Source organism: Vibrio coralliilyticus ATCC BAA-450 (assembly GCF_000176135.1).
In the GTDB taxonomy this organism is placed as follows: domain Bacteria; phylum Pseudomonadota; class Gammaproteobacteria; order Enterobacterales; family Vibrionaceae; genus Vibrio; species Vibrio coralliilyticus.
The window spans coordinates 288358-403700 of the sequence record NZ_ACZN01000013.1 but is presented as its reverse complement, the minus strand read 5'-3'; the positions used below and the strand labels follow the sequence as shown (position 1 = coordinate 403700).

Sequence of the window (115343 nt, the reverse complement as noted above, 5' to 3'; positions counted from 1 at the left end):
AGAAAAAGCGGAAACAAGAGCCAAGAAAGCGCTTGATGACAACAACCTGAAAGAAGCACTTGGCCATTATCAGGAAGCGCTTCGCTACGCGCCCAATAGCGTTAAGATTCGCCAGAAACTATCGGCGTTATATTACGGTAAAGGTGAAGCAAGAAAGGCGGTGGATATTCTGCGTAAAGGTATTCAACTCGACAAAGATAATACTGCGCTACGAATGTCTCTAGCGAAATTGCTGATGAAAGAAAAGCAAAATGAAGCGGCACTAACGGCTTTAGTTCATCTTCCACAGCAAGTACCAGTTGAGTATTTGTCGTTGAGAGCCGCGTTAGCACAGAAATCCAAGCAAGACGAAATTGCGCTCAGTAGTTACCAGAATTTAGTTTCGATGGAGCCAGACAGTGGCCGTTGGTGGCTTGGATTAGGTATCCAGCAAGAGCGTGCTTTAAATTTACCTGAAGCCGAAAAAGCCTATCAGCAGGCACTCACAAAATTGGGTTTATCCAGCCAATCGCAACAATTTATTCGCGATCGTCTATCGCTAATTAGTCGATTAGAGGAGCAACCAGATGCAAATTAAACTGAGAAAGCGTCTCGGTGACTTGCTCGTCGAAGAAGGCATTATTACCGACTCTCAGGTCGAAGAGGCACTAGCCGCGCAAAAAAGCACGGGTCGAAAACTGGGTGCAACTCTGATTGAGTTAGGTTTTTTAACCGAACACCAGATGCTGACCTTCCTATCTCAGCAGCTTGATGTTCCATTGATTGATCTTAGCCGAGCGAACGTTGACGTTGACGCTGTGCAGCTCTTGCCTGAAGTTCATGCTCGTCGTCTGAGAACCTTAGTGATCGGTCGTCAAGGTGACACATTGAGGGTGGCAATGAGCGACCCTGCAGACTTGTTTGCTCAGGAAGCACTGCTTGGACAATTGCCTCAATACGGTATTGAATTTGTCATTGCGCCTGAGAAACAGCTGGTTGATGGCTTTGATCGCTATTATCGACGTACCAAGGAAATCGCCTCATTTGCAGAGCAGTTGCAGGCAGAGCATCAGGTTACTGAAGCATTTGATTTTAATATTGAAGATGAAGACAGCGATGAAGTTACCGTTGTTAAGCTAATTAACTCATTGTTTGAAGATGCTATTCAAGTTGGTGCTTCAGATATCCATATTGAGCCTGATGCCAATGTATTGCGCTTACGTCAACGTATCGATGGTGTCCTGCATGAAACCCTATTAAATGAAGTCAATGTCGCTCCTGCCTTGGTGCTGCGCTTAAAGTTAATGGCGAATCTGGATATTTCGGAAAAACGTTTGCCACAGGACGGTCGTTTTAACATTCGCGCTAAGGGTCAATCAGTCGACATTCGTATGTCGACGATGCCAGTCCAGCATGGCGAATCCGTCGTTATGCGTCTATTGAATCAGTCAACGGGTGTACGAAAATTGGAACATTCCGGGATTCCTGAGCACCTATTGCTTCGCCTTAGGCGTCAACTTCGCCGCCCTCACGGCATGATACTAGTCACCGGTCCTACAGGTTCGGGGAAAACCACCACGCTTTATGGCGCATTGAGTGAACTTAATGAACCCGGTAAGAAAATCATCACTGCAGAAGATCCGGTGGAATACCGTTTACCCCGTGTTAACCAAGTCCAAGTGAATTCGAAAATTGACCTCGATTTCTCAACCATTCTCAGAACCTTTTTGCGTCAAGACCCAGATATTATTCTGGTTGGTGAGATGCGTGACCAAGAAACGGTAGAAATTGGTCTGCGTGCTGCACTCACGGGTCACTTAGTTTTGAGCACATTGCACACTAATGATGCGGTGGATAGCGCTCTGAGGATGATGGATATGGGCGCACCAGGTTACCTAGTGGCTAGTGCAGTACGAGCTGTTGTTGCTCAGCGTTTGGTACGTAAAGTATGTCCAGATTGTAAGACCAAAGATGAGGTGGACGATTCACGCAGGCAGTGGTTGGCTCAACGTTTTCCTAACCAGGGACAGGCGGATTTTGTCAAAGGTCGTGGATGTCAGAACTGCAACCTAACGGGATATCAAGGGCGGATAGGCGTGTTTGAAATGCTCGAATTGGAGCAGGACATGATGGATAAGCTGCGCGCCAACGATGCGGTAGGCTTTTCAATGGTCGCCCGTCAGTCTGAGAGCTATAAGCCTTTGCTTGCTTCTGCCATGGAATTGGCTTTACAAGGTGTGGTGAGTTTAGATGAAGTCATGAACCTTGGTGAAGGCGATGCGTCCGGCTCGGTTGAAGCCATCTACTTATAGGATGAATCATGCCAGTATTTAGTTATCAGGGACGAAATTTAGACGGTACTGCCGCTACTGGGCAGGTTGATGCGCCTAATGAAGAAGCTGCTGCTGAGTCTCTGATCAATAAAGGTATCATTCCTACCTCTATCAATTTAGGCGGTGGTGGGCGCGCCTTTGAGTTGGATATCAGATCATTGCTTACACCTTCAATTCCGCTGGAAGTGCTGGTGATCTTTTGTCGTCAGTTGTATAGCCTGACCAAAGCGGGTGTCCCTTTGCTTCGCTCCATGAAAGGGTTGACCCAAAACAGCGCCAACAAACAGCTGAAACAAGCCTTGGAAGAGGTCACCCAGGAATTGACTAACGGACGCAGTTTATCGGCGTCAATGCAGATGCATTCCAAGGTCTTTAGCCCGCTGTTTGTTTCAATGATCAATGTTGGGGAAAACACTGGTCGATTGGATCAGGCTCTGATGCAACTGGCCAATTATTATGAGCAGGAAGTGGAAACTCGCAAGCGTATCAAGACAGCAATGCGATACCCCACCTTTGTTATTAGTTTTATCGTTGTGGCTTTGTTTGTCCTGAACGTGAAAGTGATTCCGCAGTTTGCGAGTATGTTTGCTCGTTTTGGAGTCGATTTACCATTACCAACGCGCATTCTCATTACGACATCGGAGTTTTTTGTCAACTATTGGGCATTTATGTTGGCGTGTATCGTGGGCTTGATCTTTGCGTTCAAAGCTTGGGTGAGAACGGAAAAAGGCCAAGAAAAGTGGGATAAGTTTCGTTTACGCATGCCAATTATTGGTGATCTTGTTAATCGAGCGCAGCTTTCCCGTTTTTCTCGCACTTTTGCGCTAATGCTTAAGGCTGGTGTGCCTTTGAATCAGTCATTAGCTCTCTCTGCGGAAGCTCTAGAAAATAAGTACCTCGAGAATCGTTTGTTGGAAATGAAATCTTCAATTGAAGCAGGGGGAACCATTTCAACGACGGCGAGTAATAGCCAAGTGTTTACCCCCTTAGTGCTGCAAATGCTGTCCGTGGGTGAGGAAACCGGACGAATTGATGAGTTATTACTTGAAGCGGCTGATTTTTATGATCGTGAAGTTGATTACGATTTGAAGACGCTGACAGCACGAATAGAGCCTATATTATTAGTAGTGGTTGCAGGCATGGTATTAATACTGGCACTAGGTATTTTCCTACCAATGTGGGGTATGTTAGACGCTATTCAAGGTTAATATGGCGAACAATATAGAGCGTTCAAGATTGGTACTCTGGCTGTTGGCTATTATTATTTTGATGATGAGCTTTGTTTTGGTGCTGGAGAAATTAGAAAAGGATGTCGATGATGCGGCCTTTTTACTTGCCAGTAAGAGGATTATAGAAAGAGCAAGTTTTTATAAACAGCAGTGGATGCTTAAAGGCCAGCAAAAAATATTGACTATTGGAGAAGAAAACCTAACGTTTTCAAAGACTGGCTGGGTTTTACCAGAGAAATTAGGAAATAGTAATCAGTGTAAGTCATGGCTTTCGACATTATATCCAGAGCAGCGGATTATGGATTCAATTCCACTCAAGGTAGTTAATCGCTCTGAATTAAATAGTTATCGATGTGACTATATTTACAATCAGGAAAAATCGATTCATATACAACTAGTAGATAATAAATTTACAGTGAGTGTCGGTTTTTCGGCAAGGTGATTTTGTTGACATATTTGTGATGGCTATATCGTGGATATCTCGTATAATACGTTGTACTAAATAGCGAGTTTATAATTATGCATAATAAGCAATTCGGTTTTTCGTTAGTTGAGCTTGTTGTTGTCATTGTCGTCGTCGGTTTACTGGCCGTTGCGGCTTTGCCACGCTTTTTAGATGTGACTGACGAAGCGAAGAAAGCCAGCGTTGAAGGCGTGGCTGGTGGTTTCGCGACTGGAGTGCTATCAGCACGTGCTCAGTGGGAGGCTGAAGCTCGTCCTTCAGTGACCGTGAACGCAGAAACCTATAACACTGTTAATTATGATGGTGTTGATTTTTGGTTAACTCGCTCTAAAAACAGTAGTAATGCTGACACTGGTTTTAGAGATGGCTACCCGTTTGGGTTAAATACAGATAACACGAGTTTTCCGGCAAGTTTGACGGATCAGATTTGTATCGACTTGATGGGAAACCTATTACAAAACCCACCAAGTGTAGACACTGTATCGAATGCCAACGCCAACACAAATATAAAGTATTCAGCTCAGGCTGATGATTCTAATGACACTTGTACTTACATTCAGAAAGAAGGTGGTACGAATCATCAGTTTGTATATGAGATTAAAACCGGTCGCGTGACCGTGACATTGCAGTAGTACTGCGGATTAACATAGAGAGATAGAGACTATGAAAAAACAAGGCGGTTTCACCCTAATCGAATTAGTGGTGGTGATTGTTATTCTAGGTATTCTGGCAGTAACTGCAGCACCTCGTTTTCTTAACCTGCAAGGAGATGCGCGTGAAGCATCTCTACAAGGATTGAAAGGTGCTATTGATGGTGCTGCTGGTATCGTATATGGCAAAGCTGTTATTGATGGTCAAGAGACTGCTAGTGCAGCTGCTGGGACCTCAGTTGAGGGGGTTTTGACAAGATATGGTTACCCGCTTGCGACAACTGGCGGTATAGGGGCAGCAGTTGTTGGTCTAGATTCAGATTGGGATGTAATAGCAAGTGTGGCAAACACAAGTATTACATACAGCTTTAGTGGCTCTACTGATACAACGTGTGCTGTTACTTACACACAGGCTAGTGGGACTTCTACTGCGAGTGCAGCTTCTACAACTGTAGCTACAGGTGGCTGTAACTAATTATTAAAGAAAAGGCCAGCTTTGCTGGCCTTTTCTTTGTCATGCTCTCACACAGAACTAACCTCTTACTTCTTCTCAAAATCTACACAAATCACCTCACTGATAGCTTTTCTAATTTATAATCAAATTAGAAAAATTAGCTACTTAGGTATCTTATGAATGCTAAGCCTTGTCGAGGCTTTACGTTAATTGAACTTATTATGGTCATTGTGTTGCTTGCAGTGGTATCAGTCTATGCTGCTAGTCGCTACGTAGGTAAAAGCAGCTTTGATGCACAATTAATGGAAGAAGCTGTTTTATCGTCTTTGCGGTTAACTCAGCTTAGGGCAATGAATCGTAATGGTTTATGTAGTCGCTGGTTGGTCATTGATAATCAGGCTATTCACGTTTCGCCAGCCGTATCATCTGGCGGCTGTGCAATCGTATTCCCATCTGATACCAGCGACAGTAGCTACGTTGATGCTGCTGGAGACGACGTGTCATTAACGATCAGCACCAATGGTTCAGAAAATTATGTCGATTTTGACAGTCTAGGTCGTCCTTCGCAGTGTTCAACTACTGATTGTACTGTGACTATTCAGGGCCAATCTGGCACCAGCCGATTTATTTGTATCAATTCAGAAGGTGGTATTTTTGCGAACCCGACAAGTTGCTAAATATAACGGTTTTTCGTTATTGGAGATGGTGATTGTTATCGTGATCATTGGTATTGCTATCAGTGGTGTGTCGATTGCGCTATTTCCTAAAGGTAAACAAAGTGCCGATCAAGTATCGTCGGTTAAAGCGGCTGAGTTAGGTCGTGCGGTGTTGGACGAAGTGTTAGGTCGTAATTTTGATCAGAACTCGGGTCCGAATGGCGGTTTACCTGAATGTGTCATCGTTGCTGCCGTCGGCCGAGATTTATGTACAGATGCTACTGCCCTTGGCACAGATCCAGGAGAGACAAATAAAACGCTGTACAACGATGTCGATGACTTTGACGGACTGAATGGGGTGGTTCAAGACGTATTAGGTGAAGACCTTAGTGACGACCTTAGTGATGGCTACCAAGGATACAATGTATCTATAACGGTTTTCTATGAACAAGACGTCAGTGGAACCATGCAAGGCACGGAATCCTCCACCATAACAAACTATAAGCGAATTACCGTCACTATTACTGATCGTCAGGGGAACACTTACCCATTCGCGGCGACAAAAGGGAATTTTTGATGCGTGGCTTTACTCTGATTGAAATGGTTGTTTCCATTACTTTGTTAGGCATTGTTGGTCTGTTTGTCGGCGAAGTGGTGCGTCAATCATTGGTATTGTATTCAGATTCATCAAATCGTGAAGCATTAATTCAGCAAGGCCGCTTTGCCACTGAAAGGATGCGTAGAGAAATTCGCGAAGCGATTCCAAATAGTGTTGTGGTAGCGAATAACTGTATTGAAATTTTGCCAATTACAAATAGTGCCATATATATGGATCTTCCTATGGCTTTATCGGTCTCTTCGTCAATCAGAGTGCTCCCAGTGGTTAAAAGTATTGCCGCGGGCGAGCGTATTGTGGTGTATCCAACCGATAGTGCTGAACTGAGAGAAGATGTGGATGGTTCTGGCCAAACCGCTCAAGTCAGTACCACTGTCGATTTTGCTGCAAGTGGCGCGATGACGTCTATGGTGGATGTTGACCTGACAGTGAGCACCGGTTTTACGACATTGAGCCCAGCAGATCGCCTTTATTTCTATCGTGAACCAGTCGCATTTTGCCTAGTTGGCAATGAGCTACTGCGGTATTCCGGCTATGATCTAGATAGAGCGACTTTAACGCCTGCATTATTAGGTACTGGAGTTAGGGTTGCTGGAAATCTTAATCAGGTCAACTTTGTTGTTGCTGATCCCCAGTTGCAACGTAATGGCCTAGTTAAAATGGAGCTGACCTTCGTCGGTAATGGAGAGCAGGTTAGGTTTGATCATGATGCGCTTATCTACAACACGCCGTAGGCAGCAAGGGAGCGGCTTGCTGCTGGTTATTTTCATCATTGTCGTAGTGGTGGGTTTTATGGCGGCGATCGCAAATCGGAACCAAGAACGCAGTAGTGATCAACTGATTGCCTCAGTAATTGGTACGAGAGCGGAAATGGCAGCGCGTTCTGCAGCGCAGGTAGAAATAAGTCGCTTTTACCAAAATGGCAGCTGTCAGGTTGGTGTTCAACAAACGATTAACTTTAACGGAGTCGGTTTATCTCAATGTTCGGCGTCGGTTACCTGTACCTCTTTGGGTACATTGGATAACAATGTTGAGGTGTTTCAATTGGTTTCCACTGGAAGTTGCGTGGTTGGAGATTGGCAATTGCAAAGAGTGATAGAAGTTGGAGTACGCGATGATGCCTAGAATATTCTTAATTTTAGTCGCGTTATTGGCGACTCCTGTTTTGGCTCAGGAGTATGTGTTATCGCAAACGCCTTCTGAACGCAGCTTGCCACCATGTTCTTCGGGTAATTGGTCTTTATCTTTTGGTTCGGGAACGGATACTTACCGCTGTCAAAACGGTAAGGTAGAACTCTCTTCTAATGACACTATTCGCGCTACCGATAATTCGATATTAGATGCCGATGATGGTTTTAGCTTCGATGGTGGCAATACGGTCGGTAATGCCACTTATACCATTGATCTTGAAGCAAGCTATGGCTCATTCGATTGGTCAGAAAGTAACAATAAGCTATACGGGCGCTTTGATGCCAACAGCAGCTCGGTATCGCTAAAAGATGTTGAGATGACTGGTGGAATTATCACCGGTGGCGATGTAGTCCTTGAAGACAGCAACATCGGTGGTGCAGTTCGTTCTAATAACAACAAAGTTGAGCTGAAAGGGACGGAAGTTACGGGCAGTGTTTTTGCTAATGGTGACATCAATATCGAAGAGTCTTCTAAAGTCACAGGTAGCGTAACGACTCCAAATAATAAAGTGACAGTTAAGGATTCTGAAGTTACTGGTGATATTGATTCTAATGGCGATCTCACCATTGAAGATTCTAATATCATTGGTGATCTAACGTCTTCGAATAATAAAGTCATCGTTAAGGATTCAGATGTTTATGGTGATGTTAGCGCCAATGGTGAAATAACGATAGAAGACTCTGTGGTTATTGGTGACCTGACCAGTACCAACAACCACATTAAGCTTGAAGACGGCTCGGAAATTGTTGGTGATGTGACAGCTGGGCAACCCAACTGGGGAACTGTTTATGTTAACGACGGCAGCACTGTTGAAGGCACTTGTCTGTATCAGCAGTCGCCAGCGAATTCTTGTGGTGTTGATGCATTGCCAGATCCTGTAGCGCTGTATCATCTTGAAGAATCTACTTGGAATGGTACTGCTAATGAAGTCAAAGATGAGTCTGGTAACAATTTACACGGGCGCGCGATTAATGGTGCTTTAACTGCGACATCAACGCCAGCTCTACCTACTATTGATAGCCTAGGTACATGTGGCTATGGATACTTTGAGCACGACAATAATCAGTATGTTGAAGTAGCTGATAACAACAACTTGGATCTGAACAAAACGTTGACGGTTTCTGCGTGGATTTATCCAACTAGCTCGCCTAATTCGGGTGGTTTACACAGCATTTTCTCCAAAGATACCAACTTTGAAGTTCATATGGATTCCAATCGGAGGATATTTTGGTGGTGGCAAGAGAAGAATAGCTCCACCCGCAGCTTAACAAGCAGTTCATCGGTGCCTTTGAATGATTGGACATTCGTTACTATTCGATATGACTTCCAAAAGTCTAAAGCAAGCCTATTTATCAATGGTGTGTTAAGGGCTAGCAGGACGTCTAACCAAAATAAGCAGCTACAAACCAACAGCAATCCTTTTCAAATTGGCCAAGATCAGAACTTCTCTGGTCGAGCTTTCGATGGAGCTATTGATGAAGTCCAGATATTTGATAAAGATTTGACCGATCAACAGATACGCCAGCTCTATCGTCAGCGCCATACCTGTAGCAATACACCAACATTGCAGTGTTTCAGCGATGACTTTAGCTCAGGTTCCCTGTCTAACCTCTGGGTGACGTCGACCAGTAGCGGGTCTTTCCAGCCAGGCATTGTAAGTAGTCGCTTACGCTTTACCCAAGCGGTGCAAAATCAGGCGACTTCGTCAACTTATCAGCGTCTATTCCCCGCCAAAGACAACTTGGTTGAAATAGAGTTTGATCATTTTGCCTATAATGGTTCCGGCGCGGATGGTATTGGTGTCGTGCTTTCAGATGCTCTTGTTACTCCAAGAGCTGGCGCATTTGGTGGGCCTCTAGGTTATGGCTTTAAACCTAACGAGCCCGGATTTGCTGGTGGTTGGCTCGGCGTAGGTATTGATGAATATGGTAACTTTTCCAATGAAGGCGGGCAGGGTAGTGACCCAGGGCGGAGACGCCAGTCGGTAGCATTGCGTGGTTCCGGCGTTGATGAAACGGGTTATCGTTATCTAGCGGGCGCGTGTAACAATGGCCAAACTAACCAGAATGGTAACTGTTTGTCGCCAACAGTCGATAACAATAATTCTGGTGCGGTGCATCGTTATAAGATTGTGGTGGATTCTCGGATCACAAATGAATCGCAGGTGGAAATTTCACGTAAGATCGGTAACGGTAGCTGGCAGTCTATTGTCGGGCCAATCAATGTCTTAGATAGTCAATACAACCAAGCTGCGGTGCCAGATGACTTCTTGCTCTCAATTACGGGCTCTACCGGCAGTGTGACCAATATCCACGAGATTGATAACTTCCAGGTTTGTGCGCTGCAATCACGCCCTATAGAAGATCAAATCGATCATTTTCGAATCACCCACACAGGACAAGAACTCACTTGCAATGCAGAAGAAGTTACCGTTAGAGCCTGTAAGAATTCAAGTTGTAGCGAGCTATATACTGATTCAGTAACTGCAACTCTTTCTCCGGCGACAGTTGATGGGGGAGGAGGATGGATCGGTGGAAATGTGAAAACTTTTTCTGGCGGCTCAGGGACTTTCTCTATCAGAAAGAACCAACCGGGGACTTTAACCTTGGGTGTGACGGGCTCGACTCCTCCAGCTAGGCCTTTCTCGACCAATTTGTGTAATGACGGCAGTGGCTTGGGTGCAGATAATTGTGATGTGGTGTTTTCTGACAGTGGTTTTGTGATTGATGTAGAAGATAAAGTCTCAAATGAATCAGTTACTGCACAAATAAGGGCGGTAAAGAAAAGCGATAACTCTCAGCAATGTGTTCCAAGTTTTGGCAGTGTATCCAAGAACATCAATTTCTGGAGCTCGTATGTTGATCCTGTTAGTAGTGAAATTAAGGGTAGCCCTCAGGTATCGATTGATTCTAATGCTATTGGAACAACAGAGGGTGATGCGACTGCACTTAATCTATCGTTTAACAGTTCAGGCGAAGCCTCATTTACCCTTAACTACCCAGATGCTGGGGAGATTCAGCTAAATGCTAGCTATATTGGAACGGGTGATGAAGACGGTTTGGAAATGACAGGGAGTGAGAATTTTGTTAGATATCCAAAATATCTAGCTGTTGTAGCGGACTATTCAGGTAATGATGGTGAATGCATAGCCGCAGATACCTCATGCGACGTTTTTACAGCAGCAGGAGAAACATTCGACTTAAAGGTCACGGCTTATGGTGAAGATGATGTAGTGTTATATAACTACAAGCATAGTGATATTGAAATTACTCATGAACTTATTGCACCTGTTGGTAAAGAGTTAGGTACGCTAGGGGTACAGGAATATAATCATGTCCCACAAGATTCAGGAACTAACGTTATCGAACAGACGATTTCTGAAGTTGGAGTTTTTGATATAACCGTAACACCAACAACTACTTTTCATGGCTATACGATTTCACCCGTCTCTACAGGTAACTTAGGGCGCTTTATCCCTGCTTATTTCGCAGTCTCAATTCCACTTCCCCCCGTATTGGATGCGTTTTGTGGTGGGTTTAGCTATATTGGGCAATCTTTTAACTACTCAACAGAACCACAGCTCGATTTGTCTCCGCAATCAGCAAGTGGCTCAGACGTTAAAAATTATCTAGATGATGGGTGGTGGCGTTACAGCAATCAGTGGGGTTATCATACGTATAACGCCGCAAGCGGTAACCCTACAATTTCTATTGACACGTCATCAATACCTAGCCCAAGTGTTGAGAGAAATGCTACGAATGATAGTAAAGTAGTGCTCAAAAATGAGCATATTTTATACACCAAAGATACAACGCCAATAAATCCATTTACTGCTGACTTTCAACTCGAGTTAGATGAACGTGATCTTAAAGATTCCGATGGCGTATGCTTTAAATCAGCACATTCTGGGAGTAGTGATGATTGTCAAGGCATTACCTTTGATAATGTAGATGGCACTATGCAACTTCGTTGGGGAAGGCTGGTTATTAACGACACCTATGGCTCTGAGATTGCAACTGTAAGGCAGCGACTGGAATTGCAACACTATCAAAGCAATCGCTTTGAAACCAATACCGATGACTCATGCACCAGCTTTGGGGCTATTGGGAACTTTGTATTCACATCAGGGGAATATACGGTTGTAACTAACGGTAGCCCTACTCAGCCAGAGGTCAATGCGTCACTAGTTTCTTCTACAGCTAGCAGTGGAGAATCTTGGATAGAGTTTACTCCACCTGGATCTGGCATCACCGGAACGATCACAACTTCTCTTAATGTGAATTCATTGTTTCCATGGCTAATGGATGATGAAGATGGTGATGGTAATTTTGAAAATTCCACTTCAGGACTGACACAATTTGGTCTATACCGAGGGAGTGATCGAGTCATTTGGTGGAATGAACAGAATTAGAGACAACGAGATTTTTTCGACTTTCGTTAGGAATCTGTTAGAAATTGCGGGTTTCAGCCCATGTTTATAGTTCAATGCCTTGCTGATACGGCAAGGCATTGGTACATTTAGTGCAATTTTCTATCTTCTAATTCTTTCAGGACGAGCGAAGAATATGTTCAAAAAACTTCGTGGCATATTTTCTAATGATCTATCAATCGATTTAGGTACTGCCAACACTCTTATCTACGTCAAGGGACAGGGTATTGTCCTAGACGAGCCTTCAGTAGTCGCTATCCGTCAGGACCGTAACAGAGCAGGCAAAAGTGTCGCTGCTGTCGGCCATGCCGCAAAACAAATGCTGGGCCGTACTCCAGGTAACATCTCGGCAATTCGTCCTATGAAAGACGGTGTGATTGCAGACTTCTACGTTACCGAAAAAATGCTGCAACACTTTATTAAGCAAGTGCATGACAACAGTGTTCTTAAACCAAGCCCTCGTGTTTTGGTATGTGTACCTTGTGGCTCAACTCAGGTTGAGCGTCGTGCTATTCGTGAGTCTGCACTTGGTGCTGGCGCGCGTGAAGTTTATTTGATCGATGAGCCAATGGCGGCAGCAATCGGTGCTGGCCTACGTGTTTCTGAGCCTACGGGTTCTATGGTCGTTGATATCGGTGGTGGTACTACGGAAGTGGCGGTTATCTCGCTAAACGGTGTGGTTTACTCATCTTCAGTACGTATTGGTGGTGACCGTTTTGATGAAGCGATCATCAACTATGTTCGTCGTAACTACGGAAGCTTGATTGGTGAGGCAACCGCTGAAAAGATCAAACACGAGATTGGTTCTGCATACCCAGGTGATGAAGTTGAAGAAATTGAAGTACGTGGTCGTAACCTTGCTGAAGGTGTGCCGCGTAGCTTTAGCCTAAATTCAAATGAAATTCTTGAAGCGCTACAAGAGCCACTGACTGGTATCGTTTCCGCTGTAATGGTTGCGCTGGAACAATGTCCACCAGAACTTGCGTCTGATATTTCAGAAAATGGTATGGTTCTTACAGGTGGCGGCGCGCTATTGAAAGATCTTGATCGACTTCTAACGGAAGAAACTGGTATTCCAGTGGTTATCGCGGAAGATCCACTGACATGTGTAGCACGTGGTGGCGGTAAAGCTCTAGAAATGATCGACATGCACGGTGGCGATCTATTCAGCGAAGAATAATCGAATTGGCCTAGCAAACCACTAGGCTATTTCGAGCGATTAAGGAACTCATACTCAATGAAGCCGATTTTTGGCCGAGGACCTTCACTTCAATTACGCCTGTTTTTCGCAGTCATTATATCAGCCAGCCTTATGCTGGCTGATAGTCGTTTAGGCGCATTTGCTCAGGTACGTTATTTACTCAACAGCATGGTCGCCCCGATTCAGTATTTAGCTGATGTTCCTCGCACTATGTTTGATGGGGTCTATGAGCGTTTCAATATTCGCAAAGACTTTATGGAGAGTAACCATCAGCTTAAGCGTGAAATTCTGCGTCTTAAGAATGATATGTTGCTGCTGGATCAGTATCGTGAAGAAAACCAGCGCTTGCGTAAACTGCTGGGCTCCTCGTTTGTACGAGACGAGCGTAAAGTAGTCACTGAAGTGATGGCCGTGGATACATCACCATATCGTCAGCAAGTAGTTATTGATAAAGGCCAGATAGATGGCGTTTATGTCGGCCAGCCTGTGGCGAACGAAAAAGGGATTGTTGGTCAGGTAACCTTTGTTTCCGCCCATAACAGCCGCGTATTGTTACTTACAGATAGCCAGAGTGCTATTCCTGTCCAAGTGATTCGTAATGACATCCGTGTTATCGCGTCAGGCAACAGCAAGATAGACAGAATCAACTTAGATCATATTCCGATCAGCCTCGATATTCAGGAAGACGACTTACTGGTTACTTCCGGTTTGGGGGGAGTGTACCCAGAAGGATATCCAGTGGCGCACGTGGTGAATGTTGTCCGTGACACTGCGCGTGAATTCGCAGCGATAGAAGCTGAACCGGTTGTCGATTTTGAACGCCTACGTTATTTGCTTCTCATCTGGCCAAATGATTCTCGTCAGGACAAGATTCAACAGGCATTACCAAGTAATATGCAAGAGGTAAGCGGTAATGGCGAATAGTGTATTTAAAGGCAAAATGGTCATTGCCTTTTCGTTTTTAATAGCCTTAACCCTTCAGACTATTCCATGGCCTGGCGTATTGGATGTGTTAAGACCTTCTTGGCTGTTTCTTGTGGTTTGTTACTGGGTGTTGGCATTGCCACATCGAGTAAATGTCGGTACCGCTTTGATACTTGGCTTGCTGTGGGACTTATTGCTCGGTTCCACCTTGGGTATTCGCGGTATGATGATGTCGATCGTCGTTTATCTGGTGGCGCTTAATTTCTTGGTCTTGAGGAATATGGCCCTTTGGCAGCAAGCGATGCTAATTGGTCTGCTCTCTATTGTTTTGGATGTTCTGATTTTCTCAGGAGAATACCTGATACAGGACATTACATTTAATCTGCTGTCTCTGTGGAGTGGCTTGATAAACTGTATTCTGTGGCCGTGGTTATTCCTGTTGATGCGCAGAGTCAGACGACATTGGCATGTAAGGTAATTGATGATGAAAAAGTTGGTGTTGGCGTCAGGATCACCGAGACGCAAAGAACTGTTATCACAATTAGGTCATTCGTTTACTGTTATTCGAACCGATGTCGAAGAAAGTCAATCGTCAGATGAGAATCCAAAGCAGTACGTCGCACGCCTATCTAAAGATAAAGCGCTCGCGGGGTTAGCGCTCGCAAGTGAAGCTGTTGTCATTGGCTCAGATACCATCGTTGTTTGTGACAACACCGTTCTGGAAAAGCCCGATGATCTGGAACATGCTAAACAGATGCTGATGTCGCTGTCAGATCGTTGTCATCAGGTGATGACAGCAGTGACAGTGGCCAGTAAAGAACAACAAGAAACTGTAGTGGTGACTACAGACGTATGGTTTAAACCTATGTCAGAAAACGAGATAGAACAATATTGGCATACGGGTGAACCATGCGATAAAGCTGGTAGCTATGGAATCCAGGGTATCGGAGGCCGTTTCGTAACGCGTATTGAGGGTAGCTATCATGCTGTGGTAGGCCTCCCATTATTCGAAACGGACCAGCTCTTGCACAAATTCTTATAATTTAAAATTTTGAGGTGCGCCGATGAGTGCAGAGTTGCTAATCAACGTGACCCCGAGTGAAACTCGTGTGGCCATGATTGAAGGGGGAACCCTACAAGAGATCCATGTGGAACGTGAAGCAAAGCGCGGTATTGTCGGCAATATATACAAAGGCAAAGTCAGCCGAGTCCTGCCGGGGATGCAAGCGGCATTTGTTGATATTGGCTTAGACAAAGCGGCATTTCTTCATGCTTCGGACATTGTGCCTCACACTGAGTGTGTGGCAGAGAATGAGAAACAACAGTTTCAAGTCAGAGATATCTCTGAGCTGGTTCGCCAAGGACAAGACATTGTCGTCCAGGTGGTGAAAGACCCGCTTGGCACCAAAGGCGCACGCCTGACCACAGACATCACCTTACCTTCCCGCTACTTGGTCTTTATGCCAGGGGCGAGTCATGTCGGCGTCTCACAACGTATTGAGAGCGAAGAAGAACGCAACCGCCTGAAAAAAGTTGTTGGTCATTACTGTGATGAAGATGGCGGCTTTATTATCCGGACTGCAGCTGAAGGCGCGGATGATACCGAGCTATCTCAAGATGCCGCTTTTCTAAAACGACTCTGGTCAAAGGTCAATGAGCGCCGTTCTAAGTACAAAACACGCTCGACACTTTATGGTGAACTCGGGTTATCACAACGCATTCTACGTGATTTTGTCGGCACTGAACTGACCAAAATACTGGTTGATTCTCGCTTAGAATTTGAGAACCTCAAAGAATTCACCTCAGAATACGTACCAGAGCTGACGAGTAAACTGGAGTTATACGAAGGTGATAAGCCAATCTTCGATATGTACGACACAGAGAACGAAATTCAACGTTCTTTGGAACGTAAAGTGGAACTTAAGTCAGGTGGCTATTTGATCATTGATCAAACTGAAGCCATGACGACAGTCGACATAAATACGGGTGCATTCGTCGGTCGTCGAAATCTTGAAGAAACCATATTCAATACCAATGTTGAAGCAACTCAGGCTATCGCACGCCAACTGCGTCTGCGTAATCTGGGTGGCATCATCATTATTGACTTCATTGACATGCTTTCTGAAGAGCACCGTAAGCGTGTACTTACTTCATTAGAAGCGGCGCTCGACAAAGACAGAGTTAAGACCAATATTAACGGCTTCACCCAGCTGGGTTTGGTCGAAATGACACGTAAGCGAACACGTGAAAGTATTGAACATATCCTATGTTCTACTTGTCCAACTTGTGAGGGGCGTGGAAGTGTCAAAACCGTTGAATCTGTTTGTTATGAGATTCTTCGCGAAATCACCAGAGTTAACCGAGCGTATGAGGCGGATAAATTCGTGGTTTACGCTTCCCCTTCTGTCGCGGATGCCTTGCAAGGCGATGAATCGCACGCATTGGCAGAACTCGAGGTCTTTATTGGCAAGCAGGTCAAAGTTCAGGCAGAGCCTCTTTATATTCAAGAGCAATTTGACGTTGTCATGATGTAGGCTTTTTGTGAACACAACCGCTAGACGCTTAATTCAGGTATTACTGTGGCTATTGGTGACTCTGATGGTCGCCTTAGCTATTGCCATCACAACTCTGCGTATTACGCTGCCACAGCTCAATCGTTTCCAAGATGAAATCCAAACATGGGTAAACAAGGGTTCGACTCTGGATTTTGAAATCGATCAGATCAGTGGTTTTTGGCGTAATACTCACCCCTCCATCTCATTGCAAAATGTACGGGCAAACACCCCGGAAAGCAGTGGGATTCACTTTTCTGCTCAAACCGTTGAAGTTGAATTTGATCTGATTCAATCTGTGATTGATATGCGGCCCGTCATCGCCGACCTGAGTATTCATAACCTTAAGCTGGATATGAGTACTATAGAGTGGGTGCAGTCTGGTGAAAAAACGGCGATGCAACCGCAAGGTGATCAGAAAAGCGTGGTTCAGCAACTAGACCAGCTATTGCTGCGTCAGCTGGATAGTTTCTCACTAATTGGCTCTGAGATCATACTGCAAGGTATTGACGGTTCGATACGAGAGTTGGAAATAGCAAAGCTGTTTTGGCAAAACAAAGGTCAACGTCATATCGCCGATGGTGAAGTCAGCATTGCGCACAGTAATCTGAACTCGGCGCAAGTCAAAGCGAACTTTGTCGATCACGGCTCCTTAGCTGAGGTGAGTGGTGAGTTTTACTTAGCAGTGGATAACGTGCTGGTTACGCCTTGGTTGACTAAGTATCTAAAAACGGAAACCGGTATTGAAAAAGGCAAGGTTAGTTTAAACAGCTGGATCACGTTAGAGCACAGCAAACCAACCAATGCGTATGTTGAATTGGAGCCTTCTGAACTCACCTGGAAAGAAGGCAAAGAGCATGAGCTGCTGATTGAGTCAGGCATATTGCAATTGGAGCCTAAAGTGGAAGGCTGGCAAGTGAATGCTCACTCACTTGTGCTGCAAACGGATGGACAACTGTGGCCTGAGCTTGATATTGCTTTCAATTGGCAACCAGAGCACTGGCTGCTCAATGCCTCGCAGCTTGATTTGAAAGCCATTTCTCCATTGGTTAAGTTGGCGCCGGAATCGAAGCAAACTACTAAGCTGCTAGAAACGTTAGACCTTGGTGGTTTAGTGGAAGATATTCGAGTGTCGATGGAAAAAGATAACCTAGACTCTCTGAAATACTCAGCCCAGCTCAGCGATGGCTCTATGAAGCAATGGGAACTGCTGCCAGGTCTGCATCACCTCTCTGCAAAAGTGTCTGGTAACGCCCATCAAGCTAAGGCCAGCGTGGAGATCATTGATGACGTACTGCCTTACGGTGATGTTTTTCAGGCACCATTGAACATCAAGCAAGGTCAGGTAGACATCGTGTGGCAGAACAGCGCTGATGGTTGGAGTTTATGGGCAGATAAAGCCACAGCGGCAACGCCAGATCTTCAGGTGTTGGGCGCATTTCGCCTAGATTTCCCTAAAGATAAAAGCCCATTCTTATCATTTTACGCAGAAGCCGATTTATATAACGCAGGGGAAACCTGGCGTTATTTGCCCGCCTTGGCTCTTGGGCGAGATTTAACAGATTACCTTTCAACAGCGATTCAGGCGGGTAAGGTCAATACAGCCAAGCTACTCTGGTATGGTGAACTGGGCGACTTCCCATATCGCAAGAACAATGGCATGTTCCAAGCGTGGGTAGGGCTAAAGAAAGCGAAGTTCAGTTTTGATACGGCTTGGCCACCGATCACTGACTTGCAGCTGGATTTGTTGTTCCAGAATGACTCCATGTACCTTAACTCCCGTAGCGCCACTCTAATGGATGTCAAAGCGACGCGAATTAGTGGGGTCATTCCTGAGTTGGCTCCCGGTGGTCATATTGAAATTGAAGCTAGCGCTGTTGCTCAGGGTAATGCGGTGCGTGACTATATGACAGCATCGCCACTCGTCGATTCAGTTGGCGCGGCGTTAACCGCAGTCCAGGTTGACGGTAAAGTGACATCGAGCTTTCAACTTAATATTCCATTCAGTTCCGACGAAGAAGCCCGCGCTTGGGGCTACGCTGATCTAGATGAAAATCAGGTCACGATTGAAACGCCTCCCATGACGCTGGAAACGGTGTCAGGTCGTGTTGAGTTCGATAATGATGTTGTCAGCGCAGCTGGTTTGTCTGCGCATCTATTAAAACAGCCCGTGGCGATAGATTTTGCCGGCGAAAATGCAGGTCAGGGCTACGGTGTTAACATCGATGTGGTTGGCGATTGGGATCTGAAACCGCTGACTCCTTATGTTGGTGGGCAGTGGATGGGGCCTTTGGACGGTCATGCGCCGTGGCGTATGGGGGTCGACATTCAACTTAATGATGTTGGCTTCACCTATCAGCTTGATACCAGTGCCGACCTGAAGATGGTAAGTAGTCACTATCCTTATCCGTTGAATAAAGAACTATACCAATCGGGTAAGGCGAGCATGCAAGCTTCTGGTAATCAGGAAAGTATTACCGCTCGACTGCAACTGCCTGGTCTTAAGTATCAAACCGAAATTGATATTCGCCCGGAGACGCCGGTCTTGAAAGCAACCAATCTAATATTGGGTAAGGGTAGCTTCAAAATTAGCCCAGTAGCAGGACACCAGGCTCAGATACGTACAGATAAGTTTGATATCGACCAGTGGGCTGAGTTGTTATCTCGTTCTACCTCCAATACCAGTAAAGCGGTGCTTGCCGACATGAACACTCCACAAATTCCTACTCCTGATCGAGTTGAATTGGATGTTGGTGAGTTGACTCTCGCGGGTATTGAGTGGAATGACGTCGATTTCACGGCAAAGCGTAAGAACCTTGGCTGGCACATGAGTTTAGATAGTCAGGAGGCGGCTGGTGAAGCGAGCTATATTGAGCCATACGACCTTTCTGCCGCACTCGATAGGCTGCATGTTTATATCCCAGCGTTAGACACTGAATACAAAGACACGACCCTGTTTGAAGCAGGCAAAGATCAGAAAGAACTGATCAGTGATTTTGAACGTTCTTTCCATGAGCAAATTCCAAATATCACTCTCACTATCGATGACTTCTGGCTGCAAGGTTACAAAGTGGGTAAGACACACTTGGATCTGCAGCGTCAAGGGGAGCGTCTAGAGTGGAAGAAGTTGTCTTTCCAAAGCGGTGCTAACAAAGTTGATATGAATGGCTCTTGGCTTCTAACGAAAGACCAGAGTCATACTAAATTTAACATAGTGATGTCAGGTGAGAATAACAGTGACGTGATGGAACGATTTGGTATCACATCGGGTATTCAGAAGGCTCCGTTCGAAATTGATTCTAAAGTGGAGTGGGATGGTTCACCATGGTCGATGAAGGTGAATACTCTGCAAGGCCATGTCTCGACCAAGCTGGGTAAAGGCCAAATCTCAGATGTCAGTGGAGCGGCGCGCCTACTGGGCTTATTCAGTCTCGACTCTATTATTCGCAAAATGCAGCTCGATTTTAGCGATGTGTTTGATAACGGTATGGCCTTTGACTCTATCACCGGCAGTGGTGAGATCAAAAACGGAATCTTCCTGACCAATGACATCAAGATGGATGCCGTTGCAGGGGACATGTCGATCAAAGGTCTGGCAAACCTCAACTCACGCACAGTAGATGCAGAAGTAAATTTTGTTCCAGATATCACATCGGGTATTCCGGTTCTCACCGCCTTTGCCGTTACGCCGCAAACCGCGTTGTATGTTTTGGCTATTACCACGGTAATTTCACCTGTGGTTGAGGTCTTTACTCAGGTTAACTACGAAGTCAAAGGCCCGTTGGATGCGCCAGTGGTTAAAGAGCTGTCGCGAAGCAAAGGTGAGTTTAAACTGCCGGAAAATTTACGCGAATCGATTGAATAAGGAGAATCACTCATGGAGCGAGTGGGACTAATTCAGATGACATCAGGGCCAGATGCGCAAGAGAATCTGGCCTATATCCAGCAACAGGTAGTGACTCTCGCTGAGGCAGGCGCGAAGCTGGTAGTGACACCCGAAAACAGCTTAGTCTTTGGCAATCGAGCCGATTACCACACGCTGGCTGAGCCGCTTAATCAGGGGCCAATTCAAAGTCAGCTTTCACAGATAGCAAAAGATGCGAAGGTATTTCTTGTTGTGGGCAGTATGCCAATTCGCTGTGATGATGGTGTGACGACGACTTCTCTGGTCTTCGATCCGCATGGGGCGTTGATTGCTCACTATGACAAGCTACATATGTTTGATGTTGACGTCGCAGATGCGCACCAGCGCTATCGTGAGTCAGAAACCTTTCGCCCAGGCCAACAAATTGTGTCAGTCGATACGCCCGTCGCTCATTTGGGGCTGACAATCTGCTATGATGTCCGTTTTCCACAGCTATACAGTGAACTGGCGCAGAGAGGTGCTAACGTATTGCTGGTTCCCGCGGCATTTACTGCAGTTACGGGAGAGGCTCATTGGGAGCCTTTACTCAGGGCTCGCGCAATTGAAACTCAAAGCTGGGTTATCGCTGTGAACCAGACAGGCGTCCATCCATGTGGCCGAGAAACTTGGGGGCATTCTATGGTAGTGTCTCCATGGGGAGAGGTTTTGGCCAGCTTGAACAAACAACCTCAAAACCTGCTGGTCGATATTGACCTAGACAGAGTCAAGGAAATCCGCGCTGCGATGCCGACTCTCAACCACACCCGGTTCCAAAACCATTTACATGTTTAAGAGCGAAGTATGACAATAAACCAAGTAGAAGACGCATTGCTAAACTCGGCAGGTCTGACCGAGCAGGACATTGCAGAGACCTTATCGAGCATTGCTAGCCGTCAGATTGACTACGCAGATATCTATTTTCAGTCGAGCTGGCATGAATCTTTGGTTCTGGAAGACAGCATCATCAAAGATGGTTCGTTTAACATTGACCGAGGGGTTGGTGTTCGCGCAATTGCTGGCGAAAAAACAGGTTTCGCATACTCAGATCAAATCCAACTTGAAGGCCTGAAGCAGAGTGCAATCGCTGCGCGTGGTATTGCTCAACAAGGCCAGAATGCTCAGGTTCAAGCATTTAAACGTAGTGACAATCAGCAGGTTTACGCAGCAGTGAATCCGCTCGAAAGCTGGAAGAAAGAACAAAAGACTCAACTGCTTAAAGAGCTGGATGCTTATATTCGTACTAAAGAACCGCTGATCAAAGAAGTATCGGTAAGCCTAAGCGGTGTGCATGAGCAAATGCTTGTCGCGGCAACAGATGGTACTTATGCGGGTGATGTTCGCCCGTTGGTACGTTTGTCTATCAGTGTACTGGCTCAGCGTGGTGAACGTCGTGAGCGAGGTAGTGCTGGTGGTGGCGGCCGATTTGGTTATGACTTCTTTTGACGGAAGAGCAGGGTATCAAAGTAGCCTATCACTACGCTGATGAAGCGATTCGTATGGCGCTAGTTAACCTTGAAGCTGAAGCTGCACCAGCGGGTGCAATGCCGGTTGTATTAGGCTCAGGCTGGCCTGGTGTATTGCTTCATGAGGCCGTAGGCCACGGGCTGGAAGGGGACTTCAACCGTAAGGAATCTTCGGTATTTAGCGGTAAGGTTGGTGAGAAAGTCACCTCTGAGCTTTGTACTATTGTTGATGACGGCACTTTGAAAGACCTACGTGGCTCTCTTAACATCGATGACGAAGGGGTAGCCGGTCAATACAACATCTTGATTGAAAACGGTGTTCTTAAAGGTTACATGCAGGATAAGCACAATGCGCGCTTGATGGGTGTAGCACCGACAGGTAATGGCCGTCGTGAGTCTTATGCGCACCTTCCAATGCCGCGTATGACCAACACCTACATGCTCCCAGGTCAACATACACCGGAAGAGATCATCTCTACGGTGAAGAAGGGCCTTTATGCGCCAAACTTTGGTGGTGGCCAGGTGGATATCACTTCAGGTAAATTCGTGTTCTCTGCTTCAGAAGCGTATCTGATTGAAGATGGTAAGATTACTCGCCCTGTGAAAGGCGCGACTCTGATCGGTTCAGGCATTGAAGCGATGCAGCAAGTCTCTATGGTCGGTAATGACCTTAGCATTGACCGAGGTGTGGGTGTCTGCGGTAAAGCAGGTCAGAGCGTGCCTGTAGGCGTAGGACAACCGACATTGAAGCTGGATTCTCTAACCGTAGGTGGTACTGAGTAATAGCCTTAAGAAATATCACTATTTAGAAAGGGTTGGCGCCAACGTGCCAGCCCTTTTTTAGTATCGTAGTTCTTGTTCTTGGTTGGCGATTTTCAAGTGGGAAGAAAGGCGACATGCAGAGCTGAGACAAAACGAAACAACAGATACGAAAAAGCCTCATCGTGTGATGAGGCTTTCTCTAATATGGCTCCCCCTGCGGGACTCGAACCTGCGACATACGGATTAACAGTCCGCCGTTCTACCAACTGAACTAAGGGGGAATAATGGTGCCGACTACCGGAATCGAACTGGTGACCTACTGATTACAAGTCAGTTGCTCTACCTACTGAGCTAAGTCGGCGCCTTTTTTTAATCAACAAGTTTTCACTCATCGATTGAATATGGCTCCCCCTGCGGGACTCGAACCTGCGACATACGGATTAACAGTCCGCCGTTCTACCAACTGAACTAAGGGGGAATTATTCATTTAAATAAATGGTGCCGACTACCGGAATCGAACTGGTGACCTACTGATTACAAGTCAGTTGCTCTACCTACTGAGCTAAGTCGGCACACTTTATTCTTTAACTATTGTTCGTGCTAAGCACCAACAATTAATAAATTGTGGTGCCCGGAGGCGGAATCGAACCACCGACACGAGGATTTTCAATCCTCTGCTCTACCGACTGAGCTATCCGGGCGACGAGGTGTATTAAAAGGCTTTTCGCCTTGGAGGTCAACATTAAATTGCAAAAAAAATATCGTTTGTTGTTTTTCTATACTTAATGGGCTGTTTTTGCTCATTTCGGATAAGAAATGTATAGCCAGCAACAGAAGTTATACCCGAGAGAGTAGGGAATAATGGATTTAGATAGCAAAAAAACACCCCTTAAAGAGTGCTTTTCAGTTGTTTAAGCGTCGAATCAGTGCCTAATCCCAAACTGGTTCAGCCTGTTTTCCTCAACATTAGCAAATCGAGCTACGCTTTTTGCGCGTTTTTGACGGGTTACAGCTGCCTGAATAAATGCTGTATTTCTACATAAAGAATGAGATTACGGATTTATACTGTTTGCGGATCGATGAGATAAAAATCTAAGTGGGGTAGAAAGTCGATATCTGGATGAGAAAGAGGAAAACTGAGCTCTGTGAGTGATTAGATTACTTGAGAGTAGGATTCTTTGCGGAGGGGCGGCTCTGTGCTGAGACATTTCTTTGGAACAAAGCAGGAGCATTAAATACGAAAAATGCCTCACCGTGTGATGAGGCTTTTTCTAATTATGGCCTCTCTGTCGGGACTCAACGCAGGCGGCCAGCTCTGAGACATTTACTTGGAACAAGCAAGTCGCAGTTAAAAACGAAAAAAGCCAAGTCTTTCGACTTGGCTTCTTGAAAGTGGCTCCCCCTGCGGGACCCAACGCGGCCGGCTAGGTCTGAGACATTGCTTTGGAGCAAAGCAGGAGCATTAGATACGAAAAAGCCTCATCGTGTGATGAGGCTTTTTCTAATATGGCTCCCCCTGCGGGACTCGAACCTGCGACATACGGATTAACAGTCCGCCGTTCTACCAACTGAACTAAGGGGGAATTATTTGTGTCATCTTTTCAGATAAGCACCAAATAATGGTGCCTCGAGGCGGAATCGAACCACCGACACGAGGATTTTCAATCCTCTGCTCTACCGACTGAGCTATCGAGGCAAAAGAATGGTGCCGACTACCGGAATCGAACTGGTGACCTACTGATTACAAGTCAGTTGCTCTACCTACTGAGCTAAGTCGGCACACTTTATTCTTTTACTAACTGTTCGTGCTAAGCACCAACAATAAAGAAATTGTGGTGCCCGGAGGCGGAATCGAACCACCGACACGAGGATTTTCAATCCTCTGCTCTACCGACTGAGCTATCCGGGCAACGGAGCGCTATTAAACGGATTTTCCGTCTTGCCGTCAACTTGTTTTTAGAAAAAAATTCAAAAAAGTGGTTGAGTGCCGATAATTTAGGCGTTTTTAGCGCTTATGATTTACCAGCGTTAAAATCCTTTTTGAATTTTGTTACTTTTTCGAGATAACGGCGCGCTTCTGCGTTTGGATGTTTTTTCGTCAACGCCCAATAAACCTGATTTGGTTGCAGAGAGTTAAGGTCGCGCATTGCTCGTTTTCTGTCATTGCGATTGAAAGTATTGAGCACACCGCCTGTACCACCGTTGTAAGCAGAGATCATGCTGTATTCGAGAGAAGTCGGATGGCGAACATCTTTTAGATAACGATTTTTCAGAATGTAGAAATAAGCGGTACCAGTATCTATGTTGTTTTCTGGATTAAATAGATATTCAGGGGATGGCTGACCAGATTTCTTCTTCACCAACTTAAATACATCACGCCCTGCGGTTTTAGGTACAACCTGCATCAGCCCGTAGGCGTTGGCCCAGCTTACTGCATACGGGTTAAAGCTACTTTCTGTTTTGATAATCGCATAAATCAAGTCTTCGGGAATACCGTAACGACGTGAAGCTCGTTGGACGATATCAGCATACTTATAGCTGCGTATCTCAAATTGTTCCTCAACCATCGGAATTTCAACGTAATAGGCTTTTTTGAAGTCAACGTTTTTGACTTTGAGCTTATTGGCAATCAGGTAATCGGCAAATCGGTTTGCTCGCCACGACCACTGAATAGGCTTGTTATCTTGGTCGACGACCTGACGATAAAGAAACGGCTGGCCTTCAAGCTTGATGTCTTTGGAAGAGAATAAGTCGACGTTTGCTGGATCGTCGGGGGTTAGCAGTGTGGTTACAATCGCGTTTTTCAGATGCCCCTTTGGATCGGTTGGCGAAACGGTTTCGATAATAATGGTGCCTTTATCAAAATTGACTTCTGAACGACTGAGATAGTTGTCGATGTATTTGACGTAGTTGCTCTTGCCAGCGAACTTGATTTCCCCGCGTCCCCAACGCTTTTCGATGTTGCCTGAGAAGCTACTGATCAAGGCATCAAGTGCCGCCGTATCTTTCTGAAACTGGCCGGGTAGTCCGGCTAAGTTTTTGGCAAAGCGGTTGGTTGGCTCGTAGTTCACATCATAGATGTTCTCAATAAACTCACGACTACAACCCGTGAGTGCCATTGCCAGCAAAAAGTAAGCTAACTTCTTCATATCTATCCTAAAAAAATGACATCAAAGCAACGCAGTGATGTCATTCTCTCTATCCTTAACCTAAAGGGCAAATCTTATTCGCTTGGTGGCGTGTAGCCTTCGATATGGACGTCTTTGCCTTCAAACAGGAAGTTGACCATTTCAGTTTCGATCAATTTACGGTGCTCAGGATCCATCATGTTGAGCTTTTTCTCGTTGATCAGCATGGTTTGCTTGTGTTGCCACTCTGCCCAAGCTTGTTTAGAAATGTTGTCAAAAATACGCTTACCTAGTTCACCAGGGTACAGTTGAAAGTCCAGACCTTCTGCGTCTTTTTGTAGTCGAGCACAAAATACAGTGCGGCTCATAACGACTCCTTAGAGTTAATCAATATTGAAGCTCGAAAGGCAGGCTTTCCAGTAGTTGTTTTACTGGAGCGGCCAAACCTATCTCTTCAGGTTGCGATAAGTTATACCAAAGACCTTTGTTTGCTTCCATCACCACATCAGGTTGCTTTGATAGGTCTACCAAAATTGGTGTGATATCGAGGTGGTAATGACTAAAGGTGTGGCGGAAAGCAATCAACTGATCGCGACGTTGAATGTCCTTATCAAGGACACCACGCATTGTCAGTTGATGATCGAGTTGTGCTTCAGAGTGTTCTGGAAAGCAGAATAGTCCGCCCCAGATCCCCGATTGTGGGCGTTGTTCCAGCCATACATGCCCTTGGTGATGCAGCATAATGAACCAGGTCTCTTTGACTGGCTTTTCTTTTTTCGGCTTTTTGCCAGGGTAGTCTAGAGGGTTGCCTTGTTTGTACGCGGCGCAAAAAGAAGACACTGGGCACAGTGTACATTTTGGCTTGCTGCGAGTGCACACCATGGCACCCATATCCATCATTGCCTGATTGTACTTATCGACATCGGTGTCGGGAGTGTGTTCTTCAGCATGCTGCCAAAGCTGATTCTCGACTTTCTTTTGCCCCGGCCAGCCCTCAACAGCAAAGCTACGCGCCAGTGTACGCTTCACATTGCCGTCTAAAATGGCGTGTGGCTGTTTATAGACAGAAGACAATATAGCCGCTGCGGTAGAACGACCTATACCCGGTAGGGCGTTCATCTGCTCAATATTGAGAGGGAATTCGCCCTGATATTGCTCTGCCACAATCTTCGCAGCTTTATGTAAATTACGCGCTCGTGCATAATAGCCGAGCCCTGTCCATAGGTGAAGCACTTCATCTTGCTCTGCATTGGCAAGATCTACGACAGTCGGGAAGCGTTCGAGAAAGCGTTGGTAATAAGGTATCACGGTAGTGACCTGAGTCTGCTGAAGCATAATTTCAGACAGCCAGACACTATACGCAGTTTTATCTTGTTGCCACGGAAGGCTTTTTCTTCCGTAGTCTTCGTACCATTCTAGGATGGCGTTTGCAAAAGGAGTCACGACTTGCTCTGTAATTTTATATTTATTGAGTTAGCTAAAATTGCACCATAGAAACTGTCTAAAGTACAACCGATAAAGAGTAGGGGTTTATTCTGCGAGAAATGACCTAAAATACTTGCACCAGTGTCGATTCTTTGGATAATCACAATCCCTTTAAGTCGAGAGCAATTTTTAGACAGGCAGAATCATGAGTGAAGTGACCACTAACGAATACAATGAAGACGGTAAACTGATACGCAAAGTACGCAGCTTTGTGCGTCGTGAAGGCCGTTTGACCAAAGGTCAGGAAAGCGCAATGAATGAATGCTGGCCGACAATGGGTATTGATTACCAAGAAAAGCTTCTTGATTGGAAAGAAGTGTTTGGTAACGATAACCCTGTGGTACTGGAAATTGGCTTCGGTATGGGTGCATCTCTGGTTGAAATGGCGAAAAATGCGCCTGAGAAAAACTTCCTTGGTATTGAAGTTCACAGCCCAGGTGTGGGCGCGTGTCTTGCTGATGCACGTGAAGCTGGCCTGACCAACTTACGAGTGATGTGTCACGATGCTGTGGAAGTGTTTGCTAACATGATCCCAGACAGCAGCCTAGCAACACTGCAATTATTCTTCCCAGACCCATGGCACAAGAAGCGCCACCACAAGCGCCGTATCGTACAGCTAGATTTTGCTGAAATGGTGCGCCAAAAACTCTCAGTTGGTGAAGGCATCTTCCACATGGCGACAGACTGGGAAAATTACGCAGAACATATGATTGAGGTGATGAATCAAGCGCCTGGATATGAGAACATCGCCGAGGATGGTGACTTTGTTCCACGTCCGGAAGATCGTCCTCTGACCAAGTTTGAAGCACGTGGTCACCGTTTAGGTCACGGAGTGTGGGACATTAAGTTTAAGCGTGTTAGCTAAGTCACCCGCGAAATAAAAGCGAATGAGAAAGCCAACATTTTGATGTTGGCTTTTTTGACCCTACAAGAAAAATAATAAGCCTTTGAAATATAGGTAAGTAATGAAACCGACAAAAGAAATTTTAGCCGACATCCTGCAAGAGGTCAGGCCGCTTATCGGTCAGGGAAAAGTTGCCGATTATATTCCTGCGCTGGCAAAAGTTCCGGCTAACAAACTGGCAATTGCTGTCTTCACCAATAAGGGAGAAGTGATCAAAGCTGGTGACGCCGATGAACCTTTTTCTATTCAGTCCATTTCTAAAGCGTTAAGTTTAACGTTAGCAATGGGTTTATATACTCCTGATGAGATTTGGTCTCGGGTAGGCAAGGAGCCTTCTGGTCAGGCATTTAACTCTCTGATTCAGTTAGAAATGGAACAGGGAATTCCACGTAACCCGTTCATTAATGCCGGGGCAATAGTCGTTGCCGATTTGCTGCAAAGCCGCCTGTCTGCGCCGAGACAACGCTTGCTGGAATTTGTCCGTCAACTGTCGGGCGATACCCATATCTGTTACGACAAGATAGTTGCAGCATCAGAGATGATGCACAGTGATCGCAATGCGGCGATTGCTTATCTGATGCGCTCTTTTGGCAACTTTGACAATGATGTAATCCCTGTTCTGAATAACTACTTCCATGCGTGTGCTTTAAAGATGAGCTGTGTCGATTTAGCGAAAACATTCAGCTATCTGGCTAATAAAGGCACTTCAGTACAAACAGGCAAGCCTGTAGTGACGCCTACTCAAACTAAGCAGCTTAATGCTTTGCTGGCAACATGTGGCTTGTATGATGGCGCTGGGGAGTTCGCCTACCGAGTCGGTATGCCTGGTAAGTCTGGTGTTGGTGGCGGGATCATCGCTATCGTACCGGGGGAGATGACGATTGCGGTTTGGTCTCCAGAGCTGGACCCTTCAGGTAACTCCCTCGCGGGTACCAGAGCACTAGAGCTACTCGCTGAGCGAATTGGCCGCTCGATATTCTAAACTTCGCTCCGAGACCGCGGAGACAAGTTTTGAACGATGAAAACTAAAAGGGTTGACCATATCGTCAACCCTTTATGTTTATTCCAGCCTTTTATTCCTCTTCCGCCATAAACGCTTCGAGCAAGTCGTTAAGGAACAGCTTTCCTTTTTCTGTGATTTGCCAATGCGTATCAGACTCGCTGAGATATTGCATCTCTTTCGCCCAGTCGATGGTTTCCTGAATCGATTCAAAACTCAAGCCAGTTGTATCTAAGAAGTCTTGCTTAGGGCAGGCTTCCATCAGACGGAACCGGTTCATAAAGAATTCGAAAGGGCGATCTTCGCTAGCGACATCGGCTTCACTATCTAGGTAGGGTTTTACCATATTCTGATACGCTGCCAGATAGCCTCTCGGGTGCTTGACCTTAGTTGTGCGGATGATACGTCCATCAGCGAAACTGAGTTTGCCATGCGAGCCACAGCCAATACCGAGATAGTCGCCAAAACGCCAATAATTGAGGTTATGTTGGCATTGATACTCTGGCTTACTGTAGCCGGAAATTTCGTACTGAACATAACCCGCTTCAGCCAGCTTTTGGTGGCCGAGCTCAAAAATGTCCCACAAGTCATCATCGTCGGGTAGAACAGGCGGCTTGTAGTGGAACATGGTATTAGGTTCAATAGTGAGCTGATACCACGAAAGATGTGGCGGGTTAAGCTCAATCGCCTTCTCCAGATCCATTAGGGCTTGCTCTACGGTTTGGTCTGGCAGACCGTGCATTAAATCAAGATTAAAGCTATTTAAGCCAATCTTGTGTGCCAGTTTCGCGGCATTGACGGCTTCATCCTGACCATGGATGCGCCCAAGACGTTCGAGCTTCTGCTGTTCGAAGCTCTGCACACCAATCGAAATTCTCGTCACTCCAGCTTTGCGATACCCCGCGAAGCGCTCCGCTTCAATTGTGCCCGGGTTGGCTTCCATGGTGATTTCAATCTCGTCTTTAAACGCGATTCTTTTTTCTATGCCAGCAAGTAGATCAGAGATTCCTTGCGCTGAGATGAGACTTGGTGTCCCTCCACCGATAAATATGGAGTGGAGTGCCCGTGGGTTGGCTTTAAGCTGATAACGCTCGATATCAGTATCAAGGTCCTCCAGCAGAGCAGCTATGTACTCTTGCTCTGGGATGTCGGCTTTTAACGCGTGCGAGTTAAAATCGCAATAAGGGCATTTTTGTACACACCAAGGGATGTGGACATAAAGACTCAGCGCTGGTGGAATCAATTGGCTCATTATTGCTGCTCAGAAAGTGTCGCAAACAACTGCTTAAGCGCTTTACCACGGTGAGAAAGTTGCTTTTTACGTGTTGGTTCAAGCTCTGCTGAAGCACAGTTATCTTCTGGAACGAAGAAAACCGGATCGTAACCAAAACCATTGTCGCCCTGAGCTTCAGTCAGAATACGGCCTTCCCACTTACCGTGGCAGACGATCGGCGTTGGATCTAATTCGTGACGCATTAGTACTAATACACAATGGAAACGTGCGGTACGTTGCTCCTGCGGAACGCCCTGCATTGCATCAAGCAGCTTCTCTAGATTTTGCTGGTCACTCGCGCCTTCTCCGGCATAACGTGCAGAGTAGATGCCCGGCGCTCCTTTTAGGAAATCGACTTCAAGGCCTGAATCGTCGGCAATGGCCGCCAATCCAGTTTCTTTCGCTGCATGACGCGCCTTGATGATGGCGTTTTCAATAAATGTTGTGCCAGTTTCAGCAACTTCTGAGACATTAAATTCGCTTTGTGCAACGACATCGAAACCGAAATCTGCCAGCAGATCGGCCATCTCACGAACCTTGCCCTGATTACCTGTCGCTAGGACAATTTTTTGTGCATTCATAATCTTGTTTGTGCCTATATTGGGAAGGGCGTTTAGCCGTTACTCTTCCACATAAAATTTCTGGGTGAACTTTAATCTGCCAGTGCCTTTATTACCAGCATTAACATCGATATTGAATGTTAGGTTTTCCTCGTCCGAAATAGGGAATTCAGCGAGGTAATAAATCGCAGAGCCTTCTTTTATTTCGCGGAACTCAAGTGTCTTAGTTTGGCCGATTAAGTTCTTAGCGCTGCCACTAACTTTCGCGGTTATAGGCGGTTTACCAGCCTGGTAGTTGTCTAACACACTGATATTAATGATTGCTGAGTAGCCGTTTCGTTTCAGCTCATAGCTGCGTGCGACTTGCGGAGTTAGGAATGTGGAGTTAAATGCGGAGTAGTGAACTTCGACATCTTTGATCGTTTTAAACTGACCCGCCCATACGGGTAGGGATAAAAGACTGGCCAGCGCTAACGTGATCCATTTTTTCATGATGCTTCCTTAATGGCTTACTACAGAGGAAAAGAGCAGCGTAAATGATACGACTACATGCTTATAATTTTTACGCCTGATCATACGTTTGGATCCTCACTCTGTGAAGGTTTTTAGATTACCAAGGGCGAATTATGCTGTGCTTTTTATGTGAAATATTGAGAGTGCGCCTTTTGTGATTCGAATTAAAAAAGGCCATCACAAGATGGCCTTTATTGTTTCGGGGATATGAGCTGGGGACTGGATTCTGACTTGTTTATGTCGCCCGAGTTCCCCTTTCTCTATGGTGATTAGCCCTTTTGCTACTTTGAACTGTTTGGACAGGTATTTACTTAAGTGAGCGTTGGCTTTTCCGTCCACAGGCGGGGCGGTAATTGCGATTTTGATTTCATCACCATGCAGACCAATCAGCTTATCTCTGCTTGCCTTGGGCTGAATGTAGAGCCTGAGTAGAACGTCATCACCTTCTAACCAAGCAGCTTTTGCCATTATAACTGGAACCAGACAGGGCCAATCATGTCGCCCATCAGGAAGTTTGCAAACTGAAGGGCAATAAACAGGACCAGTACGCTAAGATCGAACCCGCCCATTGCCGGAATCACGCGGCGGATAGGCGCCAACATAGGCTCGGTAAGCTGATGGAAGACATATTCAATCGGGCTACGTCCTTGGCTGACCCAGCTCAGAATGGCGCGGATAAGCAGGACCCAGAACAGTAAGCCACCAGCTGCTTTAATCAGTGATAGCAGGCCAAGGAAGAAGAACTCTGCACTGAATGACACAGAGCCGCCGGAGGCAACCAGAATCAAAGCGACAAACTTCAGCACACACAGCACGTAAGCAAACAGTACTGTCGCCAAATCGATACTGCCTATTGAAGGTACAACCCTGCGCAGCGGTGCAATCACTGGCTGAGTCGCTTTGACAATAAATTGTGAGAATGGGTTGTAGAAGTCTGCACGCGCAGCTTGCAGCCAAATCCGCAAGATCACCACCATGATGTAGAGATCAAACAGGGTGGAAATCAGAAAACTCATTGAATTCATAGGTTACCCTTACTTCGTAGAGCCAAGGCTCAATCTAATTAAAACTGTTTTTCCATTTCTTCAGCACGAGCTACTGCGGCTTGCATCGCTTTCGCTACTATATCTGAAAGTTGGTGTTCGTTGAATGTGCGTAACGCTTCCGCCGTTGTACCGCCTTTTGAGGTGACGTTTTCGCGCAGTGTAGATAGTTCTGTCTCTGGGTTGCCGACGACCATGCTTGCTGCACCTAAGGCTGATTGTTGCACTAAAAGGCGAGCCGTCTCTTTATCAAAACCTTGGGCAATGGCTTCAGCTTGCATCGCTTCCATAAAGCGGAAGAAGTAGGCCGGAGCGCTGCCAGCAGCTGCAATGATGCTGTTGATGCCGGATTCTTGCTCTACCCAACAAACTTTGCCGCATGACTCCATTAGTTCAGCTGCAAAGGCTTTATCTTGCTGTGAAACGTGCGATGGAGCATACAGACCACTCATTCCCAAACCTAGTTGAGAAGGCGTGTTTGGCATAACGCGAACGATTTTTAGGTTGTGATTCAGCATTTCACATAGGCGTTGGCTACTGATACCTGCAGCAATGGAAATGACCAGTTTGCCTGACCAGTCGATGGATTGAAGTGGTTTACATACCTCTTCCATCATTTGCGGTTTCACAGAAAGGACGACCACGTCCGCCTCGCTGGCTGCGGCTATATTGTCGCTGGTGGTCTTAATGGAATAGTCTTGCTCCAACGGCAGGCGTCGAGTCTCAGATGGGGCTGTCGCTGTGATCATGGCAGCAGGATAACCTCCTGATACTAGACCAGAGACGATAGCCTTGACCATGTTACCTGCGCCGATAAAGGCAATTTTCTTGTGTTCCATTGATTGTGTTCTTCCTGTTATTGCTGATTAAGCTTTATTGCTGTAGTCGCGAGCACCGAAAATAGCGGTGCCAATTCGGACCATAGTCGTTCCCGCTTCAATTGCGGCTTCCATATCGCCACTCATGCCCATCGAAAGCGTATCGAGATTGAGCTCTGGGTAACGTTGCGCCAATCGGTTTTTCAGCTCTGCCAAATGGCTAAATGCCGCAAGCTGAGACTGATAGTCTGAAACGTTGGCCGGGATTGACATCAATCCTCTTAACGTGAGGTTTGGCAAAGAAGAAATCAACTCTGCCAAAGCAAAGATTTCGTCATCACTGGCGCCAGATTTAGAGCTTTCACTGCTGGTATTGACCTGAATAAGAACTTGCAGCGGCGCCATTTCTTGCGGCCTTTGATCATTTAATCGCTGGGCAATCTTAGCGCGATCAACGGTATGCACCCAGGCAAAGCTCTCCGCAACATGGCGTGTTTTGTTGGACTGAATTGGACCAATAAAGTGCCATTCTAGGGTTAATTCAGGGTGGTTTTCAGCGAAATACGCAACTTTATCAACGCCTTCCTGCACGTAATTCTCGCCAAAAGCGACTTGACCGGCGCGAGCTGCTTCTAAAATCGCGTCGAACGGTTTGGTCTTACTCACCGCCAGAAGTTGCACTGAGCCTAGAGGGCGTCCACACTTTTGTTGTGCCGCTTCAATCTGTGAGGTGATCTGTTCAATGTTTTGTTGAATACTACTCATAGCTAACTTTATTAAGGATTTTAAATGGATATCGCTGAATTACTGGATTTTAGTGTAAAGCATAATGCTTCAGATCTACATCTTTCTGCTGGTGTATCTCCCATGGTACGCATTGATGGTGAAGTAAGAAAGCTTGGCGTACCAGCGTTCAACCATTCCGAAGTGCATCGTTTGGTGTTTGAAATTATGAACGATGCTCAGCGTAGCGAATTTGAAGAACGTCTTGAAGTTGACTTTTCTTTTGCACTTCCGGACGTTGGCCGTTTTAGGGTCAACGCTTTTAACCAATCTCGTGGTTGTGCGGCCGTATTTCGTACCATTCCAACCGATATCCCGACTTTAGAGCAGCTAGAAGCGCCGTCGATCTTTGAAAATATCGCCAATATGGAGAAAGGATTAATCTTGGTCACTGGGCCAACGGGCTCAGGTAAATCGACTACTTTGGCGGCAATGGTGGATCATATTAATCGTCACCACAATAAGCATATCCTGACTATTGAAGATCCGATTGAGTTTGTGCACACGAATAACAAATGTCTGATCAACCAGCGTGAAGTTCACAATGACACCCATAGTTTTAATAACGCGCTGCGCAGTGCATTGCGTGAAGATCCCGATGTCATTTTAGTTGGTGAGTTACGCGATCAGGAAACGATCAGTCTAGCGCTGACCGCTGCTGAAACTGGCCACTTGGTATTTGGTACTTTGCACACCAGTTCGGCGGCGAAAACGATCGACCGTATCATTGATGTTTTCCCAGGTAGCGATAAAGGCATGGTGCGTTCCATGCTCTCTGAGTCTCTGCGTGCGGTTATTGCGCAGAAATTACTCAAGCGCATTGGCGGCGGGAGAACCGCTTGTCATGAAATCATGATGGCAACGCCTGCTATTCGCAACTTGATCCGCGAAGACAAAGTCGCGCAAATGCAGTCTGTGATTCAGACTGGTGCAGCGCATGGTATGCAAACCATGGAGCAGCATTCGAAACAGTTGATTGCTCAAGGTCTGGTTGATGCAGAAGAAGTGTCGAAAAAAATCGAAGTTGAGCAAGGTCTGTTCTGAGAGAGGTCATGATGGATATCAATCCTTATCTGCAAGGCATGCTGGCTGAGAAAGCGTCAGACTTATACATCACTGTTGGTGCGCCGATACTTTATCGTGTTGATGGTGAGTTGAAGCCGCATGGAGAGAACTTATCGGAAGCCGAAGTGCTGACGCTACTCCACAGCACCATGGATGAAGAGCGCCAGAATGACTATAGCCACAGTCGAGAAGCGAACTTTGCCGTAATGCGGGATTTTGGTCGTTTTCGTGTTTCTGCTTTCTATCAGCGAGAATTACCCGGTGCGGTGATTCGTCGAATCGAAACCACCATACCCACATTTGATGACTTAAAACTGCCTGAAACTCTGAAAGATCTTTCCATCGCCAAGCGCGGCTTGGTGCTAGTGGTGGGTGCCACAGGTTCCGGTAAGTCGACCACTATGGCGGCGATGACCGGCTATCGAAATACTGAGCGTAGCGGTCATATTCTGACAGTCGAAGATCCGATTGAATTTGTCCACGAACATCAGAAATGCATCGTCACGCAACGTGAGGTTGGCTTAGACACAGAAAGTTATGAAGTTGCACTGAAGAACTCTTTGCGTCAGGCTCCTGATATGATTTTGATCGGTGAGATCCGCTCGCGAGAGACCATGGAGTACGCGATGACATTCGCCGAAACGGGGCATCTGTGTATGGCGACGTTGCACGCCAATAATGCTAACCAAGCTTTGGAAAGGATCCTACACCTTGTACCGAAAGAGCAAAAAGAGCAGTTCCTGTTTGATCTCTCCATGAACCTCAAAGGTGTTATCGGCCAGCAGTTGATCCGAGATAAAGACGGCCAAGGTCGTCATGGCGTATTTGAAATTCTACTTAACAGTCCACGTGTATCGGATCTCATTCGACGCGGTGATCTGCATGAACTCAAATCAACCATGGCGAAATCCCAGGAAATTGGTATGCAGACGTTTGATCAGGCGCTTTACCAACTGGTGGTGAATGACAAAATTACTGAAGAAGATGCGCTGCACAGTGCAGATTCAGCCAATGATCTGCGTATCATGCTTAAAACTCAACGAGGTGAAAGCTTCGGTGGTGGTGCGCTGGCAGATGTGAAGATTGATATGGATTAGAGATTGCTCTTCGCCGTTTGGGGCGTGTGAATATTTTCTATCGTGGTCTATTTGTGGCACTGAAATATAAGGGGTTGGCGCAATGTGCCAACCCTTTCTGTTTTTTCGCTTAGCCGTATTGAGCTTCAAACCAGCTTTCAAGGATAACGACCGCTGATTGGCAGTCGACATTCCCTTTGCTGAGCGCCTTGTAGCCGCCCATACTGAACAGCTCTGAGCGAGCTTCTGTAGTGGATAAGCGCTCATCGTGCAGTTCGACAGGAAGGCCGAAACGGCCGTGAAGACGATTAGCAAACTTTTTCGCTCTAGGAGTAATCGTTTCCAAATCTTTGCCGTGAAGGTCCGTTGGCAGGCCGACAACCAGTAGGTTTGGTTGCCATTCTTTGATCTGCTTTTCAATATCGTCCCAGTTGGGAATGCCATCGTTGGCTTTAAAGGCTTTCAGCGGTGATGCCGTGCCTGTAATCTCCTGACCAATGGCACTGCCAATACTTTTAGTGCCGAAGTCAAAAGCCATAATTGTTCTAGACATAAATTTTAATGGGGAGGTTATGCATGACCAATATCACTGGACAGTTGAGACGCGTTGATGCCAAGCATCTGCACGGCTTTTTGCCAACGTTCATTGATCGGTGTGTTAAACATGACATCAGGGTCGGCTTCAATCGTTAGCCAAGAGTTTTCAGAAAGCTCAATCTCTAATTGGCCCGCTTCCCAACCAGAATAACCTAATGCAACAATGTACTCCGGTGGTTCGGCTTCTGTACCGAGAACCGCGAGTATGTCCTTTGACGTCGTAACGGAGATACAGTCAGTCATCTGAATGCTGGATTCATAATGATCTTTCGGCTGGTGAAGAATAAATCCTCGATCTCCTGAAACCGGGCCGCCATTGAGTACCGGTTTCTCAAGGCTACCGACTTTGAGTTGAGGTTGAGTCGCTTCAACGTCGACCTGCTTGAGCATTTTACCTACTGTGATGTCGATTGGAGCATTAATCATTAAACCCATCGCGCCATCATCATTGTGTTCACATACGTAGATAACGCTGCGTTGGAAGTAGGGATCTTTCATCCCCGGCATCGCAACTAAAAAGTGGTTGGTTAAATTCATAGTTACTCCAGCGTAAAGTGGGCGACAAGTTATCGCCCAATGATCATGTGAGTAAATTACTGCTTGTTGAGTCGACGCTCTATCGCATCCATCAATTTACCCGTAATTGAGATATCAAATGCAGCCTCGATTTCGCGAATACAGGTTGGGCTGGTTACATTTATCTCAGTTAACTTGTCACCAATGACGTCTAAGCCTACAAAGATCAAACCTTTTTCCTTAAGTGTAGGCGCTACAGCCGCTGCGATCTGTTTATCTGTTTCGCTCAGTGGTCGGGCTTCACCTGTACCACCTGCCGCAAGGTTGCCGCGAGTTTCACCTTTTGCCGGAATACGTGCCAGGCAGTAAGGCATCGCTTCGCCGTCCACGACCAGAATTCGCTTGTCGCCGTTGCTGATGTCAGGAACGAATGTTTGTGCCATCGCATAGTTTTGGCCGTGGTTAGTCAGGGTTTCGATAATCACAGAAACATTTGGATCGTTGTCTTTGACTCGGAAAATAGATGCACCACCCATGCCATCTAGCGGTTTTAAGATCACATCTCCGTGCTGTTCGCGGAATTGTTTAATCTTCTCTGCTTTGCGGGTCACGATTGTGGTTGGGGTGAGTTCTGGGAACCAGGCTGTGAACAGCTTTTCGTTACAGTCACGCAGGCTCTGAGGTTTGTTGACGATTAACGTGCCTTTCTCTTCTGCTCGTTCAAGAATGTAGGTCGCGTAGATATACTCAGTATCGAACGGAGGATCTTTACGCATCAATACCGCATCAAGCTCTGACAGCTCAATAGTTTGCTCTGACTTAAACTGGAACCAGCCTGTTGGATCTTCTTTGAGTTCCACCACTTTGGTGTCTGCAACAGCGACACCTTGGTCTAAGTGCAGATCATGCATTTCCATGTAGTGGATTTCGTAGCCGCGGCGCTGCGCTTCAAGCATCATGGCAAAGCTAGAGTCTTTCTTGATGTTGATGGACTCGATAGGGTCCATCACGATACCTAATTTGATCATGGTTTTTCTCCGTTTAACCAAGGTCGCCAAAGCGAACTTGAAGGGCAGTAATTGCGGTAAGAGCTGCTGTCTCTGTGCGTAATACGCGTGGGCCTAGCAGAGTCTCTTCAAATTGATATTCTCGGGTTTTCTCGATCTCTTCTGCGGACAAGCCACCTTCGGGGCCGATCAACAGGCGAACTTTCTCGACCGGAGCTGGCAGCGTATTGATTGAGTATTTTGCTCTGGGGTGAAGGTTGAGTTTAAGGCCATCATAATCTTCTGCACACCACTCATCTAACTGCATGATAGGGCGAATCTGCGGAACGATATTGCGTCCACTTTGCTCGCAAGCGCTGATGGCAACTTTCTGCCATTGGGCGAGCTTTTTCTCAAAACGTTTTTGATCTAGCTTGACGCCACAACGCTCAGAAATCAGTGGGGTAATGGTATTAACGCCCAGCTCTACGGACTTCTGAATGGTGAACTCCATCTTTTCCCCGCGAGAAATGACCTGACCTAAATGCAGGTCCAGTGGTGACTCGCTGCTGCGTTCAACACGTTCAGTGATATTCACCGTGACGGACTTTTTGCTGACTTCTTCAATTACGGCTGGAAACTCGGCCCCATAGCCATCAAAAAGCAACACTTCTTGTCCAACCTTCATCCGCAAGACTCTTCCTACATGGCCGGCTGCATCTTCGCTAAGCGCTAAACTGCCAAGTTGGGTTATAGGTTCAGGGTGATAAATTCGAGGAATTCGCATCAGCTTTGTATCCGGCCAGATAATTGAGAATGAACTCCTAACATGGATGCTTTATGCCTAAAAAACAAGGGGCAGGCTGTACATATCGCTACAATTCATAAGGGGCAATTACAGAGCCTGACATGCCTTGAAAACGAAAGGGTTATGATTGCACTGAATCTTGAAGATTCGACGCTCACGTTCACATTCCCATGTGTCGACAGGATAGAGTTTATTCCAAGCTGTCATGAGTTGGCTTTGTTGCTTCGATAGCTTGAATCCATATTCCTGACTCATGTACAGATAGGTTCGGGCAATGGAACCTCTGGCGCGGTCTGGTGGCATGACTCTCCGTTGCTTAAAGTTGACCTGCATTTCGCATTGGCCATACGTCACGCCATCCATCCCATTCCACTGGCTGAAGTTGTAATTCGAGCGATCGCCGTTTACTTCACCGATAGCGGGGGTGAGGTTATGTAGATCGGCTTCCATTGAACGAAATACGGTGTCATTTTTGGTGCAGTTTTTTCGTCCTCCAGACTGCCAACATTGTCGTTGGTGGCCAAACTGCCAAGCGGGAACAACATGCTCCCATTCGATTCTTGAAGCACGTTTTTGCTGTTTTCTCACGGCGTAACCACATGACTTTAAATCGGGAATACCTTTCTTTCCCTGCCAGGTGATATCACATCCACAGTAAAAGCTGGTGGGGTGATCGGAATATATCTTTAGTGCTTCTTTCTTGGCTTTCGAAAATGAAGAGGGAGGCGCAGAGAGCACCTGAAATGAACTAATAAGTACAGTGAAGTAAACAAAAAATGCACGAAGTTTCATGTCGATAAGTATTAGAAAAGTATGACTTATCGCAGTCTAGCATGCATTTGTCAGTGAAACTTATTAATGGCTCACTGAGTTATGAGAGCTGCTTACCCGTAAACACAAGGGTTTGCTGACAGCTCTGGCATCGGTAGCTGCTTTGATGACGCAGGACTTTATTGTGACGTCTGATAGTCAGTGGGTAGAGCTGGCACCCACAGCGGTACTCGAAGGTTTTCCCTTGTACGGAAGTAATTTCAAAACTGTGCGTAGTACGAGCAGGGACGCCAAATACGCTTTCCATGATCGATTGCCATTCTTTACCGTGAGGTCTGACTCGACCATAGACCTGATAAGTGATCAAATGTGCGATTTCATGCGGGATGACTTCATCGAAAAACGCTTGCTGATTTTCGGTAAATAAAACGGGATTGAGGCGAATCTCATTGAGTTGGAGGTAGGCTTTGCCCGCCGCTTTACCTCTCAGTTTGTAGCTGATAGAAGGGAAAGAAAATGAGCGCTGAAAAGCATGTTGAGCCGTTACGATATAGCGAGCGACCACTTGTTGTGCGCGATAGCTAAGCTCTGTATCCAAATTCATCTCCAAAAAATTCGCCCCTTAGACAAGGGGCGAATCATATACCGGATTAGACGTTGGTGCTAATGGTGCTTTTTCTTGATGGTTTCATGATAAGCGTGCCAAGTACCGTAGCCAAGAATTGGCATAGTAAACAACATGCCGATTCCGTAAGTCGCAAAGCCAATTAAGATACCGCCACAGATCACGGCTGCCCATACTATCATCGCTGGAATATTTGATTTGACGGCGTTAAAGCTGGTAAACACAGCGGTCATCATATCAACGCGTCGCTCCATCATAAGTGGGATGGAGAAAGCAGAAATACTAAACACAATTGCAGCCAGTACCATGCCGACCAAAGAGCCGATAACAAGGAATGGAAGGAAATCTGTTATTGGGGCGCCCTGAACCGAAGGGTATAACGCATGAAGTAACGCAGCGATACGCATCCAGAAAATCATACACACGGCGAGCATGACAGCAAACGCCCATTGTGATGAAGAGTTACGCCCAATGGCTTTCATTGAGTGAAGTAAGCTGGCGTGATGGCCCTTTTCCCGCTCCCAACTGGCATCATAAAGCCCTAGCGCTAAGAAGGGACCAATTAGCATATAGACGACTAAACTTGGCATGACGACTAAGTGTGTGCCTTGCCATTGAACTAGCAGCACAATACCAATAGCTGCCGCCATGAAACACAAACCGTAAAAGGCACTGATCAACGGCATACGCACAAAGTCGTGCAAGCCGAGTGACAGCCAATGAAACGGCGCGGATAAGCTGACATGATTGCACGGTATAGTACGTGCGTATTCGTTATCTGGGACTTCCTTTCGTTTGTCGTTGAAGTCTTGTGGATTCACCGTACGAGGCATACATCCTCCTTGATCGACTCTGTAATAAGTCACCCATAGATTCATGGGTGGCGTCTTGGAACTCGATGCCCGGCTTTGCGACTGCCCTAATAAGCTGCGCATCTGACTTGGTCTGTTAAAAAGCAATTTTTGGCGAAGAATTATCCTTTTAACATATTGTTAACTATTGACCCCATGACAAAAAAATACAAATTTGTTGTTTGATTTTTGCGCACAAAAACAAAGGGCTTCTGGTTACCCAGAAGCCCTTGAATAGCAAATTAGTGCGGTAATTTAAATTACTTAAGACCAGCGAAGTCGCGCAGAAGTGCAGCTTTATCAGTCGCTTCCCATGGGAATTCTTCACGACCGAAGTGGCCGTATGCTGCTGTTTTCTTGTAGATTGGCTGAAGTAGGTTCAACATTTCTTGTAGGCCGTATGGACGTAGATCGAAGTGTTGGCGTACCGCTTCAACAATGATGTCTTGAGATACTTTTTCAGTACCAAATGTTTCCACCATGATAGATGTTGGATCTGCAACACCGATTGCGTAAGAAAGCTGAATCTCACAACGGTCAGCAAGGCCAGCCGCAACGATGTTTTTCGCAACGTAACGTGCAGCGTAAGCAGCAGAGCGGTCAACTTTTGAAGGATCTTTACCTGAGAATGCACCACCACCGTGACGAGCAGCACCACCGTATGTATCAACGATGATCTTACGACCTGTCAGACCACAGTCACCCATTGGGCCACCGATAACAAAACGGCCAGTTGGGTTGATGAAGAAGTTAGTGTCTTTGTTTAGCCACTCTGATGGTAGAACTGGCTTGATGATCTCTTCCATAACCGCTTCGCGTAGGTCTGGCGTAGAGATTGAGTCACAATGCTGAGTCGAAAGAACGACAGCGTCGATACCAACGATTTTTCCTTGGTCGTACTGGAACGTTACCTGTGATTTTGCATCAGGACGTAGCCAAGGTAGTGTGCCGTTTTTACGTACTTCTGCTTGTTTTTGAACAAGTAGGTGAGAATACGTAATTGGAGCTGGCATTAGTACGTCTGTCTCGTTAGTCGCGTAGCCGAACATGATGCCTTGGTCACCAGCACCTTGCTCTTTTGGATCCGCTTTATCAACGCCTTGGTTGATATCTGGAGACTGTTTACCAATGGTGTTCAGTACCGCACAAGAATCGGCATCAAAACCCATGTCAGAGTGAACGTAACCGATATCACGAACGGTTTGGCGAGTTAACTCTTCGATATCTACCCATGCTGATGTAGTGATTTCACCACCAACCATCACCATGCCAGTTTTTACGTACGTTTCACACGCAACACGCGCTTTTGGATCTTGCTCGATGATTGCGTCTAGAACTGCATCAGAAATTTGGTCTGCGATTTTATCTGGATGACCTTCTGATACCGACTCAGAAGTAAACAGGTGTTTAGCCATGAGAGCTCCACTTTTAATTCAAGGAAGTGCTCCATTATTAACGGCGGAACACTAAGAAATAATACTGATATCTGTAGGTGTTTCTACATCTAGACGTCTATTCTAATTTTCATAGCTCGAATTACAAGCTCTTTTTTAATTTAATACATATCCAAACGTTTGCTTCTAAAGAGTTAAATATTACTAACTTGGATAGAAATGGCAGAAAATAAGCGAGAATCCCCTGTATTCAGACTGTAAAACGTTTGCACAGCTTAGGCGCCTTTGAGAGAATAATCGCCCATCAAAATTAGTTTTCGCTTAACGCACTCAGGAGCAGACATGTCTTCCCGCAAACATCTAGCTAATGCTATCCGTGCCCTTAGCATGGACGGCGTACAACAAGCCAACTCTGGTCATCCAGGCGCACCTATGGGTATGGCTGACATCGCTGAAGTTCTTTGGCGCTCTCACCTAAACCACAATCCAGCAAACCCAGAATGGGCTGACCGCGACCGTTTCGTGCTATCAAATGGCCACGGCTCAATGCTGATTTACTCTCTGCTTCACCTTGCGGGTTACGAGCTGTCTATTGATGACCTGAAAAACTTCCGTCAACTGCACTCTAAGACACCAGGTCACCCAGAGTACGGTTACGCACCGGGTATCGAAACGACGACTGGCCCACTAGGTCAAGGTATCACTAACGCGGTAGGTATGGCGCTGGCTGAGAAAACTCTAGCAGCACAATTCAACAAAGAAGGCCACGACATCGTTGACCACTTCACTTATGCATTCATGGGTGACGGCTGTCTGATGGAAGGTATCTCTCACGAAGCCTGTTCTCTAGCAGGTACGCTAGGCCTTGGTAAACTAATCGCTTTCTGGGATGACAACGGTATTTCTATTGATGGTGAAGTGGAAGGTTGGTTCTCTGACGATACACCTAAGCGTTTCGAAGCGTACGGCTGGCACGTAATTCCAGCAGTAGACGGTCACGATCCAGAAGCGATCAATGCAGCGATTATCGCTGCGAAAGCGGACTCACGTCCTACGCTAATCTGTACTAAGACCATCATCGGTTTTGGTTCTCCAAATAAATCTGGTTCACACGACTGTCACGGTGCTCCACTAGGCGCTGACGAAATTGCAGCAACTCGTAAAGCGCTAGGTTGGGAACACGGTCCTTTTGAAATCCCAGCTGACGTTTACGCTGAGTGGGATGCAAAAGAAGCAGGCGCAGCGAAAGAAGCAGCGTGGAATGCGAAGTTTGACGCATACGCTGCAGCTTACCCTGCAGAAGCCGCAGAGCTTAAGCGTCGTCTAAACGGTGAATTGCCAGCTGAGTGGGAAGAGAAAGCAACACAAATCATTGCTGACCTTCAAGCAAACCCTGCAAACATCGCATCACGTAAAGCGTCTCAAAACGCACTTGAAGCGTTTGGTCAAATGCTACCTGAATTCCTAGGTGGCTCTGCTGACCTTGCCCCTTCTAACCTAACTATGTGGTCTGGTTCTAAGTCTATTTCAGCTGAAGATGCGTCAGGTAACTACATCCACTACGGTGTTCGTGAGTTCGGTATGACGGCTATCATGAACGGTATCGCACTACACGGTGGTTTCGTACCATACGGTGCAACTTTCCTAATGTTCATGGAGTACGCGCGTAACGCTATGCGTATGGCGGCTCTGATGAAAGTGCAGAACATTCAGGTTTACACGCACGACTCTATCGGCCTTGGCGAAGACGGCCCAACTCACCAACCGGTTGAGCAAATGGCTTCTCTACGCCTGACGCCAAACATGAGCACATGGCGCCCATGTGACCAAGTGGAATCAGCAGTGGCTTGGAAACTGGCTATCGAACGTAAAGATGCACCAACTTCACTTATCTTCTCTCGTCAAAACCTTGCACAGCAAGAGCGTGACGCTGAGCAAGTGGCGAACATTGCTAAGGGTGGTTACATCCTGAAAGATTGCGCAGGCAAGCCAGAGCTAATCCTTATCGCAACAGGCTCTGAAGTTGAGCTAGCAGTGAACGCAGCGGCTGAACTGACTGCTGAAGGCAAGCAAGTACGCGTTGTTTCAATGCCATCAACGGACGCATTCGACAAGCAAGATGCAGCTTACCGTGAAGCGGTTCTGCCATCTGACGTGACAGCTCGTATCGCGGTAGAAGCAGGTATTGCTGACTTCTGGTACAAGTACGTTGGTTTCGACGGCCGTATCATCGGTATGACCACCTTCGGTGAATCTGCACCAGCAGGTGAGCTATTCAAGATGTTTGGTTTCACAACTGAAAACGTTGTGAACACAGCGAAAGAGCTTTTAGCTTAATTGTTAATTGCTTTGAAAGCCGGGTCCTTGTGACTCGGCTTTTTTGTTTTTACCCGATACGATGAACTAGATGCGATTTATAAATCTATCAGGTAGTATTTGTGACACGAAAAAGATGTAGAGCGATGGAATCATGCTAAAAGTTGCGATCAACGGATTTGGACGTATTGGACGTAATGTTTTGCGGGCAGTATATGAAAGTGGCAAAAGCCAAGATATCAAGGTGGTAGCCGTTAATGAGCTGGCGCAGCCCGATGCGATGGCACACTTGCTTCAATACGATACTAGCCACGGTCGATTTGGTAAGAAGATTACTAACGATCAGGAGCATATTTACGTTCACCATGAGAGCGGAGAATTTGATTCCATCCGTATTCTTCATCTGGCAGAAATCGATCTTCTACCATGGCGAGATCTGGAAGTGGATCTGGTGTTGGACTGTACCGGTGTGTTTGGCTCTCAAGCTGATGGCCAAGAACACATCAAAGCGGGAGCGAAGAAAGTCCTGTTTTCTCACCCGGGCGCCAGCGATCTCGACAATACCATTATCTACGGCGTTAACCACGATACACTAACAGCAGATCACAATGTGGTATCCAATGGTTCGTGTACAACCAATTGTATCGTCCCTATTATCAAAGCTCTTGATGAAGCCTTTGGTATCGATTCAGGTACTATCACTACTATCCATTCTTCGATGAATGATCAGCAGGTCATCGACGCCTACCATTCTGATCTCAGACGTACTCGTGCAGCCAGCCAATCGATCATACCCGTAGACACTAAGTTGCATAAAGGTATTGAAAGAATCTTCCCGAAATTTTCTAACAAATTTGAAGCAATTTCAGTACGAGTACCTACTGTAAACGTCACAGCCATGGATTTAAGCGTCACAATTAATACAAATGTGAAAGTTAATGACGTAAATCAAACCATTGTTAACGCTTCTCAGTGTACATTACAGGGCATTGTTGACTATACTGAAGCTCCGCTCGTTTCCATCGATTTTAATCATGATCCTCATAGTGCGATCGTCGATGGCACGCAAACCCGAGTTAGTAATGGCCATTTGGTTAAGATGTTGGTTTGGTGTGATAACGAATGGGGATTTGCGAATCGTATGTTAGATACGGCACTCGCAATGCAAGCCGCTCCCCGTCAAGTTTGACGCTGTAATGCCACTTTTTTAGTGGGTATGCAGATTAGCGGCGATGGAGAAATGTTTATTTCTAGCCTTGAAATAAATAATGATAAACTCCATATCTAAATCAGTTTGAAGAATTATTGGGCTTGGCAGGGTCGCCGGGTCTTAAAAACTTTACTTTTTGAATATTTGAGAGGACACATCATGTCTGTAATCAAGATGACTGACCTGGATCTAGCAGGTAAACGTGTATTTATCCGTGCGGACCTAAACGTACCTGTAAAAGAAGGCAAAGTAACTTCTGATGCACGTATCCTAGCATCTCTACCAACTATCAAGCACTGCCTAGAAGCTGGTGCTAAAGTTATGGTTACTTCTCACCTAGGTCGTCCTACTGAAGGTGAATACGCAGAAGAGTTCTCTCTACAACCTGTTGTTAACTACCTAAACGACGCCCTAGATTGCGAAGTTAAACTAGCTAAAGATTATCTAGATGGCCTAGAGCTAAACACAGGTGAGCTAGTTGTTCTTGAAAACGTTCGCTTTAACAAAGGCGAGAAGAAGAATGAAGAAGAGCTATCTAAGAAATACGCTGCACTTTGTGACATCTTCGTAATGGATGCATTTGGTACGGCTCACCGTGCACAAGCATCTACTCACGGTGTTGGTATGAACGCGCCAGTAGCGTGTGCTGGCCCTCTACTAGCAGCTGAACTGGAAGCACTAGGTAAAGCAATGGACAACCCAGAGCGTCCACTAGTTGCTATCGTTGGTGGTTCTAAAGTTTCTACTAAGCTAACGGTTCTAGAGTCTCTGTCTAAAGTTGCTGACCAACTTGTTGTTGGTGGTGGTATCGCGAACACATTTATCGCTGCAGATGGCCACAACGTAGGTAAGTCTCTATACGAAGCAGACCTAGTTGAAACGGCTCAAAAGCTAATGAAAGAGTGCTCTATCCCAGTTGCGACTGACGTTGCATGTGCCAAAGCATTCGATGAAAACGCAGAAGCTGAAATCAAGCACGTTTCAGAAGTGGCTGACGATGACATGATCTTCGACCTTGGTCCAGAATCAACAGCGGCTCTAGCTGAAATCATCGGCAACGCGAAAACTATCCTATGGAACGGTCCTGTAGGTGTATTTGAGTTCAAGAACTTCGAAGCGGGTACAAAAGGTATCTCTGAAGCAATCGCTGAGTCTGCAGGTTTCTCTGTAGCAGGTGGCGGTGACACGCTAGCAGCTATCGATAAGTTTGGTATTAAAGCTGACGTATCTTACATCTCTACTGGTGGCGGTGCATTCCTTGAATTCGTGGAAGGCAAAGTACTACCAGCAGTTGCGATGCTTGAAGAGCGCGCTAAGTAATTAAACGAAAGCGGGGGAATGATTCTCCCGCTTTGTTGTTTGCTGCAAGTCACATTGTTCTTTGCTAGAATGACGCACGTTGTGAGCAAACGTTTGCAAGAATTTAAACTTAACAAGTTTTATTTTTAAAACGACAGATAAATAGGATTACATCCATGTCTAAGATCTTCGATTTCGTAAAACCAGGTGTTATCTCTGGTGATGACGTACAGAAAGTTTTTGAAGTAGCAAAAGAGAACAACTTTGCTCTTCCGGCAGTAAACGTTGTAGGTACTGACTCAGTAAACGCAGTACTTGAAGCAGCAGCTAAAGTGAAAGCTCCAGTTGTTGTTCAGTTCTCTAACGGTGGCGCAGCTTTCTTCGCTGGTAAAGGCATTAAACTTGAAGGTCAAGGTGCACAAATCCTTGGCGCTGTAGCAGGTGCTAAATACGTTCACGCAGTTGCTGAATCTTACGGTGTTCCAGTAATCCTACACACTGACCACGCAGCTAAGAAACTACTACCATGGATCGACGGTCTTCTAGACGCTGGTGAAGAGTTCTTCGCACAAACTGGTAAGCCACTATTCTCTTCTCACATGATCGACCTTTCAGAAGAGTCTCTAGAAGAAAACATCGAAATCTGTGCTAAGTACCTTGAGCGCATGGCTAAGATGGACATGACTCTAGAAATCGAACTAGGTTGTACTGGTGGTGAAGAAGACGGCGTTGATAACTCTGACATGGACGCTTCTGAGCTTTACACTTCACCTGAAGATGTTGCTTACGCATACGAGAAACTAAACGCTGTTTCACATCGTTTCACTATCGCAGCTTCTTTCGGTAACGTACACGGTGTATATAAGCCAGGTAACGTAGTTCTAACTCCAACAATCCTACGTGATTCTCAAGCATACTGTGCTGAGAAGTTCGGTATTGCTCCTAACGCTCTAAACTTCGTATTCCACGGTGGTTCAGGTTCTACTGAAGCTGAAATCCAAGAGTCTATCGGCTACGGTGTTATCAAGATGAACATCGATACTGATACTCAGTGGGCAACTTGGGATGGTATCCGTAAGTATGAAGCTGAGAACCGTGATTACCTACAAGGTCAAATCGGTAACCCAACTGGTGAAGATGCGCCAAACAAGAAGTACTACGACCCACGTGTATGGCTACGTGCAGGTCAGTCTTCAATGGTAACTCGCCTAGAGAAAGCGTTCGCTGACCTAAACGCAGTAGACGTACTATAATTCTCCTGAATTCAGTACTCTGTTAAGTTTGCAAAACCCGCTCAATGAGCGGGTTTTTTTGTGCCTGGTGTATTTGTTTTATGAATGGGCTATTCCTCACCTAAAAGGGTGGCGAAAATGAAAACCATTGCGTAATCTGTAACGAGCCGATATCAGTTTTTTCTGATAACTCTTTGTTTTTGCGTTCTTTGCATAAACGTCACTTTATGAATCGTCAAAATTGATATATCGTGCCAAAAATCTGACATAGTTTCAGGTTATCTATGGAGACGACATCGTCTATCAATCATAAAAAAGTCGTGTGATTTATAGGATCGCCACACATTTTAGAGGGTATACATTATGGCAGGAGAATCGGTGGAGATTGAAACTCCATTAGTGGATGGTCTAGCGCAGGCTGAATCGTGGATTACCAATAATTCTGATTTGTTGATCCAGTATGGTGTGAATGTCCTTTCAGCCATTCTAATTCTATTCATCGGTAACATCTTCGTTAAGATGGTGGCGAACAGTGTCGCCAAGATGCTGAAAAAGAAAAATATGGATAAAGCGGTTATTGAGTTTATCCATGGTTTAGTACGCTACTTATTGTTTGTGATTGTACTGATTGCGGCATTGAGCCGGATTGGGGTGCAAACCGCGTCTGTTGTGGCTGTTATCGGTGCGGCAGGCTTAGCGGTTGGTTTAGCGTTGCAAGGGTCACTGTCAAACTTTGCAGCGGGCGTGCTGATTGTTGCTTTCCGTCCGTTTAAATCTGGCGATTACGTCGAAATTGGTGGCGTAGCAGGCAGTGTGGAGTCTATCCAAATCTTCCAAACGGTTCTGACGACTCCGGATAACAAGATGGTTGTCGTGCCAAATGGTAGCGTTATCGGCGGTCCTATCACGAATTATTCTCGTCATGAAACTCGTCGCATCGACTTGATGATCGGTGTGTCTTACAGTGCGGATCTGCAGAAAACCAAAGCGCTTTTAACCAAGATCTGTGAATCTGACGAGCGTATCCTTAAAGATCCGGCGGTTCAGGTTGGCGTGCATACGCTGGCGGATTCTTCAGTTAATTTTGTAGTGCGCCCATGGGTTAAGACATCTGATTACTGGGGAGTGTACTTCGATCTAATGCAAGCGATTAAAGAAGGCTTAGATAATGAAGGCATTGAAATTCCATTCCCGCAAATGGATGTTCACCTCAACAAGGTTGAATCCTGATCGGAAAAGCGAGGCCTAGCCTCGCTTTTTTACATCTCAATTACCGAGTTGGGAATAGCTTGCAATAGTTTGGGCAAGGAAGAGCCTGCAATGCCTATGGTCAGTTCAGGGTGACCGGGTGTGTAGAGGATTTCCGAATGCTGGTATAAGGCACGTTCCACGACAATCTCAATATGTTCAGGTATACCGAAAGGACAAACAGCGCCGGGAACACAGCCCAGCAGCGTTATCATTTCTTCATCGCTGCAAATGGAAGGTCGTTTCCCCAGCACTTGCTTCATGGCTTTACTATCAAGGCGTGCATCTTTGTGGGTCAGATACAGCACATGCCCGCCCCCTTTCAGTTTCAGAAACAGACTCTTGCTATGGGTACCCGTCCATCCAAGCTGCTCAGCGACACGCACATCAGTGGCGAAATCGAGAATAGGTTCATGACGCCATTCTTTAAAGCTAACTTCAAGCTGTTGAAGAAGATCTATGTTGTACTGATAGATTTGCTCTAATCGTTCCATGTAATTATCCGTGTTTATTTACCAGTTCGTTTATTAGCATCAAGGCAATCGTGAACATCATTATAGCGACCACAATATCAATCCCTTGTTTTACTCTTGGTCTTGATAAGGTTGGGCCAAGCTTCGCAGCACCGATCGACAAGGTGTAAAACCAAACAAAAGAGGCCATGATCGTACCTAATGCAAACGAAATTCGATCTTGTCCTTCAAACTGTCCGCCAATGGAGCCGAGGATCACCACAGTATCAAGGTAGAGGTGAGGGTTAAGCACGGTAACTGCCAGAGCCCCGAGAATCACAGCTCGACGACCACGTTCTACGACTTGACGCTTGGACTCAGACGCCTTATTCGTTTGCACGGCGCTTTTGAGTGACAGTAAGCCATAGAAGGTCAGAAAGGCAATACCGCCTAAAGTGACAACCGTGAGCAGGGTTTCATTTTGTGACAAGACTGCACCACCACCAAATATGCCTAGCGAGATAAAAATGACATCGAGAACGCTACAGATGGTGGCGGTCGTCAAGTGATGATTTCTCTTAATACCTTGGTTGAGAACATAGGCATTTTGCGCCCCAATCGGAATAATCATGCTGGCACCTAGCCCAAAGCCCTGTAATAACACCCATAGATTCACGTTTTTCTCTCCAGTGAATTGCGAATATGAGCGTTGAGAATAGAGTCAGTATCTTGATAAGTATAATTAATGATTTTAATCTATTATCAGTTTTGCTTATTTGGTGGCGCTATGCGTGGGTTGGATTACAAATGGATAGAGGCTTTGGAGTCAGTAGTGACTCAAGGCAGCTTTGAACGTGCAGCTGAGGCGCTCTACATCTCGCAGTCTGCGGTTTCGCAACGTATAAAGCAGTTGGAAAAGTTTCTCGCCCAGCCCGTGCTTATTCGCGAGCAACCACCTAGAGCGACCATGGTGGGTAAAAAGCTGCTGGGCCTTTACCACAGGGTGCAATTGCTAGAAAGTGAGCTTGTACCTGAATTAACTAATAGTGATTCAGAGCGCCCGCTGGCGATTTCTATCGCCACCAATGCCGATAGCTTGGCGACTTGGCTGTTGCCCTCCTTACAGCAGGTACTGACAACACGGAACATTGAGCTGAGACTGGCGGTACTGAATGAAGTCAGGGCAATAGAAAAGCTCAAAAGTGGCGAGGTAACCGGTGCGATTAGCCTAGAATCTCGGCCTATTCCCGGCTGTCAGGCGGACTATTTAGGAAGAGTTGATTATGTTTGCGTGGCAAACCCGCAATTCGTCGAGCGTTATTTCCCCAATGGCGTGAACTATGAATCTCTACTTCAGGCCCCAGCAGTGGCGTACGATCAGCATGACGATCAACATCAGCTATTTTTGAAAGAGCATTTTAATATCTTGCCAGATAATGTCCGGACTCACCGCGTCGCCAGTTCTGAAGCGTTTGTCAAAATGGCTCTGGCAGGAGTCGCGTACTGTTTGATCCCAAGCTTTCAGATTCAAAAAGAGTTAGCGCAAGGGAGTTTAGTCGACATCTTGCCTGGGTTCTTGAGCTCATACCGCATCTATTGGCATCACTGGCAACTCGAATCGGGCGTATTGGAAGAAGTGACTCAATCTATTGTTAATTATGCGAGAAATGTGCTGTCGAGCTAGCACTTGGTTAAAGTTCTGTCAGAACATCGAACTAGACTCCTCATGCAGCATCTAAACGCTATGATGTATGTGATTAGTTAAATAAGGTGAACAATAATGAAGATAGTTTCTAGCCTGGCAATTGCCGTTTCAGGTCTGGTCAGTATTGGTGCATACGCTGATACGCCTAACTTCCCACACCTAGCTACGACCGGATATGGTGAAGTTGTTGCAAAGCCTGATATGGCGAAGTTTACGGTTCGTGTGGTCGAAACCACCATGACGGCAGAACAAGCCAAGCAGACAGTCGACAAAGTAGTGACAGACTTTCTGACTGAACTGAAAGAGCAGGGAATGAGTGCTGACAACATCACCAGTTCCAACCTTTATATCTCTCCTCAATACCATTACCCGAAAAATGGTAAACCTGAGCTAGTGGGTTACCGTGCTTCTCGCACCGTTAATGTTACTGTCGATGAATTGGCGAACTTGAATCAGTATCTGGATATTGCACTGAATTCGGGCATCAACCAGGTCGAAAACATTCAGCTTAAAGTGAAAGATCAGGCTAAATATCAGGAGCAAGCACGCCAAGCCGCCATCAAGGATGCCAATAGTAAAGCAGAGTCACTGGCCTCTGGTTTTGGTAAAGACATCAATGGTGTCTGGCGAATTGATTACAATATGCCGAGCAGCCAACCGGTACTGATGCGTTCAATGGCGATGGATGCAAAAACGGAATCCAACACCTATCAGGACTCGACAATCGTGATACGTGATCGAGTTGACGTCATTTACCAGTTAGATTAACCATAAAGAGCGCCTTTTTTAGTTGTAACTAAGGCGTTTTTATAAAATTGTCAATTGCCCGTAGGGTTATTCTTAACCACTTTTTTATTCGGTGATATACTGCCCCGCCTTCGATTTGGGAGCCGTGGCAGTGAGACAACGAAAAAACATCTTTTGGCACTTGTGTATTACCACAGTGGTGTTGGTGTCGATCGCGTTTGCTTACTATGCTCAGCAATACCAGAACCTTGAAGAAGAAACAGTAGAGTTAACGGCCAAACAGGCCATGCATCAACTCGCCTACAGTGAACGTGAATACCAGAGTGTTCGCAGCCAGCTTGTTTCTATCATCGAATTACTTTCCCACAGCCGAAGTCTTTACGATTATATTCTTTCTCCCAGCGCTAAAAATCGTGAGGTTGTTGAGGAAGTGTGGTCTTCAATGGCCATCAATCAGAAATGGTATAGCCAGATTCGCTTTATTGATAACGCGGGTAAAGAACAGTTGCGTCTCAACTATCTGCTGAGTGGTAATCGTGTTCAGGTGGCAGAGCAATTGCAGGATAAATCTCATCGCGGCTATTTCCGCTACGCCAAACTGCTTCAAGATGAACAAATCGGTGCGTGGGGTATAGATCTTGAAATGGAAAACGGTGAGCTGGTATTTCCATATAAACCTGCACTGCGCTTAATTACTCCCGTTGAAGTACAAGGCCAGCGTGCCGGTTATTTAATACTCAATATTGATATTTGGTATCTGACCTCCCGTCTTAATTATTCCCCCGACAAATCATTTCGCCCAGAATTGGTTGGTGAAACGGGCTTTTACATGATCAGTGATGATCCGAGTAAATTGTTTGGCCATCTGCTAGCGAGCCGCAGCCAACATAACCTAGCGCGCTACTACCCAGAAACTTGGCAGATGATGCAAGATCAGAAGTCGGGTTACCATTTAGAAAAAGATCATCTGATTGTGTTCAATCAGATCTATATGGAAGGTCGGCAAAAGCTCTATTTGGTCATCGATCTTAGTCAGGAAGAACTGAAAGTACGCTCTGAGCGAGATTATCAAATACTACTTAAAGAAGCTTCAATCGTCTTATTGATGGTGCTGGCTTTCACCGTTCCAGCGACTAGCGGGGTTGTGTACTACCGCAAGCGAAGTTTAGAGAGTCAACTTGCAAGAGCAGCGTTAAGCGGTATGTCCGCGGTGGTCATTTCGGATAAAAAGCATCATGCAGTTTTAGTCAATGATGAGTTTGAGAGACTCACCGGTTATCGCCAGAAAGACATTGCGTCTCAGAACATGATCAAAGCATTGGTGGGCGAAGAACAGTTTGCGACCACCTTACAACTGTTTGAGGCTCTGTCGTCCAATCAGATCTGGGAAGGTGAGATAACCATCCATAATCAGAAAACTCACACTAAGGTCACCGCGATTATGCGTGTGCAATGCGTGTTGGCTAAGGGGCGGAAAGTCAGTTATTACATCACGTCGCTGGTGGATATCTCTGAACGTAAAGAGCTGGAAGAGCGACTGAGAATTTTAAGTGAAAAAGATGAACTGACGCAGTTGTGGAACAGACGTAAGTTTGAACTGGAACTGCGTCACAGTGCCAAATTGAGTGGGCGTTATCCTGAGAGGCATGACACTTGCCTTGCGCTGCTTGATATTGATTTCTTCAAGCGGGTAAATGATGAACTGGGTCATGATGAAGGTGACAGAGTTATCAGCCGAGTAGGTGCCATTATTATTGAAGCGTTGCGCGAGACAGATTTTATCGCCCGTATTGGTGGTGAGGAGTTTGCGATTATTATGCCGCACACCAGTATTGAAGAAGCAGAACAAGCGCTAAATCGAGTACGAATTGCGGTTGAAATGGCAGCGGATGTTCCTATTACGGTGAGTGTGGGGCTGACCGACTTAACTTCGAATAGCACGCGTTGCTACAAGTGTGCGGACATTGCCTTGTACGAGTCCAAAACCTTGGGACGCAACCGAGTCTCGGTTTGCCGGAGTTGTGATGAAATTGCCTAAAAAAATCGAGCCTAAGCTCGATTTTTTTAGGCTATCTATTTATGCGGCCTGCTCAATAGTGATTTGGATTTGTTCCATCGAGCGATGCAGATGACGATCAAACTCTTCGGCTGCTTCGTCGGTGTCTTTCGCCAGGACCAGCTTCATGATCTTCTCATATTCATCAATTTCAAATTGGCGTGGGTCTAAGCCGTTGTGTCTTGCGAAATAGCGATAGCGTTTGATTTGATTGATCAAATCAGTGAAAAATTCAAACATATTCCTAGAGTTAGAACCTTCTAATAGTGCGATGTGGAATTGGTGCTGGCGCTCTTCCCACTCTTTCCAGTCAAAATTGTCGTTAGTCAGGTTGATACGTGACAGTTTGTGGAATGAGGTGAGTACTTCCAACTCCCAATCTTCGCCGCCAGATTTGATCGACTTTTTTAGTAGTACGGCTGCAACAGTACGTAAGCTCTCATAGAGATCTTCCAGTTCTTCGACGCATACTGGGGATACCCAACAGCCTTTTTGTGGTTCTAAACTGACATACTTCGTCCATGAGAGTTGCACTAGTGCTTCTCTGATTGGTGAGGCCCCTACGTGGTATCGGCTTTTTAGATCTGCAACTACTAGCTTTTGACTCGGTTTGAGCTCTCCGCTTAAGATGTCTTGGTAGATCATTTTCGAGACTTTGTCAGTCAACGTTGGGCTAGACACTATCCTTTCCTCATATGCATAAATACAGCGTTATATAAAACGGGCGTGAATTTAATAGTACGCAATACTTTGATTGATAATACAGCGTACCAAATAGTGAGACAAGAGGAAGGGATAAAAAAAGAGGGCCGAAGCCCTCTTTAAAAAGTGAATATTTATTCGGTTCTTATAGAACGTGAACAGAAGCTGTGTTTGTTGTACCAGAAGCGACTAGAGCGCCAGATACCATAACAACGATGTCACCTTTGTTGCCTAGACCAGATTCAAGTGCTAGCTCTTTACCTAGTACGTAGAATGCGTCAGTGCTGTCGATTGAATCAACCAACACAGGGCGAACACCTTTTGTTAGCACAAGCTGAGCTGCTGTTTTTGCATTGTTAGTCAGTGCAAGGATGTTTGCTGTTGGGAAGTACTTACGTACTGAGCGAGCTGATTTACCACCTTCAGTTGCAACAACGATCAGTGGAGCCGCTAGTTTTTCAGCTGTGTCTACAGCACCTTTACATACTGCTTCTGTGATACGTAGACGAGGGCTGTCTAGGCGAGAACCTAGTTCAGCTTTTAGTGCTGCATCTGTGCGGTTTGCGATTTGAGCCATGATAGTTACCGCTTCAACTGGGTACTTACCTTTGGCTGTTTCACCAGAAAGCATTACAGCATCAGTACCGTCCATCACTGCGTTCGCAACGTCACCAGCTTCTGCACGAGTAGGACGTGGGTTGTTGATCATAGAATCAAGCATCTGAGTTGCTGTGATAACCATCTTACGTGCACGGTTACATTTCTCGATCATCATCTTCTGAGCGAAGATCACTTCTTCCGCTGGGATTTCAACACCTAGGTCACCACGAGCAACCATGATACCGTCAGACAGCTCTAGGATCTCATCGAAGTTATCAACACCTTCTTGGTTTTCGATCTTAGAGATGATGTGGATGTTTTCACCGCCGTTAGCCGCAAGTACTTCGCGAATTTCTTTCACGTCAGATGCTTTACGGATGAAAGAGGCTGCAACGAAGTCAACGCCTTGCTCACAACCAAACTTAAGGTCGTTCTTATCTTTTTCGGATAGAGCAGGTAGGTTTACTGAAACGCCAGGTAGGTTAACACCTTTGTTTTCGCCTAGTGCGCCGTTGTTCAGTACCTTACATTTCACTTCAGTTTCTGAAGTAGCAAGTACTTCCATTTCGATCAGACCGTCGTCCACTAGGATAGTGTTACCAACGTTAAGGTCTGCTGCGAAACCTGCGTAAGTTACCGCTACTTTGTCTTTGTCGCCCACAACTGAAGTGTCAGTTGTGAAAGTGAACTCCTGACCAGCAACCAGATCAACATCGTCGCCATTTTCTAGCTTGATAGTACGGATCTCTGGACCTTTAGTATCTAAAAGGATAGCCAGTTGCTTACCAGACTCTTCCATTACTTTACGGAAGTTCGCAATACGAGTGCCGTGCTCTTGGTAGTCACCGTGAGAGAAGTTTAGGCGCATTACGTTCATGCCTGCATTTACGAGTTCAGTTAGCTTCTCTACAGATTCAGTTTTAGGGCCAATCGTACATACGATTTTGGTCTTTTTCATGGAAGATATTCTCCGGTCAATAATAGTTACAATCTGAAAGTCATTTATCTCGCTGAAGTCGAGGGTTCCCGCCTGGCATTTCGTGCCTTCTATATACAAGAGAACATCAATGTTGTCGTCGACTTCAGAACTGAAAGTCTTTCAACAAGTTTAGTCATTTTATGACCAAACTGTCTGGATAATACTCAGCATTTCTGTGACTAACCTAGGATATATGCGGTTAGTTGCAAAAAAATAACGGTCAATTCTGTAATTTTTTTTCTTTTCGGTGGCGAATTCTACCACTGATTCACGCCAATATCACTGTTTAAGAATTGTCTTAGGACAAGGTTTTGCCGCTATTTTTTATTTTTTGGTTCAAAATAAATGGACTTTAAAGTTTCGGTTTGACTATAATTTCTTTCACAACGAAACTTATTAAATGAAATTAAGATGTCGAAACGAAACACGCAACTAAGAAGACACGCAATTTCTAATTTGGTAAATGAAAAAGGTGAGGTCAGTGTTGAGTCTTTGTCTCTCCAATTTGAGACTTCTGAAGTCACAATTCGAAAGGATCTTGCCTCTTTAGAGAAAAATGGCCAATTATTGCGTCGCTATGGTGGTGCTATCGCATTACCAAAAGAAGTCGTCAGCGATGAATTGAGCGAAAATGTTTCGATTCGTAAGAATGAACTCGCCCAAGCAGCCGCCAAGCTGATCCGCGAGCACAATCGCATTGTGATCGACAGTGGCAGCACAACCGCTTCATTGATCAAGCAACTGGATGGTATGCGTGGTTTGGTTGTGATGACTAACTCACTCAATGTGGCGAACGCGCTTAATGAGCTTGAAAGTGAGCCTACGTTATTGATGACGGGCGGGACTTGGGATGCACATTCTGAGTCTTTTCAAGGACAAGTGGCTGAGTCGGTACTACGCTCATATGACTTTGACCAGCTATTTATTGGTGCTGATGGCGTTGACTTAGAGCGAGGTACGACAACATTTAATGAATTGGTCGGCCTAAGTAAAGTGATGGCTGAAGTGTCACGTGAAGTCATTGTGATGGTCGAATCTGAAAAAATTGGTCGTAAGATTCCAAATCTCGAGCTGGCTTGGAGTTCCATCGATATCTTAATTACTAACAAAGACTTGAATCCTGAGTTCAAACAGCAAATTGAATCCCATGATGTGAAAGTTATTTGCGTATAAAGCTATTTAAAACAATTTAATCAATTTAATCCCGTCAATTTGGCTTTTTTGCTTGCTGTCTAGATTGCGTACCTCAGATGGGGAAGGGATACCGAAACGGAGATACAAATATGTGTGGAATCGTCGGTGCAGTAGCACAACGAGATGTGGCTGAAATTCTGGTGGAAGGCTTACGCCGCCTTGAATACCGTGGTTATGACTCTGCAGGTGTTGCTGTAGTTGATGGTGATTCTAATCTGACTCGCCTTCGTCGCCTGGGTAAAGTTCAGGAACTGGCGGACGCTGTGGACGCAGCGGAAGTGGTCGGTGGGACAGGTATCGCACACACGCGTTGGGCAACCCACGGTGAGCCTTCAGAGGCTAACGCGCACCCGCACATGTCAGGTGATATTGCTGTTGTGCATAATGGTATCATTGAAAATCATGAAGAGCTGCGTGAGCTGCTAAAGTCTCGTGGCTATGTATTTGACTCCCAAACGGACACTGAAGTCATTGCTCATATGGTTGAGTGGGAGCTACGCACTGCTGACTCCTTACTTGAGGCGGTTCAGAAAACAGCCAAGCAACTTGAAGGCGCTTACGGTACAGTCGCTGTTGATCGCAAAGATCCTTCACGCATTGTTGTTGCTCGCTCTGGCAGCCCGATCGTTATTGGTTTCGGTGTCGGTGAAAACTTCCTCGCTTCAGATCAGCTTGCATTGCTAAATGTGACCCGTCGCTTTATGTACCTGGAAGAAGGCGACGTGGCTGAAATTACTCGTCGTGAAGTGAACGTGTTTGATCTTTCTGGTGAACGTGTTGAGCGTGAAATCATTGAGTCAAATGCAGAGCACGATGCGGGTGATAAAGGTAAGTACCGTCACTTCATGCAAAAAGAAATCTACGAACAACCAACGGCTTTAATTAACACAATGGAAGGACGCCTAACATCGGATTCAGTCGTCACCGAAGCTATTGGTGTTAATGCGGCAGAAATCTTGAGTAAAGTTGAGCATGTACAGATCGTCGCCTGCGGCACGTCCTATAATGCGGGAATGACTGCGCGCTACTGGTTTGAAGATATTGCAGGCGTGAGTTGTGATGTGGAAATTGCGTCTGAGTTCCGATACCGCAAATTTGTGACTCGTCCAAATAGCCTGCTGATCACTTTATCTCAATCAGGTGAAACGGCTGATACTTTGGCAGCGCTTCGCCTTGCTAAAGAGAAAGGCTACATGGCGGCAATGACGATTTGTAACGTTGCAGGCTCTTCGTTAGTTCGTGAGTCTGATTTTGCTTTCATGACACGTGCTGGCGTCGAAATCGGCGTTGCATCAACTAAAGCCTTCACAACTCAGCTTTCAGCACTGCTAATGCTAGTGACGGCACTTGGTAAGCAGCAAAACCGTGTAAGCAAAGAGAAAGAAAAAGAGATCGTTGAAGCTCTGCATGCATTGCCAAAACAGATCAACTCTGCACTATCGTTTGAGAAAGATATTGAAGCTCTAGCGGAAGATTTTGCTGATAAGCACCACACCTTGTTCCTTGGCCGCGGTGAATTTTACCCGATTGCTATGGAAGCTTCGTTGAAGCTGAAAGAGATCTCTTACATTCACGCAGAAGCTTATGCTGCGGGTGAATTGAAGCATGGTCCTCTTGCGCTGATTGATGCTGATATGCCAGTGGTTGTCGTCGCACCGAGTAATGAACTGCTTGAAAAACTTAAGTCGAACATTGAAGAAGTGCGTGCGCGTGGTGGCTTGCTGTATGTCTTCGCTGATGCAGAGGCGGGCTTTGAAGCTGATGAAACCATGAAGATCATCACGATGCCTCACGTAAGTGACATCACTGCACCTATCTACTATACGATTCCGATGCAGCTACTGTCTTACTATGTTGCACTCATCAAAGGTACGGACGTAGATCAGCCACGTAACTTAGCCAAAGCGGTAACGGTAGAGTAACTTCAGTTAGACAAATGAAAACCGAGGCATTGCCTCGGTTTTTTTAGTTTTAAGCTGTTTACATGTTATCCAGCAATGGAATCACTTCGTCTAGTTGATTTAAGACGGTTATCTTGTTTTTCAACTCATGAAGAGGTGGCAGAAGATCAGGAATCATCACCGCGTGGCACTCTGCTGCTAAGGCAGCTTTGATTCCGTTGTTCGAATCTTCCAATACTAGGCATTGTTTTGCCTCAACCCCTAGCTGGCGATAAGCCATCTTATAACAGTCGGGATTAGGTTTGCTGAGTGTGACATCTTCAGCGCTAATAATGAGATCAAATTGCGCTAAATAGTTACTTGTCCGAAAGTTATGTTCGACATCTGAACGTTTCGAAGAGGTAACGATAGCTGTGAGTAGATCGCGTTGTTTTATAGCAGTAAGGAGCGGTTCAAACCCTGGTTTGAGAGGAATACCGTGAGATCTCAGGTTATGGTAGTGCTGGTCTCGAATGCTTCGATAGCGATGTATATCGATAGCGCTTTGAAAGTAGTCTACAAGCTGTTGTTCGCATTCCGGATCTTGTACACCAATAAACTGCTGATAAAAGTCATCAGATATTGATAGCCCTTGCTCCAGAGCCGCGAATTGCCAGCTTTGTTTGTAAATAGACTCACTATCAAAAATAAGGCCATCCATATCGAAGAGTACAGCTTTGAGCATATGAGGTTCTTTCTATAGTGTGGGTCTCACGGAATGATTAGAATGGGCTCTCTTTACCTAGTTCATTGCATATTTCAACGATTGCGAGAGAGAGCCCAGACTTGATTATTTGTTGCTGGCGTTTCAGTTGTAACTGATAAAACTCGAGATCGATATCATCATCCGGTTCCATGACTTCCATATGTACCATGCCCATTTTTTTGACCAGATTAAGTTTCTTTATAGGGTCTAAGATATTGGGGTCGGTAAACTCATAATCGGTCACATCGCTGTTTAAGATGTTTTTGATTTTGATGATATCTTCGATGTCGTGATAAACATCGTTGGGTAGTACCCCTAAACCAAACAAGAGTTTAAGACGCACTGATAAGTCACCCAGTGGGCCTGAATCATGAAGCAGTGGACCGACAACAGATTGAACCGCAAAGTTATCTTTCTGGAAAATGCGCTGCATCAACGCATCAATAGAGTCATTAAACACATCAACAGCAGCAATAAAAAAGCCGCGAACCGAAGGTGCGTTGTTTAATCGCTCTATAATGTCAGTTTCATTTATTTTGTCTGCCATATACTGAACTAAATATCGTTTAATAAGGGGAGAATAGCTCCCCTACATGTTGTTATAAGTTGTTGAAAATCGACTCAATTTGAGCAACTTCTTCACTGTCTTCACTCAAGCCTGTGTAGCAAGCGAGGGTTTTACTCACACCATGCTCTATTAGTGAGTTTTGTAGCTCGATAGCCTGAGGGTCTTCACTACTGCGGTATTTTAATGCAGCTGCAATTCCTTTTAAAAGTGTTCTGTTTTCAGTGCCATACTCGATTGTACCGAGTAATGGTTTGATTAATCTATCGTTTACTCCCAATTTGCGAATGGGTTGGCGACCAACACGATCGACTTCATCGACAAGATAAGGGTTAGCAAATCGACCGAGGATTTTTTCTATGTATGCTGCGTGTAATTGGCGATCAAAGCCGTAGCGACGAATCAGAACTTCTCCACTTTCTTCCATTGCTTGTCTTACATCGGTTTGTATCTCAGGATCTTCTATCGCCTGACGAATCGTTTGATGACCTTTTAAACAGCCCAGATAGGCGGTAATGCAGTGCCCCGTGTTTAGGGTGAACAGCTTACGTTCTACAAAAGCCATTAAATTATCGGTCTTCTCCATCCCATTAATGTTTGGGATTTCACCTTTGAACTGTTGTTGGTCCACAATCCATTCGCTGAAGCTCTCTACCGTGACTTCCAATGGGTCATCATTCGCGGCTTCTGCTGGCGGGACAATACGATCAACTGCCGAATCGACAAAACCTACAAGTAGGTCGGCTTTAGGATGCAATGAACTCTCTAGATATTTATACACTTCACCTTTCAAGTGAGTGGTGCCACGAACCATATTTTCACAAGCAATAATGTTGAGAGGAGCGTTGTTTCCGGCCGAAAATCTTTTGGCAATACCTGTAGCTATTGTCTTCGCGATAATGTCGAGAACATTTGGACCAACTGCTGTGGTGACCAAATCTGTTTTCACAATTCGGTCAATCACATCTTCGCTGGCGGAGTTTACTGCGGTGACGTGGCTAACTGTATCAATCTGACATTGAGTACCAACGACTTTAACTTTGTATTCCTGTTTGTGGCTAAGTTGATCGACCAGTGGGGCATCAACGTCTGCGAAGGTGACGTTTACTTCCGCGTCCGCTAAGAGTTTTCCTATGAATCCTCTGCCAATATTACCTGCGCCAAAATGAACAGCATTCTTCATAATTTACCTACCAATTTCAATTGAATAAAACTAACGACTTTAGGGTGAGGTCAACCGTATAGGGGGCAGTTGACCTCGTTTGCTCTCAGGAGCAAAGTTGTTAAAGAGGTGATTAAGCGGCTTGCGGGTTACCAAGGATGCTGAGAATTTCCGCAACATCTTTGGTACTCGTTAGCTTATCAATGGCCTCCGGCTCGTCGAGTGCGTTAGTAATGGTGGTAATGACCTGAATGTGTTCGTCATTTTTGGCGGCTATGCCAATGACAAGCTTGGCGACATCGCCTTGATCGTCGGTAAACTGGATGCCAGATGGGTACTGACAAATAACGATGCCGGTCTTCTTAACTTTATCCTTGGCTTCAATGGTGCCGTGTGGAACTGCGATAGATTCACCTAAGTAGGTCGGAACGAGTTTTTCTCGCTCAAACATCGCGTCTACATATTCAGGTTCGGCGTAGCCCATCTCGACCAGTTTATCGCCAGCAAAGCGAATAGCTTCTTCCTTGTTCGTCGCGTTCAGCCCTAAATGAATGTTCTCTGGGGCGATTTGGAAAACGGATTTTGGCTGAGGTTCAAATGTGTCGTCATTGGCTGCCATCAAAGAAACTTTGACTGCTTGCTCGTCATTCGCAGCTTGGCTTTTCTGTGCGGCAAGCAGCTTAGTGACCAGTTGGTTGTACATTTCGCTATCTAAGAAGTTAGTCAGCGAAATATGCTGAGCGTCGGGCGCATGCTTGCGAGCACGATCCGTTAAATCTTTATGAGTAATCACGATATCGGCACTCTCTGTTAAGTTGTTTATCGCAAGATTGTTTACGCTGATACTTAGACCTGCATCTTGTACCTTTTTACGTAGCATACTGGCACCCATTGCGCTGGAACCCATCCCCGCATCACAGGCTACGATAATGCTTTTAACATCCGCTAAGTCTATGTTGCCTTTGTTTTGAGCACTTACTGCACTGTTTGACTTGGTGGCCGACTTCATGTCTTTCATTTGTGATGTTGCTTTTTCAAGTGCAGCTTCATCCCCATCTTCTTCTGAAGTGGATTGGGTTTTCATCAGCAAAGCAGCAACCGTAAACGAAACACCTGTTGCAGCAGCAATAGACGCAAGAACCCCGACAATAGATGCTTTTTGAGTCATGAGTAAGATAGCGAAAATTGAACCTGGTGATGCTGGAGAAACAATACCCGCGTTAAACATGACGAGAACAAATACGCCTGTCATACCACCCGCGATTGCCGCAAGGATCAAGCGTGGATTCATCAGAATATATGGGAAGTAGATTTCGTGAATGCCACCGAAGAAGTGGATGATAGAAGCCCCACCTGCGGTTTGACGAGCCGTTCCTTTACCAAACACCATGTAAGCTAAGAGGATGCCCAGCCCCGGCCCTGGGTTTGCTTCAATAAGAAAGAAGATCGATTGACCCATTTCTGAAGCTTGTTGGATCCCGAGTGGAGAAAATATACCGTGGTTGATCGCGTTGTTTAGGAACAGGATCTTAGCAGGTTCTACAAAAATAGAGGTTAAAGGAAGTAGGTGTGCTGAAACTAGGAAATTAACCCCAGCGGCGAGACCACCAGAAAGTACTTTGACAAATGGTCCAATGAACATGAACGCAAGCATTGCGCCAAGCATACCAATAATGCCTGCTGAGAAGTTGTTGACCAACATCTCAAAGCCACTTTTCACTTTGCCGTCGATGTAGTTATCGAATGTTTTGATTGCCCATCCACCTAGAGGACCGACCATCATGGCACCCATGAACATAGGTATATCGGTACCCACAATCACACCCATAGTGGTGATTGCACCGACAACCGCACCGCGTTCGCCACCGACAAGTTTACCGCCGGTATAACCGATTAACAGTGGTAATAGGTAGGTAATCATTGGGCCGACCATAGACGCTAACGTCTCGTTGGGTAGCCAGCCTGTTGGAATGAATAGAGCAGTAATAAAACCCCACGCGATAAACGCGCCGATATTGGGCATTACCATATTAGACAGAAAACGACCAAAATTTTGTATCTTGATCTTAGCGTCTGGTGATATCATAACAGTTCCCCGTTCGATGTTCTGATGAATATTGTAGTAGTACGGTTCGCCAAAACCGCTTGATTGCTTAGTACCCAATCAATTTACCACACAAATTCATTTTGGAACTGACGACGGGTTTTTTGTGACGTCATGCAAATAATCCTGCCAATAACGCTTTCTTATAGCGATCTCTATCAAGTAATTGGCGTGTAATTTTCATACAAATTGTCAACAACTCATATGTCAATAAAAATCACATGATCATACTCACATTTCCTTGTTTTTAATTGGTTGATATTTTGTGATTTAAATCACTAATTATTGGCGTTGAATTATCGAATATTATAATTTTGTGATCTTTGCCTGATTGATAGGGTGGATGATCTTTACTTTTGGTGTGATAAATATCTCATTTTTGCTTTGGTGAAATAAAGCAACAGTAAGTTCTAGAGGAAAACGGCAGGTTATTGATGTGCTTTCAAATGGGTGGCAAGGACATTTTGCCACCCACAAAAGGCTTAATTGCTATCTAGATAAGCTTTGGAAGAAATATTGGTCCAGGCACGCACCTTAGTCAGGTACTGTTTCTGAGAGCTGATGATCTCCTTTGCTAGTTCATCTTTGTTCGCTAGCTCTTCTAACAGTTCTTGAGTCGCGGTTTGCATTGCGCTGAGCACTTCCGGTGGAAAATCTCGAACTTTAATGTTGGGATATTCAGCGCTCATGCTCGCCCAGCTGTTGGCATTAGCATCGAGTGCCTGTGTGTACATATCAAATGCCGCTACCCTGAATGCTGTTTCTAGGATCGATTGAAGATCTTTAGGTAGTCTGTCCCACGTTTTTTTATTGACTAGGAATTGAGTTTCAGAGCCAGGCTCGTGCCACGCTGTGTAATAGTAGGGGGCGATTTTTTGAAAGCCCATACGCAAATCGAAAGCAGGGCCTACCCATTCAAGCGCATCAATTGTGCCTCGTTCAAGTGAGGTATACAGTTCGCCAGGAGCTATGTTGGTTGGTTTTGCTCCAACCTTGGCCATCACTTCACCGGCAAATCCAGGAATGCGAATTTTTAAACCTTTTAGGTCTTCAACGGAATTGATCTCTTTTTTAAACCAGCCGCCCATCTGAATATCGGAGTTGCCACCAGGGAAGGAAAGTAAGTTATGCGGTGCATAGACTTTTTCCATCAACTCCATACCACCACCACGATAAAACCAAGCGTATTGCTCGGTCGTGATCATCCCGAAGGGCATGGAAGAGAAATACAGTGTGTTAGGTACTTTACCTTTCCAATAATACGAACTGGAGTGCCCAAGGTCGTACTGACCTGACTTGACCATATCGAAAATGCCCAATGGCGCTTTGTGTTTATTGGCAGAGTCTATGCGAATCTTAAGGCGTCCGTTAGACATCTCCTCTGCTAACTGAGCCATGTTCTTCGTGGCATCACCTAGAATTGGAGTATTTGGTCCCCAAGTTTCAGCTAGCTTGAGTCGATAGACTTTTTCTGCGGCGAAACTGGTGACAGACGCTAAACCTAATAGCAACGCGATGGCGCCAGTAACTGTAGAGCGAATGGTTTTATGAGATGGCATCATGATGGAGGTTACTTCCTTGTTATTGTGATTATCGTTACCCCTAGATTTCAGTTAGATGATAGTTCCGTCAATGGATTTTTGATTGGCATAATCTTGGTCAATCGATATAAAAGTCGGCTTTTTAGCAGCTATGAAAGATTGTTGCTTTGTTGCTGAGTTACGGTGTGAAAGATCGCTTTGAAATTTATTTTAAATCAAGTGAATTCTCTGGATAGCAAAAGTGCTGCGTAAGTCACGCAGCATTTTCGTTGTTGTTCAACCAAGTTAAGGGGTGTGATGCGCTAGGTACTGCTGGGCTTGAGAAGTGCCCATGTAACGGGCTAGTGTTTTGACTGGTACTTGCTGAAGATCAACCATGATCAACCCATCTAATGCATTGTTAAAAGAAGGATCGACATTGAACGACACTAATTTACCATTCAGGCCCAAATATTGACGCAACAATACGGGAACCCCTTTGCCGTCATCAATACGAGCAATCACTCGCGACAATAGCTGGAGATCGCCCAACGCGGTCAGCATGCTAGTATTCCAATTTTTAGGTTGAACTGGCAGAGGGTTCGATGGTGTCACATATTCGGCTTTCTCTGAGTCGTAATGATGGAGAGTCATGGTATCGGCAAGCAGTTGTCTTGCTTGCTCACTGTAATCGTTACTGATACTGACAGGGCCAAACAAATGCGTATAGCTTGGGTTGCGGTGGACGAAAGTGGCGATCCCTTTCCAGAGCAATAGCAGAGCGCCCATACTTTTTTGATAACGTTCATCAATCACCGAGCGACCCATTTCAATCGATTTGCCCATGGTGTTGAGAAAGTCTTCGCCATAATGAAAAAGGGTTCTCGAATAAAGGCCGGACAACCCCTTGTTCTGCATAAGCTTATCGATTAACCCAAGACGATAGGCGCCAACTAGGCATTCATTATCTCTGTCCCAGATAAACAAATGCTTGTAGTAACGATCAAATTCGTCGATGTCTAAAGCGAGGCCTGTACCTTCACCCACTTTGCGAAAGTTATTCTCTCTCAGCCTGCCTATTTCATGCAGTAATGAAGGAATATGCTCGGCGTCAGTGCAATAGACGTCAAACTCACCACTGGTCAATAAGTGATGCTCAGCCGGTAGCTTGGCAAGGTCAGTTTTAAGGTCTTGAACAGGTAAAGCGTGCGCGACAGGTAAAGGGTTAGACTCTAACTCTTCGCTGTGCCCACCAGTTAAAGTTTTGTTTTGTAATAAGTAGGTATTCAGGCGAAGGTAGTTAACAATTTGCGCATCTGTTAGGCCGTTGACTTCTTTAAATTTGATTGCCGACCCGATAGATATATTGATCGGCTGTTGGGTTTTATTGAGTAGTTCGCGGCCAAGCATCAAGGTTCTTAGTAGAGGGTGCACTTTGCCAGCCATATAGAAGCGCTTGGAGTTTTGACCATCGATAAACATTGGTATGGTACTCGCTTTGGCCTTACGCACTAAGCTGCTCACCGAACGGCTCCATTCCTTATCCTCGATACGTTGAGTCTTACGATCAACCAGCTGGGAGACTTCCCCTGCAGGGAAAAGGAGCAATAGCCCACCTTGATCTAAATGATGGTGAGCCTGTCGAAGCGCTTTAAGGTTCGCTTTGTGGGCGTTCTTGCCTTCAAATACGTCGACACCTATAAACAGCTTATCCAGCTCAGGGACAGTTTTTAAATACTGGTTTGCCAATATCTGTACATCGTCTCTGACATGCAGCAGTAGCTCTGCCAGTATCACCCCTTCAACGCAGCCAAGAGGATGGTTGGCCACGACCACTGTTGCTCCTTGGGTAGGAATATGCGTCAAAGAGCCTTTAATTACCTGATAATCAATACCGAGAATCTCTAGAGTAAATCGAAGAAATGCTTTGCTATCACAGCCTACTGGCCTTTGCGCGTAATATTGGTCAAGCTTATGTAGACCAGTGGCCCACTCGGCTAAGTTTTCTCCTAAACCAAAAGGTGTCTTACGTGGTAAACGAAAAGGGCTCGAAACTTCCATATTGTCCTCGGTTCTACGATTTTCAAACCGAGATTAGGTCGGTTTGATTGCAGTTTGAGGTCAGTGGAGTGAGAGATTTATGAACGAGCGATGACGCTTTCGTGATCCAATAATAAATGGCAGCGTGTTGCTAATTTCGGGTGTAACAGTGGCAACTTGCTTGAACGAACAATACGATTGGTCGCAAAATGTACGGAATGCTTGCCCGTGTTGGTCATTTACTGCTAGGTTGAAAGAGCGGGGAAGACTTATTACTAACAAAAGTGCGGCATCAGACTTAGCTCGGAGTTAGTAATAGCAGAGTCAATAGACCTTCGATTTGCTGGGCTGGAATCAACGGGAACTTTAGGGTTCCCGTTGTTACATATGAAGTTATTTCGAGCGATGTACTGACATATGTGCCAGTGTTACGAGAGCTTCCTTATAAGGAGACTCGCTGAGGACAGATAATTCTGCAATTGCTTTATCCGCTTCTTGATACGCTTTTTGGCGGGTATATTCTAAAGAACCTGTCTGCTCCATGGCTTCCATAATGGAATCGAGCTTCTCCATACCGTTGGCTTTTTCAATCGCCTCACGAATCATCTGGGTTTGCTCGGGTGTGCCATGTTGCATCGCATAGAGCAGCGGCAGCGTTGGTTTACCTTCTGCAAGATCATCACCAACATTTTTACCCATTTCATCGCCATCAGATGTGTAGTCCATGACATCATCGATCAACTGGAATGCGGTACCCAAATATTTACCATAGTTTTGCAGAGCGGTTTCTACTTCCGATGGAGCATCATTAAGAATAGCGCCAATTTGAGTAGCGGCCTCGAACAGACGTGCAGTCTTAGAGTAGATAACCTGCATGTAGCTTTCTTCTGTGGTATCTGGGTCATTACAGTTCATTAACTGTTGAACTTCACCTTCAGCGATGATGTTGACCGCATCACTCATCAACTTAAGGATCTTCATGGATCCTAGCTCTGTCATCATTTGAAAAGAGCGCGTATAGATAAAGTCACCAACCAATACGCTGGCTGCATTACCGAAAGCGGCATTGGCGGTTGCTTTTCCGCGACGCATATCGGATTCGTCGACAACATCATCGTGTAGCAGTGTAGCTGTGTGAATAAATTCAATAAACGCTGCTGCTGTGGTGTGCGCCTGGCCCTGGTAGCCCAGAGCACGAGCTGACAGCACAGCTAAAAGGGGACGTATGCGCTTACCACCACCACTAATGATGTAAAAACCTAATTGGTTGATTAAAGATACGTCTGAGTTGAGTTGAGCATGAATTGTTTCATTCACTTTTGCCATGTCATCGGCAGTTAGCGCTTGGATAGCTTTAAAATCCATTGTAAATCCGGCTGAAGTTAGAACTAGTAAGGTCTTCTTATCTGATTTAATTACTGAATAATACACTAAAAAACGTTGATTAATACATGGCTAAAGGGCATGATTGCCGCACTTTTATCTGGCGATTAGCTTTTCGCCAATTTTTTCAAAATATGGCTTGTCATAGGGACATCTCTTCTGTAGAATCTGCGCCCTATTGATGATTAGTTTAGCGCACACCCATGATGCTCATTAAATAAGCATAAGGCTGTGCGGAAAAAGCGGAGTAAGATATGTACGCTGTTTTCCAATCTGGTGGTAAACAACACCGTGTAAGCGAAGGTCAAACTCTTCGTTTAGAGAAATTAGACGTAGAAACTGGTGCAACTGTTGAATTTGATAAAGTTCTTCTTGTTGCTAACGGCGAAGACGTTCAAGTTGGCGCTCCTCTAGTAGAGGGCGGCAAAGTAGTTGCTGAAGTTGTACAACACGGTCGTGGCGACAAAGTTAAAGTCGTTAAGTTCCGTCGTCGTAAGCACTCTCGTAAGCAACAGGGTCACCGTCAGTGGTTCACTGAAGTGAAGATCACTGGTATCAACGCTTAATTTATTAGGAGAGTTTAACAATGGCACACAAAAAAGCTGGTGGTTCTACTCGTAACGGCCGCGATTCAGAAAGTAAACGTCTGGGTGTTAAGCGTTTCGGTGGTGAATCTGTTCTTGCAGGTAACATCATCGTTCGTCAACGTGGTACTAAGTTCCATGCTGGTACTAACGTTGGTATCGGTAAAGACCACACTCTATTCGCTCTTACTGAAGGTAAAGTGAAGTTCGAAGTGAAAGGTCCTAAGAACCGTAAATTCGTAAGCATCGAAGCTGAGTAATTCTCGCTGAGATTAAGAATTTAGGCTTCTAGCTGAATTCAAAAGCCCTGCCGATTCGGCGGGGTTTTTTATTTGTAGCGAGATGGAATCGATACTAAGGCACTTTGTAAAAAGTCCCTCATTATATATTCCTGAGTAGCAGAACGATCTGGGATTTTAGGTGATCGATCTGAAATTGGGATCTGCTAGAATTTATATCATTCATTTGCCTAAATACGGTTAGTGAGATGATATTTGCAACGCAGCTACGTGATGTAGCAATTGGGCGGAGTAAGAGATGAAATTCGTTGATGAAGCGGTAGTTAAAGTTCAGGCCGGAGACGGCGGTAACGGTGTAGTGAGTTTCTGGCGAGAGAAATTCGTTGCGAAAGGCGGTCCGGACGGTGGTGACGGTGGTGATGGCGGCGATGTTTACATCCAAGCTGACGAAAACCTTAACACGTTAATTGATTATCGCTTCCAGCGCTTCTATGAAGCAGAACGTGGTGAAAATGGCCGTGGCGGTAACTGTACTGGTAAACGTGGTAAAGACAAAGTTCTACGTGTGCCTGTTGGTACTCGCGCTGTGGATATTCACACCAATGAAATCGTGGCGGAAGTTGCTGAGCATGGCAAAAAGATCATGGTCGCAAAAGGTGGTTGGCACGGTTTAGGTAACACGCGTTTTAAATCGTCAGTCAACCGTGCACCGCGTCAAAAGACGTTAGGTACTAAAGGTGAAATTCGCGAAGTTCGTTTAGAGCTGTTGCTACTTGCTGATGTGGGTATGCTTGGTTTGCCGAATGCAGGTAAATCGACATTTATTCGTTCTGTATCAGCAGCTAAGCCAAAAGTAGCTGACTACCCATTTACGACTTTGATCCCTAGCTTAGGTGTAGTCAGTGTTGTACCTGAGAAGAGCTTTGTTGTCGCGGATATTCCTGGATTGATCGAAGGCGCTGCGGATGGCGCTGGCCTTGGTATTCGCTTCTTGAAACATTTAGAGCGTTGTCGAGTTCTACTGCATATGATCGACATTATGCCAATTGATCAAAGTGATCCTGTACAGAATGCCTTAACCATCATTGATGAGCTTGAGCAGTACAGTGAGAAGTTAGCAGACAAGCCGCGTTGGCTTATCTTCAACAAGGTTGATTTGATGCCTGAAGAAGAAGCGAACGAAGTGATCCAAAATATTCTCGATGCTCTAGGTTGGGAAGAGGACTACTACAAGATCTCCGCGGTGAATAAGCAAGGAACCAAAGAGCTTTGTTACAAGTTGGCTGACTTTATGGAGAATCTACCTCGTGAAGAAGAAGAGATCTCTGAAGAAGAGAAAGTTGACTTCATGTGGGATGATTACCATAAAGACGCAATGTCAGGCAAAGACGTCATTACTGAAGACGACGATGACTGGGATGATTGGGACGATGAAGAAGACGACGGGCATGTCGTTTATGTCCGCGAATAATCCTTAAGTTGATTGAAAGCCGCAATGTTTAAAGCATTGCGGCTTTTTTGTATTTAAATCAAATCAATCGTCGGCGTGATTCGCCACAATAGCAGGATTCTAAAGGAGTAGGATTGATTTATGGTTTCAAAACAACGCAGTGTTTCTCGCCTTATCGCTCAAGCCGGGCAAATGCTGCTTGCGCATGGTGCAGAGAGCACATTGGTAGGGGATATTACTCGACGCATCGGACTTGCGAGTGGCATGGATGAGGTGGAAGTTTCTTTGTCTGCAAGTTCGTTAGTAGTGACGACTGTGTATCAGGAGCACTGTATTACCACTGCACGCCGCAGCCCTGATCGCGGAATCAACATGAGGGTCATCACCCAGATACAACGGATTTGTATCATGCTCGAAAGGGGAATCATAGATCATGCCTTGGCTCAGCATAAACTGGAAAGAATTAGTCCCGAACGTTATAACAGATGGCTAGTTGTAGGTATGATCGGCTTATCTTGCGCTGCATTTAGTCGACTAGCGGGAGGGGATTGGGTGGTCTTTGCTATGACATTCATCGCTTCTTCGATCGGAATGATAGTCAGGCAAGAAATCGGCCATCGCCACTTTAACCCCTTGATGAACTTTGCCGCGACAGCGTTTGTTACAACTGTTGTGTCAGCGCAAGCGGTAATTTATGGGCTAGGTAATTCGCCGTTTTTGGTTATGGCCTCTTCGGTACTTATGCTGGTGCCAGGGTTCCCGCTAATTAATGCTGTCGCTGATATGCTCAAAGGCTGTATCAATATGGGCATTGCTCGCTTTGTTATGGCAAGCCTGCTTACCTTGGCAACCTGCCTTGGTATCGTCGCGGCCATGAGCCTAGTTGGTGTCTGGGGGTGGGTGTTGTGATGTGGTTTGATTTATTGGTTGCTTTGCTCAACGACATGCTGTTTGCCGCGATTCCTGCTGTGGGTTTTGCTTTAGTCTTTAATGTCCCCCAAAAAGCCTTGGTCTATTGTGCTATCGGGGGGGCAATTGGTCATGGTTCACGTTATTTGATGATGCATTTTGGTATCCCTATCGAATGGGCCACCTTTTTTGCTGCGATGTTGGTTAGTATTGTTGGTATCCATTGGTCTCATCGCTTTCTCGCTCATCCGAAAGTGTTCACCGTAGCGGCGTTGATTCCTATGGTTCCAGGTGTATTTGCGTTTAAGGCAATGATTGCCTTAGTGGAGCTTAATCATAGAGGGTACAGCCATGAGTTGGTCGCGATGTTGGCAGAAAACTTCCTTAAAGCAATGTTTATAATTGCGGGATTAGCGGTTGGCTTAGCGATGCCGGGATTGCTATTCTATCGCCGGAAACCGATAATCTGAGACGTTTTAAAGGAGCATCAGCAATGATCATCAGTATGATCGCCGCCATGGCAAAAGATCGAGTAATTGGTAAAGACAATCAAATGCCGTGGCATCTACCCGCAGATTTTGCTTGGTTCAAACGTTGTACTATGGGCAAGCCTGTTGTTATGGGGCGTAAGACGTACGAGTCGATTGGTCGACCACTTCCAGGTCGTCAGAATATTGTGATCAGTCGTGATGCTAACTTAGCCATTGAAGACGTCACGACAGTGACCTCTATTGACGACGCCATAAAAGCTGCTGGTGACGTGGAAGAAGTGATGATCATTGGTGGTGGTGCGATTTATAAAGCCTGCCTTCCTCAAGCGGATAAGCTCTACGTGACTTATATCGATGCCCAAATAGAAGGCGATACCCAATTTCCGTCTTGGGGAGATATGTTTAAAGAAAGCCATTCTGAAAACTACGCAGCGGATGAGAAAAATGCGTACGATATGCGATTTGTTGTTTTAGAGCGACAGGGCTAGCAGATTAGTTAACAGTTTATGATCTGGAGTAGCTGATTGTTGTCGGCTCTCTAGCTCTCTAGCGAATTTTGTGTAAAAAACGTCTTATCTTCCCATCTCAACATCGTCAAGCTGCCACCCCATACGCAGCCGGTATCTAATCCAATGACATCCTTGCCGGTATAACCTTCCAATGCAGCCCAGTGGCCAAACAACACTGTCTTATTCAGCGGAATACGATTGTTAAGTTCAAACCATGGCGTTAAATGACTATCTTGGACGTCTTTTGGTGGACGCTTACAAGCCATGTCTAACCTTCCGTCGGAAAAGCAGAAGCGCATTCGCGTGAAGGCGTTAATGATGTAACGGTAGCGCTCAATGCCTTCGAGCTTGTCAGACCATGAGTCGGGTTGATTATCGTACATGTTTTTGATCAGCCAATGCCATTCTTTGCTCTGTAAAATGGCTTCGACCTCTCTGGCACTGTTTCTAGCGACATCAAGCGACCACTGTGGCGAAATGCCTGCATGGCACATCACGAACTCATCATGTTCAGCGAAAAGGGGTTGCTGCCTAAGCCAATTGAGTAGCTCTTGTTTGTCGTCAGCATTAAAGATAGGAGCCGTCTTATCTTTGCTCTTAACTTTGTGTACACCTATTGATACGGCAAGTAAATGCAGGTCATGATTACCTAAAACCACTTTAGCTGATTGACCTAGACCTTTAATAAAGCGCAGTGTCTCTAGCGATTTTGGCCCTCGAGCAACCAGATCACCAGCGACCCAGAGCGTATCAGATTGAGGATTGAAACTCGCTTGTTTGAGTAGTAGTTTGAGCTCATCAAAGCAGCCTTGAATATCACCGACGATGTAATTAGACACAAAAATTCCTGTGTGGATATTAGTTGAGAATATTCGGTAGAGCGAGTCTGAAGGGTTCTATTTCGGTGCTAAACTCTCGGCCTTTTTCATCAAGGAGAATATATTGTCCTTGCATTACACCGACTGGTGTTTCTAGAGCGGTGCCGCTGCTGTAAGTATACTCATCACTTCCCGGAATGAATGGCTGTTGACCAACCACACCATCACCTTCCACCGTCATCTGTTTGCCATTGGCGTCAGTAATCAGCCAGCGACGACTAATGAGTTGGACGGTTTGATTGCTGAGGTTTTTTATTGTGATGACGTAGGCAAAGACGTAGCGTTTTGAATCAGGCTGAGACTGCTCTGAGATATACTTGGTATGAACTTGAACTTTAATACAAGGGTTAGCTTCCATGTAGACTCCTGCGTACAAGTCAAAAAAATTAGAGTTGTAGACCAATAGGTTACAACTCTAATTATATGAAGATTATTTGTGGTTTGCGTCCAACCAGTTGGCTAAGTCGACAAATTGCTCCAATGTTAAGTTCTCTGGGCGCATTCCTGGGTTGATGCCCAGTTGTTCTAGAATCTCAGCATTGACTAAAGATTTATAACAGTTTCGGACTGTTTTACGTCTTTGGTTGAAGCCGTCACGACATACGCGATCTAACCAGTTAAGGCTTGTCGCTGGATAAGGTAACGTCTCGTAAGGGACCAGACGAACAACAGCAGAATCGACTTTTGGTGGTGGAACGAACGCCGTCGGTGGAACTTCCAGTACTGGTACCACCTTACAATAGTATTGCGCCATGACGGTTAGGCGGCCGTAAGCTTTTGTGCCTGGACCTGCTGCTAAACGGTTAACCACTTCTTTCTGCAGCATAAAGTGCATATCTTGAATATCTTTATGGTACTCAAAGAGGTGGAACATCAACGGAGTAGAGATGTTGTATGGCAGGTTACCAAAAATGCGTAATCTATTGTTAGGCTTCACCAATTGAGTGAAGTCGAAACGCATGGCATCGCCTTCGTGAATGGTTAGCTTTTCGGCTAATTCTGGATGAGTTCTTAAGCGCTCAGCCAAATCACGGTCAAGTTCAATCACTGTGAACTTATCCACTTCTCGACCAACCGGTTCTGTAATTGCACCTAGGCCGGGACCAATCTCAACCAAGTTCTGGCCTGGCTTAGGATTGATTGCAGAGACAATACCATCAATGATGTATGGATCGTTTAAGAAGTTTTGACCAAAGCGTTTACGTGCTTTGTGCCCTAAATGGACATCGTTTCTCATAGTGTTCTCAAGTTAACTGGTTTTCTTATCGACAAGCTCAATTGCGTGAGTCAGTGCCGTTGTAAAACTTCCTGTATCTGCATCACCTGTCCCTGCAAGGTCCAATGCAGTGCCGTGATCCACGGATGTCCTGATAAATGGTAGGCCCAGAGTAATGTTCACTGAACGACCGAAACCTTTATATTTTAGCACTGGGAGAACCTGATCGTGGTACATGCCCAATACGGCATCCGCCTCGTTGAGGTACTTTTCGTTAAAAATCGTATCGGCAGGGAGTGGCCCGACAAGATCAATACCGTCTTCCTGACGCAGCTTCTCCAGTGTTGGCGTGATGGTGTCAATTTCTTCCCGACCCAGACAGCCATCTTCTCCTGCATGTGGATTCAATCCACAGACATATATTTTAGGTGATGAAATAGCAAACTTCTCAACCAAATCCTGATGGAGAATATGCACTATTTTCTTTAGCCTATCTTCGGTTACTGCTTTAGAAACGTAAGCCAATGGAATATGAGTCGTCACCAAAGCAACTCTGAGTCCTTCGGTAGCCAGCATCATCACCACCAGTGGCGTATTTGATTTGTCAGCAAAGAACTCAGTATGACCACTAAACGCGACGCCAGATCGATTAATTACGCCTTTGTGCACAGGGCCGGTGACAATAGCATCAAACTCACCATTCATACAGCCCAAAGCGGCTCTTTCTAGTGTTTCTAATACGTAATGGCCATTTCTCTCATCGAGCTGACCCGCAATCGCGGGGACATTAAGCGCAATATGATCGACAACCAACGAGCCAGATTGCTGAGGTGTAGGAATCTCTGCAGCATCATAATCAATAAGTTGTACGTCGATATTGAGTTGTTTAGCGCGTTGCTCCAGCAAACCTTTATCCGCACTGACCACTATTTGGTGTGGCCAGCTTTGCTTAGAAAGGGCTAGGACCAAATCTGGGCCGATACCTGCGGGTTCGCCCGCGGTTACAACGATGCGCTTAATTGTCATCCTGTTCTTCCTTGACCACTTCAACAAATGCACTGGCGCGGATTTCCTGTAGCCAAGCACTGGCTTCTTCGTTGAATTTACGGTTAAAGATAATTCGATACGCTTTGTTCTTTAGTGCTGAATCAGTGCGATCGACCTCACGTCTATCCATCACTTCAACAATGTGCCAGCCGTGTACGGTTTTGAATGGTTCACTGATTTGACCCACAGGTAGTGTGTCGACCTGATGTTTGAATTCAGGTACGTAAAGATCAGAGGTTTGGTAACCAAGCTCACCTTGCTGGGCCGCTGAACCAGGGTCTTGGCTGTATTGCTGAGCCATTTCCGCAAAGGTTGCTTTGCCTGATTGAATTCGTCGAGTAATATCTAGAAGCTCTTTCTGAACGCCTTCATCGCTAAGAATTACGGTTGGTTTAATCAGAATATGACGGGCATTCACTTCTGTGACTGCAACCGTCTCAAGCCCCTTCACATCTTCAATTTTTAGGATATGAAAGCCAACACCGCTGCGAAATGGACCGATAATACTGCCTTTATTCTGCAAATTGATTTGATCGGCAAAGATGGTTGGCATCTCTTCTTTACGCATCCATCCCCAATCACCGCCTTGTAAAGCTTTAGGACCTTTTGAATAGGTGTAAGCCATGGTACTGAAATCAGAACCTTGGTTGAGCTCTTTAACGATCTGATTGGCTTTTTCTTCGATGGCAGCTTTGTCATCACCATCATTTACGCGTAGCTGGATGTGGCCAATTTTGTATTGCACGGTCGCGTTGGTTTCTTTGGCTAGAATGTTCGCAAGATTATCGACTTCAGCCGGAAGAATATTAATACGACGACGAACTAACGCATTGCGTGCCTCATTTGCGGCAATTTCTTTACGTACCTGTTCGCGAAATTGAGCGTAGCTTAGTCCTTCTTCCGCAATAGAGGTGTTCAGTTGCTGAAGTGTTTGGTTGTTGTTCTTGGCTATCTCGTCAATCGCTTCGTTTAGACGGTTGTCGTCTATACGAACGCCAATTCGTTCCGCTTCTTGCTGCTGGATGGTATCTACAATCAGTTTTTCTGTGACTTGCTCACGTAGAGTCGCTTCATCTGGAAGTGACTGGTTGTTCTTTTTCGCGTTAGCGCGAATGGTTTTAAGCGAAGTTTCAATATCACTCTGTAATACCACGCCGCTATTAACAATCACCGCTACCTTATCTAGTTCGACAGGCTCGGCTTGTACAAAAGAAAGCTGGCTGGCTGCAATCAGTCCAAGCAAGGTTTGCTTCCAAAGTTTCATTAAATTTCCTGTGAGAATATCTAGCCTGTGGTGTTAGACCACAGGCTTTTAAATTAGTTGTTTAAGAAGAACGGACGTCCGTAACCTAAAGAGCTATTTGCCGTATCAGAACCGGTGACACCGGAGTCAGAGCCTATAGCAGTACCGAAGCCAATAATACCAAAATTAAAGCTGAAGTTGTTTTCATACACTGGCTGAACTGGATCAGACAGTAAGCCACTCTGAAGCTGATTACTGTATGAAAAACCTATATACCAGCAGTCTGAGGTATAGCGTAGGTTTGCTAGCCACTCTAAATCTTCTTCTGTTGTTAGATCATAGAAATATTGGGCGCTTGCATTCCAGTTTCGAGTTAGTTGATAGCCTGCAATTAACCCAGCCTGAGAAATTCCATCTTTAGTTAAGCTATCCAAATTAAGACTTTCTCCTACAGTACTTTCAAGATAATTACGTGTTACGTAGCGATAGTTACCTTGAATGAAGCCTCCAGAGAAGCGGTACTCAAGTGTACTGTTACCAAGCTGGACTTCACTAGTATCAATATCATACTGGATACCGCCATGGTAGAAGAGGTAATCGTCGTAATTGAAGTCCATCTCCACTGCCCAAGCCGAATAGTCAGATTTGTTGTCTTGGTTAGCAAGTGAAGAGTTCTTAGTATCTTTATCAAGATAGAAGATTTGACCGAATGAGATATTTAGACGTTCCTTATATTGATCGTCAAAGAAGCGTGTTGATGCGCCATAGCTAAACTGGTTGGCGGCAGCAATTCGATCAACGCCACTATATTTACGACTACGAAATAGCCCGTAATAGTCGGTTTGCAGCAGCGTTGTATCGTAGAGGTAAATCTCACTTTGATCTTCTTCTGGAACATACAGGTATTGGATCTGCGGTTCCAGCGTCTGAGTGTAGTTATCAAACAGAACGGTATCCCTTTCGAGAACCACGCCAGCATGAGTTCTAAACTCTGGAATCACTCGAGAAGTGGACTCCTTTAGGTTGTAACCATCGTTGCTAAAGTCAGTAAGGTTAAGACCATCTAAGTCTTGTTGATAGTAGGTGCCTAGTACTCGAGCCTCTGTTGTCCAAGTCCCCCAAGTGGTACCAACTGGGATTTTTATACCGGGCTCAACATGCACTCGTGTAGCTGATGGCTTATCTGGATCATCAGTGTCAAATTGAGAAACATGACTGATGACATCAAAATCAAGATAGCGCATTAGCTCTGGAGCATAATAGTTAAACTCAACTTGAGGCAAAAGTCGGTATGGAGTATTGCTACTAGTTGTTAATACTTGGAAATCTCGAGTTAAGATTGTGGCATCCCAAGCTGATGAACGATAAGTAGCTTGCGCTTCTTGCAGAAGTTGACCATCTGATTGATTCCCCAAGCTTGAGTCGACATTAGAAAAGTAGCTGATGTCACTGACTTTGGAATAATCTATTTCGAATTTCCAGCTTTCTTGGAAAATACCGTTGTGTTGCCATTGAAATCCCCATCGGTCTCCTTGTTCTGGGTATTTTTTATCATCAGGTAGGTATTCAGATTTCAATGTACTATAGCCGAGATCTGACAGGTAACGAAACTCACTGTTTAGCTGAGTACCTCGTTCTTGCATGTACTTTAGTGTGGTTTCTAAATCATAGTTGGGTGCCAAGTTCCAGTAAATCGGCACTTCCATTTCAAAGCCATCACTGGAGCCATAAGATACCGTTGGGTACAAGAATCCTGTTTTACGTGTATCACCAATCGGAACTGTTAAAAACGGCAGATAAAAAACAGGCACGTTGAGGATTTCAAAGCGTGGATTATAGAAGGTAGCTTCTTCTTCGTTCTGGTCGATATCGATACTTGATGCTTTCATTCGCCAAGACTTATCACCTTCTGGACAAGATGTAATCGTCCCATCTTCTATCTCATAAACAGCCTTGCCCGTTTTAGAGACATAGACGGCTTCACCACGACCAGGCTCACATAAAAACTTATAGTTAGTGTTCTCTAGTGTCACTTCTTCAGTATTGAGTTTGTTGACAGCTTTATCTGATATAGTTTTCAGTTCGCCATCACTGAATGTCACGTTACCTTCTGCCACCACAATGTTATCTTGCTGATGCAAGGTAACATTGTCTGCTTTCATACGTTTCTTGCCTTGAACGACAGTAACATTGCCACTGTAGGTGGCTTTGTCACCATTGATGGCTTCTAAACTGTCGGCTTCAACGTTAATTGGCAGTTGATTTGCGTTTTCAGGCTCCTCTTCATTGACCAGACATTGGTCAATAAGGTCTAATGTTTGGCATTCGCCAATGAAAGGCATTTCTTGTGAAGTATCGAGAGGGATGTCTTCAGCCTGAGCTTGAGGCATAAGAAACGCGGCACTAATAGAAGTGGCTAACAAGGTGCGAGAAAAACGTGGCATCGAGTTTTACTATCCTGTTGAACTTGATATATCCGGTGAATAGATGACCGAATGTAAAATAAAACGGTCCTTATAATAAAGGAATTTGTCGCTTACGGCACTATCAGACCGCTTTACTAGGAAAAAATTCAGAGATTGAGAGCACATAATGCATATTTTCGGCAAAATACTCGGCACTTTTTTTGGCTTTCTGATGGGAGGACCATTTGGTGCGATATTCGGTCTATTTTTAGGTCACCAGTTCGATAAAGCCCGCCGTCTACGCCAAGCTGGATTTAATTCGGGCTTTGGCGGCGGACCTAGTCAAGCTGAGCGGCAAGAAGAGTTTTTCAAAGCTGCGTTTGCGGTAATGGGGCATGTAGCGAAAGCTAAAGGCCAGGTCACTCGTGAAGAAATTCAGCTGGCGACCACCATGATGGAACGAATGAATCTACATGGAGAGTTACGCCGCGCCGCACAGAATGCTTTCCGTGAGGGTAAAGAAGCAGACTTTCCGTTAGACACGGTTTTAGAACGAGTTCGTATTTCGTCCGGTGGCCGATTTGATTTAATGCAGTTCTTTTTAGAACTGCAAATCTCGGCGGCGTTTGCGGATGGTGATATTCATCCGAGCGAGCGCAGTGTATTGCATAAGGTAGCGAAAGGATTAGGCTTTTCTTCTGACCAACTAGAGCAGCGCTTGCGTATGCAGGAAGCGGCGTTTCGCTTTCAGCAAGGGGGCTTCGGAGGACACTCAGGTGGTGGGCATTCCCACCAGTCTGGCGGTTGGCAACAAGCCTCGACTGCGGATCAATTAAGTGATGCATACAAGTTGCTGGGTGTCGACAGTAGTGCCGATACAAAAACAGTTAAACGTGCTTACCGTAAGTTGATGAATGAGCATCACCCCGATAAGCTAATGGCAAAAGGTTTGCCGCCAGAAATGATGAATGTAGCCAAAGAGAAGGCACAAGAGATTCAAAATGCCTACGACTTGATCAAAAAGGCCAAAGGTTTCTGAGGTAATAGAAATCTAGAAAGCAAAAAGCCTGATGAGTTTCCTCATCAGGCTTTTTTGTATTTGGTGGCCCCTCGCAGACTTGAACTGCGGACCAATCGATTATGAGTCGACTGCTCTAACCACTGAGCTAAGGGGCCATATAGGGCAATGATTATAGGGGATGCAGATCTAGCTGTCTAGACGCTATCTAGGGTAAATGCGCTTAGATTTTATCCACTTAAATCGATAAACAATAAAAAAGGCGAGCTAATGCTCGCCTTTTAATCAATTTGCTTGGTTATTCATCCAAGAAGCTGCGCAGAGTTTCTGAGCGGCTAGGGTGGCGAAGCTTACGTAGTGCTTTTGCTTCAATCTGACGAATACGCTCACGTGTTACGTCAAACTGTTTACCAACCTCTTCTAACGTATGGTCAGTATTCATATCGATACCGAAACGCATACGGAGAACTTTCGCCTCACGAGGCGTTAAACCAGCCAAAACGTCTTTCGTTGCAACCTTAAGGCTTGTAGAAGTAGCCGAATCAAGAGGTAGCTCAAGCGTTGTATCTTCAATGAAGTCACCTAGATGCGAATCTTCGTCATCACCGATTGGTGTTTCCATTGAGATTGGCTCTTTAGCAATCTTCAGAACTTTACGGATTTTGTCTTCCGGCATCTGCATGCGTTCTGCAAGTTCTTCCGGTAGCGGCTCGCGACCCATTTCCTGAAGCATTTGACGAGAGATACGGTTAAGTTTGTTGATCGTCTCGATCATATGAACCGGGATACGGATAGTTCGTGCTTGGTCAGCAATCGAACGAGTGATCGCCTGACGAATCCACCAAGTCGCATAAGTCGAGAACTTGTAACCACGGCGGTATTCAAACTTATCTACTGCTTTCATCAGACCGATGTTACCTTCCTGGATCAGATCCAAGAATTGTAGGCCACGGTTGGTGTATTTCTTCGCAATAGAAATTACCAGACGTAAGTTTGCTTCAACCATCTCTTTCTTAGCACGGCGAGCTTTCGCTTCACCGATAGACATGCGGCGACTGATGTCTTTGATGTTTTGAACCGTAAGCGACGTTTCTTCTTCAATCACTTTTAGTTTCATGATTGAACGGCGAATATCATCTTCGCTGCGACGGATTTTTTCCGCGTACGGTTTATCTGAAGAGAGAATCTCGTCTAACCAAGCTTCGCTAGACTCATTGCCCGTGAAGAGGGTAATGAACGATTTCTTTGGCATCTTGCCATACTCAACAGACGCTTTCATGATCAGGCGTTCTTGAGTACGAACACGCTCCATTGAGGTGCGTAGCTCTTCAACTAGGTAGTCAAACTGTTTAGGTGTTAGACGGAACTCTTTGAAGACGTCGATAACCATTTCATGCGCAAGTGTTGCTTTCGGACTCTCGTTGCCATACTCGTTACAAGCAAGCTGATAGTTCTGGAAAGTGTTACGTAAAGCCGTGAACTTCTCTAGAGCAAGCTCAGGATCAATGCCTGTATCTTCCTCTTCTTCATCGTCTTCAGACTCTTCCGCGTCTTCTTCTTCAGCATCTTCATCTTCAAGATCTGATTCTGCAAGTTCAGAACCGATATGCGTAGCTGTTGGTGCCGCCGTTTCATCTGCGTCTGGATCCACGAAGCCCGTGATAAGGTCGGTTAGGCGAAGTTCTTCTGCCTGAACCTTATCAAACTGCTCAAGAATATAAGGGATGGTTCCTGGATACTCAGCAACGGCATTTTGAACTTGGTTGATACCATCTTCAATACGCTTTGCAATATCGATCTCACCTTCGCGAGTCAGCAGTTCTACGGTACCCATTTCGCGCATGTACATGCGCACTGGGTCAGTGGTGCGGCCGATTTCATTCTCTACGCTTGATAGCGCAGCAGCAGCAGCTTCAGCTGCGTCTTCATCGGTGATTGTATCGTCATCATTCAGTGCAAGATCATCAGCATCCGGAGCGGTTTCCACTACTCGAATGCCCATGTCGTTGATCATCTGAATGATATCTTCGACCTGCTCGGAATCTACGATTTCTGCTGGCAGGTGGTCGTTTACTTCTGCGTAGGTCAGATAGCCTTGTTCCTTGCCTTTAATGACAAGTTGTTTTAGCTGTGACTGCGGATTTTGATCCATAGACGGTATCCAACTTAGTATCTGGTGAAGGAATTAGTATGCGAGTGCAAACCACACATATTAACAAATTAATTTGTTGCTGACTATTCGAACAGGGTTACGCTTTTAAATCTAGCATTAGTGCTAGTAGCTCCCTTCTTTCTTCGGTTGATAAACCGACACTTCTTTCTTTGGCCTGCAGATTCTCAATTTGCTTTTCGACGCACTGAGCCAGTATTTTGTCCAGCGAGTCTAAAAATATATCTTGTTCGTTGTCTTCGTCGAGCGGGATTTCCCATCCGGCTAAGCGAGACAGTAGAGCGTCATGGCTCGTATTTCGCCAGTGTTCGGTCAACTGGCCTGTGTTTACATTGGGGTGGTGATGACAATATTCAAGCACCTCAACAAATAAACTTAATCCCGGTACCGATAAGCCTTTCACGCTTGAGAGGTCAGGTACCATTTGAGCATAGCTCGGATTTTGAATAAGCAAAGCGATAACCTCACGCATTGGAGTGCGCTTGAGCTCCTTATGTGGCTGAGGTCTGGTTTCATTTGTCTTTCTGCGCGGTTGGCGCAGTCGGTTATCAAACCCTGTACGTTCATCAAGTAACTTTTCCAGTAACTCTTGGAAATAAGGATCTGGAATTTTGTTAATTAAGCTACTTGCATGGGCTCTTAACGCCGACTTACCTTCATTGCTTCCTAAGTTGAGCTGATGAATCTCGATTAAATTTTCAAATAGGTAGCGTGAAAGCGGAATGGCTTGATGCATTTGCTGCTCAAAGGCATCTTTGCCGTATTTTCGGATATAGCTATCTGGGTCTTCACCATCAGGAAGAAACAAAAACTTCAGAGTATTACCTGTTTTCAGGTATTGCAGCGCATTCTCTAGCGCACGCCAAGCCGCCTCTTTACCCGCGCGGTCGCCATCATAGCAACATACAACGGTATTGGTTTGACGAAACAGCAGTTGAATATGATCACCGGTCGTAGACGTACCAAGTGAGGCCACTGAATAATCGACACCATATTGCGCTAGCGCGACTACATCCATATAGCCTTCGACGACAAGAATCTGAGGAGGCTCGCGGTATGCTTGGGTTACTTCGTATAGCCCGTAAAGCTCTTTACCTTTGTGGAAAATAGGTGTTTCAGGAGAGTTAAGGTATTTTGGTGTACCATCTCCAATAACTCGTCCACCAAAACCAATCACTCGACCTCGACGATCACGGATTGGGAACATTACCCGGCCGCGAAAGCGGTCATAGCGGTTGCCTTTGTCGTTCTCAATCAGCATCCCACCTGATACAAGCATATCTTGCGCTTGTTTCTGCTGACCAAAGTTTTTCCGCACCAGATCCCATTCATCAGCGACATATCCGATGCCAAACTTCTGAACGATTTCACCAGATAAACCACGCTCTTTGAGGTAGTCAATTGCGACCTTACTGGTAGAAAGTTTGAGCTGGTCTCGATAGAACTGCGCAATCCCAGTCATTAAATCGTAGAGATTACGTTTTTGTTCGGTGTTTGCTTGAGGCTGATTGGCAGGAAAGCGGCCACCCTGACGCTGCTCTCTTGGCACATCAATCCCAAGATAAGAGGCGAGTTCTTCAATGGCTTCAGGGAATTCAAGGCGCTCATATTCCATCATGAAGTCGATGGCATTGCCGTGTGCCCCACAGCCGAAACAGTGATAAAACTGCTTTTCTTGGCTAACACTAAAGGAAGGTGTTTTTTCGTTGTGGAAAGGGCAGCAGGCGCCGTAGTTTTTGCCTTTTTTCTTAAGTTTTACCCGAGCGTCAATGATATCGACGATATCCAGTCGAGCCAGTAGGTCATCTATAAAACTGCGGGGGATGTGTCCTGCCATAAAACCTAACAAAGAAAGAAAAGACTAATCTAGATACAAACAAGCCGTGCGTTCCAGAGGATAGCACGGCTTGCTGCAATTTGGGTTGGGCAATTAACCTAGTTTAGCGCGAACTAAACCACTTACTTTACCCATATCTGCACGCCCTTGAATTTGAGGCTTAAGCACGCCCATTACTTTACCCATGTCTTGCATGCCCGCAGCACATGAATCAGCAATAGCACTCTCAATAAGTGCCGCCACTTCTTCATCAGTTAGCGGTTGAGGCATAAAGTCCTCAAGTACAGCAATCTCAGCTTGCTCAGCGTCAGCCAGATCTTGTCGACCTGCTGATTCGAATTGAGCGACAGAGTCGCGACGTTGTTTAACCATTTTCGTCAGCACAGCGAGAATATCGTCGTCGCCCAGAGTAATCTGTTCGTCAACTTCACGTTGCTTAATGGCGGAAAGAGCTAAACGAATAGTGCCAAGGCGAAGTTTGTCCTTGGCTTTCATCGCTAATTTTTGCTCTTCTTTGAGAGTATCAATCAGAGCCATAACTAGAATCCTTTTGGACTTAGCTATTAGTACAGGCGAACGCGACGAGCGTTTTCGCGAGCTAGCTTCTTAGCGTGACGCTTTTGAGCCGCTGCTTTAGCGCGTTTGCGAACTGTAGTTGGCTTTTCGTAGTGCTCACGACGACGCACTTCAGAAAGGATACCTGCTTTTTCGCAAGAGCGTTTGAAACGACGTAGAGCAACGTCGAACGGTTCGTTTTCACGTACTTTAACTACTGGCATATGCCTTTCACCTCAGGGGTTATTCGTTAATGCTGACTTCACAGTACCGAGCTTTAATGCTGGGTCTACAATCAGCTTGATCAAAAATGGTGCGGAATTTTAATCCGATCACATAGGCTTTGTAAAGCCCTTTGTAGTCTATTCAGTATACAAAATTTGTTTGCGAAGCCAAGCCGAGGTAAGATTGCGCCAATTTTGAATCAGAGATTAAGACACCTAGGTTAAACCATGCGCATTATTGGTATTGAAACCTCATGTGATGAAACAGGCATCGCGATTTACGACGATGAGAAAGGGCTGCTTTCTCATAAGCTATATAGTCAGGTTAAGCTCCATGCCGATTATGGTGGTGTGGTACCTGAACTTGCCTCACGAGATCATGTAAAGAAGACGATCCCATTGATCAAAGCCGCAATGGCCGAAGCGAACCTGACGCCAAAGGATATTGATGGAGTGGCGTATACCGCAGGTCCAGGTTTGGTTGGGGCGTTGCTTGTTGGTGCAACTATTGGTCGTAGCTTGGCGTATGCGTGGGGTGTACCTGCAGTGCCTGTCCATCATATGGAAGGCCACCTTCTCGCGCCTATGCTAGAAGATAACCCTCCTCCCTTCCCATTTGTCGCAGTCTTGGTCTCTGGTGGTCACTCAATGATGGTTGAAGTGAACGGCATTGGTGAATATAAGATTCTCGGTGAGTCGATTGATGACGCCGCAGGGGAAGCATTTGATAAAACAGCTAAACTGATGGGTTTGGATTATCCAGGTGGTCCACTGCTTTCCAAGTTAGCTGAAAAAGGCACGCCAGGGCGCTTCAAATTCCCTCGTCCAATGACAGATAGACCTGGCTTAGATATGAGCTTCTCAGGGCTGAAAACGTTCACAGCGAATACCATTGCAGCGAATGGTGATGACGAACAAACTCGTGCAGATATTGCACTGGCGTTTGAAGAAGCTGTGTGTGCTACATTGACGATTAAATGTAAGCGAGCGCTAGAACAAACGGGCTTTAAACGTATCGTAATAGCGGGTGGCGTGAGTGCTAATCGTCGATTACGTGCTGATCTAGAACAACTTGCGCAGAAAATTGGCGGTGAGGTTTATTACCCTCGTACCGAGTTTTGTACCGACAATGGAGCAATGATCGCGTATGCAGGTATGCAACGATTGAAAAATGGTGAGCTGGCGGATTTATCGGTTCAGGCGACGCCACGTTGGCCTATCGATCAGCTTGAACCTATCGCATAGATTGCTTGTTATAAGGCCGCTCTTGAGAGTCGGCCTTTTTTCTTTATTCTCGGATAAAGTGAAAACATCCGAGGTGTTAACTTTGTCATTAATGATACTCTTGGGTTTTATAAATATTATCAATGGAAAAAACTGTGAATAAATTTGCTGTAGATGGCCATCAAATGGCGTATCAAGATGTTGGCCAAGGCCCAGTTATCGTTTTTGGTCACAGCTATCTGTGGGACAGCGAAATGTGGGCGCCTCAAATTGAAGTATTGAGTCAAAACTATCGCTGCGTAGTGCCGGATTTTTGGGCTCATGGTCAGTCTGAGTTTGCTCCGGCTTCAACTACCTCATTGGTGGATTATGCTCAGCAGATTATAGCGTTAATGGACCATCTGGAAGTTGAGCAGTTTTCGATTATCGGGCTTTCTGTTGGTGGTATGTGGGGCAGTGAAGTGGTGAATCTAGCACCTGAGCGTGTCAAATCTCTGGTTATGATGGATACGTTTGTCGGTTTAGAACCAGAAGTGACCCACAAAAAATACTTCACTATGTTGGAAACTATTTCGGCCGCACAAATGGTGCCAGAGCCTATCGTTGATATTGTTACTCCGATGTTTTTTGCGCGAAATGCAGAGCAAAAGTCACCTGATTTAGTGGCTGGATTTCGAGAGAAGTTATCTAATCTGAAGGGTCAGCAAGCTGCGGAAGTCGCACGTATGGGGCGAATGGTGTTTGGTCGTCGAGACCAAATCGAAGATATTGAGAAGTTCGCGTTACCTGTGCTGATCGCTGTAGGGCAAGAAGACATTCCTCGTCCGGTCCTGGAATCGTATTTAATGAACGATTGCATTACGGGCTCAGAACTTATTCAGGTGCCGAAAGCTGGTCACATTGCTAACCTAGAGCAACCGGAATTTGTTACCGCAATGCTTCAGAACTTCCTTTCCAAGGTATATAGCTAAACAATAATAAGGCCTCTTCATGAGGCCTTATTGAGTCCTTTCTTTTTCTCGCCGACTTTGGGTTCCGTTCCCTCAAACAAGCGTCTGATATTTTGGTGGTGTCTGAACACTATCAGGCAACATAGCATAGCGACAGGTAATGTGTATTGAGGTTTGATCATCCACGTATATAAAGGGGCTAACAGTACCGTGATGATGGCAGCCAGAGATGAATAACGAAAAATCAATACAACCAACAACCATGTCGCAATGATCATTGCTGTTAAGTCGAGCCCTATTGGGGCTATGGCGCCTAGGGCAGTCGCAACGCCTTTACCACCTTTAAAATGAAAGAAGATCGGATACATATGGCCTAAACAGGCTGCGATCGCAATTACGCCAAGAATGATCGGATCGATATTCAGGAAGTAACCACCCCAGACGGGAATAGTCCCTTTGAGCATATCGCACAGCAGCACTGCCGCAGCTGCCTTTTTGCCACCAATTCTTAACACGTTGGTCGCCCCTGGGTTATGAGAGCCGACTCCACGAGGGTCAGGAAGCCTGAGTACGCGACAGATCAAAACTGCACTCGAGATCGAGCCCAATAGATAGGCAAAGATGATCATGACAAGTGCTAGTGGCGTCATAGTAAAGTTACTCGTTATAAAGAGATGTTAGCTAGGCAAGTAATTGATATCATATCGCGCTTAGAATACTCAAACTACCAACTGCGTGGCGTTTGAGATAAAAATAGTACGACTTTTTACCTGATTTGGGTATCCGACCTCTAAAGGAAGCAAAGCGCATGGATAAAGTATTTATCGAGCAGTTAGAAGTGATCACCACTATCGGCGTTTACGATTGGGAACAGGAAATCAAACAAAAGCTGGTTTTGGATATTGAAATGGCTCATGACAACCAACCAGCAGGTAAAAGTGATGATGTGGTTGATGCGCTGGACTATGCGCAAGTCAGCTCAGCAGTGTTATCTCATATTGAATCTGGCCGTTTTTTACTTGTCGAGCGTGTGGCTGAAGAAGTGGCTCAATTGATCATGACGCAATTCAGTGTGCCATGGGTCAAGATTCGCCTCACCAAACCTAGTGCGGTACCGCAAGCTTCGGGTGTTGGAGTGATCATTGAACGAGGCGTGGCATGAATACCACATACATTGGAGTAGGATCCAATGTAGAAAGGCGTAAACATATTGAAGCCGCGATAGTTGAGTTGTCTGAGCTAGGTCAGGATCTTCGATTGTCCACGATTTATGAATGTGAAGCGGTTGGGTTCGAGGGGGACACCTTCTATAACCTTGTCGTAGAAATGAAAACGCCATTAAGTTTAACGGAATTTTCACGACAACTGCGTCATATTGAGCTCAAATGGGGGCGCGAAGAACATGCGCAGAAGTTTCAGCCGCGAACTGTTGACCTGGACATCATCTTATTTGGCCATCATGTCTCTGAACAGGCTCCAGAATTGCCTCGTAGCGATATCTACAAATACGGTTTTGTGATTGAGCCACTTAATGAGTTATGCGCTGAACTTTGTGTGCCAGGTGATGGTCGAACCATACGCCAAATCTGGCGCGAATCGTCTTATCCAGAAACCTTAAACAAAGTCGACCTCTGGTTTGATTACCAAACATAATTGAGTATCTAATGAGTTATTTTGAAGCGTTTATTCTGGCCTTAATACAAGGTCTTACCGAGTTTTTGCCTATTTCCAGCTCAGCGCACTTAATCCTGCCTTCAGCAGTATTGGGCTGGGAAGATCAAGGTTTAGCGTTCGATGTGGCAGTGCACGTTGGCACGTTGGCAGCTGTCATGATCTATTTCCGTAGTGAAGTAGTGTCGTTACTGTCGGCCTTTTTCGCGTCTATTTTTAAGGGTGATCGCAGTAAAGAAGCAAAACTGGCGTGGATGATCATTCTAGCAACCATTCCTGCGTGTGTGTTTGGTTTGCTAATGAAAGACTTTATAGAATTGTATCTGCGCAGTGCATGGGTGATTGCGACCACCACCATCGTTTTTGGCCTATTGCTGTGGTATGTCGATAAACATGCCAGCCTCGCGGATGATGAGTATCAGGCAGATTGGAAGAAAGCATTGTTTATCGGTGTTGCTCAGGCACTAGCCATGATTCCTGGCACTTCTCGTTCTGGCGCGACAATCACGGCAGCATTGTACTTAGGCTTTACCCGTGAAGCGGCTGCAAGATTTTCTTTCCTCATGTCTATCCCTATCATTTTATTGGCTGGTGGTTACTTAGGTCTGAAATTGGTGAGCAGTGGCGACCCTATTTATCTAGGCGTTTTGCTGACAGGGATCGTAACCTCGTTTATCAGCGCCTACGTATGTATTCATTTCTTCCTGAAACTGATCTCTAGAATGGGGATGACACCTTTCGTGATTTACCGATTAATCCTCGGCTTCGGCTTGTTTGCATTCTTACTCCTGCAGTAAGCGCAGAAGTTAATCAATATCTTTGTAAAGACCACATGCGTCAATCTCGCTTGAAAAGCGACATTATGATATATATGTGGTCTTTCTATATCTCTCATTCTTAGAATATTTTATGCGAATTTTTGCCCTAACTTTACTCTCGTTATTAGGCTGGCTGCAGTACACCTTGTGGCTGGGCAAAAATGGCATTTCTGAGTTTCAGTCGGTCAATGCTGAAATTGAAGTTCAGCATCAGGTCAATGGCAATCTGCAGAACCGAAACAATGAAATGTTTGCTGAAATTGATGACCTTCGCCAGGGGCTAGACGCTATCGAAGAGCGTGCTCGCCATGAACTGGGAATGGTAAAAGAAGGTGAGACGTTTTACCGCATTGTCGGAGATGGCAACTAAGCATGACGCAAGTGAACCCTTCCATTGTCGCTATAGTCCCTGCTGCTGGTGTTGGCAGTCGCATGCAGGCAGATCGCCCAAAGCAGTACCTATCTATTAACGATAAAGCCGTCCTTGAGCATACCGTCGAGAAACTACTGCAACACCCTAAAATAGACAAAGTCATCGTATCGATTACCGACGGTGATCCATACTTTCCGCTGCTATCTATTGCTCAAAACCCGCAGGTGGTAAAAGTGGATGGAGGAAAGGAGCGAGCAGATTCCGTATTGTCTGGGCTGAAGTTCGTTTGTGACCATCAGTTCGCCGATTGGGTGATGGTGCATGACGCCGCCAGACCATGTGTAAAACAGCAAGATTTAGATAAGCTTATTGAGGTGTCACTACAGCACGAGGTTGGAGGCATTCTTGCTTCGCCTGTTAGAGACACAATGAAAAGAGCAAACAGAGGTCAAAATATTGATCATACTGTAGATAGAGAAGCACTGTGGCACGCACTGACTCCACAAATGTTTAAAACTGAGCAGCTGACCACGGCCCTGAGTGAGGCGCTTTTGAAAGGTATTACGATTACTGACGAAGCGTCTGCAATGGAGTGGTCTGGGCAATCTCCAGCTCTGGTACAGGGTTCGGCGGATAATATAAAAATTACTCAGCCCGAAGATTTAGCGCTCGCAGAGTTTTATCTTAATCGTAATAAAGGATAAATCATGATTCGTATTGGTCACGGCTTCGACGTTCACAAGTTTGGTGGCGAAGGCCCGGTAATTATAAGTGGTGTTTCTGTGCCGTATGAGCAAGGGCTGATCGCTCACTCAGATGGTGATGTTGCTCTACATGCTCTATGTGACGCTTTACTCGGAGCCATTGCAGCGGGTGATATTGGTCGTCACTTTCCTGATACCGATGATGAATGGAAAGGGGCGGACAGCCGAGATTTGCTGCGCGACGTGTACCGCAGAGTTAAAGAACAAGGGTATATACTGGGAAATGCGGACGTCACCATTATGGCTCAAGCACCCAAAATGGCCCCGCATATCACGGCGATGTGTGAAGTAATTGCGCAAGACCTTGAAACGGATATTGGCAATGTGAATGTCAAAGCGACAACGACTGAGCGCCTTGGTTTCACTGGCCGCAAAGAAGGTATTGCGACCGAAGCGGTCGTATTACTTATAAAACAACAATAAAAACTACGCCTTGGTGACTATCGCTTAAAGGGGTAACGGTAACATTATGACTGACATTTTATCTTCACTTGCCTATTTGAATGGAAAACCTCAAGCCACGGGGAAGTTGAAAGCCCAGCCGCAGCATTTTCAGGTTAACGAGGATCTTGGCTTTGCCTTTACTGGCGAAGGGGAGCATCTGATGGTGCGTATCCGTAAGACGGGAGAGAACACCAGCTTTGTTGCAAATGAGCTGGCGAAAGCCTGCGGCGTGAAATCGAAAGATGTCAGCTGGGCTGGTTTAAAAGATCGTCATGCTGTGACTGAGCAGTGGTTAAGTGTTCATCTGCCTAAAGGGGATACTCCTGATTTCAGAGCGTTTCTCAGCCAACATCCAAGTATTGAGATTGTTGAAACCAGCCGCCACAACAAAAAATTACGCCCAGGTGATTTAATCGGAAACGATTTTATCATCACGTTGACAGAAGTAAGTGATGTCGAAGATGTACTTGTGCGACTGGAATCCATCCGCCAACACGGTGTTCCAAATTATTTTGGTAGTCAGCGTTTCGGGAACAACGGTAACAATCTCAATGAAGCAAGACGTTGGGGCCGTGAGAATGTGCGCACTCGAAACCAAAATAAAAGAAGCTTGTATCTTTCGGCAGCACGCTCGTGGATCTTCAACAACATAGTGTCACAACGCATTGAACAAGATGTGTTTAATCAGGTTATTGAAGGTGATTGTATTCAGGCTTCTGAAGGCGTTGTCATTGCTGAATCAGAAGCACTGGCAGAACTTAACGAGACCGTTAAGCAAGGCGATGCCCAGATAACGGCAGCGATGGCGGGTGACAATGCTTTGCCTACTACAGAGAAGGCGCTGGCTTTGGAACAGCCCTATCTGGATGCTGAGCCTGACTTGATGGCTCTGATTCGCGGAAATCGTATGCGCCATGACCGCCGACCTGTAGCGCTAAAACCTCAGGAGCTCTCTTGGAGTGTTGAGCAGGACACAATAACATTGCGATTCTCTTTGGATGCTGGCTGTTTCGCCACCGCAATCATTCGTGAGCTTATTCAGGAACAGGAAGTGGAGCGCAGCTACGAATGAATAAGAAAGCGCTGAAAATATTATTAAGTAACGATGATGGAGTGCATGCTGAGGGGATTCATGCTTTGGCTGAAGCATTGAGCGACCTTGCCGACATTACCATTGTGGCGCCTGATCGAAATCGCTCTGGAGCATCAAACTCACTTACACTTGAACAACCTCTGCGTGTCAAAGAGTTATCGGCAGGTATATATTCTGTTCAGGGAACACCTACCGATTGTGTGCACTTTGCATTAAATGAGCTGATGAAAGATGACCTTCCGGATTTGGTACTGACGGGTATTAATCATGGTGCGAACTTGGGTGATGATGTGCTTTATTCCGGTACGGTGGCTGCTGCAATGGAAGGGCATTTCCTTGGGGTTCAGTCGATAGCTTTTTCTTTGGTAGGTAAAACTCACTTTGCAACGGCTGCTCATATCGCAAGAGACATTGTCGAGCAGCACCTTACGGCTCCGATACCAACCAATAGATTATTAAATATCAATATTCCCGATCTGCCATCTGATGCGCTGAAAGGTATCAGTGTCACTAGGTTAGGTGCGCGCCATCACGCGGAAGCGATGATCAAGCAGCAAGATCCGCGAGGTCATGATATTTATTGGTTAGGGCCTCCGGGTAAGGAACAGGATGCTGGAGAAGGTACTGATTTCTATGCCATCGAGCAGGGTTTTGTTTCACTTACCCCGCTCCAAGTAGACCTGACGGCTCATGAGTCGTTACGCAGTATGGATAACTGGTTGAAGGACAAGTAAGAATGATGAATCCACATGCCGATAGATTGATCGACTTTCTGGTCGCCAGCGGCATTCAGGATCAAAACGTGATCAACGCAATTTATGCTTTGCCGCGAGAACGGTTTGTTTCTCAGGCGATGGTACATCAAGCGTATGACAACAACGCATTACCCATCGGTCAGGGGCAGACCATATCTCAGCCCTATATTGTTGCTAAGATGACCGAAATGCTTGAACTTCGCTCGACAAGCAAAGTCTTAGAAGTGGGGACCGGCTCTGGTTATCAGACGGCTGTACTAGCTCAGTTGGTGGATCATGTTTATTCGATAGAGCGCATCAAGTCTCTCCAGTGGGAGGCAAAGCGTCGCCTTAAGCAACTGGATATTTATAATGTATCGACGAAGCATGGAGATGGTTGGCAAGGCTGGGCCGTGAAAGGACCATTTGACGCAATTATTGTCACCGCAGCGGCAGCTTCCGTGCCTCCTGTACTGCTTGAGCAACTCTCGGAAGGAGGCATTCTGGTGATTCCGGTCGGTGAAGGTGTCCAGCAGTTACTGAAAATTACCCGTCAGGGCGATGAGTTTTTATCTCAAATTATCGAAGATGTACGTTTTGTTCCCCTGATTGCTGGTGAACTTGCTTAACTATGAAGTGTTGGTCTAAGTTTATTCCTGTTGTGGCTTTAAGTAGCATACTGATTGGATGTGCTGCTCATTCCCCTGCGCCAGTTTCAGGTCTCAACAAAGACTACAGTTCTATCTCACGTGGTAGCTACCGAGGCAGTTACTATCAGGTCAAGAAAGGTGATACGCTTTACTTTATTGCGTACGTCACAGATAAAGATGTAAAAGATATCATTCGTTACAATGGCTTAACGGCGCCATACACCATCTTTCCTGGTCAAAAACTAAAACTTTGGCAACCTGCCTATAACCCGCCAGCGTACGGTGGTACAGGCGCTGGTGCGGTATCTGCACCTGTTGTTGTCGCAGCGGTATCAACATCATCTATAAAATCGAGTAAAAACTCGAATCAAGCGGTTAGCTCTAAAGGCACGCAAAGCAAACAAAAAGTGGTTAAAAAAGATCCAGTTAAGAAGGTTGATCAATCAAAATCAAAGGAGTATGTTGGTTCTAAAAGTAAACAAAACGTTAACAAATCGGTCAGTAGCTCTAAACCAAAGAATGAGAAAATCTCTAAATGGTTATGGCCAACCAAAGGGAGGGTAATCAAAAACTTCTCAGCTGGAGACCAAGGGAATAAAGGCATCGACATTGCAGGACAGCGAGGTCAGCCGATAACGTCTACAGCTAATGGCACCGTTGTTTATTCGGGTAACGCGCTGCGCGGTTATGGTAATCTCGTGATTATCAAACATAACGATAACTACCTCAGTGCTTATGCGCATAATGAACGGTTGCTCGTACACGAAGGACAAAGTGTAAAAGCAGGCCAGAAAATCGCAACAATGGGCAGTTCTGGAACCAACAGTGTTCGTCTACACTTTGAAATTCGCTATCAAGGTAAGTCAGTGAATCCAAAACGCTACTTACCCTAATACTTAATAGGTAAATAGCGACATTAGAAGTAGTAATGTCTTGCTAGCTCGCCAGGGGGAGGCGCTATGAGTATCAGCAATACAGCAACGAAAGTCGAAGAGTTCGAGCTTGAACCAACAATGGAATCGATTCAGGCAAACGGGCTTACTACCGCCAACCGCACCCAAGCAGAGGACGCCAAAGAGGAGTTTGACGCTTCCACAAAAAGCTTGGATGCCACTCAACTTTACTTGGGAGAAATTGGTTTCTCTCCACTACTCACCGCAGAAGAAGAAGTTTTGTACGCTCGCCGTGCCCTAAGAGGTGATGAAGCTGCGCGTAAACGAATGATTGAAAGTAATCTTCGCTTAGTGGTGAAAATTTCCCGTCGATACAGCAACCGTGGGCTTGCTCTGCTTGATCTGATTGAAGAAGGCAACTTAGGCTTGATTCGCGCGGTTGAAAAGTTTGACCCAGAGAGAGGATTCCGGTTCTCGACCTATGCTACATGGTGGATCCGTCAAACGATTGAACGTGCTTTGATGAATCAAACTCGCACCATACGTTTGCCTATTCATGTGGTCAAAGAACTGAACATCTATCTGCGTACTGCTCGTGAGTTATCACAGAAGCTGGACCATGAACCAACAGCAGAAGAGATTGCTACACAACTCGACAAGCCAGTCGACGATGTCAGCAAGATGCTACGCCTCAACGAACGAATTAGTTCTGTAGACACCCCTATCGGTGGTGATGGTGAAAAAGCACTGCTAGATATTATTCCTGATGTGAACAACTCTGATCCTGAAGTGTCCACACAAGACGATGATATCAAATCTTCATTGATCCATTGGTTGGATGAACTGAATCCTAAGCAGAAAGAAGTCTTAGCACGTCGTTTTGGATTATTGGGCTACGAGCCGTCAACACTGGAAGAAGTAGGACGTGAAATTAACCTAACTCGTGAACGTGTTCGTCAGATTCAGGTTGAAGGCCTACGTCGTTTAAGAGAGATCCTGATCAAACAAGGTCTGAACATGGAAAGCCTGTTCAGCATGAACGAAGAATAAATGCTTCTTAAGTAAAGAAAAAGCCTTGGCATTGCCAAGGCTTTATTATTTTTCGCTCTGCTATTTATTAACTTTCTTTAGCGTTACTTGGAAACACTTTTACCAGCTTAATACGGTTCTCTTCTAACTCGACGATTTCCATTGGGTGACCCGACACTTGAACGCTCAGGTGGCTTTCAGGAATGTCCTCTAAATGCTCAAGGATCAAACCATTCAATGTACGAGGGCCGTCAGTTGGTAGCTTCCACATTAACCCTTTGTTGATATCGCGAATATTCGCACTGCCTTCAATTAAGAAGCTGCCATCACCCTGTGGGGTGATTTCTTCAGACAGACTTGGTGCAATCGAAGTGGTGAACTCGCCAACAATTTCTTCCAGAATATCTTCTAGTGTAATCAAGCCAATGATGTCACCGTATTCGTTGACGATAAGTCCGATACGTTCTTTATTTCGCTGAAACTTCAACAGCTGAATATTGAGCGGAGTGCCTTCAGGAATAAAGTAAACTTCGTCTGCGGCTCTGAGCAGAGTCTCTTTGTTAAATTCGTTTTTTTCCAGCATCAGGCGGTAAGACTCACGCAAGCGCAGCATACCGACGACTTCGTCAATCTGGTCGCGGTATAGCACGACGCGACCATGAGGAGAATGGGTCAGCTGGCGAACAATAGATTTCCAGTCATCATTAATATCGATGCCTGTGATTTCGTTTCTAGGCACCATGATGTCATTAACAGTGACATGCTCTAGATCGAGGATGGAAATCAACATATCTTGGTGGCGTCTTGGGATCAGGCTTCCTGCTTCGTTAACGACAGTACGCAGTTCTTCTGAGCTTAGATGATCATCACCGCCGTGATTAGCCCGAATACCAAGCAAGCGTATAAAACCATTAGTAATGAAGTTAACCAGCATCACTAGTGGTGACAGTAACTTCATCAAGATGCTGAGAAGGATACTGCTCGCGTAGGAAACACGTTCGGGGTAGAGTGCTGCGAGCGTTTTTGGTGTTACTTCTGCGAAAACGAGGATCACCATAGTTAACGCACCCGTTGCAATGGCAACTCCGATGTCACCGTATAAGCGCATTCCAAGAATAGTCGCGATTGCTGAGGCGAGAATATTGACGAGGTTATTACCAATTAAAATCAAACCAATCAAACGATCTGGGCGATCCAATAGCTTTTCGACGCGTTTAGCGCCTTTATGCCCATTATTCGCAAGGTGTTTGAGACGGTAGCGATTCAGAGCCATCATGCCGGTTTCTGAACCTGAGAAATATCCTGAAATAACAATCAGACACGCGAGTAGCGCAAACAAGAGACCCGTTGATATGTCGTCCAAAACTTATCTTTTCCTTTTGATGTTTGATTAATTTATGACCTAACAAAAGCGCTAAGTCAATCTCAGGTATCGGGCGAAGTATTGTAAAAGAAAGGTGCAGTCTATGCACCTTTGAATATCAATTAGTTAAGAATGATCTCGCGAACAAAGCGGCTGCCAAAATAAGCCAGTGTCAGCAAAGTCGCTCCGGCAACGGCAAACCAAGTCACTTTTCGACCCCGCCATCCTTTCTGATAGTGACCCCAGAGCAGAATGGAGTAGACCACCCAAGCAATAAAGGACAAGATGCCTTTGTGCGCTTTTCCTTGAGCAAACATATCTTGCACAAAAATAAAGCCAGTGAGCAGGGTGCCGGTTAGCAGCAGGTTACCAACCAAGATGATCTTAAAGAGCTGTCGCTCGACCATCAGCAATGGTGGTAGGTTCGGGTTAATCACTAAGGCTTTTTTGGTTTTTAGTTTGTGATCTAACCAAGCTAGTTGCAGAGCATAAAGAGCACCAATGGTGAGCGTTGAGTATGAGAAAAGCGCCAGAGAAATGTGGATCAGCAGTTTTGGATCTTGCTCTAAATGAGTAATAAACGTACTGGGTAAGAAAGCGGCTGCAGATAAGTTTATTGCTGCAAAGCTATATACTACGGGCAAAAGAAACCATAGGCGTGTTCTCAGCATCGCCAGACTTAAAACCAGAGAAATAATAAAACTGATCAAGGAAGCGACATTGAGGATACTCAAATTCTGCCCTGATCCTTCAATAATCAAATCACTTAATAACCAGGCATGAAAAGCGAGCGCTAAGAAAGCACTGATCAAGACAGTTTTGGCTCGGATCCCTGTTTGATGTACAAGCCCCGGTACTATGGTTGCTATTGCTAAGAAATAGAGTATTGCAGCAGCAACGGCGATTAAGTTGTCCATTCTTTTCTAAGATCTGGTGGATTTTTAATAAATTATACCTTGCATCAACAGCTTGGGCTATGACTTATCTCCCTGATTTGTGTCACGGGAGAGATCAAATGTTATCACGGCAGTGCAAAGCAAGGACTGGCTAAGGTATACTCACAGTAATTTGTCGCCATTTTAGGGCGACTACACTGTGAGTCGCTCAGGTAAAGAGACTAAGATGTTTGAGAATTTAACGGATCGATTATCCAAAACGCTGAAGAATATCAGCGGTAAAGGTCGTTTGACCGAAGACAATATAAAAGACACTTTGCGTGAAGTGCGCATGGCGCTGCTTGAAGCCGACGTCGCTCTTCCGGTTGTACGTGATTTTGTCAAACGCGTAAAAGAAGGCGCCGTGGGCGTAGAGGTTTCTAAGTCTCTAACCCCTGGCCAAGAGTTCATTAAGATTGTTCAATCTGAACTTGAAGCCGTGATGGGTGAGTCCAATGAGGCTCTAAACCTTGCTGCACAGCCGCCAGCTGTGATCCTAATGGCAGGTTTGCAAGGTGCAGGTAAAACCACCTCGGTTGGTAAGCTTTCTAAGTTGTTAAAAGAGAGAGACAAGAAGAAAGTCTTGGTTGTTTCTGCGGACGTTTATCGCCCAGCGGCGATCAAACAGCTAGAAACGCTGGCTTCAGACATTGGTGTCGATTTCTTCCCATCTTCGCCTGATCAAAAGCCGATTGATATTGCTAATGCCGCGATAGACCATGCGAAGAAGAAATTCTATGACGTTCTTCTTGTCGATACTGCAGGTCGCCTAGCGATCGATGAGCAGATGATGGGGGAGATCCAAGAGCTTCACTCTGCAATTGATCCTGTTGAAACTCTGTTTGTTGTCGATGCAATGACTGGTCAGGATGCCGCAAACACAGCGAAAGCGTTTGGCGATGCGTTACCACTGACGGGTGTGATTCTAACCAAGGTCGATGGTGATGCGCGTGGTGGTGCGGCACTTTCGGTTCGTCATATCACAGGTAAACCAATTAAATTCTTGGGTGTCGGTGAGAAAACCGATGCACTAGAACCATTCCACCCTGATCGTGTTGCTTCACGTATTCTTGGTATGGGTGACGTACTGTCGCTTATCGAAGATCTACAACGTAATGTTGATACTGAGAAAGCAGAGAAGCTGGCTAAGAAGTTTAAAGAGAAGAAAGGCTTCGACCTTGAAGACTTCCGTGAACAACTTGGTCAGATGCAGAACATGGGCGGCATGATGGGCATGATGGATAAGCTACCGGGCATGAACAACTTACCAGATAACGTCAAAGACAAAGTTGACGATAAGATGTTTAAGCAAATGGAAGCCATCATCAACTCTATGACCATGAAAGAGCGCCAGCGTCCTGAATTGATCAAGGGATCACGTAAGAAGCGTATTGCTGCGGGCTCTGGTACTCAGGTTCAAGACGTCAACCGCCTATTAAAACAGTTCACTCAGATGCAAAAAATGATGAAGAAAATGCAGAAGGGTGGCATGAAAGGCATGATGCGCAACATGCAAGGCATGATGGGTGGTATGGGCGGCATGGGTGGTGGTGGCGGTTTTAACCCATTTGGTCGCTAATTCGCATCCGCAATAAAAATTTCAAGGTGTTAGCTCGGTCACAAACTTAAGTTTCGTTTTATGTTGGTGAAAAAGTAGCTAAAGACCTTGCATTGCTCCGGAATAAGAGTAAAATTCCGGAGCTTTATTTTGGCACGAGACCCCAAACTGTTTTTCATTAAGCGGTTCCTGGGGTTAATTTTATTTTTGAGAAAGCAAAGAGGACGACATGGTAACCATTCGTTTGGCACGTCACGGCGCTAAGAAGCGTCCATTTTATCAAATCGTAGTAGCGGACAGCCGCAACGCTGCAACTGGCCGTTTCATTGAGAAAGTTGGTTTCTTCAACCCAACTGCTAAAGGTCAAGAAGAAGGTCTACGTCTAGACCTAGACCGCGTTAACCACTGGGTTGGTCAAGGCGCATCTCTATCTGACCGCGTAGCTAAGCTAGTTAAAGACGCTCAAAAAGCGGCTTAATTCTTAATTTAAGAAGTAGTAATTAGCTTATGTCGATGAAAGGTAAAGAAACAATGAGCAGCGAGAAAATTGTTGTAGGTAAGTTTGGTGCTACTTACGGCATTCGTGGTTGGCTTAAAGTTTTTTCCTACACAGACAATACCGAAAGCATATTTGATTACGCACCTTGGTTTATTAACCAGAAAGGTGAGTGGGTTGAGCGAAAAGTAGAAAGCTGGAAGCGCCATAACAAAGGTTTGGTGGTAAAGCTGGAAGGTCTGGACGTGCGTGAAGAAGCGCAATTACTGACTAACTTTGAAATCGCAATTGACCCTGCGGTACTGCCAGAATTGCCAGAAGATGAGTTCTACTGGCGTGATTTGATTGGAATGCAGGTTGTAACTGATAAAGGTTATGACTTAGGCACTGTCTCTGACATGCTTGAAACGGGTTCCAACGATGTTTTGGTGGTTAAAGCAAATTTGAAAGATGCTTTTGGGCAAAAGGAACGATTAATTCCGTTCCTTGAAGAGCAAGTGATCAAGTTGATTGATCGTGAAGCTCAACGGATCGAAGTTGACTGGGATCCTGGATTCTAAACTCCAAATTACCAGAGCGAGATAAACATGTGGGTTGGCGTAATTAGCCTATTTCCTGAAATGTTCCGTTCTGTTACTGATTTTGGGGTAACAGGTCAAGCGGTTAAGAAAGGTCTCTTGTCGATTGAGACTTGGAATCCTCGTGATTTCACTCACGACAAGCATCGAACTGTCGATGACAGACCTTACGGTGGTGGCCCAGGTATGCTTATGATGGTTCAGCCTTTGCGTGACGCTATCCATACCGCTAAACAAGCCTCACCGGGTAAGACGAAAGTTATTTACCTATCACCTCAAGGTCGTAAACTCGATCAGCAAGGGGTGGAAGAGCTGGCAACAAATGAGAATTTACTTCTGATTTGCGGCCGCTACGAAGGGGTAGATGAGCGTATCATCCAATCTGAGGTTGACGAAGAATGGTCAATCGGAGATTTCGTGATGACGGGTGGAGAGATTCCAGCCATGACGCTAATCGACTCGGTATCTCGGTTTATACCGGGAGTACTGGGAGATTTTGCGTCAGCAGAAGAAGATTCTTTTGCCAATGGTTTATTGGACTGTCCGCACTATACGCGTCCGGAAGTGTTAGATGGAGAAGAGGTACCTACAGTACTGAAATCCGGTAACCATAAGGACATTCGTCGCTGGCGACTCAAGCAGTCGTTAGGCCGTACCTGGATAAGAAGACCAGAGCTCCTGGAAAACCTAGCTCTGACTGACGAACAGGAATTATTACTCGCTGAGTTCATTAAAGAACATAACGCGAAGTAACCTATTAAATTTAGTATCAGTTTATTCTAGGAATATTGAAAATGAGTAACATCATCAAGGCTCTTGAAGAAGAGCAAATGAAAAAAGACCTACCTAACTTTGCACCTGGTGACACAGTTGTTGTTCAAGTTAAGGTAAAAGAAGGTGACCGTGAGCGTCTACAGGCCTTTGAAGGCGTTGTAATCGGTGTTCGTAACCGTGGTCTACATTCTGCATTCACTGTACGTAAGATTTCTAACGGTGAAGGTGTAGAGCGTACGTTCCAAACTCACTCTCCAATGGTTGATAGCATTGAAGTTAAACGCCGCGGTGCAGTACGTCGTGCCAAACTGTACTACCTACGTGAGCGTTCTGGTAAGTCAGCTCGTATTAAAGAGAAGCTTGCTAAGAAGTAATGCTATAACTAGCGTTCTCATAGTATTAGCGGAGGCCTTAGGCCTCCGCTTTTTTATTCGTTGTATATAACTTCCTATCTACCCTTGTTATTGGTGCTCATGTACTGCCAAACTCAATCGCTCTTTCTAGGTTAGAAAGGAAAATATCTACGTCCTTAGCTAAAACAAAAGTAGCTTTATAAAACAACCTGAGCGTTACGGTTAGATAATAAAAGAGCTGATGTTCTCACACCAGCCCTCTATGCCTGAGTAAATGACACGCCTCAGTTAATATTGCTCCTCAGACCATCCATCAGAATCTGACATATCCGGTGCGCCTGGAATACTGTTCTCTTCATCGGCCCATTCACCAAAGTCGATCATTTGGCATTGTTTACTGCAGAATGGACGGTAAGGGCTTTGTTCTCCCCACTCGACTTCTGTACCGCATTTTGGGCAAGGTACGATGGTAATTTTGGACATGGGATTATCTCTGAAAATGTTGAACTCTGGTCGAGTATAGCGCTATCTCAGTTAGCTACATACTGCCAGACGGAATTGAATGTTATCAACGGAAGCTTGTCCTGAAGCAAAGTTGATAAATTTAATCGCAAAACGGTTTTTATGGCCGGAAATCATAGGGAACACACCGTATTGCATTGGAATTTCGAGGCGTAGAATATTGGCATCCTCTGCATCACTTTGGTAGAAACCAGCTGCGGCTTCTTGTGGTTGGAAGTGGCCTGTTTCACGAGTTAGGCGCAACCAAAGTTTGAGAGCGTCTGTCAGGGGCTGAAGTGTATCCAACCAGAGGTTAGTGTCTCTGGTTTTCTGCTCTACAGGTAAGTGCAGCCAATGGTGCAGAGCTGGTAGGTCAAAGCAGCATGATCCGCCGGGTAAGTTGAACCTTTGGCGTATAGCACTGAGAAAACGATCTTCTTTCAGGCTTTGACCAAAACGTTCTGCCGCCATCAACTTGCTGTGCACATTATCGACTTCAGCCAGGATGTTACTTAGCATGTCCTGATCGACTCCTTCGACATCAAGCCATGAGCGATAGGTTAAGCGCTGTTTTTCAATGTCTTTAGCCAGTTCACTTTTTAACTGTATTTGTTCGAAGATTTCTAATAGATCAAACAAGGAACGAAAGAACAACAAGTGCTGCATGTCATCACTAAATTGAGAAGAAACACTTAACTGATTCAGCAAAGCTTCAACGCGCAGATATATGCGAGTTTTCTCATTTAATGGATGTTCAAAAAAGTGCGTTGTCATTACATGCGGCCTTAGATTCTTCTTCCTTTATTCTCACCGATTTTCCCTACATATTTCTAGGTACTTTTGATGTAATTCTGTGATTTGAGGCAAAAGTTCTTGGTTTGTTGCATTATTTTTAATCACATCATCTGCGATCGCCAGCCGTTGTGTACGACTAGCTTGCGCAGCTAAGATTGACTCCACTTGCTCCAGTGGAACACCGTCTCTTTCCACTGTTCTCCGCATTTGGGTTTGTTTGTCTACATCAACTACCAAGACTCTATCTGCCAAGCTTTGCAGGTTGTTTTCGACCATTAACGGAATCACCAACAAACCGTAGGGTGATGTAACCTTAGCGATATCAGCCAGCATTTTTTCGCGAATCATGGGGTGAAGCAATCCATTGATCCAAGCTTTTTCCTCTTCATTAGCAAAGATGACTTCTCTAAGCTTAGCTCGGTTTAATGTTCCGTCATGTAATAAGATACCTGATCCCCAACGCTCCTCAATGGCTTTTAAGCCTTCACTTCCGGGTTCAACCACTTCCCTAGCCACGACATCAGCGTCAACAATCTCAATGCCAAATTGGCTTTGAAAAAGGTTGGCTACGGTGGTTTTTCCACTGGCAATGCCGCCAGTCAATCCGACAACAAAAGGCATATCAGATCCCCAAGATTTGTGTGAAGTACCAATTTATGATGTTCTCTCCCCACATGGCACTGACCCATCCCGCAATAGCGAGATAAGGGCCGAATGGAAAAGCTTTATCTATACCTTGCTTTTGTAGTCGCAGTTGAATAATGCCAAAGACTAGGCCTACTAATGAGGAAAGTAACACGATAACAGGCAAGTACTGCCAACCTAACCAAGCGCCTAGTGCGGCAAGAAGTTTGAAATCTCCATAGCCCATGCCTTCTTTACCAGTGAGTAACTTGAAGCCCCAGTAGACAGACCATAAACATAAATAACCCGCCATAGCCCCAATAACAGAATCTTGCAGGGAAACCGGGCTGAAGTCTAATAAGGCAAGAGCAATACCTGACCAAATTAGCGGAAAGGTAAGCTGGTCTGGCAGCAGCATGGTATCAAAATCAATGAATGTTGCCGCAATCAGGACGAAGGTAAAAAATAGCAGGGCGATGGCAAAAGCGCTCAGTTCAAACTGATAAGCAATAGCAAAGCTCATTGCACCTGACAGCAACTCAACCAACGGATAGCGAGGGCTAATTTTGGCCTGACAGGCACGACATTTACCACGCAAAAGTAGCCAGCTAATAACTGGGATATTGTCGAGATTACGGATTTGCGTTTTACAGCTTGGGCAGGTGGAGCGAGGAATACTGAGGTTATAGGTACCGTGTGGAGGAGCGATACCGTATTCTGGGAAGCTTTCAGCACACTCGTGTCGCCACTCTCGCTCCATCATTTGTGGTAAACGGTGGATTACTACGTTGAGAAAACTGCCAATGATCAGGCCAAAAATAGTGGCAAGTGTGGGAAACAACCACGGGTAATAGTTAAACAGATCCATAAATGATTCAGCTGGTTGTGCACGTCGTATTTGAGTTATGGCGGATATACTATCCCATAATGTTCATTAAGTTAAAGATAGGCAGATACATAGCGATCACCAAACTTCCCACCAACCCGCCAAGTAGCAGGATGAGCATGGGCTCGATAGCTTTGCCCAGATTCTCGATGACAGACTCAACCTCTGCTTCATATTGATTGGCGATTTGGTTGAGCATCTTGTCAAGTTGACCGGATTCTTCCCCTATCATGATCATTTGCAATAGAAGCTCGGGAATATTGCCTGACCTACGCATTGCCGCATTCAATGCAACTCCAGTGCTTACCTGCTGTGTGACTTGTTCGATGATTCGCTGATAGTGACGGTTATCAGTGGTACGTGCCGCGATATTTAAGCTTGAAATGATGGGTAATCCAGAGTTCAGGCTAATAGCAAGCGTATGACTGAAGCGAGCTAATGAAGCTTTCACTAGCACATTGCCAACAATCGGTAAGTGGGTTTTGATTTCATCAAGCCAAAAGCGAAAGCGACTCGAACAGCGATAACCAAGCGTAATGCTCAGGGCTGCGAGAAGAATGCCTGTCGTGAGATGGATGCTGTGATGTTGCGTTGTCTGAGATAAAGCCAGCACTTGCTGAGTGAACCAAGGCAGCTGTGCCCCGTATCCGCCAAACATGCTCTCAAATTCAGGAATAACTTGGGTGAGCATTAAGAATGCGACAATTAAAGCCGTCATGACCACTATGCTGGGGTATATAGCGGCACGCAGGACTTTGGCCTTGAGCTGCTCTGACTTTTCTCGATAGCTCGCAATCCGTTCCAGGGATTCGGAAAGGCGACCTGTCTGTTCTCCCACTCGAACAATATCTAAGTAAAGACAATCAAAATATCGAGATGATTGCTTGAGCGACTGTGAAACAGATTGACCAGATTGGAGTTGTTGCTGAATAAGCCACAGGACGGATTTCATTTCAGCGCAATGAGTGTTTTTCGCAATCAGTTTAAGCGATGTAGTAATGTTCAAGCCGGACATTAGCATAGTTGACCATTGACGAGTGAATCGGGTGATGTCACTGGCTTTTATGCGGTGCTTCATTCGCTGATAGCTGGAAGGAGAACGATGATGAATGAGACGTACTTGAACGTTGCGCTCATTAAGTTGGTTAATCACCTGCGCTTCACACATTGCCAACATTTTCCCTCTAACCCGAGCACCTGATGTGTTGATACCTTGCCATTTGTACAGTCTCAATTTGACTTTCATGTAGATTACTAGAACAGCATTCGCTGCAGTTCTGCCTGACTAGTGATACCTTGGGCCAATTTTTCTAAGCCCGAGTGCGGTAATGTTTGCATGCCTTGTTGTATCGCTAAGTCCTCAATCTGGTGAGCTGTGGCGTCGTCGTTAATAGCTTGCGCAATTTCAGGTGTCACTGTGAGTACTTCATAAATACCAGTTCGTCCTGAGTAGCCTTGGTTGCAGTCCTGACAACCTTCAGAAGAAGCCTCATATTGACCTGTCTGGACTTTTGTAGGGCGCTTGCATTGAGGGCATAGGCACCTGATCAAACGCTGAGCAATGATGAGGCTAAGAGAAGCAGCAAGGTTGAAAGCTTCTATTCCCATATTCTGGAGGCGAAGAATAGCTTCTGCTGCTGAGTTGGTATGGAGTGTTGAAAGGACTAAATGGCCTGTTTGAGCCGCTTTGGTGGCTATCTCGGCAGTTTCTCGATCGCGAATTTCACCCACCATAACCACATCGGGATCCTGACGTAGAAAGGCTCTGAGTGCCTGAGCGAAATCAAAGCCGATTTGAGGTTGAATTTGCACCTGATTGATTCCTGTTAGGTGAATCTCTACGGGGTCCTCTGCCGTCGCGATGTTGATCTCATTCTGATTGATGATGTTAAGTCCACTGTATAAAGACAGAGTCTTACCGCTTCCCGTGGGGCCAGTGATTAGAATTAGTCCCTGAGGCTTGGTTAGTGCCTGACGATAGCTTTCGCTTTGAATGTGATTGTAGCCAAGGCTGCTTAAGTCAAAGCTGGTCATTCTGTTGTCGAGCAATCTAAGGACAATTTTTTCACCCCATATGGTAGGCAGAGTCGATACACGTATGTCGATAGAATCAGTTTGAGTCACATTGAGAGTGATACGACCATCTTGCGGGAGTCTGCGCTCGGCGATGTCCAGCTTAGCGAGGATTTTTAGTCTGGCGGTTAACCTTTGGCATAGGTGCTGAGGAGGTCGCTGCACTTCAACAAGCAAGCCATCACAACGAAACCGGACGCGAAACCATGATTCATGAGGTTCAAAATGGATATCAGAAGCTTGCTTACGTACGGCATCCAGCAGTATCTGCTGGATATAGCGACTGATTGGCGAGCTATCGTGATTGAGATCCTCACTGTCTATTAATTCATGTTCTTCAGCTTCGACTAATTGTTCAAGGTCTAGGACGCTAACCTCTTTGTAGCCTAAAGAGTCACTGGCGCTTTGAGCTCCATATAGGTTGTTTATCGCACGGGCTAAAGTCGGTAACTCGGCCAATACGAGTTTGATTGCTAGGCCAGTTGCAAAACGAAATTCTTGTTCTATCTCGGAAATGGAAGGATCAGCGAGCGCTAGAGTAAGATGTTGTCGCTCTACTTCTAGTGGCAGTGCCGTGTGGCTGCGAATTAAGTCGCCAATGCCGAGCTGCTCGCAACAAGTTCGATAATCGAAGTCATCTAACGACACGATGGGGAGAGCATAGAGCTCACTGATAGCTGCTGTCAGCTGTTTGGATGTCAGGTCACTAATCTCTAGCAGAGCAGAATACGCCTCAATTTGTCGGGTTTCTGTAGCTGATATTGCTTGCAGGGCTTGTTCTTCACTAATTTTATAGGCTTTTTTTAGCAAGAAGGGCAGTTCACTCATGGCTAGTGACTCGGGCACCAGTTTTGGCTGTCTGTACCGCTACAGCTGACAGTCCATGATAGCCCGTTGTTGGAAGCATCAGGAGTCAGACTTACGCTGGCGTTACTCGGCAGTGATCCTTTCGCTCCAGACAATGCGGCTTTGATGATGCTAATAGCTCCGCTTGCCTGAGCTGAAACGTAGAAACCGTTGAAGTTTTGCTGAGAGGGTATGCCGTTACTGCCCGAAGTGCAGCTAGCGGCTGAAGCATTATTTGACAAGCATATCCCCACAGCGGTCTTCATTGAAGAAGTGGCACTTAGCATATCGCTTGCATGGGCACGCATGGTGTAGTTTTGGTAGGCTGGTACGGCAAAAGCAGACAATATGCCGATGATCGCTACAACGATCATTAGCTCTATCAGGGTAAATCCTCTTGATGTATTGACTCTGGATAAAGTCATGTTGCTCTCCAACGCTGTTCGATTTGAGTCGCTGAAGAGTAATTGTTAGAGAAAGATTGAGAATACTTTGGTGAAGTGGGGAGTCGAGTAGGTAAGTGGTGATTAGTCAGTATTTCACATGCGAGTTTCACGTGAAGTCGATCTGAGACACTTTATGCTTGGGAGAGGGACGGCTTTCAAAACGAAAAAAGAGAGGCATCGCCTCCCTTTTTCTCTAATTCATTGGACTATTTAAAGCGCATCGACAAGTCCATGGCTTTGACGTGCTTGGTGAGAGCGCCAACAGAAATGTAGTCGACCCCCGTTTCAGCGTATTCACGCAGGGTTTCTAGAGTGACATTACCTGAGTTTTCTAGCGCAGCGCGACCAGCATTGATTCTTACCGCTTCACGCATCATGTCGGTAGTGAAGTTATCAAGCATGATGATGTCAGCACCGGCCTTAATGGCCTCAGTCAGTTCTTCTAAGCTTTCTGTTTCAACTTCAACGGGTTTGCCCGGATTCAACTGCTTAGCGTTCTTAATCGTTTGAGCAATGCCGCCGTTGGCAATAATGTGATTTTCTTTAATTAGATAGGCATCGAAAACACCGATACGGTGATTGAAACCACCGCCACACGCAACGGCGTACTTTAGTGCGCTACGTAGGCCTGGGATGGTTTTACGGGTATCCAGCAGTCGACAGTCTGTGCCTTCGAGATGCTTTGCATACTCTGCAGTAATAGTGGCACAACCTGATAGGGTTTGGATAAAGTTCATCGCATTACGTTCGCCGGTTAGTAACGCGCGTGAAGGACCAGAAAGGTGACAAAGTACCTGATCGGGTTCAACTGTATCGCCATCTTGCACGTGCCATTCAATCTTTACTTCCCCACCCAGTTGCTTGAACACCTCATCAGCCCATGCTTGACCACAAAATACGCCGTGTTCACGGGTAATGATGGTGGCTTCGTTGTGAGCATCAGCGGGGATTAGACTTGCGGTGATATCAGCGGCTGGATCTAAAGTACCACCGAGATCTTCTTTTATGGTTTCGGTAACGGAGCGAGAGATTTCCAGAGGTAAATGCTGCTTCAAATATTCAAGACGTTCTTGGCTATTGTGGGTTTCTTTCATTGCAAATCTAATAGGCAGTTGAACATAAGGTGCGCATGATACGATGACTGCGAGGGAAATTCAGCCATTATTCTGGTATTTCACCATTGAAAGTCTAAAATCAAGAGCTTGGTAAGCAAAAGGAGACAAACATGATTGATGAAAGCGGTTGGTATCAAGGTGCCAGACATGTTCCGTCTCCCTTTTTTGATCAACGAACCGATGTAACGGATATCTCCTTGCTGGTGGTACATAACATCAGCTTGCCGCCAGGCCAATTCGGCGGGCCTTACATTGAGCAGTTTTTTACGGGGCAACTGAACGCTGAAGAGCATCCGTTTTTTAAGGTTATTCATCAGATGGGCGTCTCTGCGCATTGTCTGATAAGGCGTAATGGTGAAGTGGTGCAGTTTGTGCCGTTTACAGCAAGAGCGTGGCATGCGGGGGTATCAAGTTTTGCGGGGCGAGAAAAGTGCAACGACTACTCAATTGGTATTGAATTGGAAGGTTGTGATTACATCGCGTATACCGATGAGCAATATCAAGCCCTCAGTGAACTGACCCAATCGATACAACGTCAGTACCCTAAAATCACCTTACCCAGAATCACAGGTCATCAATATATTGCCCCATTGCGCAAAACTGATCCGGGTTTGGTGTTTGATTGGGTGAGGTATCGAAACGCGCTACGTTCTTAGCAATAACAACGAACTTCGTCCTTCGGGAACGAGCTGCAGGAAAACTGGAGTGAGCCCTCAATCAAAGTGGGCAAGTTTAGTTTATCCACTTATCTGAAGAGCGAAGCCCGTTCCCGCATCCCGCTTTTATAGCGTTTCCTGATATTCCACTAAGACTTGTTCAATCCAAGTCGCAATGCGCTCGTCGCTTAACTCATACTGAGAATCTTCGTCTAGAGCGAGGCCGACAAATTGGCTGCCATCTTCCGTCAGCGCCTTTGATGCTTCAAACTCGTAGCTTTCATCGTTTGGCCAGTAACCAATCAGGTTAGCGCCTGTCTTCTTCAGTTCGTCGTGCAACATGCCCATTGCATCCAGATACCATTCGCCATAGCCTTCTTGATCGCCTAAGCCGAACAATGCGACGGTCTTGCCATTTAGTGATACGCCATCGATTTGATCCCATATCTCATTCCAGTCTTCTTGAATTTCGCCGAAATCCCAAGTTGAAATGCCTAAAATCAGAAAGTCATAATCAGCCATCTCTGCCAGAGGCGTTTCTTTGACATTGCGGATATCCACCAGTTCTTCACCTATGATGGCACGCATTTTCTCCGCTGCCATTTCTGTGTAGCAAGTCGTAGAACCGTAAAACAGACCAATTTTCATCACTTTCTTTTTCATTATTTTGAATCAATAGCGAATTCTAAACACAAAATGGCGAGCTTTGCAGCGAATATCCATATCGAATGGCAATTTTTATGGCTTTATTGCTGCGTGGCACTTACATTGAGCGCATATCATAAAGTTGAGGATTACTGTGTCAGAAGTGATGTCGCCCGATCAGGGGATGGTGGAGCAGTTTCTGGATGCGATGTGGTTGGAGCGAGGGTTGTCGGAAAATACGCTGGCATCTTATCGCAATGATCTATCCAAACTACTCCAGTGGATGACTGAAAATAACTACAGGCTCGATTTTATTAGCCTGTCTGGTTTACAGGACTACCAAAGTTGGTTAATGGATCAGGGATACAAGCAGACCTCACGAGCCCGTATGCTGTCTGCAATTCGTCGCTTATTTCAGTATCTGCATCGAGAAAAAGTGCGAGCGGATGATCCTAGTGCTTTATTGGTCAGCCCTAAGTTACCTAAGAGGCTACCCAAAGACCTGAGCGAAGAGCAGGTTGAAGCACTACTGAATGCGCCGGATCCAAACGATGCGATGGAACTGCGTGATAAAGCCATGTTGGAATTACTCTATGCGACAGGCTTGCGTGTGACCGAATTGGTCAGCTTGACGATGGAAAACGTCAGCCTTCGTCAGGGCGTTGTTCGTGTTACAGGTAAGGGCGGTAAAGAGCGTTTGGTACCAATGGGTGAAAATGCAGTCGATTGGATTGAAACTTTTATCCAACAAGGCAGGTCTGAGTTACTTGGGGAAACTACATCTGATGTCGTCTTTCCGAGTAAACGAGCACGCCAGATGACTCGACAGACATTCTGGTACCGTATTAAGCACTATGCGGTTTTGGCTGGTATCGATACCGAAATGTTATCGCCTCACGTATTGCGCCATGCTTTTGCGACGCACTTGCTCAACTACGGCGCCGACCTGCGCGTAGTGCAGATGTTACTCGGGCACAGCGACTTGTCGACGACACAAATTTATACTCATGTAGCGACAGAACGGCTAAAACAGCTACACAGTGAACATCATCCAAGAGCATAAGGGATTATCTCTTATCATATTAAAAATAAGGTGAATTGAATGAGCGTACTACGCCGAATGACTCTACTTACGTTACCACTGCTTGTGGCAGCACAGGCAGTATCTGCAGCGGAAGTAAAATTTGATAAAGCTCAGCTTGAAGAGCGTTTTGGCAAGCTAGGACTAGAAGTGAAACAAGTTGTTCCTGCAGAGATCGATGGCTTAGTCGAAGTGCAGACTAGTGGCGGAATTCTTTTCGCTTCGCCAGACGGTGAGTACTTTTTAGCGGGTACACTTTATAAGCTTGATGGCAATGGTCAGTATGAAGATGTACTGGCGAAACGTCAGGCACCGATCAATGCGGCTAAAATTGAAACCTTCAAAGACAGCATGATCGAGTTTAAGGCCAAAGACGAGAAATACGTTATCACTGTCTTCACGGATATTACTTGTGGTTACTGTGTACGTCTTCATAGCCAAATGAAAGACTACAACGACTTGGGTATTACTATTCGTTACATGGCATACCCACGTCAGGGCGCAACGGGGTCTGTTGCGGATCAAATGGCAACGATTTGGGGTTCAGATGATCCTCAAGCTGCCATGCATAATGGTAAGGTAAAACGTGAATTCCCTGAGAAGAGCAAAGACTTCGCCAAGTATCAGGAAATCATCAAAGAGCATTATGCGCTTGGACGTGAGTTAGGTATCAGCGGTACGCCAGCGATTTTCCTACCAAACGGTGAAATGGTTGGTGGCTACTTACCACCAGAGCAGATGCTGCAACGCCTGCAACAAACACAAAAATCGTAACTCAATCTTCAGAGTTACGTTTTGAGCGCCTGACAAGCGAGCTTGTGATGAGAATCCTATGTCATGAATTAGGTTGATATAAGATTCTCATCTGTTAACTTGTTCGCTAATCAGGCGTCCTGCCCAAGAACAAGGCTCAATCCAATCTATGATCGAAATCCAACGCCGGCCTGAGGTTGATCTCAGTCTGCTTTCCACCGACATTGCTCCACTTCTTAAGCGCATTTATATCTCACGCGGTATCACCAGTGCCCAGCAGTTAGAAACGACGGCGCGGGCATTGCACTCTTATCAAAAACTGCACGGTATTGACGCCGCAGTCGAGCTGCTATTTGAAGCTATTCAGGGTAATAAACGCATTATCGTTGTCGGAGATTTCGACGCCGATGGGGCAACCAGTTCGGCCTTATCGGTGATTGCATTACGAATGCTAGGTTCCAATAACGTCGATTATTTGGTGCCGAATCGTTTTGAAGATGGTTATGGCCTTAGCCCAGAAGTCGTTGATCAGGCGATTGAGATTGGCGCTGAAGTGATTATGACGGTCGATAACGGCGTCTCTTCGATTGATGGCGTGCGTTACGCCAAAGAGCAAGGGCTTAAAGTATTAGTTACTGACCACCACCTGCCGGGACATGAATTACCTAACGTCGATGCGATGGTCAACCCAAATCTCGAAGAGTGTGCTTTTCCTTCGAAAGCGTTGGCTGGCGTGGGAGTAGCGTTTTATCTCATGATGGCGTTGTGCGTTCATATGAGAAAGCAGGGATGGTTTGCCGAGCAGGGCATGGCAGAGCCTAAACTGATGGAGCTGATTGATTTGGTTGCTTTGGGTACTGTTGCTGACGTTGTGCCACTAGATGAAAACAATCGCATTCTGGTTCACCAAGGCCTTCAGCGTATTCGTGCCGGCAAAGCACGACCTGGTATTCAAGCATTGATTGAAGTCGCAAAGCGAGATGCGCGTCGACTAGTCGCTGCCGATTTCGGTTTTGCTCTAGGTCCGCGTATCAACGCCGCTGGCCGTTTGGATGATATGTCGTTTGGCGTTGAGCTTTTGATGGCTAACAACATCCATGCTGCACGTCGTATGGCGAGTGAGCTGGATGGTCTGAATCAAACGCGTAAAGAAATTGAAGAAGGCATGAAGCAGGAAGCGATGGCTTTTTGTGAGCGTCTTCAGTTTGGTGACAAGGATATGCCTCATGGACTGGTGCTTTTTCAGCGTGACTGGCACCAAGGTGTGATTGGCATTTTAGCATCT

The 115343-nt window shown here is 45.6% G+C and carries 112 protein-coding genes, 10 tRNA genes and 1 pseudogene (2 of these 123 only partly in view); 62 read left to right on the top strand and 61 right to left on the bottom strand.

What is annotated here, in order from left to right; genetic code table 11:
- From VIC_RS05235 to tldD, 19 genes and pseudogenes are all read left to right on the top strand, one after another.
- Nucleotides 1-577, top strand: the 3' portion of a protein-coding gene (locus VIC_RS05235; protein ID WP_006958292.1) for a tetratricopeptide repeat protein. It extends 458 nt beyond the left edge of the window; 577 of the gene's 1035 nt are visible here — the last part of the coding sequence; the start codon falls outside the window, past its left edge; its stop codon occupies nucleotides 575-577.
- Nucleotides 567-2291 (top strand): GspE/PulE family protein, encoded by a 1725-nt coding sequence (locus tag VIC_RS05230; RefSeq protein WP_006958291.1) that lies wholly within the window; start codon nucleotides 567-569, stop codon nucleotides 2289-2291. The genes VIC_RS05235 and VIC_RS05230 overlap by 11 nt, the downstream gene beginning before the upstream one ends.
- A gap of 8 nt (nucleotides 2292-2299) precedes the next feature.
- Nucleotides 2300-3520 carry a type II secretion system F family protein gene (locus tag VIC_RS05225; protein ID WP_006958290.1) on the top strand — a complete coding sequence of 407 codons (1221 nt, stop codon included), beginning with the start codon at nucleotides 2300-2302 and terminating at the stop codon, nucleotides 3518-3520.
- Nucleotide 3521: 1 nt separating this feature from the next.
- Nucleotides 3522-3983 (top strand): hypothetical protein, encoded by a 462-nt coding sequence (locus VIC_RS05220; protein WP_006958289.1) that lies wholly within the window; start codon nucleotides 3522-3524, stop codon nucleotides 3981-3983.
- 77 nt (nucleotides 3984-4060) lie between these two features.
- Nucleotides 4061-4636 (top strand): prepilin-type N-terminal cleavage/methylation domain-containing protein, encoded by a 576-nt coding sequence (locus VIC_RS05215; RefSeq protein ID WP_006958288.1) that lies wholly within the window; start codon nucleotides 4061-4063, stop codon nucleotides 4634-4636.
- A gap of 31 nt (nucleotides 4637-4667) precedes the next feature.
- A complete protein-coding gene (locus tag VIC_RS05210) occupies nucleotides 4668-5129 on the top strand; it encodes a type II secretion system protein (protein WP_006958287.1) in 462 nt (153 codons plus the stop codon).
- A 155-nt stretch (nucleotides 5130-5284) separates the two neighbouring features.
- The gene (locus tag VIC_RS05205; protein WP_006958286.1) at nucleotides 5285-5785 is read left to right on the top strand and encodes a prepilin-type N-terminal cleavage/methylation domain-containing protein; all 501 of its coding nucleotides are present in this window, start codon (nucleotides 5285-5287) and stop codon (nucleotides 5783-5785) included.
- Nucleotides 5763-6341: a prepilin-type N-terminal cleavage/methylation domain-containing protein gene (locus tag VIC_RS05200; RefSeq protein WP_006958285.1), complete on the top strand. Its 579-nt coding sequence runs from the start codon at nucleotides 5763-5765 to the stop codon at nucleotides 6339-6341. Before VIC_RS05205 ends, VIC_RS05200 begins: the two co-directional genes overlap by 23 nt.
- Nucleotides 6338-7114 (top strand): PilW family protein, encoded by a 777-nt coding sequence (locus VIC_RS05195; RefSeq protein ID WP_172974066.1) that lies wholly within the window; start codon nucleotides 6338-6340, stop codon nucleotides 7112-7114. Before VIC_RS05200 ends, VIC_RS05195 begins: the two co-directional genes overlap by 4 nt.
- The gene (locus VIC_RS05190; protein ID WP_038509458.1) at nucleotides 7086-7505 is read left to right on the top strand and encodes a hypothetical protein; all 420 of its coding nucleotides are present in this window, start codon (nucleotides 7086-7088) and stop codon (nucleotides 7503-7505) included. Before VIC_RS05195 ends, VIC_RS05190 begins: the two co-directional genes overlap by 29 nt.
- On the top strand, nucleotides 7495-11982 hold the full coding sequence (locus tag VIC_RS05185) for a DUF6701 domain-containing protein (RefSeq protein ID WP_039951293.1): 4488 nt from the start codon (nucleotides 7495-7497) through the stop codon (nucleotides 11980-11982). The genes VIC_RS05190 and VIC_RS05185 overlap by 11 nt, the downstream gene beginning before the upstream one ends.
- 154 nt (nucleotides 11983-12136) lie before the next feature.
- A complete protein-coding gene (locus VIC_RS05180; RefSeq protein ID WP_004747218.1) occupies nucleotides 12137-13180 on the top strand; it encodes a rod shape-determining protein in 1044 nt (347 codons plus the stop codon).
- A gap of 57 nt (nucleotides 13181-13237) precedes the next feature.
- Nucleotides 13238-14125, top strand: a complete 888-nt coding sequence (mreC, locus tag VIC_RS05175) for a rod shape-determining protein MreC (RefSeq protein ID WP_006958281.1) — start codon at nucleotides 13238-13240, stop codon at nucleotides 14123-14125.
- The gene (mreD, locus tag VIC_RS05170; RefSeq protein ID WP_006958280.1) at nucleotides 14115-14603 is read left to right on the top strand and encodes a rod shape-determining protein MreD; all 489 of its coding nucleotides are present in this window, start codon (nucleotides 14115-14117) and stop codon (nucleotides 14601-14603) included. The genes mreC and mreD overlap by 11 nt, the downstream gene beginning before the upstream one ends.
- Before the next feature lie 3 nt (nucleotides 14604-14606).
- On the top strand, nucleotides 14607-15167 hold the full coding sequence (locus VIC_RS05165) for a Maf family protein (protein ID WP_006958279.1): 561 nt from the start codon (nucleotides 14607-14609) through the stop codon (nucleotides 15165-15167).
- A 22-nt stretch (nucleotides 15168-15189) separates the two neighbouring features.
- Entirely contained in the window at nucleotides 15190-16659 is a 1470-nt protein-coding gene (gene rng, locus VIC_RS05160) for a ribonuclease G (RefSeq protein ID WP_006958278.1), read from the top strand.
- Between the two features lie 7 nt (nucleotides 16660-16666).
- Entirely contained in the window at nucleotides 16667-20542 is a 3876-nt protein-coding gene (locus VIC_RS05155) for a YhdP family protein (RefSeq protein WP_039951291.1), read from the top strand.
- Nucleotides 20543-20554: 12 nt separating this feature from the next.
- Nucleotides 20555-21373, top strand: a complete 819-nt coding sequence (locus VIC_RS05150; protein ID WP_006958276.1) for a carbon-nitrogen hydrolase family protein — start codon at nucleotides 20555-20557, stop codon at nucleotides 21371-21373.
- A 9-nt stretch (nucleotides 21374-21382) separates the two neighbouring features.
- Nucleotides 21383-22827 (top strand): annotated as a pseudogene (gene tldD / locus VIC_RS05145) (metalloprotease TldD).
- Nucleotides 22828-23011: 184 nt separating this feature from the next.
- On the opposite strand, the gene VIC_RS05140 reads toward tldD, so the two are convergent.
- The 12 genes from VIC_RS05140 to mutY all read right to left on the bottom strand — a co-directional run bounded on the left by VIC_RS05140 (nucleotide 23012) and on the right by mutY (nucleotide 27377).
- A tRNA-Asn gene (locus tag VIC_RS05140) sits at nucleotides 23012-23087 on the bottom strand.
- 4 nt (nucleotides 23088-23091) lie between these two features.
- A tRNA-Thr gene (locus VIC_RS05135) sits at nucleotides 23092-23167 on the bottom strand.
- A gap of 41 nt (nucleotides 23168-23208) precedes the next feature.
- Nucleotides 23209-23284, bottom strand: a tRNA-Asn gene (locus VIC_RS05130).
- Between the two features lie 18 nt (nucleotides 23285-23302).
- Nucleotides 23303-23378, bottom strand: a tRNA-Thr gene (locus VIC_RS05125).
- A 53-nt stretch (nucleotides 23379-23431) separates the two neighbouring features.
- A tRNA-Phe gene (locus VIC_RS05120) sits at nucleotides 23432-23507 on the bottom strand.
- 806 nt (nucleotides 23508-24313) lie between these two features.
- Nucleotides 24314-24389: transfer RNA gene (locus VIC_RS05115), tRNA-Asn, on the bottom strand.
- A 37-nt stretch (nucleotides 24390-24426) separates the two neighbouring features.
- Nucleotides 24427-24502, bottom strand: a tRNA-Phe gene (locus VIC_RS05110).
- A gap of 7 nt (nucleotides 24503-24509) precedes the next feature.
- Nucleotides 24510-24585: transfer RNA gene (locus VIC_RS05105), tRNA-Thr, on the bottom strand.
- A gap of 54 nt (nucleotides 24586-24639) precedes the next feature.
- Nucleotides 24640-24715: transfer RNA gene (locus VIC_RS05100), tRNA-Phe, on the bottom strand.
- A gap of 103 nt (nucleotides 24716-24818) precedes the next feature.
- Entirely contained in the window at nucleotides 24819-25955 is a 1137-nt protein-coding gene (gene mltC / locus VIC_RS05095; RefSeq protein WP_006958275.1) for a membrane-bound lytic murein transglycosylase MltC, read from the bottom strand.
- 74 nt (nucleotides 25956-26029) lie between these two features.
- Nucleotides 26030-26302, bottom strand: coding sequence for an oxidative damage protection protein (locus tag VIC_RS05090; RefSeq protein WP_006958274.1), 273 nt, complete (start codon nucleotides 26300-26302; stop codon nucleotides 26030-26032).
- Nucleotides 26303-26321: 19 nt separating this feature from the next.
- Entirely contained in the window at nucleotides 26322-27377 is a 1056-nt protein-coding gene (gene mutY, locus VIC_RS05085) for an A/G-specific adenine glycosylase (protein WP_006958273.1), read from the bottom strand.
- Between the two features lie 187 nt (nucleotides 27378-27564).
- Here mutY and trmB point away from each other — a divergent pair, with 187 nt between their 5' ends.
- Both trmB and glsB read left to right on the top strand, forming a co-directional pair.
- On the top strand, nucleotides 27565-28284 hold the full coding sequence (trmB, locus tag VIC_RS05080) for a tRNA (guanosine(46)-N7)-methyltransferase TrmB (protein WP_006958272.1): 720 nt from the start codon (nucleotides 27565-27567) through the stop codon (nucleotides 28282-28284).
- Nucleotides 28285-28384: 100 nt separating this feature from the next.
- On the top strand, nucleotides 28385-29305 hold the full coding sequence (gene glsB / locus VIC_RS05075; RefSeq protein WP_006958271.1) for a glutaminase B: 921 nt from the start codon (nucleotides 28385-28387) through the stop codon (nucleotides 29303-29305).
- A gap of 91 nt (nucleotides 29306-29396) precedes the next feature.
- On the opposite strand, the gene hemW is transcribed toward glsB, so the two are convergent.
- The 7 genes from hemW to VIC_RS05040 all read right to left on the bottom strand — a co-directional run bounded on the left by hemW (nucleotide 29397) and on the right by VIC_RS05040 (nucleotide 34295).
- Nucleotides 29397-30575 carry a radical SAM family heme chaperone HemW gene (gene hemW / locus VIC_RS05070; protein ID WP_006958270.1) on the bottom strand — a complete coding sequence of 393 codons (1179 nt, stop codon included), beginning with the start codon at nucleotides 30573-30575 and terminating at the stop codon, nucleotides 29397-29399.
- A complete protein-coding gene (locus VIC_RS05065; protein WP_006958269.1) occupies nucleotides 30575-31177 on the bottom strand; it encodes an XTP/dITP diphosphatase in 603 nt (200 codons plus the stop codon). The genes hemW and VIC_RS05065 overlap by 1 nt, the downstream gene beginning before the upstream one ends.
- A gap of 39 nt (nucleotides 31178-31216) precedes the next feature.
- Nucleotides 31217-31648, bottom strand: coding sequence for a DUF4426 domain-containing protein (locus tag VIC_RS05060; protein WP_006958268.1), 432 nt, complete (start codon nucleotides 31646-31648; stop codon nucleotides 31217-31219).
- 198 nt (nucleotides 31649-31846) lie between these two features.
- A complete protein-coding gene (gene yggU / locus VIC_RS05055) occupies nucleotides 31847-32137 on the bottom strand; it encodes a DUF167 family protein YggU (protein WP_006958267.1) in 291 nt (96 codons plus the stop codon).
- On the bottom strand, nucleotides 32137-32694 hold the full coding sequence (locus VIC_RS05050; RefSeq protein ID WP_006958264.1) for a YggT family protein: 558 nt from the start codon (nucleotides 32692-32694) through the stop codon (nucleotides 32137-32139). Before VIC_RS05050 ends, yggU begins: the two co-directional genes overlap by 1 nt.
- A gap of 38 nt (nucleotides 32695-32732) precedes the next feature.
- A complete protein-coding gene (gene proC, locus VIC_RS05045) occupies nucleotides 32733-33551 on the bottom strand; it encodes a pyrroline-5-carboxylate reductase (RefSeq protein WP_006958263.1) in 819 nt (272 codons plus the stop codon).
- Nucleotides 33552-33578: 27 nt separating this feature from the next.
- Nucleotides 33579-34295: a YggS family pyridoxal phosphate-dependent enzyme gene (locus VIC_RS05040; RefSeq protein WP_006958262.1), complete on the bottom strand. Its 717-nt coding sequence runs from the start codon at nucleotides 34293-34295 to the stop codon at nucleotides 33579-33581.
- Between the two features lie 24 nt (nucleotides 34296-34319).
- Here VIC_RS05040 and VIC_RS05035 point away from each other — a divergent pair, with 24 nt between their 5' ends.
- Together VIC_RS05035 and VIC_RS05030 are read left to right on the top strand one after the other, a co-directional pair.
- The gene (locus VIC_RS05035) at nucleotides 34320-35357 is read left to right on the top strand and encodes a type IV pilus twitching motility protein PilT (protein WP_006958261.1); all 1038 of its coding nucleotides are present in this window, start codon (nucleotides 34320-34322) and stop codon (nucleotides 35355-35357) included.
- Nucleotides 35358-35368: 11 nt separating this feature from the next.
- A complete protein-coding gene (locus tag VIC_RS05030; protein ID WP_039951288.1) occupies nucleotides 35369-36475 on the top strand; it encodes a PilT/PilU family type 4a pilus ATPase in 1107 nt (368 codons plus the stop codon).
- Between the two features lie 109 nt (nucleotides 36476-36584).
- Here the strand turns inward: VIC_RS05030 and ruvX are convergent, their stop codons facing one another.
- The 8 genes from ruvX to metK form a co-directional block, all read right to left on the bottom strand.
- Nucleotides 36585-37007, bottom strand: coding sequence for a Holliday junction resolvase RuvX (gene ruvX / locus VIC_RS05025; RefSeq protein WP_029236265.1), 423 nt, complete (start codon nucleotides 37005-37007; stop codon nucleotides 36585-36587).
- 17 nt (nucleotides 37008-37024) lie between these two features.
- On the bottom strand, nucleotides 37025-37588 hold the full coding sequence (locus VIC_RS05020) for a YqgE/AlgH family protein (RefSeq protein WP_006958253.1): 564 nt from the start codon (nucleotides 37586-37588) through the stop codon (nucleotides 37025-37027).
- A gap of 56 nt (nucleotides 37589-37644) precedes the next feature.
- On the bottom strand, nucleotides 37645-38595 hold the full coding sequence (gene gshB / locus VIC_RS05015; protein ID WP_006958250.1) for a glutathione synthase: 951 nt from the start codon (nucleotides 38593-38595) through the stop codon (nucleotides 37645-37647).
- Nucleotides 38596-38608: 13 nt separating this feature from the next.
- Nucleotides 38609-39340 (bottom strand): 16S rRNA (uracil(1498)-N(3))-methyltransferase, encoded by a 732-nt coding sequence (rsmE, locus tag VIC_RS05010; RefSeq protein ID WP_038509531.1) that lies wholly within the window; start codon nucleotides 39338-39340, stop codon nucleotides 38609-38611.
- A 108-nt stretch (nucleotides 39341-39448) separates the two neighbouring features.
- Nucleotides 39449-40153, bottom strand: coding sequence for an endonuclease (locus VIC_RS05005; RefSeq protein WP_006958246.1), 705 nt, complete (start codon nucleotides 40151-40153; stop codon nucleotides 39449-39451).
- A gap of 79 nt (nucleotides 40154-40232) precedes the next feature.
- A complete protein-coding gene (locus VIC_RS05000; RefSeq protein ID WP_006958245.1) occupies nucleotides 40233-40730 on the bottom strand; it encodes a SprT family zinc-dependent metalloprotease in 498 nt (165 codons plus the stop codon).
- Nucleotides 40731-40795: 65 nt separating this feature from the next.
- Nucleotides 40796-41590, bottom strand: a complete 795-nt coding sequence (locus tag VIC_RS04995; protein ID WP_006958244.1) for a DUF2189 domain-containing protein — start codon at nucleotides 41588-41590, stop codon at nucleotides 40796-40798.
- Between the two features lie 278 nt (nucleotides 41591-41868).
- Entirely contained in the window at nucleotides 41869-43023 is a 1155-nt protein-coding gene (gene metK, locus VIC_RS04990; RefSeq protein ID WP_006958242.1) for a methionine adenosyltransferase, read from the bottom strand.
- Nucleotides 43024-43344: 321 nt separating this feature from the next.
- On the opposite strand from metK, the gene tkt reads away from it, so the two are divergent.
- The 5 genes from tkt to mscS all read left to right on the top strand — a co-directional run bounded on the left by tkt (nucleotide 43345) and on the right by mscS (nucleotide 50289).
- Complete coding sequence (gene tkt, locus VIC_RS04985) at nucleotides 43345-45339, top strand: transketolase (protein WP_006958240.1); 1995 nt, start codon at nucleotides 43345-43347, stop codon at nucleotides 45337-45339.
- Between the two features lie 133 nt (nucleotides 45340-45472).
- The gene (epd, locus tag VIC_RS04980; protein WP_006958238.1) at nucleotides 45473-46507 is read left to right on the top strand and encodes an erythrose-4-phosphate dehydrogenase; all 1035 of its coding nucleotides are present in this window, start codon (nucleotides 45473-45475) and stop codon (nucleotides 46505-46507) included.
- Between the two features lie 180 nt (nucleotides 46508-46687).
- Nucleotides 46688-47848: a phosphoglycerate kinase gene (locus VIC_RS04975; RefSeq protein WP_006958236.1), complete on the top strand. Its 1161-nt coding sequence runs from the start codon at nucleotides 46688-46690 to the stop codon at nucleotides 47846-47848.
- A gap of 155 nt (nucleotides 47849-48003) precedes the next feature.
- Nucleotides 48004-49080: a class II fructose-bisphosphate aldolase gene (gene fbaA, locus VIC_RS04970; protein WP_006958234.1), complete on the top strand. Its 1077-nt coding sequence runs from the start codon at nucleotides 48004-48006 to the stop codon at nucleotides 49078-49080.
- A gap of 342 nt (nucleotides 49081-49422) precedes the next feature.
- A complete protein-coding gene (gene mscS, locus VIC_RS04965) occupies nucleotides 49423-50289 on the top strand; it encodes a small-conductance mechanosensitive channel MscS (protein WP_021456715.1) in 867 nt (288 codons plus the stop codon).
- Between the two features lie 29 nt (nucleotides 50290-50318).
- Here mscS and VIC_RS04960 read toward each other — a convergent pair whose 3' ends face one another.
- A complete protein-coding gene (locus VIC_RS04960; RefSeq protein WP_006958230.1) occupies nucleotides 50319-50801 on the bottom strand; it encodes a YbaK/EbsC family protein in 483 nt (160 codons plus the stop codon).
- 4 nt (nucleotides 50802-50805) lie between these two features.
- Nucleotides 50806-51435 carry a LysE/ArgO family amino acid transporter gene (locus VIC_RS04955; RefSeq protein ID WP_039951285.1) on the bottom strand — a complete coding sequence of 210 codons (630 nt, stop codon included), beginning with the start codon at nucleotides 51433-51435 and terminating at the stop codon, nucleotides 50806-50808.
- Nucleotides 51436-51546: 111 nt separating this feature from the next.
- Here VIC_RS04955 and VIC_RS04950 point away from each other — a divergent pair, with 111 nt between their 5' ends.
- The 3 genes from VIC_RS04950 (at nucleotide 51547) to VIC_RS04940 (ending at nucleotide 55249) form a co-directional block, all read left to right on the top strand.
- The gene (locus VIC_RS04950; protein WP_039951303.1) at nucleotides 51547-52443 is read left to right on the top strand and encodes a LysR family transcriptional regulator ArgP; all 897 of its coding nucleotides are present in this window, start codon (nucleotides 51547-51549) and stop codon (nucleotides 52441-52443) included.
- Between the two features lie 96 nt (nucleotides 52444-52539).
- Nucleotides 52540-53232, top strand: coding sequence for an oxidative stress defense protein (locus tag VIC_RS04945; RefSeq protein WP_006958224.1), 693 nt, complete (start codon nucleotides 52540-52542; stop codon nucleotides 53230-53232).
- Between the two features lie 130 nt (nucleotides 53233-53362).
- Nucleotides 53363-55249, top strand: coding sequence for a sensor domain-containing diguanylate cyclase (locus VIC_RS04940; protein WP_039951283.1), 1887 nt, complete (start codon nucleotides 53363-53365; stop codon nucleotides 55247-55249).
- Between the two features lie 39 nt (nucleotides 55250-55288).
- Here the strand turns inward: VIC_RS04940 and VIC_RS04935 are convergent, their stop codons facing one another.
- Both VIC_RS04935 and pykF read right to left on the bottom strand, forming a co-directional pair.
- A complete protein-coding gene (locus VIC_RS04935; protein WP_021456707.1) occupies nucleotides 55289-55948 on the bottom strand; it encodes a GntR family transcriptional regulator in 660 nt (219 codons plus the stop codon).
- A gap of 166 nt (nucleotides 55949-56114) precedes the next feature.
- Nucleotides 56115-57527: a pyruvate kinase PykF gene (gene pykF, locus VIC_RS04930; RefSeq protein WP_006958219.1), complete on the bottom strand. Its 1413-nt coding sequence runs from the start codon at nucleotides 57525-57527 to the stop codon at nucleotides 56115-56117.
- 432 nt (nucleotides 57528-57959) lie between these two features.
- Between pykF and VIC_RS04925 the strand changes: the two genes are divergently transcribed.
- Nucleotides 57960-58721, top strand: coding sequence for a DeoR/GlpR family DNA-binding transcription regulator (locus tag VIC_RS04925; RefSeq protein ID WP_021456706.1), 762 nt, complete (start codon nucleotides 57960-57962; stop codon nucleotides 58719-58721).
- Nucleotides 58722-58831: 110 nt separating this feature from the next.
- Nucleotides 58832-60664, top strand: a complete 1833-nt coding sequence (glmS, locus tag VIC_RS04920) for a glutamine--fructose-6-phosphate transaminase (isomerizing) (RefSeq protein ID WP_006958217.1) — start codon at nucleotides 58832-58834, stop codon at nucleotides 60662-60664.
- Nucleotides 60665-60722: 58 nt separating this feature from the next.
- On the opposite strand, the gene VIC_RS04915 is transcribed toward glmS, so the two are convergent.
- The 7 genes from VIC_RS04915 to ispB all read right to left on the bottom strand — a co-directional run bounded on the left by VIC_RS04915 (nucleotide 60723) and on the right by ispB (nucleotide 70144).
- Nucleotides 60723-61367: an HAD family hydrolase gene (locus VIC_RS04915; protein ID WP_006958216.1), complete on the bottom strand. Its 645-nt coding sequence runs from the start codon at nucleotides 61365-61367 to the stop codon at nucleotides 60723-60725.
- A gap of 37 nt (nucleotides 61368-61404) precedes the next feature.
- Nucleotides 61405-61935: an MltR family transcriptional regulator gene (locus VIC_RS04910; protein ID WP_006958215.1), complete on the bottom strand. Its 531-nt coding sequence runs from the start codon at nucleotides 61933-61935 to the stop codon at nucleotides 61405-61407.
- A gap of 52 nt (nucleotides 61936-61987) precedes the next feature.
- A complete protein-coding gene (locus tag VIC_RS04905; RefSeq protein WP_006958214.1) occupies nucleotides 61988-63136 on the bottom strand; it encodes a mannitol-1-phosphate 5-dehydrogenase in 1149 nt (382 codons plus the stop codon).
- A 112-nt stretch (nucleotides 63137-63248) separates the two neighbouring features.
- The gene (locus VIC_RS04900; RefSeq protein ID WP_006958213.1) at nucleotides 63249-65201 is read right to left on the bottom strand and encodes a PTS mannitol transporter subunit IICBA; all 1953 of its coding nucleotides are present in this window, start codon (nucleotides 65199-65201) and stop codon (nucleotides 63249-63251) included.
- 500 nt (nucleotides 65202-65701) lie between these two features.
- Nucleotides 65702-66778 (bottom strand): TRAP transporter substrate-binding protein, encoded by a 1077-nt coding sequence (locus tag VIC_RS04895; protein WP_413788328.1) that lies wholly within the window; start codon nucleotides 66776-66778, stop codon nucleotides 65702-65704.
- A gap of 267 nt (nucleotides 66779-67045) precedes the next feature.
- Nucleotides 67046-68800, bottom strand: coding sequence for a lysophospholipid acyltransferase family protein (locus VIC_RS04890; RefSeq protein WP_006958209.1), 1755 nt, complete (start codon nucleotides 68798-68800; stop codon nucleotides 67046-67048).
- Nucleotides 68801-69172: 372 nt separating this feature from the next.
- On the bottom strand, nucleotides 69173-70144 hold the full coding sequence (gene ispB, locus VIC_RS04885; RefSeq protein WP_006958205.1) for an octaprenyl diphosphate synthase: 972 nt from the start codon (nucleotides 70142-70144) through the stop codon (nucleotides 69173-69175).
- Between the two features lie 272 nt (nucleotides 70145-70416).
- Between ispB and rplU the strand changes: the two genes are divergently transcribed.
- From rplU to folA, 6 genes are all read left to right on the top strand, one after another.
- Nucleotides 70417-70728 carry a 50S ribosomal protein L21 gene (gene rplU, locus VIC_RS04880; protein WP_006958203.1) on the top strand — a complete coding sequence of 104 codons (312 nt, stop codon included), beginning with the start codon at nucleotides 70417-70419 and terminating at the stop codon, nucleotides 70726-70728.
- A gap of 20 nt (nucleotides 70729-70748) precedes the next feature.
- On the top strand, nucleotides 70749-71006 hold the full coding sequence (rpmA, locus tag VIC_RS04875; RefSeq protein ID WP_004409945.1) for a 50S ribosomal protein L27: 258 nt from the start codon (nucleotides 70749-70751) through the stop codon (nucleotides 71004-71006).
- Nucleotides 71007-71283: 277 nt separating this feature from the next.
- Entirely contained in the window at nucleotides 71284-72456 is a 1173-nt protein-coding gene (gene cgtA / locus VIC_RS04870) for an Obg family GTPase CgtA (RefSeq protein WP_006958202.1), read from the top strand.
- 120 nt (nucleotides 72457-72576) lie between these two features.
- Nucleotides 72577-73344, top strand: coding sequence for a threonine/serine exporter family protein (locus tag VIC_RS04865; RefSeq protein WP_006958201.1), 768 nt, complete (start codon nucleotides 72577-72579; stop codon nucleotides 73342-73344).
- Nucleotides 73344-73814: a threonine/serine exporter family protein gene (locus VIC_RS04860; protein WP_006958194.1), complete on the top strand. Its 471-nt coding sequence runs from the start codon at nucleotides 73344-73346 to the stop codon at nucleotides 73812-73814. The genes VIC_RS04865 and VIC_RS04860 overlap by 1 nt, the downstream gene beginning before the upstream one ends.
- Before the next feature lie 23 nt (nucleotides 73815-73837).
- A complete protein-coding gene (gene folA / locus VIC_RS04855) occupies nucleotides 73838-74323 on the top strand; it encodes a type 3 dihydrofolate reductase (RefSeq protein WP_006958192.1) in 486 nt (161 codons plus the stop codon).
- A 50-nt stretch (nucleotides 74324-74373) separates the two neighbouring features.
- On the opposite strand, the gene apaH is transcribed toward folA, so the two are convergent.
- The 6 genes from apaH to lptD all read right to left on the bottom strand — a co-directional run bounded on the left by apaH (nucleotide 74374) and on the right by lptD (nucleotide 81172).
- The gene (apaH, locus tag VIC_RS04850) at nucleotides 74374-75183 is read right to left on the bottom strand and encodes a bis(5'-nucleosyl)-tetraphosphatase (symmetrical) ApaH (protein ID WP_006958186.1); all 810 of its coding nucleotides are present in this window, start codon (nucleotides 75181-75183) and stop codon (nucleotides 74374-74376) included.
- A gap of 19 nt (nucleotides 75184-75202) precedes the next feature.
- Nucleotides 75203-75580: a Co2+/Mg2+ efflux protein ApaG gene (gene apaG / locus VIC_RS04845; protein ID WP_006958185.1), complete on the bottom strand. Its 378-nt coding sequence runs from the start codon at nucleotides 75578-75580 to the stop codon at nucleotides 75203-75205.
- Nucleotides 75581-75652: 72 nt separating this feature from the next.
- Nucleotides 75653-76459, bottom strand: a complete 807-nt coding sequence (rsmA, locus tag VIC_RS04840) for a 16S rRNA (adenine(1518)-N(6)/adenine(1519)-N(6))-dimethyltransferase RsmA (RefSeq protein ID WP_006958184.1) — start codon at nucleotides 76457-76459, stop codon at nucleotides 75653-75655.
- Nucleotides 76460-76471: 12 nt separating this feature from the next.
- On the bottom strand, nucleotides 76472-77464 hold the full coding sequence (pdxA, locus tag VIC_RS04835) for a 4-hydroxythreonine-4-phosphate dehydrogenase PdxA (RefSeq protein WP_006958183.1): 993 nt from the start codon (nucleotides 77462-77464) through the stop codon (nucleotides 76472-76474).
- The gene (gene surA, locus VIC_RS04830; RefSeq protein ID WP_006958182.1) at nucleotides 77454-78749 is read right to left on the bottom strand and encodes a peptidylprolyl isomerase SurA; all 1296 of its coding nucleotides are present in this window, start codon (nucleotides 78747-78749) and stop codon (nucleotides 77454-77456) included. Before surA ends, pdxA begins: the two co-directional genes overlap by 11 nt.
- A gap of 53 nt (nucleotides 78750-78802) precedes the next feature.
- Nucleotides 78803-81172: an LPS assembly protein LptD gene (gene lptD / locus VIC_RS04825; protein WP_006958181.1), complete on the bottom strand. Its 2370-nt coding sequence runs from the start codon at nucleotides 81170-81172 to the stop codon at nucleotides 78803-78805.
- Nucleotides 81173-81320: 148 nt separating this feature from the next.
- Here lptD and djlA point away from each other — a divergent pair, with 148 nt between their 5' ends.
- Nucleotides 81321-82172, top strand: a complete 852-nt coding sequence (gene djlA, locus VIC_RS04820) for a co-chaperone DjlA (RefSeq protein WP_006958180.1) — start codon at nucleotides 81321-81323, stop codon at nucleotides 82170-82172.
- A gap of 61 nt (nucleotides 82173-82233) precedes the next feature.
- Here the strand turns inward: djlA and VIC_RS04815 are convergent.
- The 5 genes from VIC_RS04815 to rpsU form a co-directional block, all read right to left on the bottom strand.
- A tRNA-Ile gene (locus VIC_RS04815) sits at nucleotides 82234-82309 on the bottom strand.
- Nucleotides 82310-82449: 140 nt separating this feature from the next.
- Complete coding sequence (gene rpoD / locus VIC_RS04810; RefSeq protein WP_006958179.1) at nucleotides 82450-84303, bottom strand: RNA polymerase sigma factor RpoD; 1854 nt, start codon at nucleotides 84301-84303, stop codon at nucleotides 82450-82452.
- Nucleotides 84304-84400: 97 nt separating this feature from the next.
- The gene (gene dnaG, locus VIC_RS04805) at nucleotides 84401-86158 is read right to left on the bottom strand and encodes a DNA primase (RefSeq protein WP_006958178.1); all 1758 of its coding nucleotides are present in this window, start codon (nucleotides 86156-86158) and stop codon (nucleotides 84401-84403) included.
- A gap of 93 nt (nucleotides 86159-86251) precedes the next feature.
- Nucleotides 86252-86695: a GatB/YqeY domain-containing protein gene (locus VIC_RS04800; protein ID WP_006958177.1), complete on the bottom strand. Its 444-nt coding sequence runs from the start codon at nucleotides 86693-86695 to the stop codon at nucleotides 86252-86254.
- A gap of 26 nt (nucleotides 86696-86721) precedes the next feature.
- Nucleotides 86722-86937, bottom strand: a complete 216-nt coding sequence (rpsU, locus tag VIC_RS04795; RefSeq protein ID WP_001145625.1) for a 30S ribosomal protein S21 — start codon at nucleotides 86935-86937, stop codon at nucleotides 86722-86724.
- Nucleotides 86938-87165: 228 nt separating this feature from the next.
- Here rpsU and tsaD point away from each other — a divergent pair, with 228 nt between their 5' ends.
- Nucleotides 87166-88182 (top strand): tRNA (adenosine(37)-N6)-threonylcarbamoyltransferase complex transferase subunit TsaD, encoded by a 1017-nt coding sequence (gene tsaD, locus VIC_RS04790; protein WP_006958176.1) that lies wholly within the window; start codon nucleotides 87166-87168, stop codon nucleotides 88180-88182.
- A 134-nt stretch (nucleotides 88183-88316) separates the two neighbouring features.
- Nucleotides 88317-89132, top strand: a complete 816-nt coding sequence (locus VIC_RS04785; RefSeq protein WP_006958175.1) for an alpha/beta fold hydrolase — start codon at nucleotides 88317-88319, stop codon at nucleotides 89130-89132.
- Nucleotides 89133-89149: 17 nt separating this feature from the next.
- Here VIC_RS04785 and plsY read toward each other — a convergent pair whose 3' ends face one another.
- The gene (plsY, locus tag VIC_RS04780; protein ID WP_006958174.1) at nucleotides 89150-89761 is read right to left on the bottom strand and encodes a glycerol-3-phosphate 1-O-acyltransferase PlsY; all 612 of its coding nucleotides are present in this window, start codon (nucleotides 89759-89761) and stop codon (nucleotides 89150-89152) included.
- 158 nt (nucleotides 89762-89919) lie between these two features.
- Between plsY and folB the strand changes: the two genes are divergently transcribed.
- The 11 genes from folB (at nucleotide 89920) to rpoS (ending at nucleotide 97601) form a co-directional block, all read left to right on the top strand.
- Nucleotides 89920-90273, top strand: coding sequence for a dihydroneopterin aldolase (folB, locus tag VIC_RS04775; protein ID WP_006958173.1), 354 nt, complete (start codon nucleotides 89920-89922; stop codon nucleotides 90271-90273).
- Nucleotides 90270-90764 carry a 2-amino-4-hydroxy-6-hydroxymethyldihydropteridine diphosphokinase gene (folK, locus tag VIC_RS04770; RefSeq protein ID WP_006958171.1) on the top strand — a complete coding sequence of 165 codons (495 nt, stop codon included), beginning with the start codon at nucleotides 90270-90272 and terminating at the stop codon, nucleotides 90762-90764. The genes folB and folK overlap by 4 nt, the downstream gene beginning before the upstream one ends.
- A gap of 11 nt (nucleotides 90765-90775) precedes the next feature.
- On the top strand, nucleotides 90776-91579 hold the full coding sequence (locus VIC_RS04765; RefSeq protein WP_006958169.1) for an undecaprenyl-diphosphate phosphatase: 804 nt from the start codon (nucleotides 90776-90778) through the stop codon (nucleotides 91577-91579).
- A gap of 112 nt (nucleotides 91580-91691) precedes the next feature.
- Nucleotides 91692-91970: a cell division protein FtsB gene (ftsB, locus tag VIC_RS04760; protein ID WP_006958167.1), complete on the top strand. Its 279-nt coding sequence runs from the start codon at nucleotides 91692-91694 to the stop codon at nucleotides 91968-91970.
- A 2-nt stretch (nucleotides 91971-91972) separates the two neighbouring features.
- On the top strand, nucleotides 91973-92677 hold the full coding sequence (gene ispD, locus VIC_RS04755) for a 2-C-methyl-D-erythritol 4-phosphate cytidylyltransferase (protein WP_006958165.1): 705 nt from the start codon (nucleotides 91973-91975) through the stop codon (nucleotides 92675-92677).
- Between the two features lie 3 nt (nucleotides 92678-92680).
- Nucleotides 92681-93160 carry a 2-C-methyl-D-erythritol 2,4-cyclodiphosphate synthase gene (gene ispF, locus VIC_RS04750; RefSeq protein WP_006958154.1) on the top strand — a complete coding sequence of 160 codons (480 nt, stop codon included), beginning with the start codon at nucleotides 92681-92683 and terminating at the stop codon, nucleotides 93158-93160.
- Nucleotides 93161-93206: 46 nt separating this feature from the next.
- The gene (truD, locus tag VIC_RS04745; RefSeq protein WP_006958153.1) at nucleotides 93207-94253 is read left to right on the top strand and encodes a tRNA pseudouridine(13) synthase TruD; all 1047 of its coding nucleotides are present in this window, start codon (nucleotides 93207-93209) and stop codon (nucleotides 94251-94253) included.
- 11 nt (nucleotides 94254-94264) lie between these two features.
- Complete coding sequence (gene surE / locus VIC_RS04740; RefSeq protein WP_172845461.1) at nucleotides 94265-95008, top strand: 5'/3'-nucleotidase SurE; 744 nt, start codon at nucleotides 94265-94267, stop codon at nucleotides 95006-95008.
- Nucleotides 95009-95010: 2 nt separating this feature from the next.
- A complete protein-coding gene (locus tag VIC_RS04735; protein WP_006958151.1) occupies nucleotides 95011-95637 on the top strand; it encodes a protein-L-isoaspartate(D-aspartate) O-methyltransferase in 627 nt (208 codons plus the stop codon).
- A gap of 2 nt (nucleotides 95638-95639) precedes the next feature.
- Nucleotides 95640-96551 (top strand): murein hydrolase activator NlpD, encoded by a 912-nt coding sequence (gene nlpD / locus VIC_RS04730; RefSeq protein ID WP_006958150.1) that lies wholly within the window; start codon nucleotides 95640-95642, stop codon nucleotides 96549-96551.
- A gap of 66 nt (nucleotides 96552-96617) precedes the next feature.
- Nucleotides 96618-97601: an RNA polymerase sigma factor RpoS gene (rpoS, locus tag VIC_RS04725; RefSeq protein WP_006958149.1), complete on the top strand. Its 984-nt coding sequence runs from the start codon at nucleotides 96618-96620 to the stop codon at nucleotides 97599-97601.
- 67 nt (nucleotides 97602-97668) lie between these two features.
- Here the strand turns inward: rpoS and VIC_RS04720 are convergent, their stop codons facing one another.
- Together VIC_RS04720 and VIC_RS04715 are read right to left on the bottom strand one after the other, a co-directional pair.
- Nucleotides 97669-98943: an HlyC/CorC family transporter gene (locus VIC_RS04720; RefSeq protein WP_006958148.1), complete on the bottom strand. Its 1275-nt coding sequence runs from the start codon at nucleotides 98941-98943 to the stop codon at nucleotides 97669-97671.
- 122 nt (nucleotides 98944-99065) lie between these two features.
- On the bottom strand, nucleotides 99066-99860 hold the full coding sequence (locus VIC_RS04715; RefSeq protein ID WP_038164050.1) for a cytochrome C assembly family protein: 795 nt from the start codon (nucleotides 99858-99860) through the stop codon (nucleotides 99066-99068).
- 205 nt (nucleotides 99861-100065) lie between these two features.
- Between VIC_RS04715 and ffh the strand changes: the two genes are divergently transcribed.
- The 5 genes from ffh to rplS all read left to right on the top strand — a co-directional run bounded on the left by ffh (nucleotide 100066) and on the right by rplS (nucleotide 103658).
- Nucleotides 100066-101457, top strand: coding sequence for a signal recognition particle protein (gene ffh, locus VIC_RS04710; RefSeq protein WP_006958146.1), 1392 nt, complete (start codon nucleotides 100066-100068; stop codon nucleotides 101455-101457).
- A gap of 208 nt (nucleotides 101458-101665) precedes the next feature.
- On the top strand, nucleotides 101666-101914 hold the full coding sequence (rpsP, locus tag VIC_RS04705; protein WP_005438039.1) for a 30S ribosomal protein S16: 249 nt from the start codon (nucleotides 101666-101668) through the stop codon (nucleotides 101912-101914).
- Between the two features lie 29 nt (nucleotides 101915-101943).
- Nucleotides 101944-102492, top strand: coding sequence for a ribosome maturation factor RimM (rimM, locus tag VIC_RS04700; RefSeq protein ID WP_006958145.1), 549 nt, complete (start codon nucleotides 101944-101946; stop codon nucleotides 102490-102492).
- A 27-nt stretch (nucleotides 102493-102519) separates the two neighbouring features.
- Nucleotides 102520-103263 carry a tRNA (guanosine(37)-N1)-methyltransferase TrmD gene (gene trmD / locus VIC_RS04695; protein ID WP_006958144.1) on the top strand — a complete coding sequence of 248 codons (744 nt, stop codon included), beginning with the start codon at nucleotides 102520-102522 and terminating at the stop codon, nucleotides 103261-103263.
- Nucleotides 103264-103304: 41 nt separating this feature from the next.
- A complete protein-coding gene (rplS, locus tag VIC_RS04690) occupies nucleotides 103305-103658 on the top strand; it encodes a 50S ribosomal protein L19 (protein ID WP_006958143.1) in 354 nt (117 codons plus the stop codon).
- A 267-nt stretch (nucleotides 103659-103925) separates the two neighbouring features.
- On the opposite strand, the gene yacG is transcribed toward rplS, so the two are convergent.
- The 8 genes from yacG to nadC form a co-directional block, all read right to left on the bottom strand.
- Complete coding sequence (yacG, locus tag VIC_RS04685; RefSeq protein ID WP_006958142.1) at nucleotides 103926-104120, bottom strand: DNA gyrase inhibitor YacG; 195 nt, start codon at nucleotides 104118-104120, stop codon at nucleotides 103926-103928.
- 51 nt (nucleotides 104121-104171) lie between these two features.
- Nucleotides 104172-104912 carry a cell division protein ZapD gene (gene zapD / locus VIC_RS04680; RefSeq protein WP_006958141.1) on the bottom strand — a complete coding sequence of 247 codons (741 nt, stop codon included), beginning with the start codon at nucleotides 104910-104912 and terminating at the stop codon, nucleotides 104172-104174.
- Between the two features lie 33 nt (nucleotides 104913-104945).
- Nucleotides 104946-105554 carry a dephospho-CoA kinase gene (coaE, locus tag VIC_RS04675; protein WP_006958140.1) on the bottom strand — a complete coding sequence of 203 codons (609 nt, stop codon included), beginning with the start codon at nucleotides 105552-105554 and terminating at the stop codon, nucleotides 104946-104948.
- Nucleotide 105555: 1 nt separating this feature from the next.
- Nucleotides 105556-106425, bottom strand: coding sequence for a prepilin peptidase (locus VIC_RS04670; protein ID WP_006958139.1), 870 nt, complete (start codon nucleotides 106423-106425; stop codon nucleotides 105556-105558).
- A 49-nt stretch (nucleotides 106426-106474) separates the two neighbouring features.
- Nucleotides 106475-107689 carry a type II secretion system F family protein gene (locus VIC_RS04665; protein ID WP_039951277.1) on the bottom strand — a complete coding sequence of 405 codons (1215 nt, stop codon included), beginning with the start codon at nucleotides 107687-107689 and terminating at the stop codon, nucleotides 106475-106477.
- 8 nt (nucleotides 107690-107697) lie between these two features.
- Nucleotides 107698-109344, bottom strand: coding sequence for a type IV-A pilus assembly ATPase PilB (pilB, locus tag VIC_RS04660; protein WP_006958137.1), 1647 nt, complete (start codon nucleotides 109342-109344; stop codon nucleotides 107698-107700).
- Between the two features lie 2 nt (nucleotides 109345-109346).
- On the bottom strand, nucleotides 109347-109787 hold the full coding sequence (locus VIC_RS04655) for a pilin (protein ID WP_031343346.1): 441 nt from the start codon (nucleotides 109785-109787) through the stop codon (nucleotides 109347-109349).
- 227 nt (nucleotides 109788-110014) lie between these two features.
- The gene (nadC, locus tag VIC_RS04650) at nucleotides 110015-110902 is read right to left on the bottom strand and encodes a carboxylating nicotinate-nucleotide diphosphorylase (RefSeq protein ID WP_006958132.1); all 888 of its coding nucleotides are present in this window, start codon (nucleotides 110900-110902) and stop codon (nucleotides 110015-110017) included.
- A 131-nt stretch (nucleotides 110903-111033) separates the two neighbouring features.
- Here nadC and ampD point away from each other — a divergent pair, with 131 nt between their 5' ends.
- A complete protein-coding gene (ampD, locus tag VIC_RS04645) occupies nucleotides 111034-111579 on the top strand; it encodes a 1,6-anhydro-N-acetylmuramyl-L-alanine amidase AmpD (protein WP_006958131.1) in 546 nt (181 codons plus the stop codon).
- Nucleotides 111580-111705: 126 nt separating this feature from the next.
- On the opposite strand, the gene fldB is transcribed toward ampD, so the two are convergent.
- On the bottom strand, nucleotides 111706-112227 hold the full coding sequence (fldB, locus tag VIC_RS04640) for a flavodoxin FldB (protein WP_038163561.1): 522 nt from the start codon (nucleotides 112225-112227) through the stop codon (nucleotides 111706-111708).
- A gap of 163 nt (nucleotides 112228-112390) precedes the next feature.
- Here fldB and xerD point away from each other — a divergent pair, with 163 nt between their 5' ends.
- From xerD to recJ, 3 genes are all read left to right on the top strand, one after another.
- Nucleotides 112391-113287 (top strand): site-specific tyrosine recombinase XerD, encoded by an 897-nt coding sequence (gene xerD / locus VIC_RS04635; RefSeq protein ID WP_031343348.1) that lies wholly within the window; start codon nucleotides 112391-112393, stop codon nucleotides 113285-113287.
- 39 nt (nucleotides 113288-113326) lie between these two features.
- The gene (locus tag VIC_RS04630; protein WP_006958128.1) at nucleotides 113327-114079 is read left to right on the top strand and encodes a thioredoxin fold domain-containing protein; all 753 of its coding nucleotides are present in this window, start codon (nucleotides 113327-113329) and stop codon (nucleotides 114077-114079) included.
- A gap of 148 nt (nucleotides 114080-114227) precedes the next feature.
- A protein-coding gene (gene recJ, locus VIC_RS04625) for a single-stranded-DNA-specific exonuclease RecJ (RefSeq protein ID WP_006958127.1) crosses the window boundary here: on the top strand, nucleotides 114228-115343 show its 5' portion. Its footprint extends 621 nt past the window's final position; the window shows 1116 of its 1737 coding nt (coding positions 1-1116); the start codon lies at nucleotides 114228-114230; the stop codon falls past the right edge of the window.

Bases quoted from the DNA above. Each gene is read 5' to 3' on its own strand.
- glsB (WP_006958271.1), top strand. From the start codon at position 28,385: ATGAAACCGACAAAAGAAATTTTAGCCGACATCCTGCAAGAGGTCAGG.
- VIC_RS05150 (WP_006958276.1), top strand. From the start codon at position 20,555: ATGGAGCGAGTGGGACTAATTCAGATGACATCAGGGCCAGATGCGCAA.
- djlA (WP_006958180.1), top strand. From the start codon at position 81,321: ATGCATATTTTCGGCAAAATACTCGGCACTTTTTTTGGCTTTCTGATG.
- plsY (WP_006958174.1), bottom strand. From the start codon at position 89,761: ATGACGCCACTAGCACTTGTCATGATCATCTTTGCCTATCTATTGGGC.
- dnaG (WP_006958178.1), bottom strand. From the start codon at position 86,158: ATGGCAGGACACATCCCCCGCAGTTTTATAGATGACCTACTGGCTCGA.
- VIC_RS05225 (WP_006958290.1), top strand. From the start codon at position 2,300: ATGCCAGTATTTAGTTATCAGGGACGAAATTTAGACGGTACTGCCGCT.
- VIC_RS04670 (WP_006958139.1), bottom strand. From the start codon at position 106,425: ATGGATCTGTTTAACTATTACCCGTGGTTGTTTCCCACACTTGCCACT.
- apaG (WP_006958185.1), bottom strand. From the start codon at position 75,580: ATGGAAGCTAACCCTTGTATTAAAGTTCAAGTTCATACCAAGTATATC.
- VIC_RS04765 (WP_006958169.1), top strand. From the start codon at position 90,776: ATGAGTTATTTTGAAGCGTTTATTCTGGCCTTAATACAAGGTCTTACC.
- mreD (WP_006958280.1), top strand. From the start codon at position 14,115: ATGGCGAATAGTGTATTTAAAGGCAAAATGGTCATTGCCTTTTCGTTT.
- VIC_RS04925 (WP_021456706.1), top strand. From the start codon at position 57,960: ATGTCGAAACGAAACACGCAACTAAGAAGACACGCAATTTCTAATTTG.
- ffh (WP_006958146.1), top strand. From the start codon at position 100,066: ATGTTTGAGAATTTAACGGATCGATTATCCAAAACGCTGAAGAATATC.
- cgtA (WP_006958202.1), top strand. From the start codon at position 71,284: ATGAAATTCGTTGATGAAGCGGTAGTTAAAGTTCAGGCCGGAGACGGC.
- epd (WP_006958238.1), top strand. From the start codon at position 45,473: ATGCTAAAAGTTGCGATCAACGGATTTGGACGTATTGGACGTAATGTT.
- VIC_RS05035 (WP_006958261.1), top strand. From the start codon at position 34,320: ATGGATATCGCTGAATTACTGGATTTTAGTGTAAAGCATAATGCTTCA.
- VIC_RS04905 (WP_006958214.1), bottom strand. From the start codon at position 63,136: ATGAAGAATGCTGTTCATTTTGGCGCAGGTAATATTGGCAGAGGATTC.
- trmB (WP_006958272.1), top strand. From the start codon at position 27,565: ATGAGTGAAGTGACCACTAACGAATACAATGAAGACGGTAAACTGATA.
- ispD (WP_006958165.1), top strand. From the start codon at position 91,973: ATGACGCAAGTGAACCCTTCCATTGTCGCTATAGTCCCTGCTGCTGGT.
- VIC_RS05190 (WP_038509458.1), top strand. From the start codon at position 7,086: ATGATGCGCTTATCTACAACACGCCGTAGGCAGCAAGGGAGCGGCTTG.
- VIC_RS04915 (WP_006958216.1), bottom strand. From the start codon at position 61,367: ATGCTCAAAGCTGTACTCTTCGATATGGATGGCCTTATTTTTGATAGT.
- mscS (WP_021456715.1), top strand. From the start codon at position 49,423: ATGGCAGGAGAATCGGTGGAGATTGAAACTCCATTAGTGGATGGTCTA.
- VIC_RS04655 (WP_031343346.1), bottom strand. From the start codon at position 109,787: ATGACTTTATCCAGAGTCAATACATCAAGAGGATTTACCCTGATAGAG.
- mreC (WP_006958281.1), top strand. From the start codon at position 13,238: ATGAAGCCGATTTTTGGCCGAGGACCTTCACTTCAATTACGCCTGTTT.
- VIC_RS05180 (WP_004747218.1), top strand. From the start codon at position 12,137: ATGTTCAAAAAACTTCGTGGCATATTTTCTAATGATCTATCAATCGAT.
- VIC_RS04950 (WP_039951303.1), top strand. From the start codon at position 51,547: ATGCGTGGGTTGGATTACAAATGGATAGAGGCTTTGGAGTCAGTAGTG.
- VIC_RS05005 (WP_006958246.1), bottom strand. From the start codon at position 40,153: ATGAAACTTCGTGCATTTTTTGTTTACTTCACTGTACTTATTAGTTCA.
- VIC_RS05030 (WP_039951288.1), top strand. From the start codon at position 35,369: ATGGATATCAATCCTTATCTGCAAGGCATGCTGGCTGAGAAAGCGTCA.
- rsmA (WP_006958184.1), bottom strand. From the start codon at position 76,459: ATGAGAAACGATGTCCATTTAGGGCACAAAGCACGTAAACGCTTTGGT.
- ispB (WP_006958205.1), bottom strand. From the start codon at position 70,144: ATGGATTTTAAAGCTATCCAAGCGCTAACTGCCGATGACATGGCAAAA.
- VIC_RS04630 (WP_006958128.1), top strand. From the start codon at position 113,327: ATGAGCGTACTACGCCGAATGACTCTACTTACGTTACCACTGCTTGTG.
- xerD (WP_031343348.1), top strand. From the start codon at position 112,391: ATGTCGCCCGATCAGGGGATGGTGGAGCAGTTTCTGGATGCGATGTGG.
- VIC_RS05050 (WP_006958264.1), bottom strand. From the start codon at position 32,694: ATGAATTCAATGAGTTTTCTGATTTCCACCCTGTTTGATCTCTACATC.
- VIC_RS05065 (WP_006958269.1), bottom strand. From the start codon at position 31,177: ATGAATGCACAAAAAATTGTCCTAGCGACAGGTAATCAGGGCAAGGTT.
- VIC_RS04800 (WP_006958177.1), bottom strand. From the start codon at position 86,695: ATGGCTCTGATTGATACTCTCAAAGAAGAGCAAAAATTAGCGATGAAA.
- VIC_RS05060 (WP_006958268.1), bottom strand. From the start codon at position 31,648: ATGAAAAAATGGATCACGTTAGCGCTGGCCAGTCTTTTATCCCTACCC.
- VIC_RS04900 (WP_006958213.1), bottom strand. From the start codon at position 65,201: ATGATATCACCAGACGCTAAGATCAAGATACAAAATTTTGGTCGTTTT.
- nadC (WP_006958132.1), bottom strand. From the start codon at position 110,902: ATGAAAGAAACCCACAATAGCCAAGAACGTCTTGAATATTTGAAGCAG.
- truD (WP_006958153.1), top strand. From the start codon at position 93,207: ATGACTGACATTTTATCTTCACTTGCCTATTTGAATGGAAAACCTCAA.
- folB (WP_006958173.1), top strand. From the start codon at position 89,920: ATGGATAAAGTATTTATCGAGCAGTTAGAAGTGATCACCACTATCGGC.
- VIC_RS04910 (WP_006958215.1), bottom strand. From the start codon at position 61,935: ATGGCAGACAAAATAAATGAAACTGACATTATAGAGCGATTAAACAAC.
- hemW (WP_006958270.1), bottom strand. From the start codon at position 30,575: ATGAGCCAATTGATTCCACCAGCGCTGAGTCTTTATGTCCACATCCCT.
- tkt (WP_006958240.1), top strand. From the start codon at position 43,345: ATGTCTTCCCGCAAACATCTAGCTAATGCTATCCGTGCCCTTAGCATG.
- VIC_RS04865 (WP_006958201.1), top strand. From the start codon at position 72,577: ATGGTTTCAAAACAACGCAGTGTTTCTCGCCTTATCGCTCAAGCCGGG.
- fldB (WP_038163561.1), bottom strand. From the start codon at position 112,227: ATGAAAATTGGTCTGTTTTACGGTTCTACGACTTGCTACACAGAAATG.
- rplU (WP_006958203.1), top strand. From the start codon at position 70,417: ATGTACGCTGTTTTCCAATCTGGTGGTAAACAACACCGTGTAAGCGAA.
- VIC_RS05040 (WP_006958262.1), bottom strand. From the start codon at position 34,295: ATGAGTAGTATTCAACAAAACATTGAACAGATCACCTCACAGATTGAA.
- rpmA (WP_004409945.1), top strand. From the start codon at position 70,749: ATGGCACACAAAAAAGCTGGTGGTTCTACTCGTAACGGCCGCGATTCA.
- VIC_RS05205 (WP_006958286.1), top strand. From the start codon at position 5,285: ATGAATGCTAAGCCTTGTCGAGGCTTTACGTTAATTGAACTTATTATG.
- VIC_RS05090 (WP_006958274.1), bottom strand. From the start codon at position 26,302: ATGAGCCGCACTGTATTTTGTGCTCGACTACAAAAAGACGCAGAAGGT.
- VIC_RS05165 (WP_006958279.1), top strand. From the start codon at position 14,607: ATGATGAAAAAGTTGGTGTTGGCGTCAGGATCACCGAGACGCAAAGAA.
- VIC_RS05210 (WP_006958287.1), top strand. From the start codon at position 4,668: ATGAAAAAACAAGGCGGTTTCACCCTAATCGAATTAGTGGTGGTGATT.
- mltC (WP_006958275.1), bottom strand. From the start codon at position 25,955: ATGAAGAAGTTAGCTTACTTTTTGCTGGCAATGGCACTCACGGGTTGT.
- VIC_RS04665 (WP_039951277.1), bottom strand. From the start codon at position 107,689: ATGAAAGTCAAATTGAGACTGTACAAATGGCAAGGTATCAACACATCA.
- fbaA (WP_006958234.1), top strand. From the start codon at position 48,004: ATGTCTAAGATCTTCGATTTCGTAAAACCAGGTGTTATCTCTGGTGAT.
- VIC_RS04735 (WP_006958151.1), top strand. From the start codon at position 95,011: ATGATGAATCCACATGCCGATAGATTGATCGACTTTCTGGTCGCCAGC.
- trmD (WP_006958144.1), top strand. From the start codon at position 102,520: ATGTGGGTTGGCGTAATTAGCCTATTTCCTGAAATGTTCCGTTCTGTT.
- rplS (WP_006958143.1), top strand. From the start codon at position 103,305: ATGAGTAACATCATCAAGGCTCTTGAAGAAGAGCAAATGAAAAAAGAC.
- VIC_RS05220 (WP_006958289.1), top strand. From the start codon at position 3,522: ATGGCGAACAATATAGAGCGTTCAAGATTGGTACTCTGGCTGTTGGCT.
- ruvX (WP_029236265.1), bottom strand. From the start codon at position 37,007: ATGTCTAGAACAATTATGGCTTTTGACTTCGGCACTAAAAGTATTGGC.
- rpoD (WP_006958179.1), bottom strand. From the start codon at position 84,303: ATGGATCAAAATCCGCAGTCACAGCTAAAACAACTTGTCATTAAAGGC.
- tsaD (WP_006958176.1), top strand. From the start codon at position 87,166: ATGCGCATTATTGGTATTGAAACCTCATGTGATGAAACAGGCATCGCG.
- VIC_RS04715 (WP_038164050.1), bottom strand. From the start codon at position 99,860: ATGGACAACTTAATCGCCGTTGCTGCTGCAATACTCTATTTCTTAGCA.
- ftsB (WP_006958167.1), top strand. From the start codon at position 91,692: ATGCGAATTTTTGCCCTAACTTTACTCTCGTTATTAGGCTGGCTGCAG.
- metK (WP_006958242.1), bottom strand. From the start codon at position 43,023: ATGGCTAAACACCTGTTTACTTCTGAGTCGGTATCAGAAGGTCATCCA.
- rsmE (WP_038509531.1), bottom strand. From the start codon at position 39,340: ATGCGAATTCCTCGAATTTATCACCCTGAACCTATAACCCAACTTGGC.
- rpoS (WP_006958149.1), top strand. From the start codon at position 96,618: ATGAGTATCAGCAATACAGCAACGAAAGTCGAAGAGTTCGAGCTTGAA.
- rimM (WP_006958145.1), top strand. From the start codon at position 101,944: ATGTCGATGAAAGGTAAAGAAACAATGAGCAGCGAGAAAATTGTTGTA.
- rpsP (WP_005438039.1), top strand. From the start codon at position 101,666: ATGGTAACCATTCGTTTGGCACGTCACGGCGCTAAGAAGCGTCCATTT.
- VIC_RS04995 (WP_006958244.1), bottom strand. From the start codon at position 41,590: ATGCCTCGTACGGTGAATCCACAAGACTTCAACGACAAACGAAAGGAA.
- folK (WP_006958171.1), top strand. From the start codon at position 90,270: ATGAATACCACATACATTGGAGTAGGATCCAATGTAGAAAGGCGTAAA.
- gshB (WP_006958250.1), bottom strand. From the start codon at position 38,595: ATGATCAAATTAGGTATCGTGATGGACCCTATCGAGTCCATCAACATC.
- VIC_RS04975 (WP_006958236.1), top strand. From the start codon at position 46,688: ATGTCTGTAATCAAGATGACTGACCTGGATCTAGCAGGTAAACGTGTA.
- nlpD (WP_006958150.1), top strand. From the start codon at position 95,640: ATGAAGTGTTGGTCTAAGTTTATTCCTGTTGTGGCTTTAAGTAGCATA.
- yacG (WP_006958142.1), bottom strand. From the start codon at position 104,120: ATGTCCAAAATTACCATCGTACCTTGCCCAAAATGCGGTACAGAAGTC.
- VIC_RS05185 (WP_039951293.1), top strand. From the start codon at position 7,495: ATGATGCCTAGAATATTCTTAATTTTAGTCGCGTTATTGGCGACTCCT.
- surA (WP_006958182.1), bottom strand. From the start codon at position 78,749: ATGAAACTTTGGAAGCAAACCTTGCTTGGACTGATTGCAGCCAGCCAG.
- VIC_RS04960 (WP_006958230.1), bottom strand. From the start codon at position 50,801: ATGGAACGATTAGAGCAAATCTATCAGTACAACATAGATCTTCTTCAA.
- zapD (WP_006958141.1), bottom strand. From the start codon at position 104,912: ATGACAACGCACTTTTTTGAACATCCATTAAATGAGAAAACTCGCATA.
- rpsU (WP_001145625.1), bottom strand. From the start codon at position 86,937: ATGCCAGTAGTTAAAGTACGTGAAAACGAACCGTTCGACGTTGCTCTA.
- glmS (WP_006958217.1), top strand. From the start codon at position 58,832: ATGTGTGGAATCGTCGGTGCAGTAGCACAACGAGATGTGGCTGAAATT.
- pykF (WP_006958219.1), bottom strand. From the start codon at position 57,527: ATGAAAAAGACCAAAATCGTATGTACGATTGGCCCTAAAACTGAATCT.
- ispF (WP_006958154.1), top strand. From the start codon at position 92,681: ATGATTCGTATTGGTCACGGCTTCGACGTTCACAAGTTTGGTGGCGAA.
- yggU (WP_006958267.1), bottom strand. From the start codon at position 32,137: ATGGCAAAAGCTGCTTGGTTAGAAGGTGATGACGTTCTACTCAGGCTC.
- pilB (WP_006958137.1), bottom strand. From the start codon at position 109,344: ATGAGTGAACTGCCCTTCTTGCTAAAAAAAGCCTATAAAATTAGTGAA.
- VIC_RS04945 (WP_006958224.1), top strand. From the start codon at position 52,540: ATGAAGATAGTTTCTAGCCTGGCAATTGCCGTTTCAGGTCTGGTCAGT.
- VIC_RS04895 (WP_413788328.1), bottom strand. From the start codon at position 66,778: ATGCCATCTCATAAAACCATTCGCTCTACAGTTACTGGCGCCATCGCG.
- proC (WP_006958263.1), bottom strand. From the start codon at position 33,551: ATGGAACACAAGAAAATTGCCTTTATCGGCGCAGGTAACATGGTCAAG.
- pdxA (WP_006958183.1), bottom strand. From the start codon at position 77,464: ATGACAATTAAGCGCATCGTTGTAACCGCGGGCGAACCCGCAGGTATC.
- VIC_RS05020 (WP_006958253.1), bottom strand. From the start codon at position 37,588: ATGAATTTAACCAACCACTTTTTAGTTGCGATGCCGGGGATGAAAGAT.
- VIC_RS04860 (WP_006958194.1), top strand. From the start codon at position 73,344: ATGTGGTTTGATTTATTGGTTGCTTTGCTCAACGACATGCTGTTTGCC.
- ampD (WP_006958131.1), top strand. From the start codon at position 111,034: ATGATTGATGAAAGCGGTTGGTATCAAGGTGCCAGACATGTTCCGTCT.
- rng (WP_006958278.1), top strand. From the start codon at position 15,190: ATGAGTGCAGAGTTGCTAATCAACGTGACCCCGAGTGAAACTCGTGTG.
- VIC_RS04890 (WP_006958209.1), bottom strand. From the start codon at position 68,800: ATGGAAGTTTCGAGCCCTTTTCGTTTACCACGTAAGACACCTTTTGGT.
- VIC_RS05230 (WP_006958291.1), top strand. From the start codon at position 567: ATGCAAATTAAACTGAGAAAGCGTCTCGGTGACTTGCTCGTCGAAGAA.
- coaE (WP_006958140.1), bottom strand. From the start codon at position 105,554: ATGCCTTTTGTTGTCGGATTGACTGGCGGCATTGCCAGTGGAAAAACC.
- VIC_RS05215 (WP_006958288.1), top strand. From the start codon at position 4,061: ATGCATAATAAGCAATTCGGTTTTTCGTTAGTTGAGCTTGTTGTTGTC.
- folA (WP_006958192.1), top strand. From the start codon at position 73,838: ATGATCATCAGTATGATCGCCGCCATGGCAAAAGATCGAGTAATTGGT.
- lptD (WP_006958181.1), bottom strand. From the start codon at position 81,172: ATGCCACGTTTTTCTCGCACCTTGTTAGCCACTTCTATTAGTGCCGCG.